This window comes from Bacillus sp. FSL W8-0640, assembly GCF_038007725.1.
Lineage (GTDB): Bacteria > Bacillota > Bacilli > Bacillales > Bacillaceae_G > Bacillus_A > Bacillus_A cereus.
The window spans coordinates 3378427-3493769 of the sequence record NZ_JBBOXT010000001.1; the positions used below are offsets into that span (position 1 = coordinate 3378427).

The window sequence follows — 115343 nt, forward strand, 5'->3', positions numbered from 1 at the left end:
TTCGTTACTTATTACCTATGTATTTTAAAGAAAAAAAGATATTATTAAGCTTACTTCTTATTTTAGTATGTACAGCTTCCCTTTCTATTTGCGGTATTGTAACTCAAATAAATACAGGAGGTAAAATAGACTCTACTCTCATAGAATTTTTATTAAATTATATAGTCATTAATATTTTCACAGTATTATTATCAGTTTATTTTATAGAGGAAATGATTGAGAAATATAAAATGAAAGAAAAACTGCAACGGGCTGAAAAATTTTATATAGCTAGCGAACTAGCAGCGTCAATTGCACACGAAATCCACAATCCACTAACCACGGTACATGGATTCACTCAATTATTAAATGAAAAACATGCCTCTAAGCTATCTCAGGATCAATACTTAGAAATCATGTTAATTGAAATGCAGCAAATACAATCTACTATTAATAACTATTTATCTTTAACCAAACCACAGAATACCCTAAAAGAAAAAATAGATATTAATCACATTTTAAATCAGGTGAAAGATTCTATTTCACCACTCGCTCTATCATACAAAGTTGAAATCAAACAAAATAGTACAGATTCCTTTTATATAAATGGGGACCCCGAAAAATTCAAACTCTGTCTAAACAACATCATCCAAAACGGAATTGAGGCTATGAAAAATGGTGGATTATTACAAATAAATATACAAAAAGTAAAAGGAAATATCATAATTGATATTATTGATTCAGGAATTGGGATGTCATCTCAACAAATAAAACGAATTGCTTTGCCATTCTATTCAACAACAGAAAAAGGAACTGGGCTTGGTACTATGATTGCTTATAGTATTATTAGAGAATTAAACGGAGATATAGAAATAGAGAGTGAATTAGGTAAAGGGACACGCTTTTCTATTAGTATCCCTTGCTAATGTGATAACAATTTTCTGTTTAGCTAATTACATAAATGAATTTTAAGAATCCCGCTAGCTAGCTTACTTATTAATTATCTTAAATTCATATGCGTTAATTAAATATAATAAGGATCAGAGCCTATCTATTGTTACAGATACACTCTGATCCTTTAGTTTAATTCAATTAAAAACACTTAATATTTATAACTTTTCTTACATCGTGATGAAATACTAGTTCATCGATTTTATCTTATTTACTGATTAGATTGGTTTAATATAAATATAACATCTCGCGACACTTAATTTGTTATTATCATTAGGGACATTGCCTGCAGTTGTTTTTTCATTAAAGTACAGACCTTTTTCCATTCATTGAAAAAGACAACTCCCCTTTTACTACTTCACTTCCACCGTATAATTCCTTGTCCCCCCGCCATACTGATACACATGTAAATAATACTTCCCTGGATACGTGTAGTAGCTACCTACTAATTTATTCCCTTGTTGCTGAGCATACGTAACATAATTATTTAAATCTGCTTCAGAATAAAGTACCCAGTTCATTCCGATATTATTTTCATTCGTTACGTTAATTTGAAGGTTTTTAGCAGTCTCCACATTAATTTCAAAGAAATCACTTGTATCGCCATTTCCTAAACTAGCACGTAAAACTTGATTTAACTGCAATTTGTTTGCTGTTTGGAATGAGTTATTCGGTTCTTTTTCTACACTGTTATCTTCTTTCTTTTGAACAGTTACAGTCGCTGTAGCAGTATTAGTTGCTCCTTTATCGTCTGTTACCGTTAATTTCGTCGTATACGTTCCTTCTTTTGTATATACGTGAGTTGGATTTTGCTCATTACTTACTGCTCCATCACCAAACTCCCATTTATACGAAGTAATTTTCCCGTCTTCATCTTTTGATCCGTCGCTTGTAAATGAAATTGCTTCATTTACATTTCCGCTATACGGACCGTTTATAACTGCAACTGGTGCTTTATTCTCTGCACCTTCTTCTGTATTAATACCGTGGAACACAACATCATATTCAAATTGTCCTGATGTATTCACGCGATAATTTACAAAGTATGCTGTTACTGTTTTATAGCCTGTCCATTCCTTTGCACTTAAACGTTTTAACGTATCATTAACGTTTTGTGTAATTGTTTTCCAATCTTCATATTCTCCTTTTGCTGCAGTTCCTGTATATGTTCCTTGTAGTGTGAATGTATTAAAGAACTGTGATTTATTTTTCTTCACTGATACATTTTTCAATTTTGCTTCCGCTGTTATTTCTGCTGCAATATCTGAAACTGGCTTCGATGCATGATTCGCTAAATAATCGTCTGATACTAATGGCACATTATATTTCTCACGATTATCAACTAGCATTTGCATATAGTCCTGATATTCTTTATTTAAATTCGCATCTTTACTTAATGTAGAGCGATATGCATCATATGCTGTTACATCATTTTTCCTAATAAGATTATGTATTTTATCGAACATATCATATCTCTTATTGTACATATACGATTGTAAAGCAAAGGAATAATTATAGAAATCCCACGTTCCATACTTTGCATTTAACGTTCGCTCTGCCGTATAACGCTCTGCTGGATTTGAAGATAATCCTCCTATAATACTCTTTCTCGGTACAACATTATCCGTTCTCGTTGCCCCTGCAAAAAATTCAGCATTTCCTTCTTCAAACCAAGATAATCTTTCATTTTCATATATTTTCCCTTGTCCCCATAACCCTGGTACTTCATATCTACCTTGTAAATAATGCATGAACTCGTGTCTGAATAATTCTTCTAAACTATAAATACTTTCTTCTGGCGTACGCTCATAAGTAAAGAACGTACCTGTTCCTTCTATATAAAGACCACCGTTATTCGTTTCATAACCGTACAATTGACGATTAAATTGATATTCTGCTGGGCTATTATAAATAACCATCGTTAATACATCATCAGGATTTCCTTTTTCTAAAGGTTGATCACTTTCAACCGTACGATGGAATTGTGCCTTTACTTCTTTTGCCGCCCAATATAAACGTTTTACTTTTTCTTCTGTCACTTTATCTCCAGCTTTTAAAACAATTGCCCCATCATCAAACGTATACGTTTTTGGCAAATATTTTTTCTTTCCATCTTCTCTTATTTGATCTAAATTCACCACTTTACCATTTGCATCTTTTCCGCCATAATTCGTTGCAATTTGCTCAGCAGCTACGAAATATTGCTCCCCTAAATACGGATACATTTTCATCGCATCTGTTACAACTTGTAACCCTTTAGTTCCTGTACTATGGAACATACCGAGTCTACCTGTATAATAAATGCCATTATTAATAAGCCAACCGTTTTTTGCTGTAATCGTTCCCATTAATGCAAAACGACTTAATTCATTAATATAACTATCTATTTTCTGATACCATACTGTATCTTTCGGTGCTTTCCTCGTATCGTACAAATACGATTGAATGTCGTAATCAACACCTTGCATAATATCGTAAATAGCATTTCCAGCTGAAAGATTATCTACTAATGTAGAAAAATTATCATTATATTGTTTAAAAATCTTTGCAGCCGATGTTATCGTTTCCACATCGCTCGAAGCGTTTCCTATTAACTTTCCGTATGATGATACCACTCTATTTTGCTCTAATGTACCCAGCTTAAAATTTGAATTGTTAGCCATCGCTTTTAATGCAGGTAAGCATTTATCATGATAACTCCGTTCATTTAATTTACTAAGTTCCGAATTATAAAATCCTAAATAAAATCCTGAACGTAATACCTCTACTAATGTCTCAATCCCTTTTGAATCATCCTTCGTATAGGCTTGTCCTTGCTGCTTCAATTTATCAATAATCGTCTGCATCCTACTATCATTTTGATAGAATGCTAGACTGTCTGTATTAAACTGAAATAGCCCCGTAATTTGCTCCCAATCAATTGTTACAAGTAAATCTACTAACTGCTGATTGCTTAATTGATTTAATTCGGCAATTGTATAAGTTTTCGCTACAGCTAATTGCTTACTTTCTTTTTTCACCTCAGGTGGTCTTTGTGATAAATCGGCAAATTGTAACCTTTTCTCAAAAGACTTGCTTTCGAGCACTTTCGATGAATGAGCTAATTCTTGTACTAGTAGTTGTACACCGACTGGCTCCATTTTGAGCACATTTCGATAAGAAACTTGCTCTCCCTTAGTATCTTCTGCCAAACTTACCCCTTGAAAACTCCCTAACATTAAACTAGCAAAACTTACCCCTACTAACATTTTCTTTGAATAGCCTTTCATGCTCTCCCCTACCTTACATTTTTAGTGTCCCGCTCCATTATTTTACTATTTTTACTTTTTGTCCTGTATTGAGAAAAAATAAGGTAACGTTCACACATGTATCCATTCCATATAAAATTAACGCTTGACTTTCTGTGCATTTTATATCAAAAAAGATAGATAATAGCAAAATTCCTGCTACATCTATCCTCATTTTCAACACTATGATTTTAACTTTATAAATGTAACTTCCGGTAATGTTTGCATGTGCTGAATAAACTCATTCTTTTCTTCTGACGATATATTTTTCAGTTGCATCCCTACCTTATAAACAGTTTCTGTACTTTGCTGTGAAGCTTCCACCTCATATGAGAGTATTGGGATGCCTTTCACTTGTAGTGTTTCTAATATTTGTTGTACCGCTTCATGTTTATTTACAAACATTTGCACTGTTATATTTTGTGGAAATAAAAATTGCACCTTAAAAATACGACTTACAATTTCTAAACCAATTAAAACGAGAATCGTCGCTCCAATACCTACTACATACATTCCCGCTCCAATTGCTAATCCTATGCCGGCAGTAGCCCATAAACCAGCCGCGGTCGTTAATCCTTTCACCGCCTGCTTTTGAATAATAATTGTGCCTGCACCTAAAAAACCAACTCCACTAACGACTTGTGCTGCAATACGACTTGGGTCTAGAGACATATGCTCTTCAAACACAATATCTGAAAAGGCATATTTCGAAACAACCATTATTAACGCACTTCCTACCGCTACGAGGAAATGAGTCTTTAATCCAGCTTCTTTCGATCGAATTTCTCTTTCAATACCAATCATTGCTCCTAACAAGCCAGCAACACCGATTCGTATAATAAAATCAAAATCTACACTCACGGGCACTTCCCCCTTTCATTCATTATAGATAGATAAAACAAAAATTATCACAAACATCCTTTTATTTACATATAGGGGTACCGCTAAAATATACTTAATACTCCGACCGTTTTATGTTAACATTTAAAATATTAACATAAAATAAATAACTTCTAATTTTAAACCTTCACTAATTTTCTAAAAAATCAAAGATGAATTACGTGAAATTAGGTTGAGAAACTATGGAAAACGCTTTCAATTTGTATCGTAATTTTTTATAAAAACTATATAAATAAAGGAGCTTACTAACAATGAACGTCTCATTACTCACACCTACTACTGATTTACAAGAAGAATACTTAGATTTCTATAACGAATGGAAAGATAGCGGTGAAACAATGATCCCGTGGGTTATCTCAAAAAATCCTGCCAACTTCCCAGCTATGGTTCAAGAACTTCTCGATGCGCATAACGGAATAAATATCCCTGAAACTTGGGTACCAGACTCTACATATTGGCTTGTTACAGATGAAAATAAAATTGTGGGAGCTGTTAATATACGTCATAGTTTAACCAAACATTTATTTAACGCTGGCGGTCACATTGGTTATGGCATTCGCCCTTCTGAAAGAAGAAAAGGTTATGCTACGAAGTTACTAGCATTATCATTAGAAAAAACGAAGGAGTTAGACATCACGAAAGTACTTGTCGTTTGCGACGCTGTGAATACCGCTTCTGAAAAAACGATTTTGCATAACGGCGGGATTCGTGATGATGATTTCACTGAGGAAGATGGGAATATAGTAAGAAGATATTGGATTGAGCTATGAATAATCACAAATAAGCGAGAAAGTGATTATACACTTTCTCGCTTATTTTACACTGCTTCTATTTCAAACTGCACTGTAATACCACTTGGATCTACCACCACAAACCCATTTGTAGTTTCATTTATTTCATGTTGTTTTTCTATTAATCTTTCTTTCACTTCGTCTAACGCTTCTTTATGCGGTAGTACAATAGCATATACCTTTAGTCCAGTTGCATATACTGGTGGGTGTGGATTGTTTACTCCGTTCCACGTATTTGCACCAATATGGTGATGATATCCCCCTGCTGAAATAAATAAGCAATCCTCTTCACGCTGTTGTACTTCAAAACCTACTGTTTCCACATAAAATTCATGTGATTTCTCTACATCAGCTATTCGTAAATGTACGTGCCCAACGACAGTATTAGCAGGCAAACCATCAAAATCATAATCAACGAGTGTTGCCAATTCTTTTAAATCAAGTGGTGTACTTCCTCCTGATCCTTCTCCCCATTGATCACGCGGACGGTCTGCATAAATTTCAATACCATTCCCCTCTAAATCTTGCAAATAAAAAGCTTCGCTATATGTATGATCACTTGCACTATTAAACCTTGAAATTGGTAAGATTTCATTTGAATATGTATAACGCCCTTCTTGCTCATCCGGGCTGTCAATTACATTCTTATTACGAAGAACCCCAAATAGCGCAGAAGCAAAAGCTTCACGAGTCGGAACTAAAAAGGCTACATGATATATACCAGTCGTACGCGGTTCTTGCAGTACCCCGTCCTCTAACTTTTCAAGAACAAGTAACGCGTTCTTTCCACCTTTTCCAGATAAATATGCTTTATTCCCCTCTTGCTTAATTACCTCTAATCCTACAACATTCTCATAAAAAGCAATTTGACGCTCTAAGTCTTTCACTTTAAATTCAACATGACCAATACGTGTTTTCGGATGAATTTGTACCATGAATAACTCCATCTCCTTATCCCTATATTTTTCCATTACATATAACCGTTACTATGAAGGATACAACTAAAATCATCCTATGTAAATAAGAAAAGTCAGAATTTACATACTTTTTTTATTTTCATAATAAAAATGCCACCTTTTCTAAATTTCAGAAAAGGTGGCTTTATAACTCTTATCTCATTTTATGTACTTCAGCAACTAGCTTTCCACCCTGAATGCCCATATAAAGCTTCACAGGTGCATCATTCGTATTTTCAAATACTAAATCTAAATATGGATATGCAATTGTAGCATCTCTTCCTTGTGGAACATAACCTACCGTTTTAGAATGTGTAGTTCTCTCCACCATTTTCAGGCCAGCTTGATCTGCTGCATTGTATAAAGTTGAAGATGTTTGACAAACACCACCGCCATATCCATCTACTAATTTACCATCAACTATTTCTTTTCCTAATTGATATCCTTTATCTGGTGTTGTATCACCGATTAATGAATTAAAAGAGAAACGGTCTCCTTTTGCTAACACAACTCCATTTATGCTCGCTGCTGACAAACGAATATTCTCAATACGGCCACCTGTTGAACCACCTAAGTTCGTTTCATATCTACCAATTACCGCACCATTTCCTTGCGCATCACTTAATGTTGCGACTGGTTTTTTCTCCACGATCGGCAACTGATACGTAGCATCCCACATACCAACATTTAACAATTTATCTACTAATTCTTTTTCCATTAATTCATAAGAAGGTTTTCCTTCTTGCCAACTTCCATCAGGTGCTATACGTGAAGGAACCATTTTTTTGTCGACGCTTTTTCCAATCTCACCAACAACCTTTGTGACAGACTTTTTAAATTTCGCTTCATCTTCAAAATAGCCTAAACTAGATAAATCTAATTTTTTCACTTCAGTACCAGTTCGACCATCAACTAAACTAATAGTATCCTGTACTTCTGCTTTAGCCTCTACAGTGTGCCCACCAATATCACTTACCAATGCAACATCACTTACTTTTGCACCACAGCCACTCATTATAGCTACACATAACACCCCAACTAATATACCCTTTACTTTACGGAACAATATACTCTCTCCCTTTCCCCAACATCACTATTATGTATTTATTTCATTTTTATGTATGTTTTGTTACAATCATTTTACAATATGTTTATAAAATGTTACAAGTTATTTTTCACTCTATATAAATTACTCTTTTCTTTTATAAATGTCTATACATATTTACATAAAAGTTTGAGTTTGATAGAATTGTAACTTTTATGTAAACTCTCCCTTTTATCCAGTATATACCATTACACAAAAGAAATACAAATCAAAAACTCTCAAGCTATTTTTTATAAAGTGAAACTGTAATCAGTGGGGGGTCTTATTGCCCAGCAAATAGCGGGATAAAGAGAAATCCCGTCAACATAAATAGGTATTTGCCGTGCCACCGCTCCGCTTTTGCACATACATTATGGTGAATTCAACCTATTTTAAAGAAATGGAGGATGTTATTATGTATCCCTACAATCCATATGATCCATATAATCAATATGCGTACCAACAACCACAGTATGACTTACAAACACAATATCAATCTTATATAGATCAAGCAGAGCACACGAATCCATATGACCAAAATAGACAATTCCAACTTCCAATCTCTTTTCCTGGCACTGGAAATCGTCAATTAGAAAGACGCGTAAATGAGCTTGAACAAAGAGTTCGTCAACTAGAAAATACAGTTGAGCGCCATACACGTAGACTAAACCGCTTAAACCAACGTTTACGCACAGTAGAAAACAGACTAAACATTCCATTCGCAGCATTAGAAGACGGATTTTAATCGAGAAAATAAAGATTATATAAAGGAAGGGGCTTCCCCTTCCTTATATAAATTGACGAAAGTTTTTTCCATCTCTATACTGATAAGAGTTAATGAAATGAAACAAGGTGATAAATATGGATTTTGAAATAAATTATCTTTCCTTTTATGTTGTACAAGTAGAAGGAAAAGGTGAAGCAGTTGATAAACGCTACAAACATTTTCAAACTTTAGACGCTGAAGAATATGAAGATAGTTCCTTAAAAGAATTTTTGAATGGTGAGTTATTAAAAATATCGAAGCGAAAAGTAGAACGTCATGCAAAAACAGAACAAGCCCCAACAAAAATTGGTCGCTTTATTGTAGAAGAAGGGCACGAACTTGATTCAAACCCTCATTACAACCTTTTTAATCGTATTCGCTTTGCAGAAACAAAAGAAAACTTTAAAGATATGAGCGAACCTCTCGTTTATACATATCTTGACACAAGCGCTGTACGTGGTGGTGTATTTTTAATTGCTCAGGCAAAACTACGCAAATACTTTGATGATCCATTCGTATTCGTAATGAAATGCGACTTTGAACCAAAGGTTGCTTCTATTTCTGATGAATCAACACTGATTCGTAACGTTGAAATGGCCATCACAACAAAGAATATGAAATCTATCCAATATCCGTACATGCCTGAAGAAGGAATGGTTGAAGTAGGCGAACTAAAAATACATCAAGCATCACATGCCCGCTACTTTGAAGACTTCTTAAAATTCGTCGAATATGAACGCTCTATGCCTGAAATTATGAAAACACAAGTAATGGACATGGTATACGACCAAATTGAAGATGTATTTGAAGAAGGTACGGAAGAACGCGAACAATTCGACCAAGCGATGGAAATATGGGCTGCCAGTCCGAAACGCGAAATTATGGAACAATTTTCAACTGAAGAAGTAATGGAAGCAACCGCTCAAATCGTCGAGCATGCTCCTGAAGTGGAATTAAAACTAAAAGCCGATCATATCTCTGTGAAGGCGTTGCTTGCGGATTTTGGGGATCAAATACATATTGCGAAGGTAAATGATCGATATGTACTTATGATTGAAGCAGACACACTTACATTTGAAAAAGGCTTCTCTCCTATTGAGTTTCTGAAGCCAGATGAGCTGCAAGATGTGATTGAGCGGATTGAGAATAAGCAGCAGTATTCGTTTGATCCGAGCGGTATTGAATAAAGTGAAACTTTAATCAGTGGGGTTTTGTTCATCCCCCACTAATTATTAGCCCTCACCAATCGGGCTTTTACGGGATAAATACTTCCATATAACTGTTGTTACTGAGCGCTTTTAATAAGCGCTCTTTTATTTATATAAAAAACCGATTCTACTAAGAATCGATTTTTCTGCTTTATAATAAAACATGTTTATTTTTAAATTTTTTTGATGCAAGATGACATTTGTTGCAGAATCAAATATATCCCTTCCTTGTTATACAGGCTTATTTCCATTAGAAATATCTACTTCAATATTTCTAGTTGACCAAGTCCTTCTATAAGTTGTTAAAATGCAAATTTCACTTTACTACCTCAAATTTATTGTACTCGTAAAAAGATAATTGAAAACGATATTCCGGATGTTCTCTCACCCAATCGTAGGCTTCTTCTAAAATTTCCATTTTGTTTTGCAAGTCATTAAGTTCACTACATTCGTCCCTTTTCTGTTTGCACAGAGGGCAGAATCCATTCACTATTTCCGCACTCGTCGCCCTAATAGTTTTACTTTCTAAATCAACTACTAGACGAAGAATAACAGAATGCTCTTCTTTTGTAGTCACCTTCATTTCAGCAATCCGATCCTCATTCCAAAAGACACCGTTTAATTCCATCTTTACTGTGACATCTTTAATATCCAAGTCTACCACTATCATACCTCCCTTGTACAAAACTCAATCTTACTCTTCTATTTTAAACTTTAATACACCACAACTTAAAGAGATATTAAGTTTTTTCCAATTCTTCTTTACTATGAAAGAAAGTGTAGTTAATGCTAATTGTGTGGTAAATATTATCCCAAAAACTAAAACAGTTAAAATGTTAAAGATTGTTTCCATTAAACTACACTCTTTTCTTTATATATATTTTTATTTTATTAATACAGTTTAAAACTCTTATTACGTCTTAACACTTCCAAAGCAATTATAATGTACAATCACAACAACAAGTTGATGCCTATTTAATATCAATACGCTGTTATTACATGTATGTAGTTAGAGATGGAGGAGCAATTCATTTAACCTCTGTATTCTCCTCCATCTCAGCCAAATACCTAATCTGTCGTTCCGCTTTTCTCACTGCTGTACGAAAATGTTTTTTCAGGAGTTCTACTGTATTTTCACTTATATAATATCTTTCCGTTATACTTTCCCACGTGTCACCACTTTCAAATGTACTCCATTCAAAAGGGCGTTCTGTATTTTTCTTTAGTTCTTTAAACACCCATTTTCGCATCTTTTTTTTCGCTTTTTCTGTTAGTTTTCCGTTTTTTACAAGTTCAAGTTCACCATGTCTTTTGTATCGCTTATTAATATCTCTCTCGCTATACACTTTAAGAAGTATATTTGCTGTATTTTCAGCATCTGCTAAAGCACGGTGCTGTTTTCCTTCCCACGTTAAAGCGAGCTGTTCTACCGCAAATTGTAAACTTGGCGTATGTTCAAACAATTCCTCATATGCTTGGAAAACAAATTTTTGCAAATCAATTCTATTTTCTTTTTCTATACTTGGGCATTCAACACCATATAATGTACAATCATGAGATAGAAAGCGATAATCTTCTTTTCCCCATGAAACAAATATAGAACCTTCGCCGATGAACTGAATAAATTTCTCTATAATTTGAGGGAATTTTTCTACACCCATTAAATCTTTTTTCGTAATACCGGTTAATTTTGTTGTATGACGAGTTAATCGTGCACTTGGTTTTACTAACTCCGAAAATTCTTCAATTATCTTCATTGTACCTATTTCTATTTTTACAGCTCCGATATCAACTATTTCTGATGGATCTTCTGATTTATACGGTCTGAAATTCCTTTCAATATCAAACACAATGAAATGTGTAGCGTTTTTCAATTTATTTACCTCTTTCTAAATTCCTTTTCACACAAACACTTTATTTTCAGTATTTATTTATTCATGTACTTTATACAAAAATACTCCGAATAAATAAATGAAAATTCAGTCTTGTTATGATATGTAAGTAGGAGGACATCTATAAAAGTGCAAAAAAAAAGAAGGGCGAGCCCTTCTTTTTTCAAAAATTACTTCTTGTTTACGTTAGTAGCTTGAGGTCCACGGTTACCTTGTTCTACTTCGAAAGTAACTTCTTGACCTTCTTCTAAAGTTTTGAAGCCTTCGCCTTGGATAGCTGAGAAATGAACGAATACGTCTTCTCCGCCTTCAACTTCGATGAAACCGAAACCTTTTTCTGAGTTAAACCATTTTACTTTACCGTTTTGCATGAAAAAAATCCTCCTACAATGTACCTATATGTACATATTCATTTTCAACCACCTTACAATAATAAGCCAGATATTAAAAAACTGCAACCCCTGAGGAGATTTAACATTGCTATCCTCCTCGGAAGTTACAGCTCATTTAAATCTCTATATTATTAAAAGTAAAATGGTTTAAACATACTATATCATATCAATATAATAAAAGTAAAGTTTTTTCTTAAATTATTTTTTGTTCCCACTGCATTGCTTTTAATTCACCTGATCCGGCTACTACATAACCCTCTTTTTGATTAACAATGCGCCATCCGTGCCCTTTAACTGAATCACATACTGTAACAATACCTTCTTCAAGAAGCACACGGCACACACTACTAATACCCGCCTTATTTTGCGTTGAAGTTGTATATAAAACATGTTGATCTACACTTAAGTCTAAATAACTACTTGCTTTCTGCTCACTTTGACATGTGTGCCAATATATTTTTTCACTTGCAATACTTTCATCTATTTTACAATAAGAAATATTCCCGCTAACTCCCTTGCACGATCCACTTGCCGCTACTAAATAAGAATTGTGTAAAGTCAACGCGGAGATCATTTGATTCATCGCAATTTTAATCCTCTTTAATTTACGTGTCTTCAAATCAAAGAGCCAAACACCACCATATTGAGCATGTATTTTCGTACCAATAAATAAGTAATGTTTATATAAAAATAACGATCGAATAGACGGTGCCGCACTGCCATACTCAAGAAACGGATGAATAGTTTCCCATGTCGAACCGAAATTATTAGAAAGATACAGCGTTTTTTCTCCATGAGCAACAACATTTCCTTGTACATTGCTACATACATTCCAACTCGTTGCTTTTGTTGGAAAACGCTGAATTGTCCAGTTCTCTCCACCATTCATACTACGAATAAAAATCCCTTCGTCACCTACACCATAAACTACATTATCTTCGCTATGTAAATCCCTAATTCGTTTTTGAAAACCATTTAAAATTCGTTTCCATTCTCCGTCTTGTTCAACAAATAAGCCATTATATGTAGTAGCTAACAACAGTTTTCCATCTCTTAACTTTGTAATAGCAGTTACACTTAACATTGTCTCCACGTTGACACTCCCATTCTTAGAACTTCTCAGCAAATGCAATTGCAAAATTACTGCATTTTTCAACATCCTCTTCATCTTCTGGAGCTAATTCAATTTTTAGCCCTTCTTGTACAAGCTCTGCACCGCGCTCTACAAGACGTTCTTCAAATATCGTTACCGCTTCACAAAACAGTTCATACGCTGTATCACCCGATCCGAACACCGCTACCTTTTTCCCAGCTAAATCTATATTTTCTAAGTCATCATGAAAATCTTCCGCTTCAAATGGTAATTCACCATCGCCCCACGTATAAGATCCTAAAATGATTCCATCATAAGCTAATAATTCTTCAGCATCCATGCCTTCCATTTCTTGCAATACTACTTCATGATCAAAAGCATCTAAACTAACTTTAATTAAATCAGCAATACTCTCTGTATTTCCTGACATACTTGCATAAGCTATTAAAATTTTTGCCACTTTGGCATCCCCTCTAACAATAAATGATTATCATTATCATTATATTAATAATGAGAATCAATTTCAAATGATTTTTTTCTACTTTTATTTACATTTCACATCTGACTATTTATATTTCATTTTAAATATCTACATTCATATTCAACTATTGCCAAATCTATCTTCAAACATTATTGTATTATCATCATTTCACATTACTTATTTCAAATAAAAAATGTTTTTGTATCATGCTCAATCTCTAATCAATTGTTCACTTTACAGAAAGAGGAGTCCTTATGATGAGAAAGTATTTTATTAGATTTTTAAAAGCAACCTCCCTTTTAACAATATTCTTACTAATAGGAGCTGCTATTATTTTATTCGGTACTTCATACGGTCATAATTTACGTGTTATCGCAGCCGAGAGTATTTTAACTTCTCAGCATCCACAATATGCAAAATTCACGTTATTGTCTGATGAAGAATTAAATGATATTTCTCAATCCATCACAAATCCAAAATGGAAAAATAGTGAATTTTTAACTTCTAAACTTTCAAAAAAAGAGTTAGAAAGACGAAAAGATTTACCACTAGATGTTTCTATTGAAACAATAAAGAAAAAATATAATGATCATTTTTTCGAAGGGAAATTAATGACAATTAGTAATCCATTCAACGTAAAACTTGTTACCCAGCAAGGTTCAGAAGGTAAAGACGTCGGAGAAAAAATATACGTAATGGCAAAGCGAAACCATGCAGTTGCCGCTGTCAATGCCAGTGGTTTTTGGGATGAAACCGGGCATGGTGGTGGTAAAACCGGAATCGGTATTGTTATTGAAAACGGTAAAGTTATAAACACGCCGAAAGATATTAATACCCCTACCCTCACTAGTGGTATTACAAAATATGGACAAATGGTTTCTGGAGAGTTTTCTGCTAACCAATTGTTAAATAAAAATGTTGTTTCCGCTGCTGGATTTATGCCTCAGCTAATTGTAAATGGAGAAAAAATGATTACAAATGATGGTGGTTGGGGATATGGCCCTCGAAGCATTATGGCTCAGAAAAAAGATGGATCGATTATGTTTTTCGTCATTGATGGTAGACAACCTCATAGCATTGGTGCTTCCTTGAGAGATTGTCAAGATATTCTTTATGAAAAAGGTGCTGTCAATGCGATGGCAATGGACGGTGGATCATCAGCAACATTATATGCAATGGGAGATATTTTAAATATCCCTTCCACCTTATCTCATAAATCACGCTATTTACCAAACGCATGGGTAGTTACAGCGAACCCTAAGCAACAAGTTCATGTAACAATAGACGGTAATTCTGCGAGCTCTCAAAAAATTTCTGAATTAACAAGGACGACTGCTATAGCTTTCAATAAATAAAAAAGCACAGATGACTATACAATCATCTGTGCTCTTTTATTACTTTTTAAAAATACCAAACGGCTTTCCAACTGGTAAAACAACTTTTCCGAAGTGTGTGTTTAACACTGCTGCTGCTGAACCATAGAAAGATAATAATGAAATAAGAAGTTCAGAATATGCTGCTAAATTATGCATTGCATGCGGCATAACACCTAAAGTACTTAATGAAAGACCGATAAATAAGAAATCAATAAGGACGAAAATCATAAATAATACTTTATGTGTTTCCATTGCACCAATTGTCATAAAGATTGTGAAAATCAAATATCCGATAAAGGCTACACCAAGCTGTTTTGAATCTGCAGCTTGTGCTAATTTTTCGCCAAATACTCCAAGTTGAATTAACCAAGTCATTCCAACACCTAGCCAAAATAGACCGTACGCACCGAATGCTGTTGTACCGAATGTATTATTATGCTTTGCATCATGAATGCAAGCAAAGATTTGTGCAAATCCTCCTAAAAAGATTGCCCACGGTAATACAAGTGAAACGCCATCTGTTAAGCCTAACTTTTGAGATGATGCTACAAGTGTTACCATCGCTAATCCAAATAGACCAATTCCAGATGGATCTGCTGTTGTCATTTTCACATGATGTGTAGTAGTTTGATTGCTCATATAAACCTCCTGATTATAAACATACTCGAATACAATACTTAAATCAGAAGCCTATGTCAATGGTTTTTTTTGTATGTTGTCAGACGTTATATTTTATAATGATTAAATATATTTCCGACCACTTCATAAGGTTTTATATTCACTTTTTCCAACTCATTTATCGGTAGCCATAACGGAATATAACTTCCTCTACCTTCCCACTGAAATTCCTCAGCTGTTCCACTTCCGAACACTCCGCCTGTAATATAGGCAGCATAATAATATTTATTTCCTTTATATTTTACCTTTGCAATAAGGTGCTCCACTTTTATATGTACCCCTAATTCTTCGTATACCTCTCTTTTCGTTGCCTCTTCAGGCGTTTCACCTTCCTCAATCCCTCCGCCAGGAAACACATAATATGTTTCCTCTTCTCGAATACGTTTTATAAGAGCGATTTTTCCTTCCTGTACAATGATAGCCGCTCCGCGATTTCTTATCATTTTATTACCTCAATACGAATCGCAACTGTTCCCCACTCTTTTTCTTGTTCTTTCGTATATATTTTGTATGTACTTTCTAACATTTCCTCTAAACTATCATTTTCACAATCCAATAATTTTTTATCGATTTGTTCATACATGGCTTTAAAGCTCTCGTATCGCTTTATTTCCGTTACTTTTACCGTCATCATTTCTTTTGTCGTAAGATTCGTAAATACGATTTCATCGCCTTTGTTTATTAGTTGACGTTTTTCATCGTATAGGCGTACTTCATATACTTTTTTTCCTGATTGAATTGACTGAAACGGTTTATTATATAGACCCATTTCGTATCGCATACATCCCACTTCCTTTTGTTCATTTCACCTATTAATACAGTTCACATTACTACATCTTGCATATAATATTCCATACGTATCACTTAATTGAGAAAGGAGGCTGAAGAAGCATGTTATATTTAAATCAAAAACCTGAATATAATAAATATGATATTGGTGATTATACTTATAGTAAAGTAGGGCCAACCATTTTTTCTTGGAACGATGAAACAAAATTAAAAATAGGTAAGTTTTGTTCATTAGCAGAAGAAGTCGTTTTCATACTTGGCGGTGAACATCGCGCAGACTGGATAACAACTTATCCATTTAATGCACTTTTTGATGAAGGAGCACATATTACTGGTCACCCTTCTTCAAAAGGTGATATCGTAGTCGGCAATGATGTATGGATTGGTTATCAATCCTGCATTTTATCTGGTGTTACAATTGGTAACGGGGCCATTATCGGCGCCAGGAGCATTGTTACAAAAGATGTACCCCCGTATGCAATTGTAGCTGGTAATCCTGCAAAATTTGTTCGATATCGTTTCCCGCAAGAAACGATTGACAAACTAGAGAATCTCGCATGGTGGGACTGGGACATTTCTGTTATAAAAGGAGCCATTCCATTACTACTCTCCGACAAAATCGACGAATTTTTCACCTCACCCGAAAAAGAATCTACATGATAAATACAGAAAGAGCATCCTTTTTTCCGGATGCTCTTTCTGTATTTATTTTTTATTTATTTTTTATTTATTTTTTATTTATTTTTTATTTATTGGCAAATGATTACACGGAGAACATTGAAAAGGAATTTTCCCTAAGCAATTAAGATTCGTTTCACAAATTTGTTCTATCGTTGGAACAAATGGAATGACAACTATGTTACTTTCTACCATTTGTGTAACAGGTGGCAATACTGTGCCTACTTGATGTTCGAAACGAATACTCGCTTGATTTATATAATTTCCTGAACCATTTGGCGCGCTCTGCACTACTACTTGGAACGAAACTGTCCGTGCTTCACCTGGATTTAAATTTCCTATAATAAAACCTGATACTGGGTTTACATTTGGCACTGGCGTATTATCAATCGTTACAGTTCCAAGGACAAATTGAACACTACTATCTAACATATCTTGAAAACGAATATTTTGTATTGCTGTATCCCCCGTATTTGTAATAACTGTCGTAAACGTAATAACATCGCCAATTGTTGCTGCCTGTAAATTTGCCGTTTTTACGACTGTCGTTGAGACATTTTGAGAAATAAACGGGATAACAACTGTATTGCTATCACCTTCAACTACTACTGGCGGCTCATTCGGATTTACAGTTGCGAGCCCATTTGCTATAGCAGTATTTGTAACTAAATTATTTATTTGTCCTCCTGTTATTACAACTTGGAAATTAATAATTGCTGCGTCATTTGGCTGAAAATCACCTAACGGAATACCGGTATTCGGATTAGCAAATGGAAGAGGTACATCATTTACCGTTACCGTGCCATTTATAAATAAAGTATTTGGATCAATGATATCTGTTAAAACAATATTCGTCACAGGAACTGTACTGTCATTTATAACGGCAATTCCATAAGTGACAACATCTCCTACCATCGCTACTTCAAAGTTTGCTCCTTTTGCAACAAATAAGATTGCAGTATTTACCGTCACTATAACTGTATTGCTCGTATCCATCACTGTAACTGGAGGCTCCCCTGGTACTAAAATATATTCTGCTAACGCCCCAGCAACGTTCACTACTGTGCCACCATCTGGAAAGCTCGTAATCGTAGCTTCATATGTTACAATCGCCGTCTCACCAACTGGAATGTCTACAATCGTAAATCCAACCTGCGGATTTACTCCCGGACGAGCTACTCCATTTACAGTTACACTATTTGGTACAAAAACAGCTTCCGGAGATAGGACATCGTTAAATTGAATATTCATCGCATCAGCAGTACCAGTATTTAATATTCGAACCGTATACTTTACTGTTTCTCCTACTCCAACAATTGAATGATCTACTTCTTTTTGCATATCTAAACTGCCTCTATTTACTGGTGTGACTGTCGTATTACTTGAATTCGTAATTGTAAACGGAGGTTCTCCTGGAATTAATTCAAAATCACCCGTTACTCTTGCTGTATTCATAATGCTACTAGAAGGCGGAACTGCGATTACATTTACTTCAAATGTAATTAATACGCTATCCCCTACTGCAAGATTAGGCAATGCAAAGCCTACAAATGGATCTAAACCTACTTGCGGAATCCCATTTATTTGTACACTTCCAGGAACGAATTCTAAACTAGGTGATGGAACATCGCTAAACTGAACGTTCGTCGCTGTTACCGTTCCCGTATTTGTAACTTGCACACTATACGTTAACGTATCTCCTAATCGTGTCGCTTCTTTATTTACAGATTTTATAACGCTGAATCGTCCTCTATTCACTCTAGTTATCGTCGTATTACTCGGCTCTGTTACTACAACCGGTGGCTCTCCTGGCACTAAAGTAAAGCTTCCTGTTATATTTGCAACGTTCGTAATTGTTCCTGATGACGGGATGTTTGTAACTGTCGCTTGAAACGTCACTATAACTGTTTCACCAACTGGGATATCTCCAACTCCAAATCCAGTAATCGGATTTAAGTTTGGTTGCGGGGCTCCATTTATCGTTACACTATTTGGTACAAATGACGCACCTGTTGAAATCGTATCAATAAACTGAACATTGTTAGCTGTTACTGTTCCTGTATTCGTTATTTGCACTGTATACGTCAATACATCTCCAACTAGAGTAGCGGCTCTATTTACTTGTTTAATAACATTAAAGCGTCCTCTATTTACAGTTGTGAGTGTTGTATTACTTGGCTGATTTACTATAACTGGTGGTTCTCCTGGTACTAAAATAAAGCTTCCGGTAACATTTGCCGTATTGGCAATTGTTCCGTTTGACGGAACGCTAACAACTGTTACTTGGAATGTGACTTCTACACTTTCACCTGGAGTTATATCCGGAAGTGAGAAGCCAGTGTTAGGATCTAATCCAGGCTGTAACACACCGTTTATCGTTACACTATTCGGTACGAATGTTATAGAGGATGGTAATACATCACTATATTGAACATTCGTCGCTATCACTGTTCCCGTATTTTGAACTACTGTTGTATATGTGATTGTATCGCCTACTGCAACAACCGGCTGACTTACTGATTTTAAAACATTCAAACCAGATTCATTTATTTCTGTTAATGTCGTGTTACTTGTCGTCGTTTCAGTAATAGGCGGCTCTGTTTCACTTACAGCAAACGTAGCCGTAACGTCCACAAAGTTAACAACTGTTCCACCTTGAGGTATGCTCGTTACCATCTCTTGGTATGTGACAAGTACAAAATCACCTACAGGTATATCTGGAACTGCAAAGCCTATGAACGGATCTAATCCTGGTTCTGGCACTCCGTTTATACTCACACTTCCTGGAACAAATGCTACACCACTCGTACTAGAATCAAGAAATTGGACATTCGTTGCCGGTACCGTTCCAAAGTTAAAAATTAGTACATCATAGGTTAATATTTCCCCAACCGTCGCTGCCTCTTTATCTACTATTTTTACTGGAAAAATTGAAGCTATATTAATTGTCGTAACGACTAAATTCGTTAATATCGTTTGCGTAATCGGTGGCTCCTGCGGATTCGGTTGTGAAGTAAATGTAACGTCAGCATCATTTAATATGACTTCATTATCAGGAATTTCCGTAATGGTCACTTGGAACGTTACAGAAATACTCGCACCAGCATTTAATAACGGACTAACTGTAAAGCCTATTTCTGGATTTAATCCAGGTTGCTGTATTCCACCTATCGTTACACTGTTGTCAACAAACGTCGTCCCTTCTGGAATGACATCTTGGAAGAGTACATCTGTAACAGGGATAATTCCTACATTCGTTATTAGCACTGTATACGTTAATACATCCCCAACAGCCCCAGTTGCAATATTTACTGTTTTTATTGCTGTCACTTCACCAGGAGGAGGTAACGGTATTGTAACTACCGTTGTATTACTTGAGTTCGTTGTTGTTACAGGTGGTTGTAAAGGATTCAATAAGAAAGTAGCTGTAGCAGACGCTGTGTTTAGAACTGCCCCAAGCGTTGATGGTGCAACAACTATCACTTGGAATGTTACTGTCAATGATGTGCCAGCTGCAATATTAGGAAGCGGGAAACCAATATTTGGATCAAATCCAGGTTGAGGCGTTCCATTTATCGTTACACTATTTGCTACAAATGTTGTTTCTGGAGCAATCGTGTCAATAAAAGAAATATTTGTAGCTGCAACTGTACCTGTATTTCGTATAACAACAGAATATGTGTAAGTCTCTCCAAGTGCTGCTTGTTGTACAGATGAAGATTTTTGTATAGTTAGTCTCGCTGTATTTACTTGTGTTACTACAAAATTACTATTTGTAGTAGTCGTTATAGGAGGTCCTGCCGGATTTATAAGGAAACTTGCAGTAACATTCGATTGATTTCTTATATTTCCACCACTCGGAACGCTTGTCACTGTCACTTGGAACGTAATTGTAGCAGTTTGCCCAACTGGAATATTTGTAACAGGAAAACCCACTATAGGATTCGCACCTTGCTGAACGACTCCATTAATCGTTACACTATTCGCTACAAATGTAGCTCCAGATGGGATTGGATCTTGAAAAATAATATTCGTTGCGGGGACAGTTCCTGTATTTTGAATAAGAATCGTATACGTTAACGTATCTCCTACACCTGCTTGTGGTGTATTTACACTTTTTATTACATTAATTGATCCTACATTCACTCGCGTCACAACAATATTACTAATCGTTACAATTGTAATTGGTGGCTGGAGAGGACTTACTTGGAAATCAGCAGTTACATTCGCATTATTCGGAAGAACTCTATTTGGTGGTACACTCGTGATTGCCACTTGGAAAGTAACTGTTACTATACCTCCTACTGGAATATTAGCAAGTGGAAATCCAGTTGTCGGGTTTAAACCTGGTTGAGGTGTCCCGTTTATTGTTACACTATTCGCTACAAAAGTGGTTCCAACTGGAATCGGATCAAGGAATGATACATTTGTCGCTACTACCGTTCCACTATTTTGTATAGCAACTGTATATGTTAGTGTATCTCCTACACCTGCTTCAGTAGCGCTTACACTCTTCATTACATTTAGTCCTGAGGAATTCACAACTGTCATAACAGTATTACTTGGAACCGTCACAGTAATTGGTGGCTCTGTTGGATTTACAAGAAAATCTCCAGTTACATTCGCGTTATTTACAACATTATTCCCTGGCGGAATTTCATCAATTAATACTTCAAATGAAATAATTACACTCGCGCCAGTAGGTAAATCATTTAATGGGAATCCTAGTCCTGGATCTGCCCCCTCTTGTAAAACACCATTAACCAATACACTATTTTCAATAAATAATGTCCCTGGCGGAATTGAATCTTGGAAAAATACACTTGTAGCTGGTACACTACCTGCATTTATAACTTCGATTGTATATACTAAAACATCTCCTACCGTTGCCACATTCGTATTCACTGCTTTCACAACTTCAAAGTTCCCTGATTGTACTGTCGTATTCACAACATTACTCGGTACATTGATTGTTACTGGTGGTTCATTCGGATTCACTTGAAAGCTTGCTGTTACATTTGCTTGATTTAAAATATCTTCATTTTCTGGATTCTGTACAATTACTACGTCAAATGTGACTACAACCGTTTGAGCCGCAGGAATATTTGGAAGAGAGAATCCTGTATTCGGATTTAGTCCACTTTGCTGTACTCCATTAATTGTTACAGAATTTGCAACGAAGGAAACAGCGGAAGAAATAGTGTCTTGAAATAACACATTTGTTAGCGGAACGTTTCCTGTATTTTGAACGGCAATCGTATATGTTAAAGTATCTCCTACTGCTGCTTGTGTTGTATTCACTTCTTTTATTACATTTAAACTGCCTGTATTAACTTGTGTCACAACTGTATTCGTTTGTCTATTAATCGTTATTGGCGGCTGATTCGGAATAACGACGAAATTAGCAGACACATTTCCGCGATTCGGAATCGTACCTCCTGATGGCGTAGAAGTTACTCGTACTTGAAATGTAACTGTCCTAGTCCCACCTGGAGATATGTTAGCAACTGTAAAGCCAGTTGCCGGATTTGCCCCAGGTTGCGAAATTCCATCTACAGTTACACTATTTGTGATAAAAGTCGTTCCAGTTGGGATTGGATCTTGAAAAATAACATTCGTCGCAAGTACATTTCCTGTATTTTGAATTGTTACCGTGTACGTAAGAACGTCGTTAACCGTTGCAAAAGCTTTATCCACTGTTTTTCTCGTTGTTATATCAGCTATATTAATTGTCGTAACTACAGTATTGCTTGTCGCTTGCCCTGAAACTGGTGGTTGACCAGGTACTGGAGTAAAGTTAAATGTTACACTCGCACGGTTTGGAATTGGATTGACAAGAGGGTTTGATGTCACTCGAACTTGAAAGCGCACTACAGTCGTTTGCGATGCATTAATACTTCCAAGATTAATACTACTTGCTGGATTCGCTCCTGGACGTGCTACCCCGTTTACCGTAACGCTATTTGCGACAAATGTTGTTCCAGCAGGGATACTATCAACAAAAATAACATTGTTTGCAGTGATGTTTCCATTATTCGTTACATTAACCGTGTACGTTAATACATCATTAAGTGTTGCCGTCTGTAGATCTACAGACTTTTGCATACTTATAGTTGCTTGATTCACTGTCGTTTGTACTGTATTTGAAGAAGACGTACTTGCAATAGGAAGGCTACCAACGAAAGGACGAAATTGGTAAGACACCATTGCACGATTTGAAATAGGATTTGGATTTGGAAACGATGTAATTCTTACTTGGAATGTAACGATTCTTTGAGCATTATTTGGTATCGTTCCTAAATTAATTCCACTAGCTGGATTCGCACTTGGTTGTGTTACTCCACCAACCGTTACACTACCAGCTATAAATGCTGTGCCGTTCGGAATACTATCTTGTAATATAACGTTGTCCGCACTTCCTGTTCCTGTATTCGGAACTGTAATCGTATAAGTGAGAATATCTCCTATACCTGCAACTGCTTTATCAACAGATTTGACAGGATTTATAATCGGTCCCGTCGCATCAATTTGAACACCAAAACCAGCCGCTGCATAACCATCACCATTTGTAACGAACCGAACGGTTGCTGACGTTTGATTATTTACTAATGATGATGAAGCATCTACGTTTGTAATATCCCATCCTTGTCTTCGAACAGCCAAAGCTATCCCTAATGGCTGATTCAAATCTCCAAACGTTCCGGTTGTATCTAATTCCCCAAAGTCATTACAAATTTGAGATTGAAAGAAATTATTTGCCGGATTTCTCGGTCCGAATAATGCAACTGTAGCATTTGGGTTTGGTCCAAAGCGAAGTTGATCTCCAGAAATGTTGGAATCTCCCTCTTGAACAGTTACGAGTACTCTTCCTGTAACAGCTCCTGTAGCTGGAGTAGCAAATCCTGAAATAGTAGCATCAACAGGCGGGGATGAAGCATCAATAATTTCTTGGCCTGCATAAACTGACAAATTCCGAAGAGGTAAACTTGCATTTTGATATACAACCTCAAGCGTCCAGCCAGCTGAACGACTGATTGTTGGATCAGCTGAAGTTCTTGCAGCGGGCACAGCACCTGTTGTATATGTGCCTGCCCCACCTGCACTAACAAGATTCGTTACATTAGCAGAGCGAGCATAATAAAACTGATTTCCTACTGAACCTTGCTGCGCGGTAGCGGGATCTGGCGTAACAGCAAACGTCCCTGATGGTGTTGTAAATGTAATATCATCATTTAAAAATGGTAAAACATCTTCCGTATCAGTCCGAAAAGTACCAGCCCAAACTAACTCTGCATATAGCACACTACTCCCCGCCGGAAGATTTAAAATTGCACTTGAAGAATTCAATTGCCATTCATCCGTCGTTCCTGCTGGGAACCCTGGTACTTGCAGCGCTGTATTTACCGTAGTAAATACAGCAAGTGTACCAAAAATATTACCTGGCGCAGGTGATGTAGGGCTAAGCCCTAACGTGTTCCCAGTGAACGTGACGGCACCAGGTACTGTTGTTGTAAAACGGTTTATAAAAGGCACACAATCATCTCATTTCATTTATAGTAAAAAGTGCTCTATACTATAAAATGTAGACAAACTATGCAATGTACGTTGTCCAACAAAATTCCGCACATACGAGAGGAGTTTATAAAACTATGCGCTACGTTATCATAACAGGAACTTCACAAGGTTTAGGTGAGGCTATTGCCACTCAATTGTTAGAAGAAAGTACAACTGTCATCTCTATTTCTAGAAGAGAAAATAAAGAACTTACTAAACTTGCAGAGCAATATAACAGCAATTGCATTTTTCATTCCTTAGATCTTCAAGATGTACATAACTTAGAAACTAACTTTAAAGAAATCATTTCATCCATTAAAGAAGACAATGTATCCTCTATTCATTTAATTAATAATGCAGGTACAGTTGCACCTATGAAGCCGATTGAAAAAGCAGAAAGTGAACAATTCATTACGAACGTTCACATTAATTTACTTGCACCTATGATTCTTACATCTACGTTTATGAAACATACGAAAGAATGGAAAGTAGATAAACGCGTTATAAATATTTCATCTGGTGCAGGAAAAAATCCTTATTTCGGATGGGGCGCTTATTGTACGACGAAAGCTGGTGTAAATATGTTTACACAATGCGTAGCAACTGAAGAATGGGAAAAAGAATATCCAGTAAAAATCGTCGCTTTTGCCCCCGGTGTTGTTGATACAAATATGCAAGCACAAATTCGTGAAACAGCTAAAGAAGACTTCACAAATTTAGACCGCTTCATTGCATTAAAAGAAGAAGGAAAGCTATTATCACCTGAATATGTTGCGAAAGCTATTCGTAACTTACTAGAAACTGAGGAATTCCCTCAAGGCGAGGTTATTAGAATTGATGAATAACAAAAAGGCGTGCTAAAATAGCACGCCTTTTTGTTTTACTTCTCTAAAAATATGAGCACAGATTCCGCAATTTGTTCATAACCAATTTCTTGATAAATTTTATTAGATGTCGGATTCGCTAGATCAGTATATAACGTAGTCGTCTGATAGCCTTCATCTAACATACGTTGACTAAGTGCTGCTACACAATGAGATGCATACCCTTTTTTCCTTGCTTCTTTCGGCGTATATACGAAATTGACTGTTATATTATTTTTAGTTGGTCTCGTTTTTGCAGCTACAGAAACGAGTTTCCCATCTACTTCCAAACCAAACAGTCGATTTGTAATTATTAATGTATACGCAGTTTGTTTTGCTTCTTCTTTCGTAGTAGGAAGCTTTACGTCTTCACAAAATTGATATATCCACTGTTCTATTAATGGTAATTCATCATTATTTACCGCTCGGAAAAGTCCATTCGCATTACACTTCTTCTTTACTCTGTTCAGCTCATACACACCTTGCTCCATTGCAACATTCGTTTTTTTATTTTCTAATACGGCAATCTCTTCCGCTAATTTCTGTACAATTTTCTTATTACCGATCAATCCAGGAATATCCGGATATACTTTCGTTAATTCTTTTGCAAGTTCCTCAATAGTTACTCCCGCAATTTCAGAAGTTGCAACAATGATTTGTTTCTTCTCTTCTGTTTGCAGAAATACAACCGCAATTTCTTCTCCTTGTTTCGCTATCCCCATAAATATCGGTTCTTGGACCATTTGTAATACACCTAATATGAGATTGTTTTCCTGCTCATTCTTTTCTAGAAATGGTGTAACATCTTCTTTAAAATGAAAAATCTCTTCATATACATGTAATTGAATCATCGACAATCTCTTCTCTCTATTCATAGTTTAATTAAGTATTGGCGATTAATTCATCAAATCCCTCTTTTACGATTCAATAATATTCAAAGCTAATGTATTCAAAGCATTTTCAGCTTGTAAAATTCTCTGTTTTTCCTTTTCAAATACATCTTCTTCTTTTTGAAATGACTCTTTTCGATTTTTGATCATGCGCTCCATCTCTTTTTTACTCGGTCCACCGTATACATTTCTTTTTTGAATAAAAGCTTCTGGCGATATAATTTCTTTCCACTCTTTTTCTAATAAATTTATTTTAAAATGTTCTTGCAAGTACATATTTACCTCTTTGAAGTGTAATTCATGTAGTTCTTTTTTCTGCTCCAATGACATATTTGCAATAGCACTTGCTGCATGATGAGCATGCCGAAATGGAATTTCATAGTTTTTTGTTAAAACATCGGCGAAATCCGTTATCGTTATTGCATGTTTATAGGAACGACTTTTTAACGTTTCTTCTTCTACTTTCATCGTTCGGATCACTGCATTCATCATACAAAAAACACGAATTGCCTTTTCAATCCCTTTATATAAATATGGCTGCAAGTCATCTTCCGTATCGACAATATCACCAAATGGTGTATTATGAATCATTTGAAATACTGTAAATGCTTCTCCTAAAGCACTACTCGTAATTGCACGAGCATGTTCAATTGAAACCGGGTTTCGTTTTTGCGGCATAATACTACTGATTTGTACATATGACTTTGCAACAGTAATACCGTCATATTCTTTCGTTGCTAACAACAAAAAGTCATGAATCCATCTACTCGTATTCGTCATCATTACCATAAGTAGCGAGCTAACTTCTAATAAATAATCCGCTCCAGCAACAGCATCATATGAGTTCTCAATTACATTTGTAAATCCAAGTAGATGAGCAACTCGTTCTCGTTTAATCGGGAAACTTGTTGTAGAGAGTGCAGCCGCCCCCATTGGAGACTGATTTAAAAGCTGGTACGTTTTTTTCATTCGTTCTAAATCTCTTTGCATCGTATCATAAATTGCTAACGTATAATGACCAAATGTTGTTGGCTGTGCTGGTTGTGTATGTGTATAAGCTGGCATGATCGTTTCCTTATGATCAGCAGCAAGTTGCAGTACACTTTCTTGCAATAACAAATGATGTTCTATTAATCGTAATACATATCGCCTTAAACTCATGCGATACATCGTTACGCCCATATCATTTCTACTTCTACCAATATGCATATTACTTACAAAATCGCATTTCGCTTCTTGAGAAATTAAATGTTCGACTAAAAAAAAGAGATCTTCATGCTGCTCTGTATAGAGCAATTGCTCTTCTGGAATTCCCTCTACCTTTTTTAATGCGTGTAATATAACTTTAGCTTCTTCCTTTTTCATTAAATTTTCTTCCGTCAGCATCGTAATATGTGCTTTATGCACTTGAAACATATCTTTCAATAAGTAATTTCGTTGAAAATCAAATACATGTTGTAATACACAATCCACATATGTTTTCCCAGGGAAATCAGCGCCTTCACTCTTTATAAACTCTTCTTTACTTTGTTTCATCACCTTTTCCCCTCTCACCTAAGTATTACTACCCATCATACCCAGAGATAGAAAAAAAGTGCTTGTACATAAAAATAAACTCGGTGCTCTCTGCACCGAGTTTATTTAATAAAAGTCGCATCATACTTATCACTTTGCAACACTTGGAAATGCAAGTTTGCTAAATGTTTCCGTATTTCTGCACTATCGTCTTCATTTAAATTATTCGCCAAAAACACAATTTCTGTACAGTTTCCACGTTTATCCATAGCATAAACTGCTTTTGTAACCGTCCATGGTGTGTAACCATTCTTTTGCCCCGCATGTCTGAATGTTTTACGGTATTTCTTGGCACTCATGTCTGTTTCAACGATATTTGCCCACACTTTTTCTTCAGCCTCTGTCAAGCCACCTTTATGGTTTGCCTTTTGAAGTAATACCATATAATCATTTGCAGAAGCTGCTGGTAATCTATCTGACCAAATTTTGTCGTAACGTTCCTCTAAATAAAGCGGAATTTCCTTCTGTAATAATGGTCCCTTCTTCTTTAAGCGTTCATGAATAATCATCGCATATTCACGATATTGCTCTTGAGACATTTCTTTTAACTTTTTCTCTATTTTATATTTTGGAACATGTAATTCTTTATGCAAATATCCCGGGATATACAAAGATGAAACGATTGGAAATAGTGGTTGATGTGCAGGAAGTGATAAACTTTGTAAATTTCGATTGATGTTATCTAATCCTAACAATTCCATTAAGTATTCAGCATTTGCATTCGAACTAAACTTAACCATTCCTTTTGCCACTTCTTCTAAAGAAACCGCTCCTTCAGTTACCTTGCCCGTCTTCTCCAAATACTTTTGCCATCTATCTTGTGCACCACCATCTGTATTCGGCACATAATAACGATTCACATCATTAATCGACACGAAACTAGAAGAATCAATTTTCCCTTCAGTAACTTGTTTCGTATATTCAAGCGCCACAATTAATTTCATCGTACTAGCAACTGGCAATACAACATTTGGGTTTACAGAATAAACAACTTTATCATTTCTCTTTACTAGAAGCGCACTATTTTTTTCATCTTTATGTTCTTCAATAAAAGATGCAATATACTGTGCATCATCATTATTTGAACTCCACACTTTTTTCACTAAAAAGTTACCCGATATTAGCAAAACAAAAATACCCACAATTACTGCGCATACTATAGTTTTTTTCAAGTAAAATTCCTCTCCTATTGTGTAACTCTTCTCTATTTATCATTTAAAAACAAAATAATGGAGATGGTCATTTAAATAACCATCTCCATTATTTTAACTTGTATGCTCCTATTATGTCTACGTCATAAATTTCACAAAATCCTCAAGAAACTTTTTATAATGTAACGACCAACCAATTCGCACCCAATTTTTTAATGCTTTTGCATCAGGTTGAGGCCGAAAATCAGCAATACTCTCTCCTTTTGCAATTCCAACTGTATCTACATCGACACGACGATATACATAATCTAAAAGGGATGGATTTGCCGCAACCATCATTGTAACGACGTCATGTACTGGACTTCCTTTTATTTTCGGATTTAACTTTCTATAAGCTTTATAATAGTACGTAAATATCGGCTCGATTAACTTATTAAAACTCGTTTTAGAGTGTTTCGTAATATATTTTACCATTTCCGGTGTAATAATTGCTTCAGATGTAACGTTAAGTGGCACTAATGTTACATTTTTGGCATTTTGCATAACTAATTGTGACGCAATGGGATCACCATGAAAATTCGCCTCTGCGACTGGTGTTACATTGCCAGGCATTAAGAAAGCACCGCCCATTATATAATATTCTTTCACATACTTCATCATCGGCTTTTCTAAAATAAATGCTGTCGCTAATGTTGTTGATCTACCAGCATCGACTATTATTAATTCTCCTTTATATTTTTCAAGAAGATCAAAAAATGTACAAAAAGGCTTTATATTTGGTGAAAAAGTTTTTGGAGGTTTAATTGGCCCTAAACCGTCTGTCCCATGAATTTCTGGATAATACGTCGTAATATCTCCGGATAAAGGAATTTTCGCACCATTAATAACAGGTATATCTTCCCGTCCTGCCATTTGCAATAAATATGCGGCATTACTTGTCGCCTTTTCTTGTGTTACATTTCCATATCCCGTTACTACACCAACAATATCAATATCAGGATGCAACAATCCATACATAATTGCTAAAGAGTCATCAATGCCTGGGTCTCCTAAAAATAATACTTTTTTCATCGACCTCAACTCCATCCCCTCAGTTGTTATTAATTTATGAATAACCGTGGATATACAGAATAAAAAATGAACAAATTCACACAAAAAAACGCAGTCTTATAAGGACTACGTTTCTTCAGCTAACCTATACTGTTTTTTTTACAGCACTCATACTTCCAATGATGTAAGCGATAAACGCAAAACAAATCGGGAAGACAACTGTATGTATACCGAACGGATTTGGATAGAAAAGATGAATACACATATATGAGCCTACCCCAACTAAAATAGACGCAAGCGCTCCTGTAGCATTTCCTTTCCTCCAATATAATCCTAATACGATTGGCCAAATGAATGCTGCTTCTAATCCACCGAAAGAAAATAAATTTAGCCATATTAAAAAATCTGGTGGTTTAATTGCCGCTGCATAAACGAGTAGTCCTACAATACCCGTAATCCACAAACTTCCTTTTTTTATCGTACTGTCTGCTGCATCTTTATTTATGTAATTTACGTATATATCTTTAATAATTGACGAGCTTACAAGTAATAATAAAGAGTTTACTGTAGACATAATCGCTGCCATCGGTGCAGCTAAGAAAACTCCAGCTAACCAAGGTGGCAACACTTCCATCGCAAGTAGCGGCATTACTTTATCTGGTACCGTTATACCTGGAAGTACTACTCTTGCAAATACACCTGTTAAATGCATACCGATCATAATTGTGCCAACGACAACGGTTCCAATTATTAAAGCTTGGTGCATCGCTTTTGAATTTTTATAAGACATGGCACGCACGCTAATTTGCGGTAAACCGACAACGCCAATTCCAATTAAAATCCAAAATGATGTAACATATGATTTCGTTAAACTGCCATCTGCTCCGAATGGTGTAATTAACTTTGGATTAATTTGAACAAGTTCCTGCATAATCTTTTCAATTCCACCACCAGCAATGACAGTAGCAATTAAAATGATTGTTGTTCCAACTAACATAATGATTCCTAATAATGTATCTGATAGAGCAACTGCACGAAATCCACCAATTAATACGTACACAAGTACAGAAAAAGTAAATAAAAATAGTGCTGTTGTATACGATAGCCCCGTTAGTGACTCGATTAATCGTCCACCACCGACCCACTGGGCTACTGTCGCTGAAAATAAAAAGATAATAATACATAACGCAGAAAGTATAACAACTGCTTTATTATTGTATCTCCCTTTTAAATAATCGATAAGAGTAATTGCTTCCATCTTCCTAGCGATAATTGCAAACTTTTTACCGATAACCGTTAAAACGATATACCCTGTTACAACTTGAATCGCAGATAACAGTACCCATCCAAGACCCATATTGTAAGCAATACCAGGGCCACCAATAAAGCTACTTGCACTACCGTACGTAGCAATCATTGTCATCGCTAATAATAAACCGCCTAGCTCACGCCCACCAAGAAAATATTCTTGCAAAAATTTATTATGAGCAGTTGCTTGCACGCGTCTTGAAGCATATACACCAATTAAAAATACAACGATAAACGAAATTATCATTGGAATGATTACATACCAATTCATCTATTATTCCTCACTTTTTTCTTCCTCATCGAGTGAAATATCTTGAAATACAAAACGAACAACTAAACTAAGTAAAATAACCATAACGATAAATCCAACGATACAGCTATAAAAAAACCATGCGGGAAAACCTAATACATATGTATATTCATTCGGATTTTTACTACCAAGCCCATAAGCAAATCCGTACCAAATTATAAAATTAATAATAGCAAGTCCAAGACCAATTAACGCTTCTCTATGGGCTATTCGAAAGCGTGGATCATCATGATAATCTTTCATTTTTACCCCTCCTCTCACGATGTATTATTGTACCATTGTTCTTCTAGTTTTTCCTACTAGAAAGCAAAAACAAGCAGGATTTTTTTATAATCATATAGAAGATTCTCTTACATTACATATTTTTTACAATTGTAACACAAATGAAATTTGAATTTTCAGTATTTCTTAATTATGATTTTAATTAGAGGCTTTCCATCTAGTTTCCACATCCTTGATTTCGGAATAAGCGCCGTCTCGTACTGCGTTTACATTATATTTTCAAGGGGGTTATACAATGAGTCAACTAGCTGTAAATCTTCATGAAAAGGTAGAGAAGTTTCTTCAAGGTACAAAAAAGTTATATGTGAATGGATCTTTCATTGAAAGCGCTTCCGGCAAAACATTTAAAACACCTAACCCAGCAACTGGTGAAACACTTGCCGTCGTTTCTGAAGCTGGTCGCGAAGATATTCATAAAGCTGTAGTCGCAGCTCGTATGGCTTTTGACGAAGGTCCTTGGTCTCGTATGAGCACTGCTGAGCGAAGCCGTCTCATGTACAAGTTAGCTGATTTAATGGAAGAACATAAAGAAGAGCTCGCACAGCTCGAAACATTAGATAACGGAAAGCCAATCCGTGAAACAATGGCAGCAGACATCCCACTTGCAATTGAGCATATGCGCTATTACGCTGGCTGGGCTACGAAAATCGTTGGTCAAACAATTCCTGTTTCCGGTGATTACTTTAACTATACACGCCATGAAGCTGTTGGTGTCGTTGGTCAAATTATTCCTTGGAACTTCCCGCTTCTTATGGCAATGTGGAAAATGGGAGCAGCGCTTGCTACAGGATGTACAATCGTTTTAAAACCTGCAGAACAAACTCCACTATCTGCTCTATACTTAGCTGAATTAATTGAAGAAGCTGGATTCCCGAAAGGTGTTATTAATATCGTACCTGGATTCGGTGAATCAGCTGGACAAGCTCTCGTTAATCATCCACTCGTTGATAAAATTGCATTTACCGGTTCTACTCCTGTCGGTAAACAAATTATGCGACAAGCATCCGAATCATTAAAACGCGTTACACTTGAGTTAGGCGGTAAATCACCAAATATCATCTTGCCGGATGCTGATTTATCTCGCGCGATTCCTGGTGCACTTTCTGGTGTTATGTTTAACCAAGGACAAGTATGCTCTGCTGGATCACGCTTATTTGTTCCGAAGAAAATGTATGATAATGTCATGGCTGATCTCGTCCTCTATTCTAAAAAGCTAAATCAAGGTGTCGGTCTTAACCCTGAAACAACAATTGGTCCTCTCGTTTCTGAAGAACAACAAAAACGTGTAATGGGCTACATTGAAAAAGGGATTGAAGAAGGCGCTGAAGTACTTTGCGGAGGAAGTAATCCATTCGATCAAGGCTACTTCGTTTCTCCTACAGTATTCGCTGACGTAAATGATGAAATGACGATCGCAAAAGAAGAAATTTTCGGTCCAGTTATTTCTGCAATACCATTTAACGATATTGATGAAGTAATTGAACGTGCAAATAAATCACAATTCGGCTTAGCGGCTGGTGTGTGGACAGAAAATGTTAAAACAGCACACTATGTTGCAAGTAAAGTACGTGCAGGTACAGTGTGGGTAAACTGTTATAACGTGTTTGATGCAGCATCTCCATTTGGAGGATTTAAACAATCTGGTCTTGGCCGTGAAATGGGATCTTATGCATTAAATAACTATACAGAAGTAAAGAGCGTTTGGCTTAACTTAAATTAATGAAAAGAACCTGACCTATCCGGTCAGGTTCTTTTCATTATGTATTCCTTTAAACTTGCAGTCCTCCGCTCACATTTAGTACTTCACCTGTAATATAAGATGCGTATTCTGATGCTAAAAAGGCTGCTGCGTTCGCAATATCTTCTGGCGTTCCAATTCTACCAACTGGAATAGCGCCAACCATCTTTTCTTTCACTTTATCTGGTATCGTTTTGGTCATATCTGTATCCATAAACCCCGGACAAATCGCATTACAAGTAATACCGAAACTTCCAACTTCTTTCGCTGCTGTTTTTGTTAATCCTACAACTCCAGCTTTCGTTGCAGCATAATTTGCCTGTCCAATATTCCCCTCTCTACTTATAGAAGAAATATTAATAATTCTTCCATATCCTTGTTGTCTCATATAAAGAAGTGCTGGTTGCATACAATAAAAAACACCAGTTAAATTCACTTGTAATACTTGTTCCCAAGCAGATTTCTCCATTTTATGTAACATTGCGTCTCTTGTAATTCCAGCATTATTCACCAAAATATGTAATGTACCAAATTTTTGAACCGCATATTCAATTAACGACTTTGCTTCATTTTGATTACTCACATCACATCGATATGAGCACACTTCATATCCTTCATCTGATAACTCACGTGTCGTTTTTTGTAGCGTCTCTTCATTTACATCGCTAATTAATACTTTCGCCCCTAGCTTTGCATAAACCCTTGCAATCTCTTTTCCAATTCCCTGTGCAGCTCCTGTTACAACAGCTGTTTTCCCATTTAAAAACTCCATTCCTATCCCCCATTTCTATTACTTATACTGTATATTTCGGCTTTTTACTTTCCAACTCCTCTTTGTATAAAAAAGTCTATTTGTGTCAAACTAACTTTGCAACGTCGCATAAAGTGAAACTTTAATCAGTGGGAAGTTTGTTCATCCCCCACTGATTATTAGTTGAACCAATCGGGCATTTAATCTCCCACCTAGCTTCTTTGTTCCATCTGAGTTTTAAGGTGGGAGTTTTACTACCCGTTATGCGGGATAAATTGCAAGGAGATTGTGTCGAATGAATAAAAAAAATTTCAAACAAAGCAAAACAACTGATGGCATTGATGTTGAGTTCTCTCGCGAACTCGCTGACCACAATGACTTAGAAGCAAACGCACGTGCAAATGCCGCTGATGCACGTCAAAAGCGCCAATCAACCGAAAAATAAGGTACATCACAACCTTATTCTTTTCAAAAGGGACCTACTACCCAACAAAATAAACCGAGAGACATCTCTCGGTTTATTTTCTATATTTTTTTGCATAATGAGCCAAAGTAAGCAACGGATATATATGAGCATAACTATGATAACGAATATAAAACCCACCTGGTAAACCTGTTCCAGTAGGATATTTTTCATTTATATAAGGGTTGGAGAGCAAATATGAAATACCTTTTCGAATAACTGGCGTTTCTTTATCATAGTAAGAAATGAGGGCATCTAACGCCCATGCTGTTTGGGATGGTGTACTAAATGGCAAAGTAACAAATCTTTTTTCCACACTACTTTGGCAAGATTCTCCCCAGCCACCATCTTCATGCTGTATATGTTCAAGCCATAAAACGGCTCGTTTCAATGATGAATCGCTAGATGGTATTCCTAGTGACCGTAAACCAGTCAACACTGCCCACGTACCATATATATAACAAATTCCCCATTTCCCATACCACGATCCATTTTCTTCCTGTACATTCATTAACCAATTTATCGCACTTTGTTTTTGTTTCTCGGGCAATTCATTTTGCGTATACGTCCCAAAAAATTCTAGCACTCTTCCTGTAATATCTGGTGTAGAAGGATCTGTAATCATATCACTTGCATTCTCGATTGGTAAATTTGCTAATATACGGCTCGTTACCCCTTTTTCAAAAGCTCCCCAACCACCATCATTATTTTGCAATCCTTTAACCCAATTAACCGCTCGCTTCCAAGCATTATCTACATTTTCGTTCCCTCTACTTCGCGCCAACGCTCTTAACACAGCAGTTGTATCATCAATATCTGGAATCGTCGTATTCACATCCGAAAAGCCCCAACCACCTGGGAAGAGATCCGGTGCATGTACACTCCAATCTACTTTCTTCGTTTGCTGTTTTCTTAGTAAATACGCTGATGCATTTTGAATCACTTTACTTACTTTCGGAACTTGAGCTTCTTGCAAAGCATAACTGAGTAAAGCTGTATCCCATATAGTTGACGGAGAGTTTTGCAAATGGCTCCCTCTCTCCATCTTCCATATATAAGATGTAATTCCCATTATAGCCTTCTCAATAATTGGTGATTGAATAGAATGTCCTAATGCAAGTAAAGCATAAATCATATAAAACGAGGCAGTTGCGTAGCTATATAATGTTCCATTTTCATCAATACGCCCTTTCATAAAACGTTCTACTTCCTCATATCCTTTATGATGCAAAGAAAGTGGATACGTTATAATTTTCTTCACGTCACTTACTAACGTTTGAAAAACTGGAGACCGATCCTCCCGAAACCATTCTCCGCCCCCGCCTGCAATGTGATTTAAATTTGGCAATAACTTTTTCCCTACTCGAAATCTTTTATTTAAACACAACATCATCGGAATTAAATGAATACGTGCTGAGCTACTCAGTTCAAATATACTGAGAGGGGAATCATTCTGCAGAAACATAATTGGTGTTGGCAAATGAAAGAGAGAAGGATATTCATATTCTCCATGAATCGCTAATAAAAACTTCGTCATAAAATGAGCACGCGCTACCCCACCGCGCTCATTTATAAACATTTCCGCTCGCTTCATATTCGCATCTTCTTTTGTATATTTTTCCGATGCAAGTAAGGCAGCATAAGATTGAATTGTAGCAGATAAATTACCACCCACTTCATCTTCATACAATTTCCATGTTCCTTCATTTGTTTGGAGTGATGCTAATCTTTTTACAAACGGTTCTATCTCTTTATCTCTACCTAATAATTTTAATAAAAAAATCATATGACAATCTGTTAATGGCGCTCCTTCAAAACAAAACCGCCACGTACCATCTTGCCGTTGCATTGTTTGAAGTGCAGTTGTTCTTCTCGCTATTTCTTCATGCACTTTTTCATATAATAACAAGTTACTCACCCACCCTTTCGAAATCCGTATAACGATATTCAAAAAGGTAGCTGAATATGTATAAAAACAAAGAAAAGCAGAACATATAAAATGTTCTGCTCATAAACAATACCCTACTCCGACAATAATTCCTAATAAAGCACCGACTACTACTTCATACGGTGTATGCCCAACAAGTTCATTTAACTTCTTATATTCTGTTTCTCTACCGTGAAAAAAGTCATTCAATATTTTTGCTTGTTTACTTACTGCAAGCCTTACTCCTGAAGCATCATACATAACAATAATGGCAAAAATAGTAGCAACCGCAAACATCGAGCTTTCCACACCTTCCACTACTCCAACTCCTGTAGCAAGCGCTGTAACTGTTGAAGCATGAGAACTTGGCATCCCACCTGAAGCAAAAAACTTTGCAAAATCAAATTCACCTGTTTTAACTAATTTAAAGACTACTTTCGTTAATTGTGCTAAAAACCATGAAATTACAGCTGCCATAAGCGGATCATTATGTAAAATTGTTTCCATGTTCTCAGCTCCTTACTAGCTATAATGGAAATCCTATATAGTATCAGTATAAAGAAAAATGCGTAGAAAATACTACGCATTATGATACTTTTGCTGATTTATTTTTTATAAATTTCGGTTGTTTCTGCACTAAAAACTTAGTCTTCGCTACCGAGAATACAAATAATGCAACCCATATACAGAAAAATGCAATCATATGAGTAGATGTGAAATGTTCACCAAATACGAATACACCTAAAATTAAGCTAATTGTTGGTGCAATATATTGTAAAAAACCTACCATATAAAGCGGAATAAGTTGGGCTCCTTTTGCAAAATAAAAAAGTGGTAGAGCTGTAACAATACCCGCTCCTATTAATAGTAATGTCGATAACATTGAGATAGAGCCAAATGAGCCGAAACCATGTACTCCTGTCATTACTAGATAAATAATCGCAAACGGCGTTACTAACATCGTTTCCATCGTAAGTCCAATTGTCGCATCATAGTTTAACAATTTTTTCGTTAATCCGTATAATCCAAATGAAAGGGCAAGTGATAAAGAAACCCACGGGATAGCCCCGAAACGTACTGTTAAAATGATAACCCCCACTCCAGCTAAACCAACTGCAACATATTGCCAGAAGTTTAACTTTTCCTTTAAAACGACTGTACCAAGTAAAATACTAATAAGCGGATTAATATAATAGCCAAGACTCGCTTCAATAACATGATTATGATTAACGGCCCATATGTAAACAAACCAGTTTCCACTAATCAAGACTGAAGCTATTGTTAATGACATTAATAATTTAGGTCGTTTAAAAAGATTCACAAATTCCCCAATAAACTGGCGAAACCTCTTCGTAACACCTAATACGAGTAACATAAAAACAAACGCCCAAACGATGCGGTGTGCTAATATTTCATCTGCTGGAACTTCCTCAACCCATTTCCAATAAATCGGTAGGATTCCCCACATCGTGTAAGCACCAGCCGCATATAGTATCCCTTTTTTTTGCTCTGCTGATTGACTCCCCATCTTCCTTTTTCTCCTCTTCTCATTTTTTCTCCATTATACGGTCTCACATGCTCACTTTACCAATAATCAATCTGCATTTCTTTCGACATTTCTCATACAACGAATAATAAACATACCGTTATTACAACAAGTAACGGTATGCCGAAAACAAATTTCTTTTTATGAGTTTTATGATGAAACATATACATGCCAATCCAAGCTCCAACTGCTCCCCCAGCTGCCGCTGATAAAAACAACGTACTTTCTGGCGTTCTCCACTGTTTCTTCTTCGCTTTTCGTTTATCAAGCCCCATAAGGCTAAAAGCTATAATGTTAATAATAAGAAAATAAATCCATTTCATCGCTTTCTCTCCTTATGAAAAATTCGCTTAATGGTAACACGAAAAAACGACGGAAACAACTGAAGAACTCTTTTTATCCAACTAGTTTCATTCCTTTTTCTTAATTAGTTACCTTCATATTTACATAACCAACTAAAATCGCAGTTAAAGCATTTAATATAGAAAAATGTTATGAGCAGAATCCTATATTTCATTACATTCATCCACTACCATATCATCAAAAAAATTGCTCTCAATCACTTTCTCATCAAAACGAAGAACTACAATTAGCCCTACATATAAAGAAACAAAATTTAGAAACCATTCCCCATTCTCATCTTTCTTAGCTAAGCATTTAAATATCTCTTGAAATTGCATACGCTCATCTGTCGCAACAACCGGTCGCACGCCAAAATATTTCAATACAAGATGTAGGTTGAGCTGCACGGATAATGATAAAATATACTTTAATAACTCGGTATAATGAGCAACATTTTTTTGACTATATAACTTCACAAGCTCTTGATGTAAAGTAGAAATTGATAATTCTTCTTTAGTCACTTTTGTTGCTTCTATCATTTCAATCATTTTTTTCATATCCATTCCATTTACCCCTCCTGTTACAAAACAAAAGCCAAAGTATACTTATTTTATAATCAACAATAATTGATTATTTCTCGTCTCTCTTTCTTCTTCACTTACTAAGTCATACTTTTTTAAAAGATGAAATACATCATTTAATATTTCTTGTGAGTGATTACCTTGTAAAAAATTTTTTAACCCTTTAAAAATCCCTTCTGATAAAAAACTCTTTTGACTTTCAAGCTTATTCATCACATCTTCAATAGAATGATCAATGTTACATGCCATACTAAACTTCCCCCTCTATCCTCTATAAATAATATCCTCAGCTAACGATGTAAACACTTCTCCAACAAGAGAATCTTCATCATATACAGATGAACCATTATTTTCTTCACGTTTCGCAAAAGGTATTTGAGCAATTACTTCTGTTTGCAATTGTTCTGCAAGCATTTCGCCGCCGCCTTTTCCGAAGAGATAATTTTTCGATCCATCTTGTTCTTCATAATAAGCCATATTTTCCACAATACCTAAAATCTCATGCTTCGTATGTTTTGCCATTACACCGACTCTTGAAGCAACGAATGAAGCTACATTGTGCGGAGTTGTAACAATTATTTCTTTCGCTTGCGGAATCATCGCTGCAACATCGATCGCAACATCTCCTGTACCTGGTGGTAAATCAAGTAATAAATAATCTAATTCTCCCCAGTGCGTATTCGTAAGAAAATTTTGAATCCATTTATTTAGCATCGGTCCGCGCCACATAACTGGGTTATTTCCTTCTGTAAAAAATCCCATCGACATGATTTTAACACCGTGACTAATGACTGGAATTGCCGTTTGATCAATCATCGTTGGTTTCTTATTCGTTTCCATCATAGCTGGAATACTAAAACCATATATATCTGCATCTAATATCCCCACCTTTTTGCCCATACGCGCTAGTGCAGTTGCAAGATTAATTGTCACCGTTGATTTTCCAACTCCGCCTTTTCCGCTCGTTACAGTAATAAAACGTACTCCTGAATCCGGGCGAAGCATGCTCGGCATACCAGTTTCTGTTCTAGTATTTTTCTTTAATTTCTCTGTTAAAGCTGTACGTTCTTCTTGTGTCATAGAACCAAATGTTACCTCCACTTTAGAGGCACCAATTGCGTGAAGTGATTCTTCAATATCTTGTTGAATTTTTGCTTTTAACGGACAACCTTGGATTGTTAGTACTACTTCAAGTTTAACCTCTGTTCCGTTCATTTGTATATTTCTAACCATATTTAATTCTACAACACTTTTGTGTAACTCTGGATCCTCTACATGTTTTAATGCATTCATTATTTGTTCTTGAGTAAGCATAGAACTCATCCCTTCTCTTATTCTAATTTATATACAACATTTTCTTGGCGCTTCATCTGGTAAAAAAGCTTATCATCCACCGCTAACAGGCGGGATTAATGCGACTATATCTCCAGCTTTTATCATCTCTTCATTCATTACAAACTCTTCGTTAACAGCGACCATCACTTTATCCAACGATTGTAAACAATAGCTGGCTTTAAGCCATTCTTTTAATTGTTGCACTGTCATTTCTTGCTTTTCTGAAATCACTAATCGATCCGATCCAACTTCCTCACGCAAATTTGCAAACAATAAAATTATAATCATTTTCTCATTCTTCCTTCTTTGGTTTTCCTTCTGGATATGGTGTATTTTCAAGTTGATCTCCAATCCACATCGTTCCATCTTCCCAAAATTCTTTTTTCCAAATTGGAACAATTCGTTTTATACGTTCAATCGCGTACTCATTCGCTTCATAAGCTACTTTACGATGCGGTGATGAAACTGCAATGACTACCGCAATATCCATTATTTCTAGCCGCCCTACACGGTGCGTAATTGCTACTTTTGTATCCGGCCATCTTTCACAAATTTCTTCTCCAATTCTCATAAGTTGTTTTACTGCCATCGGTTTATATGCTTCATACTCTAAATGTAGCGTTCGTTTTCCTTTTGTTAATTCTCTCACCGTACCAATAAATGTTGTAATCGCACCTGCTTCTCTTCTTGCGACTTTATTCGTTACTTCTTCAACTAAAATCGGATTATCTACAATCTCAAATAGCACTTGTTCCATTAAAACCACCTCTCACTTTATGAAATGTCCAAGGCCATTCACTACCTTCGTTATCTTCTAATAAAAGAACATCGACAAACATATCTTTTTTATATCCTCTTGTCCCGCCCGGCAATACGATAAACGCGTTGGATTCTGCCAATGAAGAAACTGAGCTAGATTTATCAAACCCTGATGGATAAGCGATTAATTTCCCCTCATCATATTGCAATTTTGCTCGTACAAATCTTGTAAATGGATTCGGTTTTAGAAAATCTTCTCCTAATAACGCTTTTTCTCTTTTTAAATGTACTTTTTCACTAAACATATACGTCCGAATACACGGTCTTACGAATAATTCAAACCCTACGTAACAAGCTGATGGATTTCCTGATAAACCAAATAATAACTTGCCATTTAATTGTGCTACAGTCGTAACACTTCCCGGTCGCATTGCAACTTTATTAAAAAGAACAGATGCACCTAACTTTTCGTAAATAGCTGGTAAATAATCATAATCTCCTACTGATACACCGCCCGTTGTAATTAACATATCTACTTGGCCAAGCGCTTCTTTCACAGCTGTAAAACACGTATTAAAATCATCACTAAACTTCCCAAAATATTTTACTCTTCCGCCCGCTCTTCGAATTTGAGACAATATCATGTACGTATTACTGTTTCGGATTTTCCCTGGCTGTAATGAATCATTGACATCCAGTAATTCACTCCCAGTCGCTAACAGTCCAATTACAGGCTTTCTCGCAACTGGTACTTCACTATAACCGAATGTAGCAAGAAGAGCTGAAATACCTGGATTAATGTACGATCCCTTCTTTGCAAGAACTGTTCCTTTACGAGCATCTTCACCTTGAAAAGAAATATTGTCGCCCGTTTTGAATGACCGCTTCACTTCCATATAATTGTTGCCTTTCTTCTCATATTGACGAGTCAGCTCTAACATAACAACCGCATCACACCCATTCGGAATTTGTGCTCCCGTCATAATTCGAACTGCTTGAAACGGACCTACTTTCTCATGGAATAGCGATCCTGCGCCAATTTCACCCATTACTTCAAATACAATTGGCGTTTCATAACTTGCTAAATTAGTATCTTCTGCTCGAATAGCAAATCCGTCATACGGCGAACGATTAAATGACGGCACATCATGGTCAGCTACTAAATCCTCTGCTAATATACGTCCATAAGCTAATTCAATTGGTAATAGCTCCTTTAAGCCTTTATTAGCAAATCCCATCACTTTACGAACAGCTTCTTCAACCGTAATTGGCACTCTTCTTTCCATTATTGACACCCTCTCTATTAACCGAATACGCGATAATATAGTTGTTTCGCTTTCGAAATATCATTTGTACCATGAATAAAAACACGATCATCCTGAAAAACAACGATGCGGTAATCATCGAATCGGCAAGATAGTAAATACGGATTCCGATCTACTTTCCCCAATTTTTTTAATACTTTTTCTATATCATCAAAATTGTATTTCCTATTGTCTACTGTTCTAATTTGAACTGTATTTCTTCCGCATAAAACAGCTGCTTTCGTTTGGTTTTCGTATGATAAATAAGGATAAGTTCGATTTGAACCGCATGAGAGACAAGCGTCTGTTTTTATTTTCCCTAATTTTATAAAATGATTTTGATTACTCCATATATCAAACATGAAAAATGTTTTTCTAATTGCTGAGAAATCTTCCACTAAAATTTTGAGTGCTTCTGCCACTTGATATGCTGCGACGATTTGAACAGTCGGGCTAATAATTCCAGCGGTATCACATGTCACACCTGTAACAGGAATATTTTTCAGCATACAATGTAAACACGGTGTCTCTTGCGGAATAATTGTATAACTCATACCATACGATCCAACGCAAGAACCATATACCCAAGGAATATTATGTTTTTGTGATAAATCATTTATTACAAATCGAATATCAAAATTATCTGCTGCATCAATGATTACATCTACATTTTTTAATAGACCTTCCATATTTTCTGAAGTTGCATCCATTACGAAAGCATGTATTTGTACTTCCGAATTAATTTGTTCTAACCGATTTTTTGCAGCAATTGCTTTCGGCATTTTCTCTCTCGCATTTTGTTCAGAGTACAATTGTTGCCTTTGTAAATTACTCCATTCAACGTAGTCACGATCAATAATCGTCAACTTGCCAACACCTGCACGTACGAAACTTTCGGCACTTGCACTTCCTAATGCGCCTGCCCCTACAATTAACACATGTTTATTTCGAATTTTTTCTTGTCCTTTACTCCCAATTGGTTTGAACAACTGTTGTCGTGAATACCGATCAGCCATTACATACCCTTCCTCTCAAGAACTCTATTTCATATTAGAATGTTGTTTCTGATAACAAGCAAAGTAAGCAAAACCAACAAACCCAGCTCCTCCAATTACATTTCCGATAAAAACAGGAACAAAATTTTTAGCCAAATCCATCCACGTTAGATGACCAGCAAAAATAACAGCGGAAATGACAAACATATTTGCTACTACTTGCTGAAATCCAATCACTACAAATGCCATAATTGGAATCCAAATTCCGATGATTTTTCCGACAAAATCACTCGTCCCGTAAGCGAGCCAAAGAGCAAGACAAACGAGCCAATTACAACCAATTGCTAAAATTAAAGTTCTCCCAAATGATTCATGTAACTTCCCTTCCGCTATCGCTACCGTTTTATTTAAATACTCTCCCTCTGTTAATCCGCCAAGATGCCCAAAGCAATACGCAACGAAAATTGCCCCAATAAAATTCATGAGAGTAATCCAAACCCAGTTATTCAGTACGCTTATCAATGTAATTTTCTTTGCATAAAGCGCCATAGACAGTGACATCATATTTCCCGTAATTAATTCTCCTCCTGCTAATACTACGAGCATGAGTCCAACAGGAAATACTGCTCCTCCTAAAACATTCACTAGACTTCCCCAGCGCTCAGGTAAATTCCCTAAAACTCGAATGTTAAGTAAAAAACCTATCGCAATAAACGCTCCTCCTAAAAAACCGAGAATAAGCATCGCTGGCAATGTCTGTCTTACTTTTTGAACACCGGCCTCAATGACAAGCTCAGCAATTTGTTCCGGCTTATGAAATGCCATTACCCATTCCTCCATTTTCTCCAAATAAAAAAGCAGCTTCAAAAAACCTCCTCAAAATAAAGGTTTTTGAATGCTGCTTAATTTCTCTGCACATCTTTTACAGAGATATCAATCATCACTTTTACTATAAAATAGAAAATCCACAACTCTTGTAAATTTTCCATTTTTCACTATGAAGCTAGCTTTATATATTAACCACCGATATGTGACATTTCAATTTTAGGTATTGTTTTCTTATTTGTATGATTTAAGCGTTCATCTGAATAACGATCTTCCCTATTATTCCATATATCGCGTACTACATCTGTAATGTCCTCATCTGTATGTTCAGAACGAAGCAATTCTCTTAAATCATTTCCTTTAGAAGCAAATAAGCAAGTATATAATTTTCCTTCTGCAGAAATACGAGCTCTCGTACATGATGAGCAAAAAGAATCTGTTACTGATGAAATAATACCTATTTCCTCATCGCTTCCTATATAACGATACCTAGTAGCCACTTCACCAGAATAATTTGCTTCTATCCGTTCTAACGGCATAACTTGATGAATCGTATCTACTATTTCTTGTTTAGAGACGACCTCTTTTAAATCCCAACCATTATAATTTCCAACATCCATATACTCAATAAAACGAAGAATATGCTTATTTTCCTTAAAATATTGCGCCATCTGCAAAATGTCCTGTTCGTTTTTTCCCTTTTGAACGACCATGTTTATTTTAATTTTCATTCCAACTTCAGCTGCAGCCTGTATTCCTTCCAGAACCCTTTGCACTTTGCTCCTATTACCATTTAAATAGAAAAACCGCTCTTCTTCTAAGGAATCTAAGCTAACTGTTACACGTGATAGTCCCGCCTTATATAAATCAGGAGCAAACTTTTTAAGTAACGATCCATTGGTTGTTAAACCGATATCTTCTACACCATCAATTTTATTAAGGCGCTCAATAAGCTTTGGAAGCCCTCTTCGAAGTAACGGTTCTCCGCCCGTAATCCGTAATTTTCTCACACCTAAAGAAACGAAAATACGTGTTATCCTTTCAATTTCATCAAAAGATAAAATTTTATCATTAGACAAAAACGAGTAATCAGGACCAAATATTTCTTCTGGCATACAATATCGACAGCGAAAATTACAGCGATCAGTAACTGAAATGCGTAAATCCTTTAACGGACGTTGCAACTTGTCTAATGTAACTGATTTCATCTTCATTGCCTCACTTTTATTTTATATTTAAAACACGTTCTGGATGGGTATATACATTTAAGGAGTGATTACGAATAAATCCTATTGTCGTAATACCTAAATCTTCCGCTAGTTGCAAAGCTAACTCAGTTGGAGCTGATTTTGATAGTATAATTTCACAACCGATTTTTGCAACTTTCAATAATATTTCCGAAGAAATACGACCACTAAAAACAATGATTTTATCTTTTATAGAAATATCGTTTCTTAAACAATAACCGTAAATTTTGTCTAATGCATTATGCCTACCAATATCCATTCGACTTAAAATAATACCATTCACATCACATAAAGCTGCATTATGAACCCCACCAGTATGATGAAACGTATCCGCAGATTGCTGCATTTCTTTCATTAACCGAAAACAATCCTCTGCAGCAACCTGTACATGGACACCCTTCATTTTTTTTGCACTTAGTGCATCATTTGCAAAAACAAACCCTTGCCTACTCATACCACAACAAGACGTAATATAGCGTTTATTTTGCATTTGTTCATAATACGGATTTACTTTTGTCGTTGTTACATGCACAAATCCTTCTTTCTCCTGCACCCATACACTATCAATATCTTCATACTTCCGAATGATTCCTTCAGACGCTAAGAAGCCTATTACCATATCTTCTATATATTCTGGAGTACTAACCATTGTAACAAACTCCTGTCCGTTCATTTTAATGGTGACAGGAAACTCTGTTACAATGCTGTCCTCTATATGTTTAAATGCTCCTTGTTCATAACGAAAGATTTCTCTTTCTACCTGTATCGGTTTCACGATCAGTATCCTTCTCTCACGTTATATTTTTATCAAAAACAAATACAGAAACTGCAATATCTTCTTCTACTTTCATATCTGAAAACAAATTCACTAATTTCGCTCCAACAAGTTCCTCCAAATGTTCACGTGAATTCACAGCATACACCTCTTGAATCATTTTCGTTCTAGCCATATGAACCATTTCCGCACCGTCCATCGTACTTGAAATAAATTTTTCAGTAGGTGTTAAGTTTCCATAAAGAGTCGCTATAGCCATATTTTCTGCAAAAACAGTATGAATTCGTTCTGGTCCTTTTCCGAAAAGTTCTTTTCGAAGTTTTCGTATCATATCATTAAATTCATGTACTTTTTTTGACATACAATCATACCTCCCAAAAGCCTCATTTTACTTTATTATATATTTTACCAAAATGAGCCTTCCGCCCAAACTATTTCGTACAAATATTTAGGCGGAAAGGTTCACTTCATGAAGTTTATTCGTCTTTTAACCCTTTCCCCATACCTTTTAAGAAATGAAGCCCAAACCCGATAGCACGGTTAATATCTGGGTCTTTCAATACTTTCATAAGATCGAATACCCCTACTTTTTTATTACTTTCTAGATGTTCATTACCTTCTTCTAGCCCGACTAATAAACTACCTATAAGCTTTTTCGTAAGTTCTGGGTCAAGTTCAGTTAACGCCCCTGCAGCACCCATCATATTATTAATTAAATTTGTAACAGGCTCACGAGTTACTTGACCTAGAACGATCTTTGCAATTGGTTCTTTCGCTTTCAGCATAGAATTTGCAGCTTCTAGCATTCCAATGTCATTTAATTCCCCTACTATATTAAACATCTGATTTAGAGCTTCTTCATTATTAGTTAAAAGCTCCTTTAAATCATCTAATTTTTGCTGTTTTATTTCTTCCTCAGTTAATTCTTGTTTTTGAATCATTTTTATAGGTGCAGCCATAGTTTTCTCCTCCTACTTATCCGTTAAATGCACATACCCTGGACGTGCCCACTTACGATGTACCTCAATGCCAGCTTGAGGGTGACGTTTTTTATTGCGTGGGTTCGCTTTTGGCATCGGATTTTCGCCATCAACTTCTAACACTTCCATACGCACTTTCGTTTGTTTATACGCAGGTGTATTCGTACGTACATCCACAGCAGGACCTGTTAAGAAATTAATTGCCGTTTCGTTATCTGTAGAGTTCATCGGTAAATATAACTCATTCGCTTTTACACGATCTGTAACGAGTGCACGTAATTTTAATGCTCCAAAAGGAGAGACAAGACGAACTAACGAACCTGTTTTTACGCCACGTTCTTTTGCAAGGTCTGGAGAGATTTCAACGAAAACACCAGGTACTTTCGTTTGAATACCTGTTGATTTATTTGTCATATTCCCTTCATGGAAATGCTCAAGCATACGACCGTTGTTAATGTGAAGGTCGAACTCAGCTGGAAATTCAGCTGGACGTACCCAGTCAGCAATCGCAAAACGAGCTTTTTTATCTGGGAAGTTAAATCCATCTTGGAACAGAAGTGGTGTATTTGTTCCATCAAAACTTCCCCAATGGAAACTGTTCCATCCTTCAAGCACTTCATAGTTCGCTTGCGAGAATAATGGTGATAAACTTGCCATTTCAGCAAAGATTTCACTTGGGTGGCTATAATTCCAGTTTGCCCCTAGTTTATTCGCAACCTCCTGGACGATCCACCAGTCTGGTTTCGCGTCTCCTAGCGTAGGAAGAACTTGATATAATCTTTGGACACGGCGCTCTGTATTTGTGAAAGTACCTTCTTTCTCAAGAGATGGCGCTGCTGGTAATACAACATCTGCATATTGAGCAGTTTTAGAAAGGAAAACATCTTGCACAACGAAGAAATCAAGGCTCGACAACACTTCATGTACATGATTTGCATTTGAATCTACAAGAGCCATATCTTCTCCGACAAGATACATTGCTTTCATTTTTCCTTCGTCAATTGCGTGAAGCATTTCAATATTATTAAGACCTGGTTCACTATCAATTTTCACTCCGTAAGCAGTTTCAAATTTCACACGTTCCATTTCGTTAGTAACGTGCTGATATCCTGGAAGCCATCCTGGTAAAGTACCCATATCACAAGCACCTTGTACGTTATTGTGACCTCGAAGTGGGTATGCACCTGCTCCTGGACGACGATAGTTCCCTGTTGCAAGAAGTAAGTTTGAAATTGCAGCGGAAGTATCAGAACCACCTGTATTTTGCGTTACCCCCATACCCCAAAGGATACATGTACCATCTGCATCACGAATCATTTCAGCCATTTGAATAAGTGTTTCTTTTGAAATACCTGTTACTTCTTCTGCATATTCAAGTGTATATTCTTCTAGGCTCTCTTTGAAATCTTCAAAGAAGTTTACATTCTCATTAATAAATTCCTGATCATGCCAACCTTGATCGATCATATATTTCGTAACAGCCATTAACCATACTTGATCTGTTCCTTGTTTTGGACTAATAAAGACATCTGATCGCTCTGCCATTTCGGTTTTACGAAGATCAGCTACAATTAACTTTTGTCCGTGTAATTTATGTGCACGTTTAATACGTGTAGCTAGAACAGGATGACCTTCTGTCGGATTACATCCCACAATAATAACAAGACCAGATTGCGCAATATCTTTAATCGTTCCGGCATCACCGCCCATACCAATTGTACGGAACAAACCATCCGTTGCTGGTGATTGGCAATAACGTGAGCAGTTATCAATATTATTCGTTCCAAATACTTGTCGAGCTAATTTTTGAATTACATAATTGTCTTCATTTGTAATTTTAGAGGAAGAAATAAATCCAATAGAACCTTTACCGTACTCTTCTTTAATAGCGCCTAATTTATTTGCAACTACATTCAGTGCTTCTTCCCATGTAGATTCAACAAAGGTTCCATTTTTACGAATTAAAGGTTTTGTTATTCGTTCTTTAGAATTTACGAAATCCCAACCAAATTTCCCTTTTACACAAGTGGAAATTGCGTTAACTGGTGCATCTGAAGATGGCTGTACTTTAAGGATTTTACGCCCCTTCGTCCACACTTCAAACGAACAACCTACACCACAAAATGTACATACTGTTTTCGTTTTCTTCGTACGAGTATCACGCATGGCCGCTTCCACTTCTGATACCGCAAAAATACCGCTATAACCAGGCTCAACTTCTTTAATTAAATCTACCATCGGTTCAAGAATATCTGGTTTTAATCCCGTCATAAATCCAGCTTCACCGAGCATCGTTTTCTCCATTAAAGCGTTACAAGGACAAATCGTTACACATTGACCACAGCTAACGCATGAAGAATCATTAATATTTACTCCTTCATCCCAAATAACTCGTGGGCGTTCCGCTTCCCAGTCTATCGATAACGTTTCATTTACTTGTAAGTTTTGACACACCTCAACGCATTGACCGCATGCAATACATTGATTAGGATCATAGCGATAAAACGGATGCGTCATATCAACTTCACTTACATCTACTTTCGGTTCATACGGATATTTTTGATGTTCAATTTCCATTAATTCTGCTGTATTATGGAGTTTACAGTTCCCATTGTTGTTGTCACATACTGTACAGTATAATAAATGATTTTCTAGTAACCGATCCATCGCCTCCGTTTGTGCTTCTTTTGCGCGAACAGAAGCACGTTCAATGTTCATACCTTCCATCACTACTGTCGAACAAGATCGCATTAACTTTCCGTCAACTTCTACAATACAAGTGTCACATGTTTGAATAGGATCTACTTCTGGCACGTAACAAATTTGCGGATGTTCAATCCCGTTCTCATTAATAACACCCAATATCGTTGAACCGGGCTCCGCTGTATACTTTTTTCCGTCAATTGTAATATGAACCATGTTGTTATTCATGGTCTTTCCCCCTTTTTGAGAATAAAAAAACTCCACCACGAAAATATACGCACCACATTTCGGCACGTTATTATCATGGTGGAGTAGTTTATTAGCACATCTTGCTAAAATACCAATCCATTTATTCATAAATAAAACGATAGAGTCATAACAGGTCATATCACGATTCCATCTTTAACACTATAATTATAGCGTTAAAGTTAAAAATATACAATATAAAATTTAAACTACGCATATGTCAGCTTGTAACTATCCATAATAATCCATATAAAACATAACAAGGAGTAAGCGAACAAATGGGGTCTTTTAATAAATGGATTCGTGGTGAAAAATCTTTTTCTACCCAAGAGCAAGCTAATCACACATTAAATAAATCTATCTCTTCTTCCCTTTCCCTTAATTTAAAGCACTTGTCCAAACTGTTTAGCGGTATTCCAGAATTAATAACACGCACTTTTCCATTAAAAAACGGACAGGAAGCTGCACTTATATATATGGAAGGACTTGTAGACAAAACTGTTATTAACGTAAACATTCTTCGTCCTCTCTTATTTAAAGAGTGGAATGAAGACGATTTTTGGGAAGCCTCTGTTTCTATCGGAAATATTAAAAAAATTCAACAGTGGACAGACATTGAACAATCTCTTTTACACGGCAAAAGTATTTTATTTATAAACGGGCAACTATCCGCTTTAGAGCTTGATACGCAAGCGGCACCAAAAAGGAGCATTGAAGAACCTACAACAGAGAGCTCCATAAAAAGCTCACACGAAGGATTTAATGAGGTAGCGAGCGACAGCCTTGCACTTATTCGTCGATATATTCCAAATCGCGAATTGAAAGTGAAGGAATTCACTGTTGGTGAACGAGCTACTTCAAAGGTTTTTTTGCTTTATCTAGCAGATGTTGCGAACGAAAATGTCGTAAAAGAAATGGCATCCCGTATCGAGTCAGTAAAAGTTGATGCGATTCTTACTACTGGTGAATTAGAGGGATTTGTTGAAGATAATTCCTTTACTCTCTTTCCGCAATTATCAATAACTGAACGTCCTGACACAACAGCACATCATATTCTAGATGGGCGAATTGCCGTTATTGTAGATCGCTCACCAGGCGTATTAATAGGACCTATGACCTTTTCATCCTTTTTTCAGACGATAGATGATTACAGCTTCAGACCTATGATTCCATCTTTTATACGACTCCTTCGTTTCACTGGACTATTTATTGCAATATTTGCTCCTGCTCTTTATATTGCTATGATTTCCTTTCATTATGAAGTAATTCCACTTAAATTATTGTTAACAATTGGAGAATCTCGAGCCAAAATTCCTTTTCCGCCTATATTAGAAGCACTTTTGATGGAATTAGTACTTGAAATGCTACGCGAAGCTGCAGTTCGACTTCCCGGTCCCGTCGGACAAACAATTGGCGTCGTAGGAGGGATTGTCATTGGACAAGCTGCAGTTCAAGCAGGAATCGTAAGTAATGTTATGGTTATCGTCGTATCTATTACCGCAGTCGCTTCTTTTATCATTCCCAATCTGGAAATGTCAGCAGGAGTTCGGATTCTTCGCTTTCCAATGATGATAATCGCTTCTTTATTCGGAGTCATTGGAATTATGGTTGGAATGTCAGTTATCATCATCCATATTCTTTCTATGGAATCACTTGGTGTTCCTTACGGTAGTCCTTTTTCTCCATCATTTGCTACGGATTTAAAAGACGTTCTTGTGCGTTTGCCATGGAAACTAATGAAGAAACGACCACTATCCCTTAACTTAAAACAAGAAAATCGACAACCGGATATAGAAGAAAAGGAGGAAGATAAGTGACAAAGCGTGTAAAGAGGGAGATTAGTTTATTTCAATACATTTTAACGATTAGTGGTGTTCAAGTAGGATTCGGTGTACTTACACTGCCACGTGAAGTGGCCCAAGGGGCGAATACAGATGGCTGGATGTCTATTATTATAGGATGCGCTATCACTACTTTAGTCAGTCTATGTATTGTAAAAATCATGGAGAAGCATCCTGGTTACCATTTACTTGATGTGCTAACTCGTTATCTTGGAAAATGGTTAGGAAGAGTCGGAATGATTTTTTGGATTTTATATGCTGTTCTTGCAGCGGTTTCTTTAATTTTTTCCCTCTTATACGTTATTCACATTTGGATTTTGCCTAGATCTCCAATGTTTTTAATCATGATGCTATTATCTATTCCAATGGTAATGCTCGCATGTAAAGGTGTTCTTATTATTAGCCGCTATGCTGTTTTTACTGTCTTATTTACACTCTGGATGCCATTACTATTATTTATCCCACTTAAAGATGGGCATTGGATCTATCTTCTTCCTCTCCTTAAAGAGGGATGGATACCAGTTTTCAACACAGTAAAATCAACTATTATTGCCTTTCTCGGATTTGAGTTTGCATTCGTCCTTTATCCTTACCTCAGTAATAAATCATCTGCAAAAAAAGGGATTGTTATTGCAAATATGATTACTTTATTCGTTTACCTGCAAGTGACGTTCGTTTCTTTCCTTTATTTTAGCCCAGATGGTATAACTAAGTTTTTATGGCCTACCCTTTCTCTCGTTACACCATTTCACTTTTCTTTTCTGGAACGATTTGAAATTATCTTTTTGTCATTTTATCTCTTTATCATTTTTGATTCCTGTATTCCTTATATTTTCACTGCTTCAGATGGAATTAATCAATTACTTAACAAAAAAAGCAGTTCATTACCTATTTATGGTTTATTATTCGGGTGTATCTTCATCTTATTCTTTTATATCCCTTCCTCTTACCAAATAAGTGCGTTGCGAGAATTTTGGGGAACTGCAAGTTATTTTATCGTTTTTCTATTCCCGGTCGTATTTCTCTTATACATGACACTTTATCAGCATTGGAAAAGGAGAAGAGTTTAAATGAGGCGCTTTATTCATTTCACTATACTTTACTTTCTCATAACCTTTTTAACAGGCTGTGGAGATCGACTCGACTTAGAAAAACAATCGATTTCATTAATTTACGGCTTTGATGCAAAAGCAAAAGGAAAATTAATTGTGTACCACGTAAATCCTATTTTTAATGAAGACGTAGAAAAAAAGTACGAAACACATGAAGCTAAAGTACGTACACCTCGAGAAGCAAAAGCAACGTTTAATAGTTCAAGTGGCGGTTTAGTATCTACAGAAAAGTTACAGCTCATTTTATTTAGCACAAATTTTTTAAAACAAGAAGGGGCTATGCCTTACCTTGATGTTTGGTATCGTGATCCTAAAAACACTGGAAACATGCGCATGGTTGCAGTAGACGGTCCAATTTCTTCAGTTATATATAATAACTTTAAAGATAAGCCTGCCCTTCCCGAGTATTTAACAGATTTAATTAATACGAACAAACTGTACAATCGGACCGTTTTTACGACATTCCATGAATTTCACAGGCAAACGTTTAATAAAGGTATAACACCTGCTATTTCAGAAATAAAAAAAGGTAAAAAGGATGTTATCGTTACTGGTTCCGCGCTATTAACTTCTCGCGGAATTTATAAAATGTCATTAAATCGTTATGAAAGCGCCCTTCTTCTTTTGTTACAAAAGAAAGCGAATACACCGGTTTCGCTTACATTGAAAATCCCTTCTACTTCAGTTGAAAGTAATAGTGATTTAAAAGATACCGATGGCGGCGATTTCGTAACAATAAATGTTCTTAGCATGGATCGTGATATCCATACAGATTATAGCGATAACCACTTCAAATTTCATGTTAAAATGGATTTGAAAATTGCTGTCTCTGAACTTACATTCAATATGGATATAGACAAAGATAGAAAGAAATTAACTTCTCTTATTACAAAACAACTAAACAAAGATTTGAACGATTTAATCCACAACATTCAAAAACAGCAACTTGATCCATTCGGATTTGGTGATTATGCGAGAGCGTTTCAATATAAAGAATGGAAACAAGTCGAAGATGATTGGCCGAGTGCCTTTTCAAAAGCTAATGTGAAAGTGGCACCAACTATTAAAATTTTAGAAAATGGGATTATTAAATAGAAAAAACACGCTACTTGTTCTTATATGAATAAGTAGCGTGTTTTCATTTCCATTACAAGTATTATTTCAATGGACTATACTTTATTTCTATTTCTAACATTACTATGTTTTTTAGCATATACAAAATATATGAAAACCCCTATTATAATCCATGCCACAAAACTAATTAAAGTAAGCTTAGAAAGGTTCAATGCCAAATATATACAACTTACTATTGAAACGATAGGTAAAAAAGGTACTAGAGGGGCACGGAATGGCCTCTTCATATTAGGATGTGTCTTTCTTAATACAATGACAGCTATAGATACAAACACAAATGCTGTTATCGTTCCCATATTCACTAAATTAGCTAATAAATTCAAATCCACTAATCCCGCTAATAAAGCTGCTAGTATACCTGTAACCCACGTATTAAAAAATGGAGTTTGTAAACGTTTATGGACACTTGAAAGTCTTTTTGGTAACAGTCCATCTCGACTCATCGAGTAAGATACACGAACAAATGCAAACATAGCTACTAACAGAACTGTTGTTAGCCCTGCTATCGCTCCCACCGATAACAACCCAGCAATTCTATCTTCTCCTACAGTGCGCAACGCATATGCAACCGGATCAGCAACATTTAATTCCGTAAACGGAACCATTCCAGTTAGCACGAATGAAACACCTACATATAGAACGGTACAAATGAACAAGGAAACAAGTAGCCCAATTGGCACGTTACGTTGTGGACGCTTCACTTCCTCTGCGGCTGTTGCAACTGCATCAAATCCTAAAAAAGCAAAAAATACAGTAGCAGCGCCCCCTACCACACCGTGAAAACCAAACGGTAGAAATGGTTGCCAATTCTCTGGTCTTACATATTGTGTCCCTACAACAATAAATCCTACAATAACAGCCAGTTTAATAATAACCATTATATTATTAATTCGTGCACTTTCTTTTGCACCACGGCTTAATAAAAATGTAACAACTAAAATAATAAGAACTGCTGGTAAATCAATGATTCCACCCTTCCCCATTCCTGGTGCCGAAGCAAAAACCGTAGGAATGTGAATATTAAAACCTAGTAGCAATGACTGAAAATATGCTGACCAGCCTGCTGCAACCGCAGAAGTCGCTAATAAATACTCCAGCATAACACACCAGCCAACTATAAATGCAAAAATCTCACCTAGTGTCATATATGTATATGAATATACACTTCCCGAAACTGGAACTGTAGATGCAAATTCAGCATAACAGAAAGCTACACATGCACATATAATTGCCGCTAATACAAAAGATAATACAATCGCCGGACCAGCATGTTTCGCTGCTACAATACCAGTTAATACGAAAATACCTGTACCAATAATTGCTCCAATACCTAAAAGAGTTAAATCAATCGCTCCTAAAGTTTGATTCAATACTTTTTTCTTTTCTTCATCCATTGCTTTCTTTATGAAAAGACTCATTCTTTGAAACCTCTTTTTCAAGTTTATCTCTTACTTGTTACATTCTTTATTACTGTTCTATTTTAAAAATAAAAATATACATAGTTCACTTCCCCTATAGACTTAGTAACCCGTCTCGATAAAAACAGAAAAATCAATCTCTTTATACCGTATTGAATTTTCAAAATATTAACCATACCAAAAAACCATTAAGAATGCTGATTGAATTTATCATACAATTAATTATATTGTCAATAATAAATCACTCAAAAACAATCGGCTGATTATGTATCAAATGTTATTTTTATACATAATTATTTTCTCAAAAACATTGTTGTTTTCCACCTTAATATTCATATGCATTTTATTACATTGATTTTCATACAATTTTCATTACATACAATGTAATGAAAATCATAATAACCTCAAGTGAATTATTATTCAAAAATAATAATTCACTTGAGGTTATTTCACCATTTTAATACTAACAAAAAAGTGCAGATTTTCATCTGCACTTTTTTTTATTCTTCCACTTCAGCTTCTGCACTACTATTTTTAAGATGCTCCTTCTGAGCTTCCTCTTGCAACTCTGCTGAAATCATCCCATAATAAAGTTCCGGATATAACCCAAATATTTGATATACACTTCCTAAAAACGGCATCAGAATCCCTCTTTTCTAAAGTTGTATTGCCACTTTTAAGGATTCCCTTTTCATTCACTATACATTCGTTTTTGGCGTTTCTTCTTCATCTTGAATACTTAATAAATTTTGCCATTTTTTATACGGAGCGCTATTTGGATCTACATATCCTTTCGCATGCGAGCGATCCCACAATTGTTTAATAAACATTTCTTTCTCTTTCTTTGCAACCATATCAGCACCTGTGCCGTAATAGTTCTGGAAATACAACTCGATTTCATCAAGGAATAGTCTTAATAATTCATCTGATGTTTCTTCTAACGTCGGATCATACTTCGCTTCACGGTCATACATTAAAATCATGTCTAAAAGATTGTGGACATGTTCTTTTCTAAGCCATCTTACATCTTGGGCTCCTAATACGAACGGATGTGTATATAAATGTCCACCTTGTATCATCGCCTTTTCTTGCTCTTCTTCAAATCGTGACAAGATGTTTTCATAAATAAACGGATTATGAAGCAATGCTCTGTGTAATTTATAACTTTCGCTTGAAATATTTTTTCCCATCGACTGAATTAAAAAGCTACGTCCCACACCGTTATATTGATACACAAACTGTCCATCAACAGCAACTAAACTAATCCAGCGATACATATATGCGTATAGTAATGCACGATTACATTTATCATAATCTAATTTTGTTTGAGTCGCGTTTAAATCTGGCATAAAGGCTGGTAAGTGCCAATACTTATCTAAATGCGGCGTTAAACTAGATTTTTTACTATTTAATTTGTTTACACGGCGATAATACGATTGGAAATAGTCACCTTTATCATTCATAAATCCGTTTGAAATATGTCCTGATGATAATTTAGGAAAGTCCTGCAGCGATAAGCCGTAATGCGCTCGATAACAGATCACTTCAAATGGCGAAAAGGCTTCATGTACTGTATCTTTTTCTTTAAACATTTCTTGAATTAATTCCTCTTGCAGCTCTTTCTTTAAAGAAGGATGTATACCCCAATATTGTAATTCCCTATGATGAGCAACTTTCGGAATGAACGGACTTGCTAAATGGAACAGGTCTTCAATTTTTTCACGCACGTATTCATCGCGATCACGTTTCTTATAATCTGCTTCTTTTCGCAACGCTTCAATAATATTCAATTCTAATTTATCACGATAGCGTACTTGCAGTTCGTCATAACAATAGCTCAGTATATGTTCGCGATAGAAATCCTCTACCTTTTTCGACTGAATCTCTTCTGTTTTCGCATCACGACAATATTCCCCGTACAAACTCATATAAATTTCCGCTGATATATCTTTCGGCAGTACACCTAAATTTAAATGTTGCTGCATATCTTGCCATATCTTTTCTTGCAGCTGTTCCTCAGCTAATACATATACATTCGTCGGGTTTGTTTTTCCTTCAAATTCCTTACTGCGCTTTTGGATTTCAAATAATAAATTTTCACGTGTTTCATGTAAATTATCAAAAAACCTTTCCCAATATTGAATCATTTTATTAACTGCTTGATATAGCGATTGATATACAAGTTCTAATAGCATTTCTTTTCGATATTCATTTAATTTGTGTACATATTGCGTTACGATGTCTTCAAATTCTCTTTTGAATAAACGTTGCTGATTATTAATCATTTTTCCAAACCAGCCTTGTTGTTGAGCAATTTCTACTCGGCGTACAGCCGTTACCGTGCCATCGATATTACCTACATTAAATTTTTTATCGTAGTTTTGAATTACATTACGCTTTTGTTCATTATTTTCATGTAATCGATTCATTTTTTCCACTAACTGTTTTCGAATTTCATATAACATAAAACGTGCTGCTACTGGATGAACTGGATCTGTTTTCTTTAAAAACCATGTATTTAATTGATAGGACTGCCCTTCAGAACCACTTGGTGAAAAGCGGTCTGATTCAATCATGTCATATAAAAGTGTCGTTACATGTTCATGTACACGGCTCGGAATCGCATATGCATATAAGCGAACCGCATGATCCACTCTTGCCACTTCACCTTTCATTTGTTCCATCATTTTCAGTTTCGCAGCTGAAATTTTACACTCATGTTGCAAACGATTTAATTCCTCATCTTTTTGCACCGTTCGTTGTACATAACTTTCTACAGCTTCTAAAAACAGTTTTGATTTCGCAACTCCGAGCTTACCACCCTCTGCTCCTTCACGTGTTTCATTGTACATTTGTCTATAGAAAATATGAGCTTGCTCTGGACGGGTAGCAAGATGTTCCAAGTCCTCTAAATAACTTTTACCTCTCTCCGGCTTTTCACGCTGCATCCCACGTTTTACATCTTGGTCATATCTTTGCTTCTTCTCTTGAAACAGTTGATCTAAATGAAGCCACGATTCATCTAAACCTTGCACAGCCCATTTTAAAGCACAATATTTTAACACATGCTCATACGGATAAATGAGTTTTGCCGTTCCTGCCCCGCAATATCGTCCTTTTCCGCTTGATTCTGCTAATTGCTGAATTTGATTGTCTTCTTGTGCAAAATGACTTGTGGACATCGGGCTAAATAACTGTAAATAAATTGTATTTGCCATCTGTTCCATATAATCTGATAAATTGTGTAAATGGTGTCCATGTAGGTTTTCATAATCGTATAAGAAACAATAATTGTACGGTAAATGATGTTGTTTAATTGTATGATTCGTTCTTCCGTCTTCATCTACTTGATCAGGGCGATACTCTAATTCAATTGTTACACCGCCGCGTTTTGATAATTCTCCAGTAGAACCGAGCGTAATAGCATGTAATTCTTTTAACGATGCATAGCCGTTCGCTTGCACCGTTTCAAACTCTTTCGCACTAACTGTTCTCGTCTTTACTAAAACATCCGGCATTAAAAATGCACCACGTATTAAAATGTTATGATGCTGCAATTTTTTCCGAAGCATTTCACGTAAATATAATGCAATTTGCAGAAACATCCCCGAACCTGTTCCGCCTGCTAGTGATGTTACTATAATGACACGCACACCATATTCTGTTTGATCACTTGTAACCGGAAAAATTTTCTCAATTTCTTGCCAAAAGGACGTTAATTTATCTTCTTTCATCGCAGCACGTAACGCTAAACGTGAAATGACGCGTAACTGTCCTGCTCCTTCTGTTAATGGTTTATCAAGTATAGTCGGATCCATCGGAAACCACTCTGGGATTGTTGGATCTCCTGCAATATACTCCCTGGGCGTTTTACTAGAACTCGTTTGTGTCTTAAACTTTCGAATATGATCAAATTTACTCAATGTATTCACATCTGTATCAAATACGTGCATTGCTACCTTTTTCCGGCGCTCTTCAGGTAATTTTTCATATATTTGATGCGTCACAGTACTACCGATTCCACCTAAACCAATTAATATTGTTGGAACTTGTAATGTCATGTGAACCACCTTCCTATTCTTGCTTGTTTGAAAAAAGGGAAAGAGAATCAATACTCCATCCCCTTCTTTTCCCTATCTACTATTCACATTCGTACTTGTAAATCTCCTTACCATATCCTCTATCAATTAGTAAAAGTTCATTTGGATATAGTGTCTTATGTTCCAGTCCTACTTCATCTTTTGTTATAAACATCCCATCAATAATCATTCCAACTACTTGTGATTCTTTCGCTACAAAGACAGATTTCGAACCTTTCTTCGCTATAAACGTAACGGATTGCACTGTTTTTCTTTCTGCTCTAAATGGGATACCAAAATAATGGTTCCACCATTTATTTCGAAGTAATTCTGGTTCAGATTGATATAGCCAATCTTTCGCTACCTCTTGATCCCATTCATAATACAGTAGTGCTTTCCGGTGAAATCTTGGCCGAACAATCCATCCTAAAACAATGATTCCTACTACTAGTAGTAATAAAGTGATAGGAATGACAAACTTAAAAATAAGCGCATATTTTTCATAAAACGGAGCATCTTGAATATGGAATGTTATGTTTTTCTTTACTTCTTGTAACTTTGAATCCTGCATTACGATGGTAGCTTCTACGATGCCGGTATCTGTAAAATTAAATGTGTCGGAGTAATAAGGACGAGGATAAACATGGATTTGATTTCCATGTTGCTTTATTTCATAGTTGATTGATTGTTTAGATGTGACACCAGTAGATTTTAATAGTTTCTTTACAGCCTCTTCTGTCATCGGCTTACCATCTAACTGTGGTTGTATAATAAACGGTTTACTATTCTCTAAATTTGTTACTTTTTCTTCATAATCTTTCGTAATCGTTTGTAGTGATAATTTTGGTTTTTCCGTTACTTCGATTTTAAATTCTTTCGTCTGTCTGTAAAATCCCTTTATGTTCATATGAACTTTCCCGCGTACTAACCCTTTACCAAGCTTCGTTTCGTAATAAAACACATGCCTTTTATCGTCCCACTTCATCGGGTACTGTTTTCCTTCTATTTCTAATTCTGCCTGAAAGTAAGAAGACTGAACTGGCAACTCCGTAGGCTTTGCTTCAATAACAGCAGTAACACCTTCATACATTTTCTCTACATTTTTTTGACTACTATCATCTTTGGCATAAGTAGAAACCGTATAATTAAGCGCTGGTTCAACTAGTACTTGTAGTCCTTCTTTCTCAATGTCCTGGTCCACTTCTATCGTATAAGTTCCTGGTTTAATAACTTCCTCATTTTCCGTACTTATATGAACTATATTTCCGAACAATTTTGCTTCTCCTGGTGCATGTATGGAAAAAGAAGATTGTAATTGTAATGGTTTAGAAATTTGTGTGACCTGATAATCGGGCAGAGAAGGCGATTGTCGTACAAGCGTCATACGCTTTAACGGAAACGGTGTTGTAATCTCTACTCTTTTCCCCACTACTTTCGTTTTTACAATCGATTCAACAGAGGAGAATGGATCACGATTTGCAACTAATGCTGCCACTTGATTTACACTTTTTACAATGCCATCTTCTCCGCTTGACGGCATCGTAACACCATTTATCTCTTTCTTCCATATTTCCTTGAACGTATTTAGTTGTTCTTTTTCTTGTTGTCCTAAATCTTCTTCCATCGTAATTAAGACTGGATGTAACGATATCTTTTTTGCATCCATTTCTTTCTTAAACTGGGCTAATTTCTGCAAAATTTGTTCTTTTCCGCCAACCTTATCTTTCTCTAAATCATTAAATGCCCCGTCAGTTAATACAATAAGCCAAAATTCACGTTTTCCATCTATATCTGCTTCCTTTTTTATAGATTGCATCGCCGTTTCTACCGCGCTAAATGGAGTATTTAAATACGTTTTCCATGCTCCAATTCCCTCAATTTCTGTTTGCCTTTTATCTTTCGTTAACGAAATGTTTAATGGCTCATTCGGCTTACTCATTGGAACGTAAGAAAATTTATCTTTTTCATCCAATAGCGCAACTAAACTTTGCAAAGCATAATTGGCATATTTCCAGCGATCGTTATTTCTCATGCTGCCCGAATCGTCATATACAAGTGAAACGACCCTTTCCTTTGCCTCCTCTCCTTTTGCAAAAGCTGATAAAGGTAAACATATAAATAGAAACAACATGAACGTGGCACAAATTCGGATTTTCATGATGAGGCTTCGCCACCTTTGTAGACAAATTCCTATGTTTAAATTTATGAGAGGAAACAAGATATATGACTTGTATTTTAGGACAACGAACCCAGCATAATTTTATTATGTAAACAGTTATAAGAACTGAATATTATTCCTTCTAGCGTTTTCTATCCGATACTATAAGTAAAAAAGTCTGTTTTAAGCTCCACACTTAAAACAGACTTTTCCTACTTTTCATTTTAAAAACACATAACAAAAAGTTTGATTTTTGACTTAACACATCACTTCTATTGTAAATCCACCAGGTGCTTCAACGTAAAAGGTATACGCATGGACATGCTTAGGAGGTTCGACCAAAAATCCATCCTCCTTCAACCTTTGATTCATCTTATTTACTTTTTCTTCACTTTCTTGTGGAAACCCTACATGAAATGTTTGCGGATAATGTACGTCTTTCCCTTTCATTAACGTTAATATAAAGCCATCATTATCACGCATAACTGCAAAGCCATTTCCCCTTGTTCCACTACAAATTAGACCAAAATACTTCTCTAAAAACTCTCTAGCTGCTGTTACATCTGTAACTGTTAAATTAAGATGTTTAATTCCCAATCCTTCACCTTCTTTCTCAATTTTCTAACATTTTATCATACAAATAAAAAACACGCCTTCCACAGCGTGTTTCATTGCTTTACATACACTTCAACAATCGGATTATCTTTATGATCCGCATGCAAGCGTATATTCTCTTCACTTGTATTATAAATACTAGCTAATAACATTATCGTTAACACATTAGGTGTCTTCGCATCACTTCCGTATTTTCTCTCAAGCGCTTCCTTATATTCAAAATCTAAATCCCCCTGCACATATGTATACACTTCAAAACCATCTTCTAAATTGCAAACTACTGTATCAATAATATCTGCCCCTACTTGCTTCTTCATTTCCTCTCGTAACGCTTCAATAAAATCTTCCCATGGTACTTCGTATGTCTGAAACTGATCTGTAGATTTCATGCTTTTTCCTCCTTATATATCCTCTTCTTATATTTCCCCTTTCCTATAACAATTATGATAGATAGGGCATTCGTACAAGCCGCACTTGTCCCCCTTACATATCGTATTACTGTAATGCGGAAGGAGGAAAGAATATGCATAGACAAAAATGTTATGATACATGCCAACGTTATTTCGGAAAAGTTGTTCGGATTGAAGACCGTGATGGCCGTATACATTTAGGTAAAATAATCGATGTGACACAAAACTCTGTATGGATCGAACCGGTGCAACAGCGCTCATCTTTTGATTCAGGATTCGGATACTACGACGCTTATGCAAACGGTGGTTGTGACCTTTGTGGAGGCCTTAGCAGGTGTGATAGTTGTGGATTCGGATGCGGTGGTGGATTCAGCAGCTGCGGATGTGGTGGTCGTGGTTGTAGTAGTTGTGGTTGCGGCGGCTGGGGAGGCGGCGGTTGTGGCTGGGGTGTTGAACTCGGATTTGGTTTCATCTTCGGAATTACATTAGCTGCATTATTTTTCATTTAACATAGTAAAGAGTTGGCTACCTTTAGCCAACTCTTTTTCTTTATTTTTCACATATAAAAATACGATGCCCTAAAATATGTTGGTACATAAGCCGTACATTTTCATGCTGTACCCATGCCTCATATAACTCATTTGGAATATGTGAGGATACATTCCATTCTGGCTCTTCTACATAGCTAGAGATCGTTTCTGCAATTGTACCACCGCCAGCAATTGTAATTCTTTTAAAATTTGCTTTCTGAAATAATTGTGCCCACTCATTCTCAGTTAACAGTTCTTTCATGCCATATAATTGGGCGATTTTTTCTTCCTCCCCCTTATCAATGTGCCTATCAATAATCATTTCAATGACAACAAGCTTACCGTCCTGCTGTAATACACGATAACACTCCGAGATAACCCTTTCTTTGTCTGTAAAAGCGATGATTGATTCTCCAAGTACGAACTCAAATGAGTTATTCAAACACGGTAAATGCTCTACATTTCCTTCAATTAATTGTATATCTAACCCTTCAAACAACCATCTATCTTTTGCCTTTTGAATCATAATTTCATTCTTTTCAACCGTTGTTACTTTATAGCCAAATTCCCTTGTCATATATGCCGCTGTTTTCCCTGTACCGCAACCTATCTCAAGGACGTTCGCTCCATATTTAAAAGGCAGTTGTGCTAACAATTGTTTTGTTAACGTAAAACCACCAGGATGAGCACTTCCTATTCCGTAATAAGCTAGGAAATCGATGTATGTGTTTCGTTTCATGGGATTCTCCCTTTTTTATTTTATATATTCGAGCACGGAAGAAAAGTGCATAGAAAAAAGGGCGTATTGTACGCCCCTCATCTTACTTATCTTCTGTAATATATGCCCATTTATAGCTGTAGTCTCCACCAACTGGATGGTGAACAATACCTTTTACTTTCTGTCTTTGAACGATAGCATCACCACGTTGATATAATGGTGCAATTACAGCATCATCAAGTAACATTTTCTCAGCTTTTAGTAAGCTATCCCAACGTTCTTTCGTTTTCGTTAATAGCTCGCCTTTACCTTTTTCTACAATTTCATCATATTTTGGATTTGAATATCCAGTTTGGTTATGAGGACCATTTGTAACGAACATATCAATGAATGTCATTGGATCTAAGTAATCAGGGCCCCAACCAGCGTAAGATAAATCATAATCTAAATCTGATTCTAATTTTAACTTTTGTTTAAACGGTTGATTTTTCAAGTTCACTGTTAACCCTGGTAAGTTTTTCTCAAGTTCTCCTTTTAAGAACTCTCCTACTTTTTTCGCATTATCGCTATCGTAGTTTAATAGCTCAATCGTTACTTGCTCTTTTCCAAGTTCTTTTTTCGCTTTTTCCCAATGCTCTTTTGCTTTTTTCACATCTGTTTTTAAAATATCTCCGTTATCTTTACGGAAGTCTTTTCCATCTGGACTCTTCGCAAATTCTTTTGGTACTAAGTAATCTGCCGGTGTAGATCCGTCATTTAAAATTACATTCGTTAAACCTTTTTTATCGTACGCTTTTGCAATCGCTAAACGTAGATCTTTGCTCTTTAACACTGTATCTTGCCCACCACGTTTTTGGTTTAAACGTAAGAAGAACGTTGATGGTGTTTTTTGTGTATAGAAGTCTGGATTTGATTTATATTTGTCAACCATTTCAGATGTAAGTCCCGCACGATCGATTTGTCCACTTTCATATAAGTTTACACGTGTACCGCTATCTTTTACTACGTTAAAGTTGATTTCATCTAACTTAACTGTTTTATTATCCCAATATTGTGCATTTTTCTTTAATTTCCATCCTTCTTCATGTTTCCAGTCTGTCAATGTAAACGGTCCGTTGTATAACGTTGTATCTGCTTCTAAACCAAATTTTTCACCTTTTTCTTTTACGAATTTTTCATTTAACGGATAGAATGTTCCGAATGAAGTTAATTCTACAAAGTAAGGAACTGGATTTTCTAATTCTACCTCTAATGTGTAATCATCTACAGCTTTTACACCTAACGTATCAAGTGGCGCTTTCCCATCATTAATTGCTTTTGCGTTCTTTAAATCAAACATAATGTATGCATATTCTGCTGCTGTATTTTTATCTACCGCACGTTTCCAAGCAAACACGAAATCTTTCGCTGTTACAGGCTCTCCATTTGACCATTTTGCATTTTTATTTAATGTAAATGTATACTTTTTACCATCTTCACTCTTTTTATATGATTCAGCAACTCCTGGTGTTGCTTTATTATCTTTATCAAGTCGATATAAACCTTCCATTACGTTGTTTAAAGCTAGAAACGATACTTGGTCTGTCGCTTTAGCAGAGTCCATAGATGGAATCTCTTGAGACTCTGTTAAATTAAGCACTTGCTTCGCCGCTAGCTTTCCGCCTTCTTTTTCACCGCTTTTTGGTGTTGTGCTTGCCTTCTCTTTATCTCCTGATCCAGAGCAAGCTGTTAATGCCATACTCATTACTAAAACTGGTGCTACGACCGCTGTCAATTTTTTCATCTTTTTTCTCTTCATTTTTTTGTACCCTCCCCAATTATATGTACGATATTAACATTTAGAAATTCTCTACTAACTTTCGTTATCAGAAAATTCTTATTAATTAATATTCTACTGTTTTTTTAAATTTTGTAAAGCATTTTTGTAAATTTTCTAAATATTTATTTTTTTATTATAGTAACTTGTTGTTTTAACTACTATATGAATTATCCCCCGTCTACTATATGTAAACATCCCTCCCCTTATTCCACTCTATTACTACGTTCTATATTTTTCTTATTAGCATGAGGTCTCTTACTATCATCTGTCTTACTACTTACTGACCTCTCTAAATTCCTCCGATAGAACCTTCCTAATTACCTACCCGATTCTCAATAGGCTAACGAGATTTATTCCCTTATACATACTAAAAAGCATTTCAAAAGCAGCTCAGCCACTTTTGAAATGCTTTCACTTTATTTTTTTCCGCCATCCTCAGTTACATACGCCCACTTAAAGCTATATTCTGGACTGATGTTATGTTTCACAATTCCTTTTACATTCGGTTTCATTACGTACGATCTTCCTGTTTGATATAAAGGAACTAACCCTGCATCTTCTTCAAGGAATAATTTTTCAGCTTTCCCTAACGTTTCCCAGCGTTTTTTCGCATCACTCATTAATTCATTACCTGCTTTCCCTACCATTTCATCGTATTTTGGGTTTGAATAACTCATTTGGTTGTACGGGCTCTTCGATTCAAACATATCAATAAATGTCATTGGATCCGCATAGTCTGGACTCCAACCTGCATAAGAAATTTCATAATCTTGCGCAGTTTCTAATTTTAATTTTTGTTTGAACGGCTGAATTTTCGTATTAATCGTTACACCTTTTAAATTTTTCTCAATTTGATCTTTTACATAGTCAGCAATCTTTTTCGCAGTTCCATCATCATAGCTTAGCAATTCAATTGTAACTTGATCTTTTCCAAGTTCTTTTTTCGCTTCTTCCCACGCTGCTGCTCCTTTTTTCGGATTATATTTCAGACCATTTTTAAATGTATCTTGATAATCTTTACCATCTGGACCTGTCGCAAGTCCTTTTGGAACCAATTGATCTGTTGCTTTTGATCCATTATTTAAAATTACATTTGCCAATCCTTTTTTATCAACTGATAATGCAATTGCTTCACGAAGTTTTTTGCTCTTTAAAGGCGTATCTTGTCCGTTACGTTTTTGATTTAAACGTAAGAAGAATGTACTTGATTCCGCATACTCACCATATTCTTCTTTGTTCGATTTATATTTATCTACAAACTCTCCTGATAGTAATGTAAAATCAATTGATCCTGTATCATATAAGTTTACTTTCGTTGCAACCTCTTTTACTACACTATAGTTAATTTCTTCTAACTTCACAGTCTTTTTATCCCAGTACTTATCATTTTTCTTCAGCTGCCAACCTTGTTCATGTTTCCATGAAGACATAACGAATGGACCGTTATACACAGTTGTATCTGCTTCTAAACCGTACTTATCACCTTTTTCTTTTACGAATTTTTCATTTAATGGATAGTATGATGGGAATGCTAATAAATTTAAGAAATACGGTACCGGTTTTTCTAATTCTACTTCTAGCGTGTAATCATCTACCGCCTTCGCTCCTAATTCAGTTACAGGTTTTTCTCCTTTATTAATCGCTTCTGCATTTTTAATATAGTAAGCAATAAATGCATATTCTGCCGCAGTATTCTTATCAAGTAAGCGTTGCCATGCGAAAACGAAATCTTTCGCTGTTACAGGATCACCATTTGACCATTTTGCATCTTTTCGCAGTTTAAACGTATACTTTTTACCATCTTCACTTTTCGTACTAGACTCTGCCGCAGCAGGAATTGGCTTATTCTCTTTATCAAGGCGATATAGGCCTTCCATCGTGTTCCCTAAAATTTGCGAACCTAATGTATCAGTAGATTTAGAAGTATCCATCGTCGGAATTTCTTGGTTTTCCGTACGATTTAATACTTGTTTCGCTGCATATTTAATATCTGATTTTTTTTCTTCCCCACTATTTGATGTAGTAGTCGTTTTCTTTTCCCCACCTGACCCAGAACATGCTGTCAATGCAACACTCATCGCTAAAACTGGTACTACAACTGCCGTTAACTTTTTCATCTTTTTTCTCTTCATTTTTGTACCCTCCCTAATTATATGTACATTACCAACCCTTGAGAGACCCCTTACTAAAGATTATTTTTTCAGAAAATTACAACTAATGTTATTCTACTCTTTTTTTCGCATTTGTAAATAGTTTAATTTTAAATATTCTGATTTTTTCAATTTAGTAGGATTTATCCCCCATCTACTATATGTATATACTATACACCTTATTCGCCTCTATTTAACCACACTAAAAATTAGTATTTTAAGCTCACAAAAAAAGCATTTAAAAGTAGCTAAGCCACTTTTAAATGCTTTTTCAACTCTATTATTTTTCAGTTACATATGCCCACTTAAAGCTAAATTCTGGACTGATATTATGTTTTACTACACCTTTTACATTTGGTTGTAAAACATAAGAATCTCCACGTTGATATAAAGGTACAATCGCTACATCTTCTTCAAGTAATGTTTTTTCAGCTTTTCCTAACTCTTCCCAACGTTTCTTTGCATCGCTCATTAATTCCGTTCCAGCTTTTTTCACCATGCCGTCATATTTAGGATCAGAGAAGCTCATTTGGTTATGAGAATGTCCAGTCTCAAACATATCTAAGAACGTCATTGGATCTGCATAATCCGGATTCCATCCGCCATACGAAATATCATATTGTTGTTCAGTTTCTAATTTTAGTTTTTGCTTAAATGGCTGAAGTTTAATGTTAACTGTTACACCTTTTAAGTTCTTCTCAATTTGGTCCTTAATATATTCTCCAACTTTTTTCGCATTACCAGTATCATAGTTTAAGAATTCAATTGTAACTTGGTCTTTACCTAGCTCTTTTTTCGCTTCTTCCCAAGCTGCAGCAGCTTTTTTAGCATTTGGTTTTAAACCATTTTTAAACGTTTCTTGGAAGTCTTTACCGTCTGGTCCAGTTGCTAAACCTTTTGGTACTAAGAAGTCAGCTTCTTTTGATCCATCATTTAAAATTACGTTTGCTAAATTCTTTTTATCAACTGATAGTGCAATTGCTTCACGTAACTTTTTACTCTTTAATGGTGTATCTTGTCCATCACGTTTTTGGTTCATACGAATGAAATACGTACTCACTTGTGAATATGTTCCGAATTCATCTTTCTTATTTCTGTATTTATCTACGAACTCTCCAGTTAATAAAGCAAAGTCAACTTGACCGCTATCATATAAATTGATAAGAGTTGCTGGTTCTTTAACAACACTGAAGTTAACTTCTTCAAGTTTTACAGTCTTTTTATCCCAATATTGATCATTTTTCTTTAATTGCCATCCTTGTTCATGCTTCCAATCTTTAAGAACGAACGGTCCATTATAAACAGTTGTATCAGACTCTATACCGAACTTCTCGCCCTTTTCTTTAACGAACTTTTCGTTTAATGGATAATATGATGGGAATGCTACTAAGTTTAAGAAGTACGGTACTGCTTGCTCTAACTCAACTTCAAGCGTAAGATCATCTACTGCTTTTACTCCTAATTCAGTTACAGGTTTTTCTCCTTTATTTACTACTTCTGCATTTTTAATCGGGAATGCGATAAATGCATACTCAGCAGCTGTTTTTGGATCTAATAGACGTTGCCAAGCATATACGAAATCTTTCGCCGTTACTGGATCTCCATTTGACCATTTTGCATCTTTACGTAGTTTAAATGTATATTTTTTACCATCTTCACTTTTCGTGCTAGATTCTGCTGCAGCTGGAATAGGCTTATTATCTTTATCAAGACGATATAATCCTTCCATCGTATTCCCTAGCATTTGTGAAGATACTGTATCTGTTGATTTAGAAGAATCCATCGTTGGAATCTCTTGGTTTACTGTTCGATTCAACACTTGTTTTGCCGCTAATTTTCCCTCTGACTTGCTATCTCCACTTGAGTTTGTGCTTGTCTTTTTATCTCCGCCTGATGTAGAACATGCTGTTAGTGCCATGCTCATTGCTAAAACCGGTACTACAACTGCTGTTAGTTTTTTCATTTTTTTCTTTTTCATTTTCTGTACCCTCCCTAATTCTAAACGATAGCTATTAAAGAATTTTCTGATAATTCTGTTTTTCTCTATATATTTATCAGACGATTCTTACTAATTCTTATTCTACTAATTTTTTAATTTTTGTAAAGTATTATTATTGAAAATTTTTAAAAAATTATTTTTTTACAGTAATATTCATAAAAATTCCATATGTTGTTCAAACCTTATTTTGCATTCATACACATTCGTTGTTTTAATCACTTCGATCTCATTTACCGCTTGAATACTTGTTAATTATTGCTAATAAATAATGCATATATCTAAAAACATCTTTTCTACAAAAATAAAAAAGCAGACATTTCGTCTGCTTTAATTCTCCTCAATTTGCTTTTCACTTAATCCTAGATGTGTTCTAAGAGTATTACTTAAACTTTGTAGATCTTTTTTATTAGGATTATAATAATATACACGTTGCCCGTTTGGGCCATTAGGTAAGTATAAATCATCACCAGCTAATTGTATTTTTTCAACTGAACCGTTTAAACCGTATTTATAAAAAGATAAAATATCATCCATTACTAAATTTGTTTTAAAATCACCATCAACCGCCTCAACTATTTTTTCTAGCTTCGTAATCGATCCTACACTTTTTAATTTACTTAAAATCGCTTCAATAACAAGTTGTTGGCGCTGTCCTCTCATTGCATCACTATCAATATGGCGCGTTCTTGCTAGTGCAAGTGCTTCTTCCCCATTTAATTTTTGTAATCCTTTTTTCAAATGAATCGCATCAGGTTCATCTTTACTATTTTGCTCCGTAAATTCAACTGGGACATCCACTTCAATACCATCTAACCCATCAACAATTTTAGTAAAGGAACCAAAATTAAATTTCACAAAATAATCAACAGGCACCTGTAACAATTTTTCTACCGCTTCCACAGAAGCTTGCGGTCCTCCATCTTTACCATTTTTAACGAAACCACTTCCATATGCATGGGTTATTTTATCTTTTTTCTTTTCAACTGGAACATATGTATATGTATCACGCGGTATGCTCGTTAATTTCACTGTTTTATCGTCTTTATTAAAAGTCGCTAACAATAATGCATCTGTATGAAATGCACCATTATATTCCTTTTGTCGTTCTTGATTTTCATCAATTCCCATAATTAAAAGTGAAACATGATTTGCAATTGGCTTTACAGATTTCTCACGTAAATTGGATTTTTCGCCTCGTACTAAATTCAAATTAGATTTTTGTACGAGACTAGAAGTTTTCATATATACATAGGCTCCATAGCCAATTCCACCAAATAGTAATACCGCCAGTAGTAAACTTACTATCGTTTTCTTTTTATATTTTTGCTTATTTTTCTCTTCTCTTAAAGATGAATGATTCCCCATTTACTCTCCTCCTGTTTCTATTCACCCAATATGTTTTTCATTTTTTCATATTTAGCGCTATCCTTTTGAAACATACTTTCTTTCAATCCCTTATCTATTTGTATCCATTCAGTCGTAACTGAATATTGAATCAAGCCTTCTTGAAAACTAAGAAATTTCAACATAATCCCTGTATTTTTCTCCACAACCATTTCGAATTTCCCTCTTAAATCTTCAGAGGTGCTAACAGGCACCTCTATGTTGATAACTCCTTCAATTTTGTAACAATCTAATCCAAGATATTTCGTTTCTTTATAATTCCAATCTTTATATCGAATTAACAAATCTGCGAATTCTGATTGAATACTATATTTAGCTAGCCCTACATATTCATCATCATATCTCTTTTTCTCATCTGATTTTCTCACTAACCTTTCCGTAGGATTTAATTTTAATAGTTCATTGTTTCTTCCTTTCGGGTTCCATTTTGTCTCTTTATAGGTATACTTCTCATCATCAAACTCTTTTTTCTTGCCCTCGTTATATATAATTGTTCGTTTTTTCGCTAGTTTATCTTCTTTCGAAGAGATACCTCTTTGTTTCTCCGTATCAATCGCATACTTATATGTTGTAGCAATTCTTGATGAGCTAGAATATTCCTCAAATTGTCCTGAAATATTTTTAAAATAATCAATAGAATCTAGCATTTTTTGATGAATCTTTTCTTTATCTGGATAATGTACATTCGATTTTATTTCTTCTTCATTTTCATAATCAGAAAACGCTTTTTTCTTTACATATTCAAATACTCCACCATTTTGCGCAAAACTTTGTATAGAAAACTCAGACATAGATACCACTGAAAGTATACAAACCGCTGCACTAATTATCATCATATGAATTTTGTAACTCTTCTTTTTTACCTTAAGATTATGTAGCGTGCCATTAATTTTTTCATTTAACTCTGGAGGTACTATAACATTTTCATCTTTTATTCTCTTTTTTAATTTCTCATCAAATAATTTTTCATTATCCATCCTTTACACCCCCTATTCCATCTTTAATCGTTTTTGTAGTTGTTCCCTCGCGCGTGACAATCTTGATTTCACTGTTCCTTTCGGTATTTCTAACAGCTTTGCTATACTCTCTTGATTCATGTCTTCATAGTAATAAAGCACCGTAACAGCTCTTAATTCTTCATGTAACGATTGAATCGCATTACACAAATCTATATCTTCATACTGATCACACGCACTCATATTGTAATCATTCTCTTCTGTCACAATTACATTTTTATACGCTCTAATAATATTGTTACACTCATTTATTAGTATTCGAATTAACCAAGTTTGAAAAAATTCTTCTTTTTTTAATTTTTTTATATTTTCATAGGCTTTTAAAATTGTTGTCTGTATCGCATCCTCTATATTTGTCTCATCACGTAACATCGCCTTTGCTATTCGATACATCTTCACTTTTTCTGTATGTATAAGCGCTATAAAGGCTTCATGATCACCTTTTTTCGCTAAAGAAACATCCGTTTCTTCTTTTATAATCATTTTATATAAAGGGATTACTTTCACAATCGCTCCTCCTGTTTCATCCTCACTTCATCACTTCCAATTTAACTTTACATATATTAGACGTATGAACCTAGAAAAAGGTTCACTTTTTTGAATATTTTTTTAATTAAAAAGATAAATATCCTTTATAAGGATGCAATAAACATACTAGTTTAAATTTACAAATAAAAAAAGCCCACTTTCTCAGTGGACTTTCTACTCTATAACGGTAAATCCCTCTTCCTAAATACTACAATCGCTACGATAAAAATACAAAGCGCTACAGCAGTTAAACTTATACTTACCGGCCATATATTATATGATCCTTCAGCAATTTCTTTCGGACGAAACAGCGTGAATAATGATAGGTTTTTCATCCATTCTAACTTATCACTTAACTTCCCTACCATATCCAATACGAAAAATAAGATAGTTAAACTCGCTGAATAACTTAGTGCTTTTCTTTCGTCATTACATATACAAGAAAAGAAAAATGAATAGGCACTAACGACTAAAAATATGAGCCCTCCGACTACATTTATCTTCAAAAATAATTCTTTATTTAAGTTATTATCCTCTAAAAACCATTCAGCACCTACTATACCCGCTACATACGTAACCGCTACAATAATCAGTAGTCCTAATATAAGAATAGCCGCTTGCGTAATTGCGATTCGTACTCTAGATACAGGCGTTGCTAGCAAGTATGCCATTGCTCCTTTATCTACATGACGAGCAATTAAATGTGTCGCAACTGTTACGCAAAAAATTGTTAAAATGATAATAAACAATAGACTATAGTATTCGCCCGCTAGAAAATCCATTACGTTTTGAATCGGACTTTCCATACCAACGATTTTTTTCACACTATCAGGCATGGCACCTATTAATTCATTTAGCCCTTTTGCTGATACCATTGACGGGAATATCCAAATTAATAACCACAGATATAAAGCTGCACCAGACGCATAACTCAAAATACTTTTTTGTGTTTCTTTCAAACTAGCTAAAAATAATTGCTTATTCATGCGTTATCCCTTCTTTCTTATCGTAATAATGCATAAATAAATGTTCTAAATCCATCGCTCTCGTTTGAAGTGCCGTTATATTGTAGTTTGAAAGTGTTTGTAAAACAGTTTGATAGTTTCCTTGTACAATGATAGATGCCTCTCTGCCTTTTACCGCTTCAAATTGCAAATTACACTTTGTAAGAGACTCAATCTCTTCTTGTGATGATACTGTTACATCTATCACCTGTCTTCTCATACTTTGTAAATCGTGAATATTTTCAACCGTTACGAGTCGACCATCTTTAATAATAGCTACTCTGTCACAAGTTCTCTCAATTTCAGTGAAAATATGCGAAGACATAAGAATTGTTTTTCCTCTTTGCTTTTCCTCTAATATTAAATCTATAAACACTTGCTGCATAAGTGGATCAAGTCCAGATGTTGGCTCATCTAAAATTAACACCTCTGGATCGTGCATAAATGCAGCGACTATCCCTACTTTTTGCTTCATTCCTTTAGACATTTTGCGAATCGGTGTTTTCACATCAAATTGCAGACGCTCTATCAGTTCATCTCGTCTTTTCGTATCCTTTAATCCACGCATTCCTTGCATTAATTTTAAAAACTCTAATCCGTTCATTCCTTCAATAAAAGAAATTTCACCCGGTAGATAACCAACTTCCCTTTGAATTTTCGCTGCTTCATTCCAACAATCTAATCCAAAAATTGTCGCTTTACCAGCTGTCGGTTTTATAAATCCCATTAAATTACGAATCGTCGTTGATTTTCCGGCACCATTCGGTCCTAAATAACCAAATACTTCTCCCTCTTTTACATCAAATGTAATATGAAACAAACCTTTTCCATTCGAAAACTGTTTTGTGACATCTTGAACTGAAATCATAATTCCACCTCATTTTTTGAAATATTTAATGTGTGATATTTCAAAATCATTGTACTCCTCATCTTTCATATTCGCAACAACTTTTTGAAATATTTATCAGTCCATATTTCAAAATTATTGTTTTCCATTATTTTTTCTTGTATATTTTAAGTGAGGTGATTGCATTGAACGGCTTTGAAAGAGTAAAAGAAAAGAAAAAGCGTGCCATTAAAGAAGCAGCATTCTTATTATTTTCAGAACGTGGATTTAATGAAGTGAAAATAGAACATATCGCAAAAGAAGCAAACGTTTCTCAAGTTACAATTTATAATCATTTCGGAAGTAAAGATGCGTTATTTAGGGAGCTTATACAAGAATTTATCATATCTGAATTTCAATATTATAAAGAGCTTGCAGAAGAAAAATTACCTTTTCATGATATGATGCAAAAAATGATTGTAAGAAAAATGAATACTGGCGGATTATTTCAACCTGATATGTTACTACAAATGATGCAAAGGGACGAAGAACTCCGTAAGTTTATTTATAGTTATCAAAATGAAAAAATCCTACCCTGGTATTTAGAAATATTAGAACGAGCTCAGCGCAAAAACGAAATTAATCCACACCTTACTAAAGAAATGATGTTACTTTACATTCAAATGTTTACAAAATTAGGTGATGAATTTGGAGCACAACTTCTTGAAGGAGATCGGGAAAAACATATAAAAGATATCGTTACGATGTTCTTCTATGGTCTTTCTGTTCCACAAAAGTAATTTTTCTAAAGAACAAATAAAATCACCAAAAAGCCCTTTGGATATTTAAATCGCAAGGGCTTTTTCATATCAAAAAATGACTAAAACTAACTTTATCTTAAAGAAGTTAAATGCTGCTTTATAGATAACACCTTATTATAGATTAACTCTTTTAGCATCACAGGCTGAATTGAAATAATCGTTTCACCGAAATTCATAAAATAACTTGAAATAAACTCAACTTCTTGCTTGTTAAAATAGCCTGTTATACTATAATTTTCATTTTCTTTTTGTATCCTCATGGAAGGATAATTCTCTTTATCAAAAATATCTTTTCCTTTTTGATTAACAATGACACTAAAATCAATTGCATCAGGTTTTCTGTGAAAGTTTGTAAGATAACTTAATAGTTCTTCAAGATTTTTTGAATTCGTGTTGCTTGTTTCCTCAATAGAAAGAATTTTATCACATCTAATTATTTGAACATCATTTGTCTCAAAATTAAAGATTTTAGCATACCACTGGCCAAATTTAGATTCGATTCGAATAAATTGGGCGACCAATACTTTCTCCTCATCTTTTTTTAAATATGTTAAATAATAAACTCGCTCAGCAAAAATCCCCTGTAAAATTTCTTTTAAGAACGGACTAAAATTACTATGATTTGTTACTTCAAAGGAAAGCGTTCGTTCCATAATCGAAATGTTTTTACTCACATTATCAGGTAGTACATGTTTAAATTTATTTTCAAGCGCAATACTTTCTATATTAAATGGTTTTGTCTTGTATCCATTTAGTGTAAGAATCGAAAAGTATAACGCATACATTTCATCCACACTAAAATAAATTGGCGATAACACACTATTTTCTATAATTTTATAACTTCCATTTCTACCTAGTTCAGAATATATGGGTACACCTATTTCTTCCAATGATTGAATATCTCGTAAAGCTGTACTTTTAGAAATATCATATCTAGCCATTAAATCTTTTAAATTAAAATATCTTTTATTATTTAAGAAAATAAGCATGTCATTTATTCGTTCAGTTTTTTTCATATTTCCCTCCCAAAAAGGTATCATGTATTGAAACCTTTTTAGTCTATATTATAATTATTAACTAATAAAGGAGTTGTGAATTTATGACATTAGAAATAGCTATTTTTCTCTCAATGAACGGGCAAGCAAAGGAGGCGATTAACTTTTATACACGTAATTTAGAAGCCAAAAAATTAATGATTGTTACGTATGAAGAACTGGCGAAAAGAGATAGTTCTTTTAAAATTACAAGTGAAAATAAAGATCATATTGCTCACTCTGTTTTACAAATTGGGAATACAAAGCTAATGATAGCAGAAGATACAATGAATACTAATGAACGTTATAACGTTGGAAATAACATGTCACTTTGCATTCAAAGCGCTAATTTAGAAGAAATACAAAGGTTTTATAATAATTTAATTTCCGATAAGCATGTAAAAATAATCTCTCCGCTAGAAAAAAATATATTTAGTGAAGCATATGGTATTATTGAAGATCCTTATGGCATACAAATCCAATTAATGTATGATAAACGACTAAACTAAATAATTAATCATATTCACATATTCCTAATAAAAAAGACACGAGCTTCGTGTCTTTTTATTTTATAGAAATGACTCTACCTTTTTCACTGCTTTCAATCGCTAATTGAATCAGTTTAATAACATCTAAACCTTCTTTTGCTGTTACAGGTAGTTTCTCACCATTTAATATACTATCTCGCACACCTTTATAATAATTGTCATAACAACCGACTTCTGTTGGAATACGCTCTAAGTTTTCTTCTGTTTCTAAAGTAGCAAAATTCTCTTCATCGTCTACTCCATAACCGTTATCACCTGGCTTCATTCCATTTTTTAATTGCTCTTCCTGCGAATCCATACCGTACTTCACGATAGAACCTTTCTCTCCATGCACTATAAAATGCGGTCCAGCTTTTTTCACATAACTGCTACTACGTAAAATGACACGTTTAACTCCGTAATGAAGTACTATGTGGAAATAATCATCCACCTCTGCACCTGGTCGTTGTTTTATTACATCTGCACTTATCGCATCTGGTTTCCCGAATATTGATAACGCTTGGTCAATTAAATGCGACCCTAAATCGTATAATATACCGGAGCCTGGTAGATTTTTTTCTCTCCATCGATCACGTACATGTGGACGGAAACGATCAAAATTCGATTCATATGCGTATACATTCCCTACTCTGTTTTCTCCTAACAATTTCTTAATTGTTAAGAAATCATTATCAAAACGACGATTATGATATACGCTTAACATTACATTATGCTGCTCTGCTAATGAAATAAGCTTTTCCCCTTCTTCAATTGAGACAACAAATGGTTTTTCTACAACAACATGCTTACCGTTTAAAATTGCTTCTTTTACATATGGAAAATGAGTTGTATTAGGTGATGTAATAACAACTAAGTCAACATCAGCTCGCTTCACCAATTCATCAATTGTACTAACAACATTAGCATTTGGTAATGTTTCTTTTACTACCTCTTCTTTTGAGGATAATACAGCACGAATATCATATTCTTCTATCGTTTGTAATAGTGGGATATGAAATGTCGTACTAGAAAAACCAAATCCTACAATCCCTACACCTATTTTTTTCATGTTGCCCCTCCATTTGTCCCGCTTTAACAGGCAGTAAGATTCCTAACCAAAAATTCAGCGAAAGCTAAGGAATTAGGTGAGAAATCAACTGCTTGTTAAAGCCCGATTGGTTCAACTAATAATCAGTGTGGATAAAGAAAATCCCCATTGATTAAAGTTTCACTTTATGAGAACGATTTCATTCAGTTATTATAACAAGATTATTATTATTTACATAATAAATTGCCTAGAAAAAAGCATCTTGCTATTATTCATAGCAAGATGCCCTCTTTATTCTGGTCTTTTCTTCGTCCACGTTTCTACTACTTCACCAGTATCATTAACATCTAGCACTAGGCTACCATTACTATACCGGTCTTTATTTCGATACGCTTTCGGATCAATCTCTTCTACAATGTTTTTCTCTGTCTTCATGTAAACTAATTCATCGTCCCGAACAATTTCAATACCGACAATGCGGTACGGATTACGTTTTAATTCTTTGAAAATAACAAGACCTCGTTTCGCCCTCGTTGATTTTTCAATTTCTGATGCTTTTAGACGTTTTACAGCACCGCGCTGTGTTACGAGAATAAGTTGATCTTTGTCACCATTTAACGGTTTACCAGAAGCGACATAGTCATCTTCTTTTAAATTAATTGCTTTCACGCCAGCAGCTCTTACACCGACTGGACTTACTTCATCTTCATGGAAAATAAGTGCATATGCACCGTGTGTAGCAAGAACGATATCACTCGTTCCATCTGTCGCAAATATATCGACAACTTCATCATCTTTTTTCAAGTTTACAGCAACGAATGCCCTTGAATAACGCTGAACTTTATATTGATTTAATTCTGTTTTCTTTATCATACCATTTCTTGTTACAAATACAATAAATCGTTTTTCTTCCTCAAAGTTCTGTACAACCGTTGCCCAAATGATTGTTTCATCCCGGTCGAGTGAAACGATATTAGCAACGTGCTGACCTAAATCTTTCCAACGAATATCTGGCATTTCGTATACTGGCAGATATATATAGTTTCCTTTATTCGTAAATAAGAGGACTGTCTCTGTCGTATTCGTATCGAATCGTTCAAGTAAGATGTCACCCTCTTTCATACCGAAGTCTTTGCCGTTTGAGGCATTGTGTGAGCGCCATCCAGTACGTTTCACATATCCTTCTTTCGTTACAGTAACGATGACATCTTCTTGTGGGATCATAACTTCTACATCGATTTTAATTTCCTCGATTTGATCTTCAATAATCGCGCGTCGATCATCACTATATGTTTTCTTAACTCTCTTTAAATCTGTTTTAATTACTTGAAGTAATCTTTTTTCACTTTGTAAAATTGCCTGTAGCTCAATAATTTTCTTATTAAGCTCATCTGCTTCTTCTTGTAACGCCGTAATGTCTGTATTCGTTAAGCGATATAATTGCAAGGAAACAATTGCTTCTGCCTGTGCTTCTGTAAAGCCAAATTTTGCACTTAAATTATCTTTCGCGTTACGTTTATCTTTTGAAGCTCGAATTGTTTCAATTACTTGGTCTAAAATCGATAATGCTTTCTTTAAACCTTCTACAATATGTTGACGATTTTCTGCTTTTCTTAATTCATATTGCGAACGTCTCGTAATAACCTCTTTTTGATGTCCAATATAAGCATCTAAAATTTTCGGTAATGTCATAAGTGTTGGACGACGATTATTGATCGCTACCATATTAAAGTTATATGGAATTTGCAAATCTGTATTTTTATATAAATAATTTAAAATACCTTCAGCGTTTGCTTCTTTCTTTAATTCAACAACAATTCGTAAACCAGTACGATCTGTCTCATCACGCACTTCAGCAATACCATCTAACTTTTTATCTAGACGTAATTCATCCATTTTCTTTACAAGATTTGCCTTATTCACTTCGTAAGGAATTTCAGTGATTACAATTTGTTGTTTCCCACCGCGCACTGTTTCAACTTCTGCTTTTCCGCGAATAATAATTTTACCTTTACCCGTTTCATACGCCTTTTTAATACCATCAATCCCCTGAATAATACCGCCTGTTGGGAAATCTGGTCCTTTCATAACTGTTAATAAATCATCAACAGTACTATTTGGTTTATCAATACGCATCATTGTAGCATCAATAACTTCTCCAAGATGATGCGGAGGAATTTCTGTTGCATAACCAGCGGAAATCCCTGTAGATCCGTTCACTAATAAATTCGGGAACGCTGCTGGTAATACAACCGGTTCTTCACTCGTATCATCAAAGTTTGACACGAATTCAACTGTTTCTTTATCAAGATCACGTAATAATTCAGATGCGATTGGTGATAAGCGAGCTTCCGTATAACGCATCGCTGCCGCTGGGTCCCCATCAACACTACCGTTATTACCATGCATTTCAACTAAAACATTACGTACTTTCCAAGTTTGGCTTAAGCGTACCATTGCTTCATATACAGAGGAATCTCCATGTGGATGATAATTACCGATAACATTACCTACTGTTTTAGCTGATTTACGAAACGCTTTATCATGTACATTACCTTCTACATACATAGAATATAAAATACGTCTTTGTACTGGCTTTAAGCCATCACGTGCATCTGGAAGTGCACGATCTTGAATAATATATTTACTATAACGTGCAAAGCGATCACCTAACACGTCTTCAAGCGGGAGGTCATGAAACTTCTCTGCTTGCATGTTATTCCACCTCCGTCTCCATAATCATTTCATTTTCTAAAATATTTCCTTCTTCTTGCATACCAAACTGTACATTACGTTCAATCCATTTACGGCGCGGTTCTACTTTATCGCCCATTAATGTTGTAACGCGACGCTCTGCTCTTGCTGCATCATCAATTTTCACGCGAATTAATGTACGCGTTTCAGGATTCATTGTTGTTTCCCATAATTGATCCGCATTCATTTCACCAAGTCCTTTATAACGTTGTAACATATAGCCTTTTCCAACTTTTTTCGTTACACCGTCTAATTCCTCATCTGACCAAGCGTATTCAATTACCTCACTCTTACCTTTTCCTTTACTTACTTTGTATAAAGGAGGAAGTGCGATAAACACTTTACCAGCTTCGATAAGTGGCTTCATATATCTGTAGAAGAACGTTAATAACAATACTTGAATATGAGCCCCATCCGTATCGGCATCGGTCATAATTACAACTTTATCGTAGTTAATATCTTCAACATCAAATTCATTTCCTACACCGCCGCCAATCGCATAAATGATTGTATTAATCTCTTCATTTTTAAAGATATCAGCAAGCTTTGCTTTTTCTGTATTAATTACTTTACCACGTAACGGTAATACGGCCTGGAAACGTCGGTCTCGTCCTTGTTTCGCAGAACCACCGGCAGAGTCACCCTCTACTAGGTACAGTTCATTTTTTTGCGGGTTACGTGATTGTGCAGGTGTTAATTTCCCGCTTAACGTACCTTCTGATTTTTTCTTTTTCTTACCACTACGCGCTTCTTCTCTTGCTTTACGGGCTGCTTCACGGGCTTGTGCTGCTTTAATTGCTTTTCTCACAAGAAGTGTAGCTACATCAGGATTTTCTTCTAAAAAGTATGCTAAATGCTCAGATACAATGGCATCAATTGAAGAACGCGCTTCACTTGTACCTAGTTTCCCTTTCGTTTGCCCTTCAAACTGAAGCACTTCTTCTGGTACACGTACCGAAACGATAGCCGCTACACCTTCACGAATATCTGTGCCTTCTAAGTTTTTATCTTTTTCTTTTAATAGTACTACTTTACGAGCATACTCGTTAAACACACGCGTCATCGCTGTTTTAAATCCAGCTTCGTGTGTTCCACCATCTTTTGTACGTACGTTATTTACAAACGATAAAATGTTTTCTGAGTAGCCATCGTTAAATTGAAATGCTAGTTCTGCTTCAATTCCATTTTGTTCACCAGTGAAATATACAACTGGATGAATGGAATCTTTTTCTTCGTTTAAATATGAAACGAAAGCTTCAATTCCCGTTTCATAATGAAATACATCCTCTAAATCATTTCGTTCATCTTTTATTGAGATTTTCATTCCTTTTAATAAGAATGCAGATTCACGTAATCTCTCACATAATGTTTCATAATTATAATTTGTTGTGCTGAAAATCGTTGTATCTGGTTTGAAATGCATCGTAGTACCAGACTCTTTCGTCTTCCCGATTTTCTCAAGCGTCGTTACAGGAACACCGCCATTTTCAAAGCGTTGTTCGTAAATATTTCCGTCACGCTTAATCGTTACGACTAACCATTCTGATAAGGCATTTACAACCGATGCCCCAACCCCGTGCAAACCACCACTCGTTTTGTAACCACCTTGACCAAACTTACCACCGGCATGAAGTACAGTTAAAATAACTTCAGGTGTAGGTTTCCCAAGTTTATGCATTCCCGTAGGCATTCCTCGCCCTTTATCTATAACGCTAATACTATTATCTTTATGTATTACGACTGAAATTTCGTCGCCAAATCCCGCTAACGCTTCGTCAACGGAGTTATCTACTATTTCATATACTAAATGATGCAATCCACGGCTGTCCGTGCTCCCGATATACATACCCGGGCGTTTTCGAACGGCTTCAAGTCCTTCTAACACTTGAATCGCATCTTCATTATATTGGAACTGATGCTTCGCCAAACTCCTTGCCCCTTTCCTAATCCAAAATCAGAACATATGTTTCTATTATAGAATAACGCCTCGACTATAGTTTTGGCAAGTTATCTTATCTCTTTTATATACCATTTTCAATAGAAAAATCCTTGTTTTCTCACAAGGATTCCTCTAGGCTACTATTTCAGAAAAATAATCGTTTGTCAACGAGAAATGGATATGTATTCCAAGATTACACATTCCAAACCTTTATTATGATCCAAATGATCAAGATCCAAAATGGGATTACAAATAACAACCCCCAAAAACAGCCTTTAAAAAATCTCATGATGAACACCTCGTTCATCGGCCCTACTTATCTATAATGAGGGCTGAATCAATCTTTCTACCTTTAAATCTATACTATTTTGTCATCGCATGTTCTACTTTAATACAACGATCCATTATTACAGTATAGTCTTTTTCTTTTAAAAATTTGTATGTATCCTCATCTTGTACTCCTAATTGTGCCCAAAAAACATCTGCATCAATCTCTACAAATTCTTTTGCAACATCCATTAAAAACTCTGAGCGACGAAATACATTTACTATGTCAACGTGTTCCTTAATATCCTTTAGTGAAGAAACTGCCTTTTCTCCAAGCACCTCATCTACTGTTGGATTAACTGGAATAATGCGGTATCCAGCATCTTGCATTGCTTTTGAAACCATATACGATGTACGTTCTGGCTTATCTGATAATCCAACAACCGCAATTGTTTTGCTTTTCTTTAACACTTCACCAATTTCCGTACGAGTTGGGTTTTCAATTGTCATAATTAATCCCTCCTATTCCTTTAGTATAGCCGATAAAGAAAGTCTCTTTCAATATGAAAGAGACTTTCTTTTATTTCGATTATTGATTCTTTGTAGCTGAATTATCTGCTAAAGTAGCCGATTTCGTCATTTTTTGACCGTTACGGTAGAATGTAACTTCTACTTTCTCGCCTACTTTTTTCTTTTCATATAAATATTTACGGAATTGAAGCGCATTCTCTACTTTTTGATTATCTAATGCTACTACAATATCATATTGCTCTAAACCAGCTTTTTCAGCCGGTGATATTGGGTAAATTTTACCTAATACAACACCATTCGTTACTTCTTTCGGTACTTTCAATTGATTGACTGCATAAGCTTGCACATCTTCTAATGAAACGACACCTACTCCAAGCGCTGGACGTTTCACTACTCCGTCTTTTTCAAGTGATTCAATAACTGGCTTTGCGATATTAATTGGAATAGCAAATCCAATTCCTTCAACTTCTTGTTGTGCAATTTTACTTGAGTTAATCCCAATTATTTCACCATTTTGGTTAAATAATGCACCACCACTGTTACCAGGGTTAATCGCTGCATCTGTTTGAATAACTTGTGCTTGCCAATCTGGTCGTTTATCGCCATCAATATCAACTGGAATTTCACGTTCTTTACTACTGATTATACCTTCCGTTACACTTCCATCAAAACCTAGTGGGTTACCGATTGCAATTGCTTTTTCACCCGCGCGGATTTTACTTGAGTCACCTAAAGTTGCAACTTTATTCACATTAGCCCCGTCAATTTCAACAACAGCTAAGTCTAACCAAGGATCTTTCCCTACTAACTTTGCATCTACCTTTTTACCATCACTTAGTTTTACAGCAAGTTTATTTGCACCATCTACTACGTGGTTGTTTGTTACGATATATGCTTTATTCCCTGCTTTTTTATAAATAACACCTGATCCTGAACCAGCTTGTTGTTCTTGACCTGTCGGTTGCATTGCAAATGGATCAACACTTTGTTGCATATTAATAACACCTACAACAACATCTTTCGCCCCTTCAATCATACCAGGTAAATCAGTTTCATTTTTCGCTTTATTTACAACAGGAACTACAGTACCTTCTACTTTTGAATCCGAACTAAATGATGATACTGGCGCTCCATTATTTTGAGCCCATGGCATATATGGTGCTGCAAAACTAATCGAAACCGCTCCGACTACAGCCCCCACTAAACCTGTGAAGAAATAGCCTTTTTTACTACCTGATTTTCTCACTTCTCTCGTTTCACTATGCTCTTCATTTAAATTTGGTCCGTCGTAATATCCCATGTTTTATTTCCCCTCTCTGGTGAATTCGTATTTTCAGTATAGTCACGTTTTGTGTCCTTCTTGTGAACTCATCGTGAAATCTAATTAAAAAAATACTCCTATCTAACATTGTAGACAAAAAAAGTATTTTTTGTACATTCTACCTTCAAAAGAGAGTATAAAATCGCCATTTCCCTAGGCTAAATTACACAAATCGTTCTAGATTATTCTTCAAATTTATAACCAACTCGAATAACAGTACCGATATGCTTCGCTTTATCTCCTAGCTTATTTCGAAGTTTTTTAATATGGGTATCAACCGTTCTGTCATCACCGTAATAGTCATATCCCCATAACTGATCTAATAAATGTTGACGTGATAACACGATTCCTTTGTTCTCCATTAAATACACAAGAAGTTCAAATTCTTTATGTGTCAATATAATTTCTTCTCCATCTACTAAAACAGTTCTAGATAGACGATTTACTTCTATTCCAGCTAAAGACATAGCATTTTCTTCCGCTACTCCTACCGCACCATCCGCACGTTTCAATAACGTCTTTGCGCGAGCTACTAATACTTTCGGGCTAAATGGTTTCGTTACATACTCGTCTGCACCTAATTCGAAACCTAGCAATGTATCATCCTCATCCGAACGTGCTGTCAACATAATAATTGGTACTGCTGATTCTTTTCTAATTCTTCTACAAACAGACCATCCATCTATTTCCGGTAACATAATATCTAACATAATTAAATCAATTTCATGCTCTGCAAATAACTCTAACGCTTTTTTTCCATCTTCTGCTTCGATTACTTCAAAGCCTTCATTACGAAAATAATCACTAACAATTTCACGTAATCTTCTTTCATCTTCAACAAGCAATACTGTTTTATTCATATAATCTATCCCGCCTTTTTACTCTTTCAATCGAATAATACGTTGATTGGAGCTTCCGCGAAATGGAAGTGTTAAATCTTTTTTCTCAATTTCAAACCTTCCATCGACTAAAACATCCCCATAATGTAACAACTCTATCATATCATTATTTTGAGAACTCTGTATCTCTTCTAACGTATAACCTGTATACATCCATAGGTTTTTTTTCAAATCTTTCACGATTTTTGCTACCTTTTTCACTTCAGCAGCTTGAAAAAATGGATCTCCACCTGAAAATGTTACATCAGTTAATGGATTACTTGCAATCTCTTTCACAATTTCTTCTACTGTCATTTCCGTTCCATTGCAAATATTCCACGATTTCGGATTATGGCAACCAACGCAACGATGCGGACAGCCCGCAAAAAACACGACTGTCCGCAATCCTTCTCCATCTACTACACTATCATGAATAATATTCATCACTTTCATTTATGTTTCACCCGATCTATCTCTTCACTACGTTTCGCACTATTCCACTTCGACATATCTCCTACAAGATAGCCTGTTATACGGCGAATTCTTTCTATATTAGCCTCATCTTTATTCCCGCAACTTGGACATTCATTCCCAATAACCCCGTGATAACTACAGCACTTACAACGGTCAACAGGATGATTAATTGAACCGTATCCAACGCCATGTTCTGCCATGGCTTGTACAATTTGTTTTAATGCCTTTTTGTTATGCATTGCTGCTCCATCTAGTTCAATATAAGTAATGTGTCCTCCATTACAGAGAGCGTGGAACGGGCCTTCTAAACGGATTTTATTTATCGCTTGAATGTTATAATAAACTGGAATATGGAATGAATTCGTATAGTAATTATGGTTCGTTATACCGTTAATTTCACCAAATTCTTCTCTATCTTTTTTCACAAACTTCCCTGATAATCCTTCTGCTGGAGTTGCAATTACTGAGAAATTCAGTTGATGTTCTTCTGTCGCTTTATCCATTCTATCTCTCATAAAGGAAATAATTTCATACCCAAGTTTCCATGATTCTCCATCTTCCCCATGATGCTTTCCTGTTAAAGCTACTAAACATTCCGCAAGACCGATAAAACCAATACTTAACGTCCCTTGTTTTAAAATCGAGGCTACGGAGTCTTCAGGCTGCAACGTTTCTCCACCACGCCATACACCTTGTGAATATAAAAACTGAAAATCTCTTGCTCGCTTCGTACATTGATACGCATATCTTTCTAATAGCTGCTTAATTCCTAAATCTAAATAATAGTTTAGCGCTTCAAAAAACGCTTCTTTTGAACCACTAATTAACGCTAATTTCACTAAATTAATAGACGTAAATGATAAATTCCCTCTACCAATCGCTGTTTCTTCTCCATGTATATTAGACATAACACGGGTACGACATCCCATGTAACATACTTCACTTTCTGGTCTTCCATCATAATGTACTGCATTAAACGGAGCATCTAAAAATGAAAAGTTAGGGAACAATCGTTCAGCCGTTGTCTCTAATGCTAATTCAAATAAATCGTAGTTCGGATCACTTTCTTCAAAATTCACACCTTTTTTCATCTTGAAAATTTGAATCGGAAAAATCGGTGTCTCTCCTTTACCAAGTCCAGCTTGTGTCGCTTTTAAAAGTTGTTTAATTAACATTCTTCCTTCTTTTGATGTATCTGTTCCGTAATTAATAGAAATAAACGGTACTTGTCCTCCGCCCCTACTATGCATACTATTCGAATTATGAACGAAAGCCTCACACGCTTGATACGTATCATTTTCCGTTTCTTTCCATGCGAATTCTTCTATTTGTTCTTTCGTAAGCGGATATGATTGTAATCGTTTTTTATGTCTCTCAATTGTTTTTCGTACATAAGGTGCTAAATCAATATCAAAGAGTGCAAACGATTGACCACCATGCTGCATATTTTGATTCGCTTGAAAAATAATAGACGAAAGAGCCAATGCACTTTTAATGTCTTGCGGTTGTCTCATATGTCCATGTCCAGTATGAAAACCGTTAGCAAGCATTTGCGCTAACGGAATTTGTGAACAAGTCGTCGTTCCTGTTGCATAAAAATCTAAATCATGTGGATATAATATATTTTCATTTATCGCTTTTTTCACTTGATCTGACAATAAATTCTCAACAGCATAATATTTTGCACTCTCAGATGCGAACGTTCCCATTACGCCCATTGGAGAGCGGCCGTCTACATTTGCATTTTCTTGCATCAAATCTTGTTCATTGCCGTGGACTATTGTCTCAAACACTTTCATTAATTCTTCTTCTCCACGTGTATTATTTTGTAACATTTATAACCCTCCACCAATATGTTGTTATCTTTTGATTAAAATGTTACTACATATAGTCTTACTGTTTCTGTGAGAAATGTAACATTACTGTGAAATTTTTTTCACGAAATAATGAATTTTTCATTTACAAAAAAGAAATGTGCTCTTTACAAATGTATGGTACAATATACGGGAAAAACTCTTTTTACCCTTTATCAACACATTTGAATAAAGGAGACTGAACTTATGGTTACTACATATCTTTTATTTATCGTTGCCTACTTACTTGGCTCGATTCCATTTGCACTAGTTGTTGGAAAAATCGGCTACGGAATCGATATTCGTGAGCACGGGAGCGGTAATCTAGGCGGAACAAACACATTCCGCACATTAGGGAAAAAAGCAGGTTTTACCGTTACAATTGCTGACATTTTAAAAGGGACATTAGCAACAAGTCTACCAATGATTTTCGGATTAGATATTCATCCACTATGGTTCGGGTTAGCGGCTGTTCTTGGACATGTCTATCCAATCTTCGCGAAATTCCGCGGTGGTAAAGCAGTTGCAACTTCTGCTGGGGTGCTATTATGCTATTCACCAGTTGTTTTTGCAATATTGGCTGTTGTATTTTTCACCCTTTTATTTACAACAAGATACGTATCACTTTCTTCTATGGTAACAGCAGTTGTTGCTGTTATTGCATCCATTGTTAGCGGGGATAAAATCTTCATTATTGCGATGTGTTTATTAGCAGGTATGGTTATTTATAAACACCGTGCAAATATCGGACGAATTATAAATAAAACTGAACCAAAAGCAAACTTTTCAAAAAAGCAAAAATAAGATCGTAACCCACATAACGCAAAAAGAAAACGTGAAGCATATTAATAGCGTCTTTTTGCGTTATTTTTTATACTAAAGAAAAAGCAACATAATTTGGAGGAACTATACATGAATCTTTCCGTAACAAAAGAAGCAGCACAATGGTATAAAAATGAATTAAACTTACAATCAAATGAAACACTACGCTTTTTCGTACAATACGGTGGTTGCAGTACTGTGCAAAAAGGACTTTCTTTAGGGATTCGTAAAGATGATCCTGCACATCCTGCTGTTCAAATTCAAGAAGAAGGTATTAACTTCTTTATTGAAGGCGATGATGAATGGTTCTTCGATGGACATAATTTATCTGTTACACTTAACGAAGGTGACGACTTCCCACAATTTAATTATGAAAAATAAAAAAACGTGGCTTCTGCCACGCTTTTTTATTTTTTCTTAATTTCCTCATATTTCGCATACCACTCAGGATATAACTTTTTAAATGATACAGGGCGGAACCCTTCTTTTTTCGCACAAATATTCGTCGTACTTGCAGTAATACAAAGTTCACCATCACCATTATATATTTCATATCCATATACAACGCGAAGTGGGCTCACAGTATCTACCCATGTTTTTACGATTGCTTTTTCTCCGTAACGCATCGCTTTACGGTATGAAATTTGTAAATCTAACACAGGAGAAATAATTCCTTCTTTCTCCATTTCAACATATGAAAAACCTAAATCTTGTATAAGTTTCGTGCGACCTAACTCAAGCCACACTAAGTAGTTTGAATGGTAAACAACACCCATTTGATCTGTTTCCGCATAACGGATTTCAACTTCATGTTCTGCTACAAACATATGTATATTCGCCTTCTTTCACTTCTGCTACCTTGCATACATTTAATCATAATACAGTGACATCAAAAATAAAATAAAAATAGTGAATCTTTTCCCGAAAGGAGCAAGCATATGATTCAAATTGTAACGGTTCGTAGCGGTGATAGCGTATATAGCTTGGCATCAAAATATGGATCAACACCTGACGAAATAGTAAAAGACAATGGACTAAATCCCGCTGAAACGCTCGTTGTTGGTCAGGCACTTATCGTTAATACGAAAGGAAATAATTATTATGTACAGCCTGGTGACAGCCTCTATCGGATTTCTCAAACATATAATGTCCCCCTCGCCAGTTTAGCTAAAGTTAATAATTTATCTTTAAAATCTATTCTCCATGTCGGACAACAATTATATGTACCAAAAGGCACAAAACGAGCTGTAGAATCCATCGCTTATTTACAACCTTCCACTATACCGATTAAAGAGAGTTTAGTTAATGCTACACGTGCCATCAATCCATTTTTAACATATTTAGCTTATTTTAGTTTTGAGGCAAAAAGAGATGGCACATTAAAAGAACCTACTGAAACAGCTAAAATTGCTAATATTGCAACGCAAGGGCAAACAATCCCTATGCTCGTTATTACAAATATTGAAAATGGTAATTTCAGTGCCGATCTAACATCGGTTATTTTACGCGACGCAACGATTCAAAACAAATTTATTACTAACATTTTGCAAACAGCTGAAAAATATGGCATGCGAGACATTCATTTCGATTTCGAGAGTGTAGCACCCGAAGACCGCGAGGCGTATAATCGCTTTTTACGAAATGTAAAAACACGCTTACCTAGCGGGTACACATTAAGCACAACTCTCGTACCGAAAACAAGTTCAAATCAAAAGGGAAAATTTTTCGAAGCCCATGATTATAAAGCGCAAGGGCAAATTGTTGATTTCGTCGTCATTATGACATATGACTGGGGTTGGCAGGGCGGGCCACCAATGGCAATCTCTCCTATCGGTCCTGTAAAAGAAGTACTTCAATACGCAAAATCTCAAATGCCTCCCCAAAAAATTATGATGGGGCAAAACTTATACGGATTCGATTGGAAACTTCCGTTCAAACAAGGGAATCCACCAGCAAAAGCAGTTAGCTCTGTCGCAGCTGTTGCACTTGCTCGTAAATATAATGTTCCTATCCGCTATGATTTCACAGCTCAAGCTCCACATTTTAATTACTTTGACGAAAATGGCGTACAACATGAAGTTTGGTTTGAAGATGCGAGGTCTATTCAAAGTAAATTCAATTTAATGAAAGAGCAGGGCATTGGCGGTATTAGTTATTGGAAGATTGGCTTGCCATTTCCACAAAATTGGCGTTTACTTGTTGAAAACTTTACGATTACGAAAAAGGGCTGACAAAAGTCAGCCCTTTTTGTACATTTTGTTAAGATTCATCTTTGATTTCACTTTTTAATGAGTCAATACTTTCTAAACGTCTTTGATTTTTTGCTTCAATAGCAGCACGATCTTTTTCATTAGAAAGTTCCGCTGTTTCTTTTGCTTCATTAAAGTTATCAACTGTATTTTGCACCATTTCTTGTAACTTTTCAGCGTTGTCACTTCGATTATCTGGATTTGGCATGTACTTCCCTCCTAATATTGTATATACACACCATCTTAAATTACCTATCTTTCCTCAAATTTATACATAAAAAAGGAGAATGTAATATTCTCCTTTTCTTTAACCATTATCAACAATCGGTTGTTTACCTGTTTGATCTTGCATTTGCTTTCCTTTATTTCCACCAGCTTTTTTTGATTGTGTTCCAATATGATTCGGTGCAAAGTCTTTTGAATTTTTTTTCGGATTACCCATTACTATCGCCTCCTTAACACTAGTATCGTACTAGTGTTAAGAATTATTCAGCTTGCTTAAAAAGTTTCATTTCATAACGTTTTTCAATGCGCTCTTCAATGCGATCAATTGCCTCACGATCGCTTAATAATTGTTGTTTATTTTCATTTACAAGTTCTTCAAACGATTTACGGCGACTTCTTCTCATGTTGTTCACCCTCTCTCCTTCGCTTTCTTATTACATAGTATGAGCAAACAAAAAACTCTTTAATCAGATTTGCAAGAAAATTTTATGTTTTAGTACTCCTAAAAAACTCCGTGTACAATATATTGCACACGGAGTTTTTTATACCATAATATTTAAATACTCTTTCAACTTTTCATCTGCATTCATTTCATTTTCTTTATAATCATGAAGCGCCTGTAATACAAAATCATACTGCTCTAAAATATAACTTTCTAATTTCATAACATCCTCTAAGCTATTAAGCATAATTCTCGTATTACCAACTTCACTTTTTAACGCCGGTTCACATTTTAAACTTGTACATATTTCTTTCACATCTTCTTCTAATATCTCTGTTAATACATATTTCTTTCGCCCTTTTACCTTTAATCTCATAACTGGATAAAAAGCTTTTATATCTAAATAACTTCCTACGTTCATACAACGTAGCCATTCTACATTACGTTTATTACATGCAAGTATTTCTTTCACCGCTTCATATACCGCAGTTTCATCAAGCATAGCCTTATTTACTTTTCGTTTCCCTTCTTCTTCAATAGCTGCACACTTTTGATAAACAGCAGCACACGTAATGCAATCGTCAAATGCATTATGAGAGCTTAAACGAATTCCAAGCATTCGTTTTAACGTTTCAAGTTTATGATTAGGCGCATGCTTCATGTATTTCTTTGCTAAAAATACAGTATCAATTACTTTATTTTTAGGTTCAGGCAACCCAAGCATATTTACATTACTTTTCAAAAAGCGCATATCAAAAGAAGCATTATGGGCCACAATAACATTTGTATGTAAAAATGCTAAAAATAAAGGTAACACTTCTTCAATCGTCGGTGCATCTGAAACGCGATAATTAGTAATACCTGTTAAACTCGTTATTCGGTCCGGAATTGGCTGCTCTGGATTCACGTATGAAACAAATTGATCTACTAATTCATGATTACGATATTTCACTGCTGCAACTTGAATAATTTTATCATTATAAGGGTTAAATCCTGTTGTTTCAAAATCAATTACAACATAATCTAACGGTAAGGATACATTCCCCACTCCATACACTCCTTTATCTCTAAACGGTTATATTTCTTACATCATATCATGAAGTGATTACTACTTGAAAAAGAAAAGGCAGAAATGGGAACTCTCCATCTCTACCTTTTCACCATTATTTTAATTTAGCAACTCTTTTCTCCATCTCTTTTTGTGTCATCGGCCCAATAAACTTATCTTGAATGACACCTTTTGTATCTATAAAATACGAAGTTGGAATCGTAATTACTTTATAAGCTGTTGTCACATCAATGTTCTTGTCCAATAAAATAGGAAAAGTAATTCCTTTTTCTTTAGCAAAATTGCTTACCTTCTCTTCCCCCCCACCTTTTTCTGAAGGCGTATAATTGACCGCTAAAATTTCTACGTTCTCTTTATGTTCTTTATAGAAAGCCTCCATATCAGGCATTTCTTGCTGACATGGTCCACACCACGTAGCCCAAAAGTTTAAAATTACTTTCTTTCCTTTTAAATCCGATAACTTTACATTTGTCCCATCTAACTTCGTTAATGTAAAGTCCGGTGCACTCTTCCCTATCTCAATACCATTCCTTGCGATAATCTCTTTCATCGCAGCTTCACTTTTTTCTTGCTTCACTTTTACCGCCTGCTCTTTATGACCAAACTGTTCATAAGCTGCATATCCCGCTAAACAAAGTAACACTACAATAATCGTAAGCTTCCGCCACATTTTATATCACCCTAACGTATTATCTTCTTTTAACACATTCATCAAAATACTATATACCTTATTTTAGCTTATACGGACAAGCTTGGAAATATTCACATTCTAAATAATCAGAATTTTTATAACTAAGATGAAATATTTACCTTTTAATCATATAATTAGAAATACATAGAACATTTTACAATGAAAGGAGCTCTCATGAATTTATTTAAAAAAATACTTCTATATATTCTTAGTTTTATATTTTCCCCAATCGGAATTATCACATGGATTATCTCACTATTTAGTAAAGATCCTGAAAAAAACCAGTTGGACATATTTGTCTCTATATCGCATTAATCTCATTTATCCTTTTGGCAGGCCTCGGCATTATTACTTTTTTCACGATGACTACCATTACTACTATAGAATAGCTATAGAAAGGATGATTGTTTTGGGAGAACACCCTATCACCAAAGAGCTACGCTATATACGAATATGCTTAGTTATTTTAGTAATCGTTCTTTTATTTTTCAACAGTGAAAAAGTCGTTGAAATTTCTACAAATCATGATTCCATAGAAAATGTTCCCACCAGTAATATGACACAAATCGCGGAAAATACATTCGCTATTCAAGAATATAATCCATTACTAAGTAGCGAACATACAATTAAGATTTTCAAATATAATCCAGATACAAATCAACTTACTCTCGTCAAAGAAGTTAATTCTAGTGATTCGAATTCTTATACTTATCAACTTAATGAGACCGAATAAAGTGAAACTTTAATCAGCCCTCACCAATCGGGCTGCCCGGCAAATAGCGGAATAAAGATAAGAGCATTACATATCTCTTATCTTTTTGTTTGCAACTCTTTGTACAATGAGTTGCAATTTAATAATTCTCTAGGATTCCCACATTCCACAATAGTCCCATTCTTTATGACAACAACACAATCTGCTATCATCGCTCTCTCTACATCATGTGTTGCCACAATTCTCGTTACATCTCTTCCTATCCCTTCAATCATATTCCAAACCAGTTCTTGATTGCCCGGATCTAACCCAGCCGTCGGTTCATCTAAAATAATAAGAGTTGGATTTGATACAATCGCGCGCAATAATGCAAGACGTTTTCTTTCGCCTCCCGAAAACTCTTCACCGCTTTTATGTAGCACAGTTTGACTCCCTTCAGGTAACCCTCTAATAATCGGCGTTGCATTTATAAGTTCACTATTTTTTTCTAACTGATTTTCTAAACCCTCTTCCCCGAAATACATATTCTCTGTTACCGTCGTTCGGAAAAAACGTGGTTCTTGCCACACTGTAGTCATACGAGCTTCATTACCATAATAAGCAATGCTACCGTTAGATGGTTTATACAAGCCCGTTATTAACTTTAAAAGCGTTGTTTTTCCTGCACCGCTTTCTCCCACAATCATAACGAGTTCACCAGGACGAATTTGCAAATCAATATTATGAATTCTGCATTTCTCTTCGTCATTCTCCTGAAATGAAACATTTGTTATCCTGATCCCCATCGCTCTTTCTACATTGCTATCTGCTGCTCGTTTATTTAAAAAGCAAAAAGCTCTATTTGCCGAAGCGACTGCAACTTGTGTCATTATTAATAAATCGCCCACATAACGGACAGGGAAAAAGAGCATCTCAATTGTCGCTAACACTGCAATGAGTGAACCAACTTCTATTTCTCCCCTCATTATTTTTTGTGCACCTATAATGAGAACAACAATATATGCTCCTGTTTCAATCACCGTTCCAACTACTCCAATGCAATGTTGCATCATCGTCTTCTTTACTTCTGATTTATACGATTGTGCCGTTACTTCTTTAAATAAGCGAATTGCCCATTTTTCTTTTTGTAAACTCCGCAAATCTTGTATCCCCTTTACAAACTGTGACACCATCTCTACAACACTTGAGTGATTTTTTTGAGAAACGCTTGCAATATCTCTTACCTTTTCTCCCATCAGTATTGGAACAATTGTACTTAAAAATAAAAACGGAGTTACCCACAATATAAACTGTATATCTATATGTTGTAGTGCTATGAAAGCTCCAATAAATTGGGCAATAGCGTGTATATATTCTATTAATATAGAGCCATATAATCTGACCCAGTTCGGAATATCAGACACGACCAAAGTTTCTAACTCTCCTTGCTTAATCTTCTCACTCTCTTCAAACGGTAATGAGAAATAGTGACGCAATAATTCTATACGTTTCGTTTGTAATATACGTTGACTCGCTTTTGAACTTATATAATCAAATAAAAGATTGTTCGCCCACATTAAAAAGTGACTACCCGCAAACAAAGCTATATATACATACGCACCTTTTAGCTCCCTTTGAATAAGATTGTCTACAATTAATCCCATGAAAATTGGGCGAGATAAATTTAAAATGGCAGCAATTATCCCACTACATACAGCTGCTATTACTAATATTTTTTCTTTCTGTAACGGTAACAGAATTCTTTTATATTCTTTCATGACGTTTCCTCCATTTTTCGTAGTAAAAAGAAAGGGATGAAACCAAATGGTTTCATCCCTTTCCATAAAATAAGGAAGCTAACTATTGTTAGCTTCCTTATTGTTCATTTCAATTATTTAGTTCGACACTTTAGACTCTTCAATTTTCTCACGAAGAACCATTTGCAGAATACCACCGTGACGGTAGTAGTCAATTTCTACTTCACTATCGAAACGAGCTACTACTTCAAATTGTTTTTCATTGCCATCTGCATCAGTTGCAACTACTTTCACAAGATCGCGTGGTCTAACTGTTTTGTCGATTTGAATTTCAAATGACTCGTTACCAACAAGACCTAACGTTTCAGCACTTTCGCCATCTTTAAATTGAAGTGGTAGTACACCCATTAACACTAAGTTACTGCGGTGAATACGCTCAAAGCTTTCTGCAATTACTGCTTTAATACCTAGTAAGTTTGTTCCTTTCGCAGCCCAGTCACGAGAACTTCCCATACCGTAATCTTTACCAGCAACAACTAGAAGGCCTGTGCCATCTTCTTTATATTTCATAGCAGCATCATAGATAGACGTTACTTCACCTGTTGGCCAATATGTTGTATATCCGCCTTCTGTTCCTGGTGCGATTTGGTTTTTAATACGGATGTTCGCGAATGTACCACGCATCATAACTTCATGGTTACCACGACGAGAACCGTAAGAATTGAAGTCAACTGGTTGTACGCCGTTTTCTAATAAGTAGCGTCCAGCTGGTGTATGCTTACCGATTGAACCTGCTGGTGAAATGTGGTCTGTCGTTACAGAGTCACCAAATTTACCAACTACGCGTAGGCCTGATAATGTTTCAACTTCACCTGGCTCTTTAGATAATCCTTCAAAGAATGGTGGGTTTTGAATGTATGTTGAATCATTATCCCAAGTATATAACGCTTCATTTGAAGTTTGGATTTCATTCCAACGCTCATTGCTGTTAAATACTTGTGCATATTCTTTCTTGAACAGTTCAGATGTAACAACACTTTGAACTACATCTTCAATTTCTTTAGCTGATGGCCAAATATCGTTGAAGTAAACAGCATTGCCATTTGCATCTTTACCGATTTCATCATTTTTCAGGTCAATATCAACAGTACCTGCAAGTGCATATGCCACAACTAGTGGTGGTGATGCTAAGTAGTTTGCTTTTACAAGTGGGTGGATACGCCCTTCAAAGTTACGGTTACCAGATAAAACAGATGTTACTAGTAAGTCGTTTGCTGCGATTGCTTCTTCTAATTCTGGCGCTAATGGACCAGAGTTACCGATACAAGTCGTACAACCGTAACCAACTGTTTGGAAACCTAATTGATCTAAATATGTTGTTAAACCAGACTTATCTAAGTACTCAGTAACAACTTTAGATCCTGGTGCTAATGATGTTTTTACATACTCAGGTACTACAAGTCCTTTTTCAATTGCTTTCTTCGCAACTAGACCTGCTCCAATTAATACGTATGGGTTTGATGTATTTGTACAGCTTGTAATTGCAGCGATTGCAATTGCACCTGTTTTCATCGTTACTTCTTTATCTTCTAATGTAACCTTCACTTCTTTATCGAACTCTTGCTCATTAAATCCAAGTCCTTGTGTTCCAACTGGTGCTAAAACAGCTTTGTGGAACGCATCTTTCATATCTGAAAGTGGAATTAAATCTTGTGGGCGTTTCGGTCCAGAAAGGTTAGATTCGATTGTATTTAAATCAATTTCTACAAGATCAGTGTAGATTGGATCTTTACTGTCTGCTGTATAGAATAAACCGTTCGCTTTACAGTATTCTTCAACAACGCGAATTTGTTCTTCATCTCTACCTGTTAAACGTAAGTATTCTAATGAAATATCATCGATTGGGAAGAATCCACAAGTTGCGCCGTATTCTGGTGCCATATTTGAAATTGTTGCACGGTCAGCTAAAGGCATGCTCTTTAGTCCATTACCGAAGAACTCAACGAATTTACCAACTACACCTTTTTGACGTAATACTTGCGTTACTTTTAAGGCAACGTCAGTTGCTGTAGTACCACTTGGAAGTGTACCTGTTAATTTCACACCGATTACTTCAGGTACTGGGAAGTATGAAGGCTGTCCAAGCATTCCTGCTTCTGCTTCAATACCACCAACACCCCATCCAAGAACGCCGATACCATTAATCATTGTTGTATGTGAGTCTGTTCCAACTAATGAATCTGGGTATGCAACTAAGTCACCTTCAGCATTTTTCACAGCATGAACAACTGGTGCTAAATATTCAAGGTTTACTTGGTGTACAATACCTGTAGCTGGTGGAACTGCACGATAGTTATCAAATGATTTTTGTGCCCAGCTTAAAAATTTATAACGTTCTTCATTACGTTTAAACTCTAAGTCCATGTTGAATGCAAGCGCGTCTGCCGTACCCGCTCTATCAACCTGTACAGAGTGATCAATTACAAGGTCTACAGTAATTTCTGGATTGATTTTATCAGGATCTCCACCCATGTCTGCCATTGCTTTACGAAGCGAAGCCAAATCAACAACAGCTGGTACACCAGTGAAATCTTGTAAAATTACACGAGATGGTTTAAATGGAACATCGATATCTTGCACATCTTTCGTTCCCCATTTCGCTAAATTTGTAACATGCTCTTCTGTAATTACACGTCCGTCTACTTGACGAAGTACTGATTCAAGTAAAACTTTCACGGAATATGGTAATTGAGATACGTTGCCAACCCCTGCATTTTCAAGCGCTTTCAAATCATAATAATGATACGTTTTTCCATCTACTTCAAAAGTTGCACGTGATTGAAATGGATTATGTTTGACCATTATGTTTCCCCCCTGTTAAACGTGACTAAGTTGTCTGAATATAAAATGTAGACAAACTTTTCAATACCTTACGATAATATCTTATTACAACTTTCTAAATAAGTAAATAATAAGAAACTTATAGATTATCATAAGTTTTCTTTATGTTTCTAAATTTGAATAGTGTTCATGCTCCTTATGAATACTATTACCATAAAGTAAAGTGCTCTATTAGCGCTTTACTTATAGTTCATACACACTATGAACTGCTCATCATTCAACATACAAAAAAATGTTATAGAGGTGAAATAAAATGGGTAAAAGAAAAGCAAATCATACTATTTCAGGAATGAATGCAGCATCCGCACAAGGACAAGGTACTGGTTATAACGAAGAGTTTGCAAATGAAAACTTAACTCCTGCAGAAAGACAAAATAATAAGAAACGCAAAAAGAACCAGTAACGAAAAATCCCAAAAGGAACATTCACCTTTTGGGATTTTTTCTAATGTTTATAACGTAACAATTCTGAAACCGTTACAAATCGATAGCCTTGTTTTTTTAGCTCAGGTAAAATTTTTGCTAGTGCTGCTACCGTTTGACTACGATCATTTCCTCCATCATGTAACAATACAATATCGCCACTTTTAGCATTTTTCACTACATGATTTACGATAGATTCCACCCCTGGATTTGCCCAATCACGTGGGTCTTGATGCCACGACCATAGAACGGTTTGATAACCTGCTTCTTTTGCTGTTTTAAATACAGCATCGTTAATATATCCACCAGGAGGACGGAATAGCAACGGTTCTTTCACCCATTTTTCGAAAAATTTCTTTCCATCCAAAATATCTTTTTTTAATTTTTCATCTGATGAACTATTTGCATATAAATGATTCATCGTATGATTTCCAATCTCATGTCCCTCTTTTAACACTTGTTTCACTAAATATGGATTGCGCTGAACTCGAAATCCAATCATAAAAAATGTCGCTTCAGCCTTATATTGACGTAATAAATGTAAAACTTGTGGTGTATACGTTGGATCTGGTCCATCATCAAATGTAATGGCAATAATTTTTTCATTATTAGGTACTTCCCACGTTACATAGCCAGTTGGTTCTAGCTCTTTTCTGAGCAACATTTTCGCTTCCACTTTTTCAACTTGAAATATATGTACTGCGCATAATAAAGAAAAAACGAATAGAAAAATTTTCTGTTTTCGCATAATGTTCATTAAAGTAAGAGGTTGTCAAATACACAACAACCTAATTTACTTTTCTAATTGATCTACATTTCGCATTATATTTTGGAGATTATTTTCATATTGCTCAAGTTGTGGACGTTGTGTTTCTGAAGCTACCTCTAGTGCATTTTGAATTTGTTCATATGCTTCCTGAACCTCTTGGCGTAATTCTTTTAAATCATGACCGTAGTTTGGATCATTTTTCACAATGTTGTTAAATGCATTTTCTGCTTGTGTAACGCCTTGCTGCGCTGCTTGAAACGCTTGTTGTTTATCTTTATGATATGGCATTATATAATCCCCTTTCTGTAATAGTTAGTCCCAATTATCTTTACCTTTTTTTCTAAAAACATTCTCGTATAAATTTGCAAACTTCTCTCATTCTAAAAAGGAAGAGGAGGTGTCACATACAATGGGAAAAAACAATCGTGAAGCGAAAGAAAAAAAAGGACAACCTGAACCATTAAGCGGATCTCATAAAGTAAAAAACCGTAACCATTCACGCCAAAAACATCATGCGCATCATGATATGTAAAACAAAAAGTGCACACTAGCTATCTTTTCCACATACAATGTTTATATTTTTCCATTTATTCTTCACCCCTAATTCATTCATGCATAACATAGTATGAATTGAGATTTTACGGAGGGTGTCTTACATGGGCAAGAAAAAGAAGGATTGTCTTTTTCATGTTGATGGTTTCGAAGAATGGATGGATCAGTTTTGTTCTGACTCTTGTAGCAACTTTAGTTTCCCAAATCAAATTCATATTGACCTTTGCGAAACTGAACAAGAATACATTTTGGAAACAGATGTACCAAATGCCAATGAACAAAATGTAGTCATTAAAAAGATGGAGACAGGCCTAACCATTTGCATACTTCATAAAAACATTTCTTTGCAGCGAACTATCCCTTTACCCGCTAATGTTATTTATAAGAAGATGCTAGCCTGCTTAGAGAATGGTTTTTTGGCCATTCATATTTCCAAAAATGAAGTTGCTGATAAACATGAAAAGAAAGTTCTTTTTTCAAATTAAGAGTTAATATAATACAAACATAAGCCCCAGTTGGTACTGGGGCTTATGTTATTTCGCATGCATTTCTATATTAGAATTTCTATCATATCTTTTTTTCAATAAACCTTTTGTAACTAAAAGCACAGGAAATGCCACAGTTGAGAATATAGCTAATGTTGAAAATACTGCAAACCCATTTTGGTACCCGTAGTAATCGAGAAGTACTCCTCCAAACCACGGACCTATTACTGCTCCAATTCCCGAAAAGCCCATCGCACCGAAGTATGTTCCTTTTAGATACGCAACAGCAATATCATCAATAAATACATCCGTCATCGAAAACATTAAGACTTCTCCAATTGTAAAAATAATTGTACAAACGGCAGCACCTAGCATGGATTCTACTATTCCAAAGCCAAATAATCCCCCACTCACAAATAAAGCCCCCACCATAATTGATGTTAACGGTGTATACTTTTTACAAATTTGAATAACAGGGTATTGAATAATCACTACAACAATGGCATTTAAAGCGAGCATATATGAGAATAGCTTCACTCCATCCTCAAATATATGTGCATTTGCAAAATATTGAGATACTGTCGTCGTCAAATGTGAAAAACCACAATTACTCAAAATAATACCGACTAAAGCAACTAAAAATACTATATCTTTTCGTAATATACGCATTGCATTTAGCATTGTAACAGGTTTTTCTGTACTTACTTTCTTTTTTTCCATTGGATACTTCTTAAATTGGAACGCTAATATAGCTGTATATAGAATATATACCCCAGCTGCTACTAAAAAAGGAATTGTTGATTTTGCACTTCCAATCTGTAATCCAACAATTGGTCCAATTGCAACTCCAACATTTATTGCACCGTATCGTAAGTTATAGACGAGTAACCGATACTCAGGCTTTGTTAAATCTGATAATAATGCTCTTGATGTTGGCTCAAAAAACGACCTACATAATCCATTTAAAGCGTTTAATAAAAAGAAACTTAAAACATGATCCGCAAGTGAAAAACCTATAAACACAAAAATCCAAACGATCATGGACCAGAGCATAATCGTTTTCCGGCCAAATCGATCTGATAAATTCCCTCCGATAAAACTAGCAAAAACACCAACAAGTGCACTCGTTCCAATAATAGCACCAGTCATTCCAGCTGATACACCTTTAACAGTCGTTAAATAAATCGCTAAAAAAGGGATACTCATTGAAGTAGCAAATCTAGCAAACAATGTCCCTAAAATAATACTCATTCCAAGTGGATGAATATGCTTTAACTTTCCCTTCATCTTTAAACCTACTCTCCCTGTTCTTACATAAAAAAAGAAAGCAAAGGATCTGCTTTCTTTTCCTTTTCTATACTTGAGCTGTTGATACTCGAGCTGTTCTTGTGATATCCATATCTATGCCATATGTAAACTGTAATTCTTTACAAACATCTTTAATTAATATTGCAACATTATACTTCTCATTAAATTGTAAAACGATGTTCTCCACTTCTTCATATGTATACTTATATTCGCCTGTAATGACACTTTTTAGATCAAAGCATTCGTTAATACAAAGTTGTACAAGTAGCTGGTCATATTTCTCTATTACATCTTCTTTCTTCCAAAGTAACTCTTTTACATATAACCGATCAAACTTCACACTTTCTCGATTACAATCCGTTAAAATCCGGGTCATTTCATTTAATTCTCGATACAATTCAGAAATATTTTTGCTTAAACTAAGCAGTTTATCTACGCCATTTTCATATAACATATTCATTCCACCCCCGCATTTTCTTCTTATTATAGCAAGAAAATTCTAAAAATAGTTTCTTTCTTCTGAAATATTAGGAAACTAATTTCAATTGCTTTACAATGAAACTAGTTAATGCGAGAGGAGAAAGAAAATTGGAGCACAAATTATATTACACTGACGCTTATAAGCAAGACTTTACTACTAAAATTATAAAGCAAGATTATGATAAAAACGGTAACTTATACGTTGTTTTGAATGAAACAGCATTTTATCCGACAGGTGGCGGACAACCATATGATACTGGTACATTAAATGATATCAATGTAATCAATGTAGAAGAGATAAACGGAGAAATTCGTCACTACATCGCAGAACAATTACATACAGAAGACGTAGAAGGTAAAATTAATTGGGAGCGCCGTTTTGATCATATGCAGCAACATGCGGCTCAGCACATTTTATCTGCTGCTTTTTGGGACCATTTTAACATACCTACGATTGGATTCCATCTTGGTAAAGAAACGGTAACAATCGATTTAGAAACAGAAAATCTGCATACAGAAACAGTTGAAAAAGCAGTACAAATTGCAAACAAAATTGTTTTTGAAAACCATCCAATCCGTATAGAGTGGATGAACTTAGAAGAAGCGAAAACATTACCTCTTCGTAAAGAACCGAATATGACAGAAAATATACGCGTTGTTATTATCGAAAATTACGACTACAATGGCTGTGGTGGAACCCATCCGAAATGCACTGGTGAAGTTGGTCCTATTCAAGTACTAGGATGGGAGCGCAATAAAGGTGGTATACGCTTAACCTTTATCGCTGGTTGGCGTACACTTAAATTAATGGGGCAACAGCAACAAATTATGAAAGATGTTTCCAAACAATTAAACAGTAGCGAAACTGATATCCCAGCAAAAGTAGCACAGCTTCTTACCTCTCAAAAGGAAAACGAAAAAACAATACAAACAATGAATGAAAAATTATTATTTGCAGAGGCAAATGAATTACTGCAACAGCCCACCAAAATACATGCTGGGTTACTTATTTCTAAAGCATTTACAGATCGTTCTATGCAAGAAATTGCAAAACTATCAGCTATCATTACAGAACAACAAGAGCATGCAATTACGTATTTCGTCATCGAAAATGATGACAAACTACAATGTATTCTCGCTTGCGGAAAAACAGTAACGCTCGATATGAATGCTCTTTTAAAAGATGCTCTTCCTGCAATTGAAGGAAAAGGTGGCGGAAATAAAAAGAGTGCACGCGGCGGCGGAAAAGCGGTGATGAACGGGGACGAGTTTTTAAATCAGCTTGTCTCTTCTTTACAGTCAGCAGTGTAAAACATGTTTATGAAGGATAGCTAACGGCTATCCTTCAACTATATTTACAGGCCTATATGTTGTTTCAACCCTTGATAACTTCCTGCATTTGCAAAACCGCCACTTATAAGATTGATAAAAGTTTCCGAAAAACCATAATAACTTAATTCGTTAATCGGTACCATTTGCACATCATGAATCTGATTATGATCGAACTCGTTAGAAGGTAGTGTAATTTCACCTTCAATCCTTTCAAGCAGAAACGTAATATGTAACAAAGATGGACTAGCATCTGGTTTATCACAAACATAGAGTAGCTTCTTAATTTTAACTTCTAATCCCGTTTCTTCTCTCATTTCTCGAATCATCGCTTCTTCTAACGTTTCACCATTCTCTACCCTTCCTCCAGGTAAAGACCAATCGCGATTAGCCACTTTTTGCTTTACTAGCAATACTTTTTCATCTTCAATTAAAATTCCCGTAACACGAACTTGCATTACATTTTCCATATGTAATCTCCTCTTCCTGTTATATTTACAAATTAATCCTTCCACAAAGAGAACATACGTTTTATAATTAAAGAAAATTATGGAAGAAAGAAGTTGTTATATTCATGCGTCCACCTTTAACAAAATCTATATCACTTGAAGATTTTCAAAACTATTATTGGTTAAAAGCAGAACTGCAAACATTTTGTCGCGAGCATGGTTTGCCAGCTAGTGGCTCTAAGACCGAAATAACCGAGCGTATCTCACATTATTTAACTACGGGGAAAGTCTTAAAAAACAGCTCTGTGCAAAAAGTGAGCAAAGCTCCCCTCTCTTATAAAGACCTTTCTCTTCAAACGATTATTACTAAAAATCACCGCTGTAGCGAAGATGTTCGTGCTTTTTTCAAAGAAAAAATCGGAACAAACTTCCGCTTTACAGTAGCTCTTCAAAAGTTTTTTAAAGAGAATGTTGGAAAAACATATGAAGACGCGATAACATTTTGGTATGAAGAAAACGAACGAAAAAAAGATCCTACTTATAAAACAACGATCAGCGCGCAATTTGAATACAATCGCTTTACTCGGGACTTTTTCGAAGATCCAAATAATAAAGGAAAAGCAAAAGCTGATGCGATTGCTGCTTGGAACGAAATGAAAGCGAAGCCTGGCAGCAATGTTTATGTTCCTCAAAAAGTAGAAAACTAGTTACCTCACTAGTCTTCTACTTTCTCAAATAATAGCGCAATCCCTATCCCGCCTCCAATTCCTAATGTAGCAATTCCATATTTCATAGACTCTCTTTGAGCCTGATAAAACAAACGTGTTACAAGCATAGCCCCAGATGCACCGTACGGATGACCGAGCGCAATTGCCCCACCATTTACATTTAATTTTTCATACGGAATTTGTAACTCTTTTGCGCAAGCAACAACTTTTGAGGCGAATGCTTCATTTATTTCAAAATAATCGATGTCCTCTACTTTTACATTCATTTCGTTTAATAATCTGTTCACCGCAAATATCGGACCAGTCCCTGGAAGATTGGGATCCACTCCCACTACAGTACTACGAACGAAACGAAGGACAGGTTTATAACCGAACTTTAGGGCTTGTCCCTCTTCCATTACAAGAACAGCACATGCCCCATCATTTACACCACATGAATTACCTGCCGTCACTGTTCCATTTTGTAAAAATGCGGACTTTGTTCTTTTAATGATTCGTTCATAATTCATTTCTGGCTTTATAGATTCATCTAATAATCCATTAAAAGAAAATATTTCATCATGTATATATCCTTTTTCTAACGCTTGCAGTGTCCGCTTATAACTAAGACAAGCGTACTCGTCTTGCATTTCTCTCGTTATGTTATAACGCTCCGCAACATATTCAGCAGCTACTCCCATGTCAGGATCACCAATTGTTTCAGGTGAAAATCTTGCTCTTTTTTGAAAAGGTGACGTACTTGTACTCTCTACTCCTCCGGCGATATAGCAATTACCTGCCCCGCCTTGAATGAGATGACACGCAGTTCGAATTGCTTCTAAACCAGCACCACATTGCCGATCAATCGTTACACCAGGAATATGATAGCCAAGTCCTGCCTCTAAAGCAGATAATCTTGCAACATTCCCTCCTGGCCCAACAACATTTCCTAATATAACATCGTCTATCTCTCTCTTAATTCCTTTACTTAAAAACGTAAGAAGCGGCGTTGCTAATTGCTGAACTTCATACTCTTTTAATATCCCATCCTTCTTACCGATAGGTGTTCTTTTCGCCTCTACAATAACTGCCTTATTCATATGTTTTCTCCCGGTTTTCAATCATACTTTTTGCTTCCATACGAGCGATTTTCCCACTATTTGTATAAGGTATTCCATCTACAAAATGCCATTCTTTCGGTATTTTAAACGAAGATAATCGTTGTAAGCAAAAACTCTTTAATTGTTGTTTCGTAGCACTTCCTTTTACGATCGCGACGGGCTTTTCACCCCAGTAACTATCTTTCACACCAATTACAACTATTTCATCAACAGCTGGGTGTTCATGTAATACACTTTCTATTTCTTCTGGATAAATATTGATTCCTCCAAATAAAATCATATTCTTCTCTCTACCAACAATATATATAAAGCCTTCTTCATCTTCATAGCCTACATCTCGCACTGTCATCCAGCCATCTGCATTCAACTCCCGTGTTAAACCCCCATCTATTATGTATCCCATAAAAAACTGATCACTTTTCACATAAACAGTTCCTATCTCGCCTTTTTGTACTTCTTCGCCTGCTTCATTACATATTCGAACTTGCACATTGTGACAAGGTTTTCCTACTGAATTTGGCCTTCTTTCGCTTTCTGCATCGACTAGTGCTGTTACAAAACTTAACTCTGATGCACCATAAAATTCATATCTTTTCGCATAAGGAAATATATTCTTTATTTTTTCTTTCGCTTCAGCTTCCCATTTCGCTCCTGATGAAATAATTTTCATTTTATTTTCTATTAATCTATTTTCTTTATATAAAGATTCAAGCATTGTCGGAACTGTATACATAACCGATATATTTTCAGTTTCTAACTTATCTAATACTTGATTCGGAATGAACTTTCTCATAATGTGCACCGTTTGTCCTACATATAATGCACTTATTGCCCCGTATAAGAAAAGAGAATGAACGAGCGTCCCAGCTATTAAAATTGAATCCTCCATTTTCATATGAAAGTCATGTACATTACAATCAAAACTATGAATCCACGATTGCTGTGCACGTAAAAATGCTTTTGCTTTTCCAGTTGATCCTGATGTAAATCCCATATAAAAGGGAGCATTTCGTAAACTTTCTACAGTGGAATGTGTAGGAAGATATTTCTCCATCATTCTTTTCCACTCATCAATTTCAATTACTCTTCCTTCTTCATGCGGTAAATCATTTACCTTATATCGTTCTGTCACAATCATATCCGGATTACTGATTTCAATTCTTTCTCTGAACTCATCTTGTTTCCAATTTATATCTAACGGAACACAAACCCACCCACCCATAGCGGCACCAGCAAATAGTTGTAAAAACTCTATATGATTTTCTAATAGGATTGCTATTGTTTTATTTTTTGATTCTGTTGCATGCAACCAGTTTGCTACTTTACAAACTGATTCGAACCACTCTTTATATGTTAAAACTCTATCATTTTCCTTTATCGCTATTTTATTTGGTTGTAAAGAGGCATGCTTTTTGTATTCTTTTGTAATACCCATATGAGACGTCCTTTCTTTACAAAAATAATAAAAAGAAACACGGAATTAACGTGTTTCTTCCCTTTATCATCCCGCATTTGTATATTTTCCATTCTTTAAAGCGGGCGTAATAATATGTTTCAATGAACGATGTAATTTTGTTACGAGAATCGCCGCAATAATTGCTTTTATACAATCCCCTGGTAAAAACACAGCACTCACTTTCATTGTCTCCCATACAGAAACATCCATTAAAAACGCTTGTACAGTAATACCAAATACATAAACTACGAAAATACCACCAATTATATTAATACATAATACTTTTATAATAGAAACTTCACGTAAACGCTCAATTAAATAACCAATAACAAACGCTCCAATGATGTAACCAAGTAAATATCCTGCACTTGGCCCAACAAATACACCAAGGCCACCGCGTCCACCAGCAAGTAATGGTGCTCCAACTCCTACAATAAGTAAGAAAATAAGCTGACTTAATGCACCAAGGCGTGACCCTAACAACCCACCCGCAAGCATAACACCGAGTGATTGCAATGTAATCGGAACTGGTGTAATAGAAAGAGCAATCGGAGGTATTAACCCTAACACTCCCATAATAGAACTAAATAAAGCGACGAAAACTAATTTTTTTGTATGCATATTTTCTTCTCCCGTTTGTAAACTTAAAAGTGGTTTTAGATAACATATCACGAAAATTATATTATCTTTCCACCCTTCTTTTGTCAACTTTTATTACATTTAAGTTTACAAATAAGAATTCACTTATTTCTCTCTATGCAAATGCTCCAGTTCTTTCCGAAGCGCCTGTTTTAAAAACTTCCCAACAGATGTTTTCGGTATTTCTTCCATAAAGACAATATCGTCTGGCAACCACCACTTCGCAAACTGTGGTTTTAAAAACTCATATATTTCTTCTTTTGTAACCGTACTATTTTTCTTTTGAACGACGCAGGCAATTGGTCGCTCTTGCCACTGAGGGTGAGGAACTGCAACGACAGCCGCTTCAAATATAGCATCATGTGCCATTAAAGCATTTTCAAGATCGACCGAAGAAATCCATTCTCCCCCGCTTTTAATAACATCCTTCGTACGGTCAACAATCTTCACGCAACCTTCCTCATCCACTGTGACAACATCACCAGTATATAACCATCCATCGCGAAAACCTTCAACAGTACGATCATCGTTATAATAGCTTTCAGCGATCCAAGGTGCTCGTAAACATAACTCTCCCATCTCAGTACCATCCCACTTCACTTCACCATTTGTACCGACTACTTTCATCTCGACACCAGGTACAAGATATCCTTGTTTGGAGCGAATTTCTAGTTGCTTTTCATACGATAATTCCGTTTCATAACTTTTTAAACGTGCAAGTGTTACGAGTGGACTCGTTTCAGTCATACCATATGCATGTATGAACGGAACATTATGTTTCTGTTCAAATGCTTTAATAACACTTTTCGGCGCCGCTGCACCTCCGCATAGTATTCTCGTCATACTAGATAAATCGTAACTATTATTTTCTAACTCTTGTAATACGCCGAGCCAAATTGTCGGCACACCCGCAGCTAACGTCACTTTTTCTGATTGAATCATCTCTAATAAAATTTTCGGGGTAAACATCGGTCCAGGAAGAACTTGTTTTGATCCAAACCAAGTAGCCGCAAAAGGAAGTCCCCAAGCGTTCACATGAAACATCGGGACGATTGCCATTGCTGCGTCACTTTCCGATAAAGCAGCTGTATCAGCTAAACCGAGTGCCATACAATGCAATACAGTACTACGATGCGTATATACAACACCTTTTGGGTTTCCTGTAGTCGCTGACGTATAACACATACCAGCAGGTGTATTTTCATCAATATCTTTTACAAATTGGAAATTGGGATCGCCTTCTTCTAATAGCTTTTCATAATGATATACAGGCTCCAGCATAGTATTTGGAAGTTCATCTTTATCAGTCATAATAATGTAAGCTTGTACAGTTGATAATTGTGATTGAATATTTTCAACGAGCGGTACGAGATCTTCATCTATAAGTAGAATTCGGTCTTCTGCGTGCTGAATAATGTATGAAATATGTTGAGGAGATAAACGAATATTAATCGTGTGCAAAACAGAAGCAATACCTGGAATAGCAAAATACGCTTCTACATGTCGATGATGGTTCCACGCTAACGTTCCTACACGTTCACCTTCTTTAATTCCAAGCTTTTTCAACGCACTGGAAAGTCTTCTCGTCCTTTCCCCTAACTGCTTATATGTTAACGTTGTAACTGTATCATGTGTCCGTGAAACAATTTCTTTCTTCGAAAACAGTTTCTCTGCTCTTTCCATCATAGAACTAATTGTTAGCGGTACATTCATCATCATATTGGTTATATCCCCCTTTAAAGCGTTTTCATTTTTCGTTTATTATAACAGAATTCCGCAAATGGTTACGACATTTTTCTGTTTTTTCTGAATTATTTCTTTGAAAATAATTCAGAACGATAAAAAACATGTTTTGAATACATTGATTCGAAACATGTTTTTTATCTTTTATAAACTATCTACCTTTTTTCTTACTTTCTTTTTCAGTTTAAAAATAAAACGATTACTGTATTCCTTATTTTCTACTAAAATTCGATATATCTCCCATACTCCTACCACACGAACAAAAAGATAAACTCCGATAGCAATAAGTACAACACAGTACGGATAATACTGAACTAATTCCCCTGAAGTGATATGCTTTTTCTCAAACAAAAACGGGATCGCGCCTGCTGCTATAAAACAAAATCCAACGATCATTACCGCAGCATACTTCTTCTTAATAATCACATATCTTTTTGTCAATTCTTTTAGAAAGTTTTGATCAAATAGTAGTTCTTCCTTTTTCAATACATTGTATCGACTCTCTTCTATCGTTACAGGTGCCATCATTGCTCCAATTCCAAGAACAGCAATGATAATGACAAGAAATGTCGACATTGTTGCATTTTCTTTAAATAATAGATACGGTATTGTAGACAAAATAAGCAAACTAAACCCTAACGCTATATATTTTGAAATCTTTTGTCCGTACACTATATACCCTTCTGCCATTTCCTGACTTACGTAATAGCCATCCACATTTTCATTACTTTGCTCTGCAGTTTCTTTTAATAAATAGTCGAGTGATACTTCAAAAACATTTCCAATCATTATTAACTTTTCAGTTTCAGGAAAACCTTGACCGTTTTCCCATTTACTAACCGCTTGCCTTGTTGTGTTTAATTTTTCAGCTAATGCTTCTTGAGAAAGGCCCTTTTCCTTTCTTAATTTAAAAAGCTTTTCACCAAATCCCATATGTGTGCCCCCCTTTGTTTTCTTACCTAAATTGTATGTAGACATTGCCCTTATCTCTATCTTCCCGGGGTTGCACTTTGTCAACTTACGGTTGCGATTGTGTTATTTAGTGGTTTTATAGACGATTTAGCTATTTTCCTTCTATGATTATGGCGTTAATAAACCAAGACCCCTTAACAACCAATTATAACAATTAAAGGTAATTATTGTTATAAAAAATAAAAAAACTCCTTTATTCATTTAAAGGAGTTTTTTATATGAAATATTTCATTTATCCATATATCTTTCTCGAGATATACAATATCTTTTCGTGTCACGATACTTACCTTTAATGAACATATCCTTTTGAATCGTGCACTCGTACTCCATATTCAAACGTTTCATTAATTTTTCAGATGCTTCATTTTCTGAATCACATCCCGCTTCAATACTATTAAGATGCAACTCATGAAAACCATAGTAGAAAAAAGCTAATGCAGCCTCCGTAGCTAATCCTCTTCCCCAATATTTTCGAGATAAGGCGTATGCAATTTCTGCTGTATGTGTGACCAAATCATATTTTATAAATCCACACGTGCCTATAAGTTTCTTCTCCTCTTTTAATACAATTCCAAGAGGTGCTACTTGCCCTTCATTATATTGCCCCACAATTTCTTCTACATAGTTATATGTGTCACATAACGATCGATGAGCATCCCATACAGTAAAAGTTGTCATCTCTTTATCTGTAGCATACTCATATATATGTAAACTATCACTCATATTCATTTTCCTTAACATAAGTCGTTTCGTATACAACGTTGGATATGACCATTTCTCAATAATTATAACGGCTTCTGCTTAAACTTTTCATAATGTCGTACTTTTAATAAAAGGATATTCCCGCAATCTGTACAAATATAAGCATCCACCGGTGAAGATGTGAACATCGTTTCCTTTTTCCGTATTTGTGCATATCCGACAAACTCACCTTCTCCTATGTTTTGAGAACCACAATTAGAGCATGTCTGCACGGTTTTTTGTTTCATGAGAGCACCACCTTTAATCTGTTTCCACTCCCTTCGACAGCTCACTTCCATTTCCCTTCCAAAAAACCTCTTATTCTCTCACATTTCAACAGGAATCTCAAAACAAAAATCGTATATGTACTATGAAATATATTTATTAACGGAGGAATTTTATGACTACTGTTATAACACTCGATATAGCAACAGAAATTGAAAATGCAGAAATTGATATGCTCTCTTCTAGATTAGAGAGACTACAAACAATAAGCGGAAACCCCATGCAAGTGCAAATGAAAAAATTCGGTAGCGCCACTGCCTTTTCATCAAAAATAATTGCTGGTCCTGCTTTTAATACGGTAAAAGGTATTACAAATGCAGATGCGATTGATGCAATCATTTCTTATTATGAATCACTACAAATCCCTTGTCGTTTTGAAATTACCCCAGCACAAGGTACAACTGAATTATTTCAATACTTATCTCAAAAAGGGTTTTATCAATCTAGCTTCCATACCGCTTTGTATAGTATACCGAGAGAGGGTTCATCACTTCTTCCTTCTAATATTACAATACGAAAACTAAAAGAAAATGAGTTTGATATTTTTGCAGACATTTATGTATGTGGATTTAATATGCCATCCTTTACAAAAGATAGCGTGCGCCAAAATAATGAAATTCTTTACAATGAACCAGGATGGCATTTTTTCATAGCTGAAGTTCAAAATATCCCTGCTGGTATTGGTGTCCTGTATATAAATAAGGGTGTCGCATCATTAGCTGCTTCTGCTACTTTGCCAGAATTTCAGCGTAAAGGCTGTCATACTGCATTAATTCAAAAACGAATTAAGACAGCTATTGAATCCAATTGTACTTTAATAGTTGGACAAGCAAGGTTCGGTAGCGGCAGTCAAAATAACATGGAACGTGCCCACATGAAAATTGCTTATACAAAATCAATATGGACCGCAAGAGACATATTATAATTTACTTTATTTCTCCTTCCGTTACATTTTTAAACATTTTATGACAATTCCTTTTCTATCCCGTTAATCATTTGAATATTCCAACTAGATTTGTTACGCTATTACTAGGTACATCATTCAACTTGCACTATGAAAAGAGAATTCTAATCAAACTACAAGGAGGAGAAATGTATGACTAAGCATGAACACGGTTTAAAAGAAAAAGTAGAAGGTGCCATTGATAAGGTAAAAGGCGAAGTAAAAGAAGCTGTTGGGAAAGTAACTGACAATAAGAAATTACAAGCTGAAGGAAAATGGGATAAGGTGAAAGGCACTGCTAAAGATACAGTTGGTAATGTGAAAGAAAAAGTACATGAATATAAGGAACATAAATAATAAAAAACACGTTGGATGAATTTTCATCCAACGTGTTTTTTATTTTACTTTATATACATAATGAACCAAATGACATATGATATATTTTTATTTCTCTATGCTCTTTGTAAGCGGTTCTTTAAAGGCATTTCTATTCCATACAACAAAAACAATAAGAGAAATAATAAAGAATGCAACAAGACATATACCCAGATAATCAAAATTAACTACTTGTATGAGATTCCAAAACGGGCCCTGTAAATTATAGCTTTCAATAAGCAAAGATAATAGTTGATATCCCCCTATTAAAAAAGCCGTAATAACAGATATTGAGGTAATTAATACATTATATGAATTTCTTATTCGACTATTTTCCATTGCCCACTTATAATTCGTATTCATGAATGTACTATCTAATGTATCCATTAATGACATTCCGGCAGCAAACAAAACGGGGAAAGCAAATATACTTACAAGTGGAATAGATTGACTTGTTGCAGTTACTGTAGAAAGAGCAATTAATCCAATTTCACTCGCTGTATCAAAACCAAGTCCAAATAAAAAACCGATTATATACAATTGCTTCTGACTATCAATAAACGTAAATAAGCGCTGTGTGAAACGATATATAAACCCTAAATTTTCTGGCTGCTTGTCCTCGTGGCTTCTCAACACTTTAATAAGGTACAACAGATTGGTAAGACCAATAATGATAAGGAATGTACTAGAAACGATTGTACCGATAATACC

General features: G+C 35.5%; 108 protein-coding genes and 1 pseudogene (2 of these 109 only partly in view). 27 read left to right on the forward strand and 82 right to left on the reverse strand.

Annotation, left to right across the window (positions count from 1 at the left end):
• A protein-coding gene (locus N2V80_RS17390) for a sensor histidine kinase (RefSeq protein WP_061655517.1) crosses the window boundary here: on the forward strand, positions 1–905 show its 3' portion. 349 nt of this gene lie to the left of the window's left edge; the window shows 905 of its 1254 coding nt (coding positions 350–1254); its start codon lies off the left edge, out of view; it ends in the stop codon at positions 903–905.
• Between the two features lie 378 nt (positions 906–1283).
• Here the strand turns inward: N2V80_RS17390 and colA are convergent, their stop codons facing one another.
• Together colA and N2V80_RS17400 are read right to left on the reverse strand one after the other, a co-directional pair.
• Positions 1284–4199, reverse strand: a complete 2916-nt coding sequence (gene colA, locus N2V80_RS17395) for a collagenase ColA (protein WP_061655518.1) — start codon at positions 4197–4199, stop codon at positions 1284–1286.
• A gap of 201 nt (positions 4200–4400) precedes the next feature.
• Complete coding sequence (locus tag N2V80_RS17400) at positions 4401–5078, reverse strand: MgtC/SapB family protein (RefSeq protein WP_000109721.1); 678 nt, start codon at positions 5076–5078, stop codon at positions 4401–4403.
• Between the two features lie 290 nt (positions 5079–5368).
• On the opposite strand from N2V80_RS17400, the gene N2V80_RS17405 reads away from it, so the two are divergent.
• Complete coding sequence (locus N2V80_RS17405) at positions 5369–5887, forward strand: GNAT family N-acetyltransferase (protein ID WP_001103121.1); 519 nt, start codon at positions 5369–5371, stop codon at positions 5885–5887.
• A gap of 47 nt (positions 5888–5934) precedes the next feature.
• On the opposite strand, the gene N2V80_RS17410 is transcribed toward N2V80_RS17405, so the two are convergent.
• Together N2V80_RS17410 and N2V80_RS17415 are read right to left on the reverse strand one after the other, a co-directional pair.
• Positions 5935–6843 carry a VOC family protein gene (locus N2V80_RS17410; RefSeq protein ID WP_061655519.1) on the reverse strand — a complete coding sequence of 303 codons (909 nt, stop codon included), beginning with the start codon at positions 6841–6843 and terminating at the stop codon, positions 5935–5937.
• Between the two features lie 175 nt (positions 6844–7018).
• Positions 7019–7930: a VanW family protein gene (locus tag N2V80_RS17415; protein ID WP_000488972.1), complete on the reverse strand. Its 912-nt coding sequence runs from the start codon at positions 7928–7930 to the stop codon at positions 7019–7021.
• A 433-nt stretch (positions 7931–8363) separates the two neighbouring features.
• Here N2V80_RS17415 and N2V80_RS17420 point away from each other — a divergent pair, with 433 nt between their 5' ends.
• Positions 8364–8693 (forward strand): hypothetical protein, encoded by a 330-nt coding sequence (locus N2V80_RS17420; protein WP_000283715.1) that lies wholly within the window; start codon positions 8364–8366, stop codon positions 8691–8693.
• 116 nt (positions 8694–8809) lie between these two features.
• A complete protein-coding gene (locus N2V80_RS17425) occupies positions 8810–9901 on the forward strand; it encodes a DUF3900 domain-containing protein (protein WP_061655520.1) in 1092 nt (363 codons plus the stop codon).
• 337 nt (positions 9902–10238) lie between these two features.
• On the opposite strand, the gene N2V80_RS17430 is transcribed toward N2V80_RS17425, so the two are convergent.
• From N2V80_RS17430 to N2V80_RS17450, 5 genes are all read right to left on the reverse strand, one after another.
• Complete coding sequence (locus N2V80_RS17430) at positions 10239–10586, reverse strand: hypothetical protein (protein ID WP_000227983.1); 348 nt, start codon at positions 10584–10586, stop codon at positions 10239–10241.
• Positions 10587–10950: 364 nt separating this feature from the next.
• Positions 10951–11796 (reverse strand): exonuclease, encoded by an 846-nt coding sequence (locus tag N2V80_RS17435; RefSeq protein WP_000786417.1) that lies wholly within the window; start codon positions 11794–11796, stop codon positions 10951–10953.
• A gap of 188 nt (positions 11797–11984) precedes the next feature.
• Positions 11985–12185 (reverse strand): cold shock-like protein CspB, encoded by a 201-nt coding sequence (gene cspB / locus N2V80_RS17440; protein WP_001179150.1) that lies wholly within the window; start codon positions 12183–12185, stop codon positions 11985–11987.
• Between the two features lie 214 nt (positions 12186–12399).
• The gene (locus N2V80_RS17445) at positions 12400–13299 is read right to left on the reverse strand and encodes a WD40/YVTN/BNR-like repeat-containing protein (protein WP_061655521.1); all 900 of its coding nucleotides are present in this window, start codon (positions 13297–13299) and stop codon (positions 12400–12402) included.
• A gap of 16 nt (positions 13300–13315) precedes the next feature.
• Positions 13316–13759 carry a flavodoxin gene (locus N2V80_RS17450; RefSeq protein ID WP_001062752.1) on the reverse strand — a complete coding sequence of 148 codons (444 nt, stop codon included), beginning with the start codon at positions 13757–13759 and terminating at the stop codon, positions 13316–13318.
• A gap of 278 nt (positions 13760–14037) precedes the next feature.
• Here N2V80_RS17450 and N2V80_RS17455 point away from each other — a divergent pair, with 278 nt between their 5' ends.
• Complete coding sequence (locus N2V80_RS17455) at positions 14038–15135, forward strand: phosphodiester glycosidase family protein (protein ID WP_001233794.1); 1098 nt, start codon at positions 14038–14040, stop codon at positions 15133–15135.
• A 39-nt stretch (positions 15136–15174) separates the two neighbouring features.
• Here N2V80_RS17455 and N2V80_RS17460 read toward each other — a convergent pair whose 3' ends face one another.
• The 3 genes from N2V80_RS17460 to N2V80_RS17470 form a co-directional block, all read right to left on the reverse strand.
• Positions 15175–15795, reverse strand: a complete 621-nt coding sequence (locus tag N2V80_RS17460) for an acetate uptake transporter (protein WP_000070938.1) — start codon at positions 15793–15795, stop codon at positions 15175–15177.
• Between the two features lie 86 nt (positions 15796–15881).
• A complete protein-coding gene (locus tag N2V80_RS17465; RefSeq protein WP_061655778.1) occupies positions 15882–16277 on the reverse strand; it encodes an NUDIX hydrolase in 396 nt (131 codons plus the stop codon).
• The gene (locus tag N2V80_RS17470; RefSeq protein ID WP_001268348.1) at positions 16274–16615 is read right to left on the reverse strand and encodes an ASCH domain-containing protein; all 342 of its coding nucleotides are present in this window, start codon (positions 16613–16615) and stop codon (positions 16274–16276) included. The genes N2V80_RS17465 and N2V80_RS17470 overlap by 4 nt, the downstream gene beginning before the upstream one ends.
• Positions 16616–16725: 110 nt before the next feature.
• Between N2V80_RS17470 and N2V80_RS17475 the strand changes: the two genes are divergently transcribed.
• Positions 16726–17283 (forward strand): CatB-related O-acetyltransferase, encoded by a 558-nt coding sequence (locus N2V80_RS17475; RefSeq protein WP_000966305.1) that lies wholly within the window; start codon positions 16726–16728, stop codon positions 17281–17283.
• A 78-nt stretch (positions 17284–17361) separates the two neighbouring features.
• Here the strand turns inward: N2V80_RS17475 and N2V80_RS17480 are convergent, their stop codons facing one another.
• Entirely contained in the window at positions 17362–24834 is a 7473-nt protein-coding gene (locus N2V80_RS17480; RefSeq protein ID WP_061655779.1) for a DUF7507 domain-containing protein, read from the reverse strand.
• A 116-nt stretch (positions 24835–24950) separates the two neighbouring features.
• On the opposite strand from N2V80_RS17480, the gene N2V80_RS17485 reads away from it, so the two are divergent.
• On the forward strand, positions 24951–25700 hold the full coding sequence (locus tag N2V80_RS17485; protein ID WP_001271048.1) for a (S)-benzoin forming benzil reductase: 750 nt from the start codon (positions 24951–24953) through the stop codon (positions 25698–25700).
• A 35-nt stretch (positions 25701–25735) separates the two neighbouring features.
• On the opposite strand, the gene N2V80_RS17490 is transcribed toward N2V80_RS17485, so the two are convergent.
• The 6 genes from N2V80_RS17490 to N2V80_RS17515 all read right to left on the reverse strand — a co-directional run bounded on the left by N2V80_RS17490 (position 25736) and on the right by N2V80_RS17515 (position 32245).
• Positions 25736–26569 carry a GNAT family N-acetyltransferase gene (locus tag N2V80_RS17490; RefSeq protein ID WP_000615375.1) on the reverse strand — a complete coding sequence of 278 codons (834 nt, stop codon included), beginning with the start codon at positions 26567–26569 and terminating at the stop codon, positions 25736–25738.
• A gap of 66 nt (positions 26570–26635) precedes the next feature.
• On the reverse strand, positions 26636–28144 hold the full coding sequence (gene argH / locus N2V80_RS17495; protein WP_000813961.1) for an argininosuccinate lyase: 1509 nt from the start codon (positions 28142–28144) through the stop codon (positions 26636–26638).
• Between the two features lie 101 nt (positions 28145–28245).
• Positions 28246–29355: a serine hydrolase gene (locus N2V80_RS17500; protein ID WP_061655780.1), complete on the reverse strand. Its 1110-nt coding sequence runs from the start codon at positions 29353–29355 to the stop codon at positions 28246–28248.
• Between the two features lie 117 nt (positions 29356–29472).
• On the reverse strand, positions 29473–30405 hold the full coding sequence (locus tag N2V80_RS17505; RefSeq protein ID WP_000756459.1) for a nucleoside hydrolase: 933 nt from the start codon (positions 30403–30405) through the stop codon (positions 29473–29475).
• 124 nt (positions 30406–30529) lie between these two features.
• Complete coding sequence (panF, locus tag N2V80_RS17510) at positions 30530–31963, reverse strand: sodium/pantothenate symporter (RefSeq protein ID WP_001104819.1); 1434 nt, start codon at positions 31961–31963, stop codon at positions 30530–30532.
• A gap of 3 nt (positions 31964–31966) precedes the next feature.
• On the reverse strand, positions 31967–32245 hold the full coding sequence (locus tag N2V80_RS17515) for a YhdT family protein (protein ID WP_000656239.1): 279 nt from the start codon (positions 32243–32245) through the stop codon (positions 31967–31969).
• Positions 32246–32519: 274 nt separating this feature from the next.
• On the opposite strand from N2V80_RS17515, the gene dhaS reads away from it, so the two are divergent.
• Entirely contained in the window at positions 32520–34004 is a 1485-nt protein-coding gene (gene dhaS, locus N2V80_RS17520; protein ID WP_000080279.1) for an aldehyde dehydrogenase DhaS, read from the forward strand.
• Positions 34005–34053: 49 nt separating this feature from the next.
• Here the strand turns inward: dhaS and fabG are convergent, their stop codons facing one another.
• Positions 34054–34794 carry a 3-oxoacyl-ACP reductase FabG gene (fabG, locus tag N2V80_RS17525; protein ID WP_000395043.1) on the reverse strand — a complete coding sequence of 247 codons (741 nt, stop codon included), beginning with the start codon at positions 34792–34794 and terminating at the stop codon, positions 34054–34056.
• Positions 34795–35068: 274 nt separating this feature from the next.
• On the opposite strand from fabG, the gene N2V80_RS17530 reads away from it, so the two are divergent.
• The gene (locus N2V80_RS17530) at positions 35069–35218 is read left to right on the forward strand and encodes a YfhD family protein (RefSeq protein WP_001035818.1); all 150 of its coding nucleotides are present in this window, start codon (positions 35069–35071) and stop codon (positions 35216–35218) included.
• 73 nt (positions 35219–35291) lie between these two features.
• On the opposite strand, the gene N2V80_RS17535 is transcribed toward N2V80_RS17530, so the two are convergent.
• The 17 genes from N2V80_RS17535 to fdhF form a co-directional block, all read right to left on the reverse strand.
• Entirely contained in the window at positions 35292–37145 is a 1854-nt protein-coding gene (locus N2V80_RS17535; protein WP_061655782.1) for a terpene cyclase/mutase family protein, read from the reverse strand.
• Between the two features lie 99 nt (positions 37146–37244).
• Entirely contained in the window at positions 37245–37670 is a 426-nt protein-coding gene (locus N2V80_RS17540; protein WP_000447820.1) for a divergent PAP2 family protein, read from the reverse strand.
• Positions 37671–37749: 79 nt separating this feature from the next.
• Positions 37750–38691 (reverse strand): EamA family transporter RarD, encoded by a 942-nt coding sequence (rarD, locus tag N2V80_RS17545; protein WP_000535537.1) that lies wholly within the window; start codon positions 38689–38691, stop codon positions 37750–37752.
• A 92-nt stretch (positions 38692–38783) separates the two neighbouring features.
• Positions 38784–39032 carry a DUF1294 domain-containing protein gene (locus N2V80_RS17550; protein WP_000871346.1) on the reverse strand — a complete coding sequence of 83 codons (249 nt, stop codon included), beginning with the start codon at positions 39030–39032 and terminating at the stop codon, positions 38784–38786.
• Between the two features lie 183 nt (positions 39033–39215).
• Positions 39216–39614: a hypothetical protein gene (locus N2V80_RS17555; RefSeq protein ID WP_000367289.1), complete on the reverse strand. Its 399-nt coding sequence runs from the start codon at positions 39612–39614 to the stop codon at positions 39216–39218.
• A 42-nt stretch (positions 39615–39656) separates the two neighbouring features.
• The gene (locus N2V80_RS17560; protein WP_000752386.1) at positions 39657–39881 is read right to left on the reverse strand and encodes a hypothetical protein; all 225 of its coding nucleotides are present in this window, start codon (positions 39879–39881) and stop codon (positions 39657–39659) included.
• Between the two features lie 15 nt (positions 39882–39896).
• A complete protein-coding gene (locus tag N2V80_RS17565) occupies positions 39897–40946 on the reverse strand; it encodes a P-loop NTPase (RefSeq protein WP_061655783.1) in 1050 nt (349 codons plus the stop codon).
• Positions 40947–41018: 72 nt separating this feature from the next.
• Positions 41019–41255, reverse strand: coding sequence for a molybdopterin converting factor subunit 1 (moaD, locus tag N2V80_RS17570; protein ID WP_000583943.1), 237 nt, complete (start codon positions 41253–41255; stop codon positions 41019–41021).
• A gap of 4 nt (positions 41256–41259) precedes the next feature.
• A complete protein-coding gene (moaE, locus tag N2V80_RS17575; RefSeq protein ID WP_000438664.1) occupies positions 41260–41724 on the reverse strand; it encodes a molybdopterin synthase catalytic subunit MoaE in 465 nt (154 codons plus the stop codon).
• Entirely contained in the window at positions 41705–43012 is a 1308-nt protein-coding gene (locus N2V80_RS17580; RefSeq protein ID WP_061655785.1) for a molybdopterin molybdotransferase MoeA, read from the reverse strand. Before N2V80_RS17580 ends, moaE begins: the two co-directional genes overlap by 20 nt.
• A gap of 17 nt (positions 43013–43029) precedes the next feature.
• Positions 43030–44046, reverse strand: a complete 1017-nt coding sequence (locus N2V80_RS17585) for a molybdopterin-synthase adenylyltransferase MoeB (RefSeq protein WP_061655787.1) — start codon at positions 44044–44046, stop codon at positions 43030–43032.
• Positions 44047–44070: 24 nt separating this feature from the next.
• Positions 44071–44850 carry a formate/nitrite transporter family protein gene (locus N2V80_RS17590; RefSeq protein WP_000863998.1) on the reverse strand — a complete coding sequence of 260 codons (780 nt, stop codon included), beginning with the start codon at positions 44848–44850 and terminating at the stop codon, positions 44071–44073.
• Positions 44851–45041: 191 nt separating this feature from the next.
• Positions 45042–46058 carry a GTP 3',8-cyclase MoaA gene (moaA, locus tag N2V80_RS17595; protein WP_000844124.1) on the reverse strand — a complete coding sequence of 339 codons (1017 nt, stop codon included), beginning with the start codon at positions 46056–46058 and terminating at the stop codon, positions 45042–45044.
• Positions 46059–46074: 16 nt separating this feature from the next.
• Entirely contained in the window at positions 46075–46872 is a 798-nt protein-coding gene (gene fdhD, locus N2V80_RS17600) for a formate dehydrogenase accessory sulfurtransferase FdhD (RefSeq protein ID WP_000802689.1), read from the reverse strand.
• Positions 46873–46888: 16 nt separating this feature from the next.
• Positions 46889–47233 carry a DUF2294 domain-containing protein gene (locus N2V80_RS17605; RefSeq protein ID WP_000039583.1) on the reverse strand — a complete coding sequence of 115 codons (345 nt, stop codon included), beginning with the start codon at positions 47231–47233 and terminating at the stop codon, positions 46889–46891.
• A 115-nt stretch (positions 47234–47348) separates the two neighbouring features.
• Positions 47349–47831 (reverse strand): DUF1641 domain-containing protein, encoded by a 483-nt coding sequence (locus N2V80_RS17610; protein WP_000729897.1) that lies wholly within the window; start codon positions 47829–47831, stop codon positions 47349–47351.
• 12 nt (positions 47832–47843) lie between these two features.
• Positions 47844–50783 carry a formate dehydrogenase subunit alpha gene (gene fdhF, locus N2V80_RS17615; RefSeq protein WP_061655788.1) on the reverse strand — a complete coding sequence of 980 codons (2940 nt, stop codon included), beginning with the start codon at positions 50781–50783 and terminating at the stop codon, positions 47844–47846.
• A 296-nt stretch (positions 50784–51079) separates the two neighbouring features.
• On the opposite strand from fdhF, the gene N2V80_RS17620 reads away from it, so the two are divergent.
• From N2V80_RS17620 to gerSC, 3 genes are read left to right on the forward strand one after another with little or no spacing between them, the layout of a single operon-like run.
• Positions 51080–52618: a spore germination protein gene (locus tag N2V80_RS17620; protein WP_061655789.1), complete on the forward strand. Its 1539-nt coding sequence runs from the start codon at positions 51080–51082 to the stop codon at positions 52616–52618.
• Positions 52615–53712, forward strand: coding sequence for an endospore germination permease (locus N2V80_RS17625; RefSeq protein WP_061655791.1), 1098 nt, complete (start codon positions 52615–52617; stop codon positions 53710–53712). Before N2V80_RS17620 ends, N2V80_RS17625 begins: the two co-directional genes overlap by 4 nt.
• Positions 53713–54849, forward strand: a complete 1137-nt coding sequence (gene gerSC, locus N2V80_RS17630) for a spore germination protein GerSC (protein WP_001252211.1) — start codon at positions 53713–53715, stop codon at positions 54847–54849.
• Between the two features lie 74 nt (positions 54850–54923).
• On the opposite strand, the gene N2V80_RS17635 is transcribed toward gerSC, so the two are convergent.
• The 6 genes from N2V80_RS17635 to N2V80_RS17660 all read right to left on the reverse strand — a co-directional run bounded on the left by N2V80_RS17635 (position 54924) and on the right by N2V80_RS17660 (position 63547).
• Positions 54924–56306: an APC family permease gene (locus N2V80_RS17635; protein WP_000051665.1), complete on the reverse strand. Its 1383-nt coding sequence runs from the start codon at positions 56304–56306 to the stop codon at positions 54924–54926.
• Positions 56307–56806: 500 nt separating this feature from the next.
• Positions 56807–56947, reverse strand: a complete 141-nt coding sequence (locus N2V80_RS17640) for a hypothetical protein (RefSeq protein WP_061655792.1) — start codon at positions 56945–56947, stop codon at positions 56807–56809.
• Positions 56948–57004: 57 nt separating this feature from the next.
• Positions 57005–60367, reverse strand: a complete 3363-nt coding sequence (locus tag N2V80_RS17645) for a tubulin-like doman-containing protein (protein ID WP_000175110.1) — start codon at positions 60365–60367, stop codon at positions 57005–57007.
• Between the two features lie 79 nt (positions 60368–60446).
• Positions 60447–62543: a vWA domain-containing protein gene (locus N2V80_RS17650; RefSeq protein ID WP_061655794.1), complete on the reverse strand. Its 2097-nt coding sequence runs from the start codon at positions 62541–62543 to the stop codon at positions 60447–60449.
• Between the two features lie 258 nt (positions 62544–62801).
• Entirely contained in the window at positions 62802–63140 is a 339-nt protein-coding gene (locus N2V80_RS17655) for a VOC family protein (RefSeq protein WP_061655795.1), read from the reverse strand.
• A 71-nt stretch (positions 63141–63211) separates the two neighbouring features.
• Positions 63212–63547, reverse strand: coding sequence for a hypothetical protein (locus N2V80_RS17660; RefSeq protein WP_000842884.1), 336 nt, complete (start codon positions 63545–63547; stop codon positions 63212–63214).
• A gap of 134 nt (positions 63548–63681) precedes the next feature.
• Between N2V80_RS17660 and N2V80_RS17665 the strand changes: the two genes are divergently transcribed.
• Positions 63682–64077, forward strand: coding sequence for a hypothetical protein (locus tag N2V80_RS17665; RefSeq protein ID WP_000554977.1), 396 nt, complete (start codon positions 63682–63684; stop codon positions 64075–64077).
• 40 nt (positions 64078–64117) lie between these two features.
• Here N2V80_RS17665 and N2V80_RS17670 read toward each other — a convergent pair whose 3' ends face one another.
• From N2V80_RS17670 to N2V80_RS17710, 9 genes are all read right to left on the reverse strand, one after another.
• Positions 64118–64837, reverse strand: a complete 720-nt coding sequence (locus N2V80_RS17670; protein WP_000828246.1) for a class I SAM-dependent methyltransferase — start codon at positions 64835–64837, stop codon at positions 64118–64120.
• A gap of 82 nt (positions 64838–64919) precedes the next feature.
• On the reverse strand, positions 64920–66614 hold the full coding sequence (locus N2V80_RS17675) for a peptide ABC transporter substrate-binding protein (RefSeq protein WP_000823450.1): 1695 nt from the start codon (positions 66612–66614) through the stop codon (positions 64920–64922).
• A 437-nt stretch (positions 66615–67051) separates the two neighbouring features.
• Positions 67052–68767 (reverse strand): peptide ABC transporter substrate-binding protein, encoded by a 1716-nt coding sequence (locus N2V80_RS17680; protein ID WP_061655796.1) that lies wholly within the window; start codon positions 68765–68767, stop codon positions 67052–67054.
• 298 nt (positions 68768–69065) lie between these two features.
• Positions 69066–70763 carry a peptide ABC transporter substrate-binding protein gene (locus N2V80_RS17685; RefSeq protein ID WP_000727532.1) on the reverse strand — a complete coding sequence of 566 codons (1698 nt, stop codon included), beginning with the start codon at positions 70761–70763 and terminating at the stop codon, positions 69066–69068.
• A gap of 348 nt (positions 70764–71111) precedes the next feature.
• Positions 71112–72149 carry an LCP family protein gene (locus N2V80_RS17690; RefSeq protein ID WP_061655797.1) on the reverse strand — a complete coding sequence of 346 codons (1038 nt, stop codon included), beginning with the start codon at positions 72147–72149 and terminating at the stop codon, positions 71112–71114.
• Positions 72150–72166: 17 nt separating this feature from the next.
• Complete coding sequence (locus N2V80_RS17695) at positions 72167–73165, reverse strand: hypothetical protein (protein ID WP_000368244.1); 999 nt, start codon at positions 73163–73165, stop codon at positions 72167–72169.
• Positions 73166–73177: 12 nt separating this feature from the next.
• Positions 73178–73711 carry an RNA polymerase sigma factor gene (locus N2V80_RS17700; protein WP_000864723.1) on the reverse strand — a complete coding sequence of 178 codons (534 nt, stop codon included), beginning with the start codon at positions 73709–73711 and terminating at the stop codon, positions 73178–73180.
• A 200-nt stretch (positions 73712–73911) separates the two neighbouring features.
• On the reverse strand, positions 73912–74718 hold the full coding sequence (locus N2V80_RS17705; RefSeq protein ID WP_001041436.1) for an ABC transporter permease subunit: 807 nt from the start codon (positions 74716–74718) through the stop codon (positions 73912–73914).
• A complete protein-coding gene (locus tag N2V80_RS17710; protein ID WP_061655799.1) occupies positions 74711–75604 on the reverse strand; it encodes an ABC transporter ATP-binding protein in 894 nt (297 codons plus the stop codon). The genes N2V80_RS17705 and N2V80_RS17710 overlap by 8 nt, the downstream gene beginning before the upstream one ends.
• A gap of 155 nt (positions 75605–75759) precedes the next feature.
• Here N2V80_RS17710 and N2V80_RS17715 point away from each other — a divergent pair, with 155 nt between their 5' ends.
• Complete coding sequence (locus N2V80_RS17715) at positions 75760–76362, forward strand: TetR/AcrR family transcriptional regulator (RefSeq protein ID WP_002005560.1); 603 nt, start codon at positions 75760–75762, stop codon at positions 76360–76362.
• 92 nt (positions 76363–76454) lie between these two features.
• On the opposite strand, the gene N2V80_RS17720 is transcribed toward N2V80_RS17715, so the two are convergent.
• Complete coding sequence (locus N2V80_RS17720) at positions 76455–77423, reverse strand: helix-turn-helix transcriptional regulator (protein ID WP_061655800.1); 969 nt, start codon at positions 77421–77423, stop codon at positions 76455–76457.
• A gap of 59 nt (positions 77424–77482) precedes the next feature.
• Between N2V80_RS17720 and N2V80_RS17725 the strand changes: the two genes are divergently transcribed.
• Complete coding sequence (locus tag N2V80_RS17725; protein ID WP_044795286.1) at positions 77483–77926, forward strand: VOC family protein; 444 nt, start codon at positions 77483–77485, stop codon at positions 77924–77926.
• Between the two features lie 55 nt (positions 77927–77981).
• On the opposite strand, the gene N2V80_RS17730 is transcribed toward N2V80_RS17725, so the two are convergent.
• The 8 genes from N2V80_RS17730 to N2V80_RS17765 form a co-directional block, all read right to left on the reverse strand.
• The gene (locus N2V80_RS17730) at positions 77982–79013 is read right to left on the reverse strand and encodes an oxidoreductase (protein WP_000719773.1); all 1032 of its coding nucleotides are present in this window, start codon (positions 79011–79013) and stop codon (positions 77982–77984) included.
• A 270-nt stretch (positions 79014–79283) separates the two neighbouring features.
• Positions 79284–81707 (reverse strand): DNA topoisomerase IV subunit A, encoded by a 2424-nt coding sequence (gene parC / locus N2V80_RS17735; RefSeq protein ID WP_001147465.1) that lies wholly within the window; start codon positions 81705–81707, stop codon positions 79284–79286.
• 1 nt (position 81708) lies between these two features.
• Positions 81709–83673, reverse strand: coding sequence for a DNA topoisomerase IV subunit B (gene parE, locus N2V80_RS17740; RefSeq protein WP_061655801.1), 1965 nt, complete (start codon positions 83671–83673; stop codon positions 81709–81711).
• 375 nt (positions 83674–84048) lie between these two features.
• Positions 84049–84462 carry a CoA-binding protein gene (locus tag N2V80_RS17745; RefSeq protein WP_000151387.1) on the reverse strand — a complete coding sequence of 138 codons (414 nt, stop codon included), beginning with the start codon at positions 84460–84462 and terminating at the stop codon, positions 84049–84051.
• A gap of 79 nt (positions 84463–84541) precedes the next feature.
• On the reverse strand, positions 84542–85783 hold the full coding sequence (locus N2V80_RS17750) for a S1C family serine protease (RefSeq protein ID WP_000542641.1): 1242 nt from the start codon (positions 85781–85783) through the stop codon (positions 84542–84544).
• A gap of 203 nt (positions 85784–85986) precedes the next feature.
• The gene (locus N2V80_RS17755) at positions 85987–86664 is read right to left on the reverse strand and encodes a response regulator transcription factor (RefSeq protein WP_001044679.1); all 678 of its coding nucleotides are present in this window, start codon (positions 86662–86664) and stop codon (positions 85987–85989) included.
• 18 nt (positions 86665–86682) lie between these two features.
• Complete coding sequence (gene nrdG, locus N2V80_RS17760; protein WP_000867078.1) at positions 86683–87135, reverse strand: anaerobic ribonucleoside-triphosphate reductase activating protein; 453 nt, start codon at positions 87133–87135, stop codon at positions 86683–86685.
• Positions 87132–88991 (reverse strand): anaerobic ribonucleoside triphosphate reductase, encoded by a 1860-nt coding sequence (locus tag N2V80_RS17765; protein WP_000940073.1) that lies wholly within the window; start codon positions 88989–88991, stop codon positions 87132–87134. Before N2V80_RS17765 ends, nrdG begins: the two co-directional genes overlap by 4 nt.
• A gap of 225 nt (positions 88992–89216) precedes the next feature.
• On the opposite strand from N2V80_RS17765, the gene plsY reads away from it, so the two are divergent.
• Together plsY and N2V80_RS17775 are read left to right on the forward strand one after the other, a co-directional pair.
• The gene (plsY, locus tag N2V80_RS17770; protein ID WP_000258974.1) at positions 89217–89813 is read left to right on the forward strand and encodes a glycerol-3-phosphate 1-O-acyltransferase PlsY; all 597 of its coding nucleotides are present in this window, start codon (positions 89217–89219) and stop codon (positions 89811–89813) included.
• Between the two features lie 108 nt (positions 89814–89921).
• A complete protein-coding gene (locus tag N2V80_RS17775; RefSeq protein ID WP_001054453.1) occupies positions 89922–90212 on the forward strand; it encodes a HesB/YadR/YfhF family protein in 291 nt (96 codons plus the stop codon).
• A gap of 26 nt (positions 90213–90238) precedes the next feature.
• On the opposite strand, the gene N2V80_RS17780 is transcribed toward N2V80_RS17775, so the two are convergent.
• Positions 90239–90658, reverse strand: coding sequence for an acyl-CoA thioesterase (locus N2V80_RS17780; RefSeq protein WP_000495812.1), 420 nt, complete (start codon positions 90656–90658; stop codon positions 90239–90241).
• A 111-nt stretch (positions 90659–90769) separates the two neighbouring features.
• On the opposite strand from N2V80_RS17780, the gene N2V80_RS17785 reads away from it, so the two are divergent.
• Entirely contained in the window at positions 90770–92062 is a 1293-nt protein-coding gene (locus N2V80_RS17785; RefSeq protein WP_000614862.1) for a glycosyl hydrolase family 18 protein, read from the forward strand.
• A gap of 28 nt (positions 92063–92090) precedes the next feature.
• On the opposite strand, the gene tlp is transcribed toward N2V80_RS17785, so the two are convergent.
• The 5 genes from tlp to N2V80_RS17810 form a co-directional block, all read right to left on the reverse strand.
• Positions 92091–92288: a small acid-soluble spore protein Tlp gene (gene tlp, locus N2V80_RS17790; protein WP_001133511.1), complete on the reverse strand. Its 198-nt coding sequence runs from the start codon at positions 92286–92288 to the stop codon at positions 92091–92093.
• Positions 92289–92387: 99 nt separating this feature from the next.
• Positions 92388–92522, reverse strand: coding sequence for an acid-soluble spore protein SspN (sspN, locus tag N2V80_RS17795; protein WP_000527987.1), 135 nt, complete (start codon positions 92520–92522; stop codon positions 92388–92390).
• A gap of 43 nt (positions 92523–92565) precedes the next feature.
• Positions 92566–92709 (reverse strand): FbpB family small basic protein, encoded by a 144-nt coding sequence (locus tag N2V80_RS17800; protein WP_001254703.1) that lies wholly within the window; start codon positions 92707–92709, stop codon positions 92566–92568.
• A 138-nt stretch (positions 92710–92847) separates the two neighbouring features.
• Complete coding sequence (locus N2V80_RS17805) at positions 92848–93795, reverse strand: 3'-5' exonuclease (protein WP_061655803.1); 948 nt, start codon at positions 93793–93795, stop codon at positions 92848–92850.
• 115 nt (positions 93796–93910) lie between these two features.
• Positions 93911–94486, reverse strand: a complete 576-nt coding sequence (locus N2V80_RS17810; RefSeq protein ID WP_000269054.1) for a redoxin domain-containing protein — start codon at positions 94484–94486, stop codon at positions 93911–93913.
• 195 nt (positions 94487–94681) lie between these two features.
• Between N2V80_RS17810 and N2V80_RS17815 the strand changes: the two are divergent.
• Positions 94682–94896: pseudogene (locus tag N2V80_RS17815) on the forward strand (hypothetical protein).
• Between the two features lie 11 nt (positions 94897–94907).
• A complete protein-coding gene (locus tag N2V80_RS17820) occupies positions 94908–95240 on the forward strand; it encodes a YmzC family protein (RefSeq protein ID WP_074595727.1) in 333 nt (110 codons plus the stop codon).
• Between the two features lie 77 nt (positions 95241–95317).
• On the opposite strand, the gene N2V80_RS17825 is transcribed toward N2V80_RS17820, so the two are convergent.
• On the reverse strand, positions 95318–96976 hold the full coding sequence (locus N2V80_RS17825; RefSeq protein ID WP_000666360.1) for an ABC transporter ATP-binding protein: 1659 nt from the start codon (positions 96974–96976) through the stop codon (positions 95318–95320).
• A 117-nt stretch (positions 96977–97093) separates the two neighbouring features.
• Positions 97094–99817: an aconitate hydratase AcnA gene (gene acnA, locus N2V80_RS17830; protein ID WP_000238558.1), complete on the reverse strand. Its 2724-nt coding sequence runs from the start codon at positions 99815–99817 to the stop codon at positions 97094–97096.
• 292 nt (positions 99818–100109) lie between these two features.
• Between acnA and sspO the strand changes: the two genes are divergently transcribed.
• Positions 100110–100259, forward strand: coding sequence for an acid-soluble spore protein SspO (gene sspO, locus N2V80_RS17835; RefSeq protein ID WP_000518055.1), 150 nt, complete (start codon positions 100110–100112; stop codon positions 100257–100259).
• A 41-nt stretch (positions 100260–100300) separates the two neighbouring features.
• Here the strand turns inward: sspO and pdaB are convergent, their stop codons facing one another.
• Positions 100301–101026: a polysaccharide deacetylase family sporulation protein PdaB gene (pdaB, locus tag N2V80_RS17840; protein ID WP_003284976.1), complete on the reverse strand. Its 726-nt coding sequence runs from the start codon at positions 101024–101026 to the stop codon at positions 100301–100303.
• A gap of 45 nt (positions 101027–101071) precedes the next feature.
• A complete protein-coding gene (locus N2V80_RS17845; protein WP_001146295.1) occupies positions 101072–101335 on the reverse strand; it encodes a hypothetical protein in 264 nt (87 codons plus the stop codon).
• 121 nt (positions 101336–101456) lie between these two features.
• On the opposite strand from N2V80_RS17845, the gene N2V80_RS17850 reads away from it, so the two are divergent.
• Together N2V80_RS17850 and N2V80_RS17855 are read left to right on the forward strand one after the other, a co-directional pair.
• Entirely contained in the window at positions 101457–101579 is a 123-nt protein-coding gene (locus N2V80_RS17850) for a small acid-soluble spore protein P (protein WP_000517649.1), read from the forward strand.
• A 124-nt stretch (positions 101580–101703) separates the two neighbouring features.
• Positions 101704–102084: an Hsp20/alpha crystallin family protein gene (locus tag N2V80_RS17855; RefSeq protein WP_000516731.1), complete on the forward strand. Its 381-nt coding sequence runs from the start codon at positions 101704–101706 to the stop codon at positions 102082–102084.
• Between the two features lie 48 nt (positions 102085–102132).
• Here the strand turns inward: N2V80_RS17855 and N2V80_RS17860 are convergent, their stop codons facing one another.
• Together N2V80_RS17860 and N2V80_RS17865 are read right to left on the reverse strand one after the other, a co-directional pair.
• Complete coding sequence (locus tag N2V80_RS17860) at positions 102133–103371, reverse strand: MDR family MFS transporter (RefSeq protein ID WP_061655804.1); 1239 nt, start codon at positions 103369–103371, stop codon at positions 102133–102135.
• A gap of 67 nt (positions 103372–103438) precedes the next feature.
• A complete protein-coding gene (locus N2V80_RS17865; RefSeq protein ID WP_000965133.1) occupies positions 103439–103846 on the reverse strand; it encodes a hypothetical protein in 408 nt (135 codons plus the stop codon).
• A 134-nt stretch (positions 103847–103980) separates the two neighbouring features.
• Here N2V80_RS17865 and N2V80_RS17870 point away from each other — a divergent pair, with 134 nt between their 5' ends.
• A complete protein-coding gene (locus N2V80_RS17870; RefSeq protein WP_154695896.1) occupies positions 103981–105183 on the forward strand; it encodes an alanyl-tRNA editing protein in 1203 nt (400 codons plus the stop codon).
• Between the two features lie 44 nt (positions 105184–105227).
• Here the strand turns inward: N2V80_RS17870 and N2V80_RS17875 are convergent, their stop codons facing one another.
• Positions 105228–105671: an NUDIX hydrolase gene (locus N2V80_RS17875; protein WP_061655806.1), complete on the reverse strand. Its 444-nt coding sequence runs from the start codon at positions 105669–105671 to the stop codon at positions 105228–105230.
• Between the two features lie 104 nt (positions 105672–105775).
• Here N2V80_RS17875 and N2V80_RS17880 point away from each other — a divergent pair, with 104 nt between their 5' ends.
• On the forward strand, positions 105776–106357 hold the full coding sequence (locus tag N2V80_RS17880) for a DUF6434 domain-containing protein (protein WP_061655807.1): 582 nt from the start codon (positions 105776–105778) through the stop codon (positions 106355–106357).
• 8 nt (positions 106358–106365) lie between these two features.
• Here the strand turns inward: N2V80_RS17880 and N2V80_RS17885 are convergent, their stop codons facing one another.
• From N2V80_RS17885 to N2V80_RS17915, 7 genes are all read right to left on the reverse strand, one after another.
• Positions 106366–107457: an acetyl-CoA C-acyltransferase gene (locus N2V80_RS17885; RefSeq protein WP_061655808.1), complete on the reverse strand. Its 1092-nt coding sequence runs from the start codon at positions 107455–107457 to the stop codon at positions 106366–106368.
• Entirely contained in the window at positions 107450–108913 is a 1464-nt protein-coding gene (locus tag N2V80_RS17890; RefSeq protein ID WP_061655809.1) for an acyl-CoA synthetase, read from the reverse strand. Before N2V80_RS17890 ends, N2V80_RS17885 begins: the two co-directional genes overlap by 8 nt.
• Before the next feature lie 66 nt (positions 108914–108979).
• Positions 108980–109555, reverse strand: a complete 576-nt coding sequence (locus N2V80_RS17895; RefSeq protein ID WP_000556954.1) for a biotin transporter BioY — start codon at positions 109553–109555, stop codon at positions 108980–108982.
• 123 nt (positions 109556–109678) lie between these two features.
• The gene (locus tag N2V80_RS17900; protein WP_061655810.1) at positions 109679–111292 is read right to left on the reverse strand and encodes a long-chain fatty acid--CoA ligase; all 1614 of its coding nucleotides are present in this window, start codon (positions 111290–111292) and stop codon (positions 109679–109681) included.
• A gap of 168 nt (positions 111293–111460) precedes the next feature.
• Entirely contained in the window at positions 111461–112249 is a 789-nt protein-coding gene (locus N2V80_RS17905) for a helix-turn-helix domain-containing protein (RefSeq protein WP_061655811.1), read from the reverse strand.
• 267 nt (positions 112250–112516) lie between these two features.
• Positions 112517–113077 carry a GNAT family N-acetyltransferase gene (locus N2V80_RS17910; RefSeq protein WP_000582844.1) on the reverse strand — a complete coding sequence of 187 codons (561 nt, stop codon included), beginning with the start codon at positions 113075–113077 and terminating at the stop codon, positions 112517–112519.
• Positions 113074–113277 (reverse strand): hypothetical protein, encoded by a 204-nt coding sequence (locus tag N2V80_RS17915; protein ID WP_000810948.1) that lies wholly within the window; start codon positions 113275–113277, stop codon positions 113074–113076. The genes N2V80_RS17910 and N2V80_RS17915 overlap by 4 nt, the downstream gene beginning before the upstream one ends.
• A gap of 152 nt (positions 113278–113429) precedes the next feature.
• Here N2V80_RS17915 and N2V80_RS17920 point away from each other — a divergent pair, with 152 nt between their 5' ends.
• Both N2V80_RS17920 and N2V80_RS17925 read left to right on the forward strand, forming a co-directional pair.
• Positions 113430–114239: a GNAT family N-acetyltransferase gene (locus N2V80_RS17920; protein WP_061655812.1), complete on the forward strand. Its 810-nt coding sequence runs from the start codon at positions 113430–113432 to the stop codon at positions 114237–114239.
• A 171-nt stretch (positions 114240–114410) separates the two neighbouring features.
• On the forward strand, positions 114411–114614 hold the full coding sequence (locus N2V80_RS17925; RefSeq protein ID WP_000160423.1) for a CsbD family protein: 204 nt from the start codon (positions 114411–114413) through the stop codon (positions 114612–114614).
• An 87-nt stretch (positions 114615–114701) separates the two neighbouring features.
• Here N2V80_RS17925 and N2V80_RS17930 read toward each other — a convergent pair whose 3' ends face one another.
• A protein-coding gene (locus N2V80_RS17930; RefSeq protein ID WP_061655813.1) for a HoxN/HupN/NixA family nickel/cobalt transporter crosses the window boundary here: on the reverse strand, positions 114702–115343 show its 3' portion. The gene runs 345 nt beyond the window's last position; 642 of the gene's 987 nt are visible here — the last part of the coding sequence; its start codon lies beyond the right edge, outside the window; it ends in the stop codon at positions 114702–114704.

Coding starts and splice junctions, on each gene's coding strand:
- colA (WP_061655518.1), bottom strand. CDS start 4,199: ATGAAAGGCTATTCAAAGAAAATGTTAGTAGGGGTAAGTTTTGCTAGT.
- N2V80_RS17405 (WP_001103121.1), top strand. CDS start 5,369: ATGAACGTCTCATTACTCACACCTACTACTGATTTACAAGAAGAATAC.
- N2V80_RS17410 (WP_061655519.1), bottom strand. CDS start 6,843: ATGGTACAAATTCATCCGAAAACACGTATTGGTCATGTTGAATTTAAA.
- N2V80_RS17420 (WP_000283715.1), top strand. CDS start 8,364: ATGTATCCCTACAATCCATATGATCCATATAATCAATATGCGTACCAA.
- N2V80_RS17425 (WP_061655520.1), top strand. CDS start 8,810: ATGGATTTTGAAATAAATTATCTTTCCTTTTATGTTGTACAAGTAGAA.
- cspB (WP_001179150.1), bottom strand. CDS start 12,185: ATGCAAAACGGTAAAGTAAAATGGTTTAACTCAGAAAAAGGTTTCGGT.
- N2V80_RS17455 (WP_001233794.1), top strand. CDS start 14,038: ATGAGAAAGTATTTTATTAGATTTTTAAAAGCAACCTCCCTTTTAACA.
- N2V80_RS17460 (WP_000070938.1), bottom strand. CDS start 15,795: ATGAGCAATCAAACTACTACACATCATGTGAAAATGACAACAGCAGAT.
- N2V80_RS17465 (WP_061655778.1), bottom strand. CDS start 16,277: ATGATAAGAAATCGCGGAGCGGCTATCATTGTACAGGAAGGAAAAATC.
- N2V80_RS17470 (WP_001268348.1), bottom strand. CDS start 16,615: ATGCGATACGAAATGGGTCTATATAATAAACCGTTTCAGTCAATTCAA.
- N2V80_RS17475 (WP_000966305.1), top strand. CDS start 16,726: ATGTTATATTTAAATCAAAAACCTGAATATAATAAATATGATATTGGT.
- N2V80_RS17485 (WP_001271048.1), top strand. CDS start 24,951: ATGCGCTACGTTATCATAACAGGAACTTCACAAGGTTTAGGTGAGGCT.
- N2V80_RS17490 (WP_000615375.1), bottom strand. CDS start 26,569: ATGATTCAATTACATGTATATGAAGAGATTTTTCATTTTAAAGAAGAT.
- argH (WP_000813961.1), bottom strand. CDS start 28,144: ATGAAACAAAGTAAAGAAGAGTTTATAAAGAGTGAAGGCGCTGATTTC.
- N2V80_RS17505 (WP_000756459.1), bottom strand. CDS start 30,405: ATGAAAAAAGTATTATTTTTAGGAGACCCAGGCATTGATGACTCTTTA.
- panF (WP_001104819.1), bottom strand. CDS start 31,963: ATGAATTGGTATGTAATCATTCCAATGATAATTTCGTTTATCGTTGTA.
- N2V80_RS17515 (WP_000656239.1), bottom strand. CDS start 32,245: ATGAAAGATTATCATGATGATCCACGCTTTCGAATAGCCCATAGAGAA.
- dhaS (WP_000080279.1), top strand. CDS start 32,520: ATGAGTCAACTAGCTGTAAATCTTCATGAAAAGGTAGAGAAGTTTCTT.
- fabG (WP_000395043.1), bottom strand. CDS start 34,794: ATGGAGTTTTTAAATGGGAAAACAGCTGTTGTAACAGGAGCTGCACAG.
- N2V80_RS17530 (WP_001035818.1), top strand. CDS start 35,069: ATGAATAAAAAAAATTTCAAACAAAGCAAAACAACTGATGGCATTGAT.
- N2V80_RS17540 (WP_000447820.1), bottom strand. CDS start 37,670: ATGGAAACAATTTTACATAATGATCCGCTTATGGCAGCTGTAATTTCA.
- rarD (WP_000535537.1), bottom strand. CDS start 38,691: ATGGGGAGTCAATCAGCAGAGCAAAAAAAAGGGATACTATATGCGGCT.
- N2V80_RS17550 (WP_000871346.1), bottom strand. CDS start 39,032: ATGAAATGGATTTATTTTCTTATTATTAACATTATAGCTTTTAGCCTT.
- N2V80_RS17555 (WP_000367289.1), bottom strand. CDS start 39,614: ATGGATATGAAAAAAATGATTGAAATGATAGAAGCAACAAAAGTGACT.
- N2V80_RS17560 (WP_000752386.1), bottom strand. CDS start 39,881: ATGGCATGTAACATTGATCATTCTATTGAAGATGTGATGAATAAGCTT.
- N2V80_RS17565 (WP_061655783.1), bottom strand. CDS start 40,946: ATGCTTACTCAAGAACAAATAATGAATGCATTAAAACATGTAGAGGAT.
- moaD (WP_000583943.1), bottom strand. CDS start 41,255: ATGATTATAATTTTATTGTTTGCAAATTTGCGTGAGGAAGTTGGATCG.
- moaE (WP_000438664.1), bottom strand. CDS start 41,724: ATGGAACAAGTGCTATTTGAGATTGTAGATAATCCGATTTTAGTTGAA.
- N2V80_RS17580 (WP_061655785.1), bottom strand. CDS start 43,012: ATGGAAAGAAGAGTGCCAATTACGGTTGAAGAAGCTGTTCGTAAAGTG.
- N2V80_RS17585 (WP_061655787.1), bottom strand. CDS start 44,046: ATGGCTGATCGGTATTCACGACAACAGTTGTTCAAACCAATTGGGAGT.
- N2V80_RS17590 (WP_000863998.1), bottom strand. CDS start 44,850: ATGGCATTTCATAAGCCGGAACAAATTGCTGAGCTTGTCATTGAGGCC.
- moaA (WP_000844124.1), bottom strand. CDS start 46,058: ATGAAATCAGTTACATTAGACAAGTTGCAACGTCCGTTAAAGGATTTA.
- N2V80_RS17605 (WP_000039583.1), bottom strand. CDS start 47,233: ATGTCAAAAAAAGTACATGAATTTAATGATATGATACGAAAACTTCGA.
- N2V80_RS17610 (WP_000729897.1), bottom strand. CDS start 47,831: ATGGCTGCACCTATAAAAATGATTCAAAAACAAGAATTAACTGAGGAA.
- fdhF (WP_061655788.1), bottom strand. CDS start 50,783: ATGAATAACAACATGGTTCATATTACAATTGACGGAAAAAAGTATACA.
- N2V80_RS17620 (WP_061655789.1), top strand. CDS start 51,080: ATGGGGTCTTTTAATAAATGGATTCGTGGTGAAAAATCTTTTTCTACC.
- gerSC (WP_001252211.1), top strand. CDS start 53,713: ATGAGGCGCTTTATTCATTTCACTATACTTTACTTTCTCATAACCTTT.
- N2V80_RS17635 (WP_000051665.1), bottom strand. CDS start 56,306: ATGAGTCTTTTCATAAAGAAAGCAATGGATGAAGAAAAGAAAAAAGTA.
- N2V80_RS17640 (WP_061655792.1), bottom strand. CDS start 56,947: ATGCCGTTTTTAGGAAGTGTATATCAAATATTTGGGTTATATCCGGAA.
- N2V80_RS17645 (WP_000175110.1), bottom strand. CDS start 60,367: ATGACATTACAAGTTCCAACAATATTAATTGGTTTAGGTGGAATCGGT.
- N2V80_RS17650 (WP_061655794.1), bottom strand. CDS start 62,543: ATGAAAATCCGAATTTGTGCCACGTTCATGTTGTTTCTATTTATATGT.
- N2V80_RS17660 (WP_000842884.1), bottom strand. CDS start 63,547: ATGAAATCTACAGATCAGTTTCAGACATACGAAGTACCATGGGAAGAT.
- N2V80_RS17665 (WP_000554977.1), top strand. CDS start 63,682: ATGCATAGACAAAAATGTTATGATACATGCCAACGTTATTTCGGAAAA.
- N2V80_RS17670 (WP_000828246.1), bottom strand. CDS start 64,837: ATGAAACGAAACACATACATCGATTTCCTAGCTTATTACGGAATAGGA.
- N2V80_RS17675 (WP_000823450.1), bottom strand. CDS start 66,614: ATGAAGAGAAAAAAGATGAAAAAATTGACAGCGGTCGTAGCACCAGTT.
- N2V80_RS17680 (WP_061655796.1), bottom strand. CDS start 68,767: ATGAAGAGAAAAAAGATGAAAAAGTTAACGGCAGTTGTAGTACCAGTT.
- N2V80_RS17685 (WP_000727532.1), bottom strand. CDS start 70,763: ATGAAAAAGAAAAAAATGAAAAAACTAACAGCAGTTGTAGTACCGGTT.
- N2V80_RS17690 (WP_061655797.1), bottom strand. CDS start 72,149: ATGGGGAATCATTCATCTTTAAGAGAAGAGAAAAATAAGCAAAAATAT.
- N2V80_RS17695 (WP_000368244.1), bottom strand. CDS start 73,165: ATGGATAATGAAAAATTATTTGATGAGAAATTAAAAAAGAGAATAAAA.
- N2V80_RS17705 (WP_001041436.1), bottom strand. CDS start 74,718: ATGAATAAGCAATTATTTTTAGCTAGTTTGAAAGAAACACAAAAAAGT.
- N2V80_RS17710 (WP_061655799.1), bottom strand. CDS start 75,604: ATGATTTCAGTTCAAGATGTCACAAAACAGTTTTCGAATGGAAAAGGT.
- N2V80_RS17720 (WP_061655800.1), bottom strand. CDS start 77,423: ATGATACCTTTTTGGGAGGGAAATATGAAAAAAACTGAACGAATAAAT.
- N2V80_RS17725 (WP_044795286.1), top strand. CDS start 77,483: ATGACATTAGAAATAGCTATTTTTCTCTCAATGAACGGGCAAGCAAAG.
- N2V80_RS17730 (WP_000719773.1), bottom strand. CDS start 79,013: ATGAAAAAAATAGGTGTAGGGATTGTAGGATTTGGTTTTTCTAGTACG.
- parC (WP_001147465.1), bottom strand. CDS start 81,707: ATGCAAGCAGAGAAGTTTCATGACCTCCCGCTTGAAGACGTGTTAGGT.
- N2V80_RS17745 (WP_000151387.1), bottom strand. CDS start 84,462: ATGACAATTGAAAACCCAACTCGTACGGAAATTGGTGAAGTGTTAAAG.
- N2V80_RS17750 (WP_000542641.1), bottom strand. CDS start 85,783: ATGGGATATTACGACGGACCAAATTTAAATGAAGAGCATAGTGAAACG.
- N2V80_RS17755 (WP_001044679.1), bottom strand. CDS start 86,664: ATGAATAAAACAGTATTGCTTGTTGAAGATGAAAGAAGATTACGTGAA.
- nrdG (WP_000867078.1), bottom strand. CDS start 87,135: ATGAAAGTGATGAATATTATTCATGATAGTGTAGTAGATGGAGAAGGA.
- N2V80_RS17765 (WP_000940073.1), bottom strand. CDS start 88,991: ATGTTACAAAATAATACACGTGGAGAAGAAGAATTAATGAAAGTGTTT.
- plsY (WP_000258974.1), top strand. CDS start 89,217: ATGGTTACTACATATCTTTTATTTATCGTTGCCTACTTACTTGGCTCG.
- N2V80_RS17775 (WP_001054453.1), top strand. CDS start 89,922: ATGAATCTTTCCGTAACAAAAGAAGCAGCACAATGGTATAAAAATGAA.
- N2V80_RS17780 (WP_000495812.1), bottom strand. CDS start 90,658: ATGTTTGTAGCAGAACATGAAGTTGAAATCCGTTATGCGGAAACAGAT.
- N2V80_RS17785 (WP_000614862.1), top strand. CDS start 90,770: ATGATTCAAATTGTAACGGTTCGTAGCGGTGATAGCGTATATAGCTTG.
- tlp (WP_001133511.1), bottom strand. CDS start 92,288: ATGCCAAATCCAGATAATCGAAGTGACAACGCTGAAAAGTTACAAGAA.
- sspN (WP_000527987.1), bottom strand. CDS start 92,522: ATGGGTAATCCGAAAAAAAATTCAAAAGACTTTGCACCGAATCATATT.
- N2V80_RS17800 (WP_001254703.1), bottom strand. CDS start 92,709: ATGAGAAGAAGTCGCCGTAAATCGTTTGAAGAACTTGTAAATGAAAAT.
- N2V80_RS17810 (WP_000269054.1), bottom strand. CDS start 94,486: ATGTGGCGGAAGCTTACGATTATTGTAGTGTTACTTTGTTTAGCGGGA.
- N2V80_RS17820 (WP_074595727.1), top strand. CDS start 94,908: ATGATTGTTTTGGGAGAACACCCTATCACCAAAGAGCTACGCTATATA.
- N2V80_RS17825 (WP_000666360.1), bottom strand. CDS start 96,976: ATGAAAGAATATAAAAGAATTCTGTTACCGTTACAGAAAGAAAAAATA.
- acnA (WP_000238558.1), bottom strand. CDS start 99,817: ATGGTCAAACATAATCCATTTCAATCACGTGCAACTTTTGAAGTAGAT.
- sspO (WP_000518055.1), top strand. CDS start 100,110: ATGGGTAAAAGAAAAGCAAATCATACTATTTCAGGAATGAATGCAGCA.
- pdaB (WP_003284976.1), bottom strand. CDS start 101,026: ATGCGAAAACAGAAAATTTTTCTATTCGTTTTTTCTTTATTATGCGCA.
- N2V80_RS17845 (WP_001146295.1), bottom strand. CDS start 101,335: ATGCCATATCATAAAGATAAACAACAAGCGTTTCAAGCAGCGCAGCAA.
- N2V80_RS17850 (WP_000517649.1), top strand. CDS start 101,457: ATGGGAAAAAACAATCGTGAAGCGAAAGAAAAAAAAGGACAACCTGAA.
- N2V80_RS17855 (WP_000516731.1), top strand. CDS start 101,704: ATGGGCAAGAAAAAGAAGGATTGTCTTTTTCATGTTGATGGTTTCGAA.
- N2V80_RS17860 (WP_061655804.1), bottom strand. CDS start 103,371: ATGAAGGGAAAGTTAAAGCATATTCATCCACTTGGAATGAGTATTATT.
- N2V80_RS17865 (WP_000965133.1), bottom strand. CDS start 103,846: ATGTTATATGAAAATGGCGTAGATAAACTGCTTAGTTTAAGCAAAAAT.
- N2V80_RS17875 (WP_061655806.1), bottom strand. CDS start 105,671: ATGGAAAATGTAATGCAAGTTCGTGTTACGGGAATTTTAATTGAAGAT.
- N2V80_RS17880 (WP_061655807.1), top strand. CDS start 105,776: ATGCGTCCACCTTTAACAAAATCTATATCACTTGAAGATTTTCAAAAC.
- N2V80_RS17885 (WP_061655808.1), bottom strand. CDS start 107,457: ATGAATAAGGCAGTTATTGTAGAGGCGAAAAGAACACCTATCGGTAAG.
- N2V80_RS17890 (WP_061655809.1), bottom strand. CDS start 108,913: ATGGGTATTACAAAAGAATACAAAAAGCATGCCTCTTTACAACCAAAT.
- N2V80_RS17895 (WP_000556954.1), bottom strand. CDS start 109,555: ATGCATACAAAAAAATTAGTTTTCGTCGCTTTATTTAGTTCTATTATG.
- N2V80_RS17900 (WP_061655810.1), bottom strand. CDS start 111,292: ATGATGATGAATGTACCGCTAACAATTAGTTCTATGATGGAAAGAGCA.
- N2V80_RS17905 (WP_061655811.1), bottom strand. CDS start 112,249: ATGGGATTTGGTGAAAAGCTTTTTAAATTAAGAAAGGAAAAGGGCCTT.
- N2V80_RS17915 (WP_000810948.1), bottom strand. CDS start 113,277: ATGAAACAAAAAACCGTGCAGACATGCTCTAATTGTGGTTCTCAAAAC.
- N2V80_RS17920 (WP_061655812.1), top strand. CDS start 113,430: ATGACTACTGTTATAACACTCGATATAGCAACAGAAATTGAAAATGCA.
- N2V80_RS17925 (WP_000160423.1), top strand. CDS start 114,411: ATGACTAAGCATGAACACGGTTTAAAAGAAAAAGTAGAAGGTGCCATT.